Source organism: Streptomyces sp. NPDC041713 (assembly GCF_055591085.1).
In genome coordinates this window covers 871673-982974 of the sequence record NZ_JBVIZY010000002.1, presented here as the reverse complement: position 1 = coordinate 982974, position 111302 = coordinate 871673, and the positions used below count along the sequence as shown (strand labels likewise).

Annotated in this window: 111 protein-coding genes and 1 pseudogene (1 of these 112 cut by a window edge); 61 read left to right on the top strand and 51 right to left on the bottom strand. The window is 71.0% G+C overall.

Annotated features, from left to right (window positions below; translation table 11 throughout):
- Positions 1-223, top strand: the end of a protein-coding gene (lysS, locus tag ACZ6CV_RS09390) for a lysine--tRNA ligase (protein ID WP_469250254.1). Its footprint begins 1565 nt before the window's first position; the window shows 223 of its 1788 coding nt (coding positions 1566-1788); its start codon lies off the left edge, out of view; its stop codon occupies positions 221-223.
- A 94-nt stretch (positions 224-317) separates the two neighbouring features.
- Positions 318-527, top strand: coding sequence for a hypothetical protein (locus ACZ6CV_RS09385; protein ID WP_469250253.1), 210 nt, complete (start codon positions 318-320; stop codon positions 525-527).
- Positions 528-532: 5 nt separating this feature from the next.
- On the opposite strand, the gene ACZ6CV_RS09380 is transcribed toward ACZ6CV_RS09385, so the two are convergent.
- The 3 genes from ACZ6CV_RS09380 to ACZ6CV_RS09370 form a co-directional block, all read right to left on the bottom strand.
- On the bottom strand, positions 533-1867 hold the full coding sequence (locus ACZ6CV_RS09380; RefSeq protein ID WP_469250252.1) for a DUF2637 domain-containing protein: 1335 nt from the start codon (positions 1865-1867) through the stop codon (positions 533-535).
- 184 nt (positions 1868-2051) lie between these two features.
- Positions 2052-2987, bottom strand: a complete 936-nt coding sequence (locus tag ACZ6CV_RS09375) for a DUF3558 family protein (protein ID WP_469250251.1) — start codon at positions 2985-2987, stop codon at positions 2052-2054.
- Positions 2988-3131: 144 nt separating this feature from the next.
- The gene (locus ACZ6CV_RS09370) at positions 3132-4040 is read right to left on the bottom strand and encodes a DUF3558 domain-containing protein (RefSeq protein WP_469250250.1); all 909 of its coding nucleotides are present in this window, start codon (positions 4038-4040) and stop codon (positions 3132-3134) included.
- 181 nt (positions 4041-4221) lie between these two features.
- On the opposite strand from ACZ6CV_RS09370, the gene ACZ6CV_RS09365 reads away from it, so the two are divergent.
- Positions 4222-5415, top strand: a complete 1194-nt coding sequence (locus ACZ6CV_RS09365) for an RtcB family protein (RefSeq protein ID WP_469250249.1) — start codon at positions 4222-4224, stop codon at positions 5413-5415.
- Between the two features lie 35 nt (positions 5416-5450).
- Here ACZ6CV_RS09365 and ACZ6CV_RS09360 read toward each other — a convergent pair whose 3' ends face one another.
- From ACZ6CV_RS09360 to ACZ6CV_RS09350, 3 genes are all read right to left on the bottom strand, one after another.
- The gene (locus ACZ6CV_RS09360; RefSeq protein ID WP_355820166.1) at positions 5451-5660 is read right to left on the bottom strand and encodes a hypothetical protein; all 210 of its coding nucleotides are present in this window, start codon (positions 5658-5660) and stop codon (positions 5451-5453) included.
- Positions 5661-5662: 2 nt separating this feature from the next.
- Positions 5663-6427 (bottom strand): SDR family NAD(P)-dependent oxidoreductase, encoded by a 765-nt coding sequence (locus ACZ6CV_RS09355; RefSeq protein ID WP_469250248.1) that lies wholly within the window; start codon positions 6425-6427, stop codon positions 5663-5665.
- 76 nt (positions 6428-6503) lie between these two features.
- Positions 6504-6839 carry a YnfA family protein gene (locus ACZ6CV_RS09350; RefSeq protein ID WP_469250247.1) on the bottom strand — a complete coding sequence of 112 codons (336 nt, stop codon included), beginning with the start codon at positions 6837-6839 and terminating at the stop codon, positions 6504-6506.
- 122 nt (positions 6840-6961) lie between these two features.
- Between ACZ6CV_RS09350 and ACZ6CV_RS09345 the strand changes: the two genes are divergently transcribed.
- Positions 6962-7450 (top strand): MarR family winged helix-turn-helix transcriptional regulator, encoded by a 489-nt coding sequence (locus tag ACZ6CV_RS09345; protein ID WP_469250246.1) that lies wholly within the window; start codon positions 6962-6964, stop codon positions 7448-7450.
- A 30-nt stretch (positions 7451-7480) separates the two neighbouring features.
- Here the strand turns inward: ACZ6CV_RS09345 and ACZ6CV_RS09340 are convergent, their stop codons facing one another.
- The 3 genes from ACZ6CV_RS09340 to ACZ6CV_RS09330 all read right to left on the bottom strand — a co-directional run bounded on the left by ACZ6CV_RS09340 (position 7481) and on the right by ACZ6CV_RS09330 (position 10474).
- Positions 7481-8929, bottom strand: a complete 1449-nt coding sequence (locus ACZ6CV_RS09340) for an MFS transporter (protein WP_469250245.1) — start codon at positions 8927-8929, stop codon at positions 7481-7483.
- 132 nt (positions 8930-9061) lie between these two features.
- Positions 9062-9568: a GNAT family N-acetyltransferase gene (locus ACZ6CV_RS09335; RefSeq protein ID WP_469250244.1), complete on the bottom strand. Its 507-nt coding sequence runs from the start codon at positions 9566-9568 to the stop codon at positions 9062-9064.
- A 57-nt stretch (positions 9569-9625) separates the two neighbouring features.
- Positions 9626-10474, bottom strand: coding sequence for a DUF6597 domain-containing transcriptional factor (locus ACZ6CV_RS09330; protein ID WP_469250243.1), 849 nt, complete (start codon positions 10472-10474; stop codon positions 9626-9628).
- Between the two features lie 144 nt (positions 10475-10618).
- Here ACZ6CV_RS09330 and ACZ6CV_RS09325 point away from each other — a divergent pair, with 144 nt between their 5' ends.
- Entirely contained in the window at positions 10619-11254 is a 636-nt protein-coding gene (locus tag ACZ6CV_RS09325; protein WP_469250242.1) for a TIGR03086 family metal-binding protein, read from the top strand.
- A 19-nt stretch (positions 11255-11273) separates the two neighbouring features.
- On the opposite strand, the gene ACZ6CV_RS09320 is transcribed toward ACZ6CV_RS09325, so the two are convergent.
- On the bottom strand, positions 11274-11732 hold the full coding sequence (locus tag ACZ6CV_RS09320; RefSeq protein ID WP_355820168.1) for a hypothetical protein: 459 nt from the start codon (positions 11730-11732) through the stop codon (positions 11274-11276).
- Between the two features lie 317 nt (positions 11733-12049).
- Between ACZ6CV_RS09320 and hemL the strand changes: the two genes are divergently transcribed.
- The 10 genes from hemL (at position 12050) to ACZ6CV_RS09270 (ending at position 22032) form a co-directional block, all read left to right on the top strand.
- Positions 12050-13375: a glutamate-1-semialdehyde 2,1-aminomutase gene (gene hemL, locus ACZ6CV_RS09315; RefSeq protein ID WP_362363057.1), complete on the top strand. Its 1326-nt coding sequence runs from the start codon at positions 12050-12052 to the stop codon at positions 13373-13375.
- The gene (locus ACZ6CV_RS09310) at positions 13372-14064 is read left to right on the top strand and encodes a histidine phosphatase family protein (RefSeq protein ID WP_469250241.1); all 693 of its coding nucleotides are present in this window, start codon (positions 13372-13374) and stop codon (positions 14062-14064) included. The genes hemL and ACZ6CV_RS09310 overlap by 4 nt, the downstream gene beginning before the upstream one ends.
- 183 nt (positions 14065-14247) lie before the next feature.
- Positions 14248-15471, top strand: coding sequence for a polysaccharide deacetylase family protein (locus ACZ6CV_RS09305; protein WP_469250240.1), 1224 nt, complete (start codon positions 14248-14250; stop codon positions 15469-15471).
- 62 nt (positions 15472-15533) lie between these two features.
- Entirely contained in the window at positions 15534-16169 is a 636-nt protein-coding gene (locus ACZ6CV_RS09300) for a TlpA family protein disulfide reductase (protein ID WP_469250239.1), read from the top strand.
- Entirely contained in the window at positions 16169-16933 is a 765-nt protein-coding gene (locus tag ACZ6CV_RS09295) for a cytochrome c biogenesis CcdA family protein (protein WP_469250238.1), read from the top strand. The genes ACZ6CV_RS09300 and ACZ6CV_RS09295 overlap by 1 nt, the downstream gene beginning before the upstream one ends.
- A gap of 3 nt (positions 16934-16936) precedes the next feature.
- Positions 16937-18679, top strand: coding sequence for a cytochrome c biogenesis protein ResB (gene resB / locus ACZ6CV_RS09290; protein WP_469250237.1), 1743 nt, complete (start codon positions 16937-16939; stop codon positions 18677-18679).
- Complete coding sequence (gene ccsB, locus ACZ6CV_RS09285) at positions 18676-19773, top strand: c-type cytochrome biogenesis protein CcsB (RefSeq protein ID WP_469250236.1); 1098 nt, start codon at positions 18676-18678, stop codon at positions 19771-19773. The genes resB and ccsB overlap by 4 nt, the downstream gene beginning before the upstream one ends.
- An 87-nt stretch (positions 19774-19860) precedes the next feature.
- A complete protein-coding gene (locus tag ACZ6CV_RS09280; protein ID WP_469250235.1) occupies positions 19861-20511 on the top strand; it encodes an RNA polymerase sigma factor in 651 nt (216 codons plus the stop codon).
- Positions 20508-21440: a CU044_5270 family protein gene (locus ACZ6CV_RS09275; protein WP_469250234.1), complete on the top strand. Its 933-nt coding sequence runs from the start codon at positions 20508-20510 to the stop codon at positions 21438-21440. Before ACZ6CV_RS09280 ends, ACZ6CV_RS09275 begins: the two co-directional genes overlap by 4 nt.
- Before the next feature lie 61 nt (positions 21441-21501).
- Complete coding sequence (locus ACZ6CV_RS09270) at positions 21502-22032, top strand: SRPBCC domain-containing protein (protein ID WP_469250233.1); 531 nt, start codon at positions 21502-21504, stop codon at positions 22030-22032.
- A gap of 21 nt (positions 22033-22053) precedes the next feature.
- Here ACZ6CV_RS09270 and ACZ6CV_RS09265 read toward each other — a convergent pair whose 3' ends face one another.
- Complete coding sequence (locus ACZ6CV_RS09265) at positions 22054-23040, bottom strand: quinone oxidoreductase family protein (protein ID WP_469250232.1); 987 nt, start codon at positions 23038-23040, stop codon at positions 22054-22056.
- A gap of 111 nt (positions 23041-23151) precedes the next feature.
- Between ACZ6CV_RS09265 and ACZ6CV_RS09260 the strand changes: the two genes are divergently transcribed.
- Complete coding sequence (locus ACZ6CV_RS09260; RefSeq protein ID WP_469250231.1) at positions 23152-23469, top strand: ArsR/SmtB family transcription factor; 318 nt, start codon at positions 23152-23154, stop codon at positions 23467-23469.
- Between the two features lie 58 nt (positions 23470-23527).
- On the opposite strand, the gene ACZ6CV_RS09255 is transcribed toward ACZ6CV_RS09260, so the two are convergent.
- A complete protein-coding gene (locus tag ACZ6CV_RS09255) occupies positions 23528-24484 on the bottom strand; it encodes an isopenicillin N synthase family dioxygenase (RefSeq protein WP_469250230.1) in 957 nt (318 codons plus the stop codon).
- A gap of 122 nt (positions 24485-24606) precedes the next feature.
- Between ACZ6CV_RS09255 and ACZ6CV_RS09250 the strand changes: the two genes are divergently transcribed.
- Positions 24607-25581, top strand: coding sequence for a DMT family transporter (locus ACZ6CV_RS09250; RefSeq protein WP_469250228.1), 975 nt, complete (start codon positions 24607-24609; stop codon positions 25579-25581).
- Here ACZ6CV_RS09250 and ACZ6CV_RS09245 read toward each other — a convergent pair.
- Together ACZ6CV_RS09245 and ACZ6CV_RS09240 are read right to left on the bottom strand one after the other, a co-directional pair.
- Positions 25478-26368 (bottom strand): annotated as a pseudogene (locus tag ACZ6CV_RS09245) (LysR family transcriptional regulator); the annotation flags it as partial. The gene ACZ6CV_RS09250 and the pseudogene ACZ6CV_RS09245 overlap by 104 nt on opposite strands.
- Positions 26369-26374: 6 nt before the next feature.
- On the bottom strand, positions 26375-26719 hold the full coding sequence (locus ACZ6CV_RS09240; RefSeq protein WP_469250227.1) for a PLDc N-terminal domain-containing protein: 345 nt from the start codon (positions 26717-26719) through the stop codon (positions 26375-26377).
- Positions 26720-26808: 89 nt separating this feature from the next.
- Between ACZ6CV_RS09240 and ACZ6CV_RS09235 the strand changes: the two genes are divergently transcribed.
- From ACZ6CV_RS09235 to ACZ6CV_RS09225, 3 genes are read left to right on the top strand one after another with little or no spacing between them, the layout of a single operon-like run.
- The gene (locus tag ACZ6CV_RS09235; protein WP_355820148.1) at positions 26809-28269 is read left to right on the top strand and encodes a menaquinone biosynthesis decarboxylase; all 1461 of its coding nucleotides are present in this window, start codon (positions 26809-26811) and stop codon (positions 28267-28269) included.
- Positions 28266-29168 (top strand): menaquinone biosynthesis prenyltransferase MqnP, encoded by a 903-nt coding sequence (gene mqnP / locus ACZ6CV_RS09230; protein ID WP_469250226.1) that lies wholly within the window; start codon positions 28266-28268, stop codon positions 29166-29168. Before ACZ6CV_RS09235 ends, mqnP begins: the two co-directional genes overlap by 4 nt.
- Positions 29169-29193: 25 nt before the next feature.
- Positions 29194-29868, top strand: a complete 675-nt coding sequence (locus tag ACZ6CV_RS09225) for a UbiX family flavin prenyltransferase (RefSeq protein WP_469250225.1) — start codon at positions 29194-29196, stop codon at positions 29866-29868.
- Between the two features lie 83 nt (positions 29869-29951).
- Here the strand turns inward: ACZ6CV_RS09225 and ACZ6CV_RS09220 are convergent, their stop codons facing one another.
- Positions 29952-30077 carry a hypothetical protein gene (locus tag ACZ6CV_RS09220; protein WP_469250323.1) on the bottom strand — a complete coding sequence of 42 codons (126 nt, stop codon included), beginning with the start codon at positions 30075-30077 and terminating at the stop codon, positions 29952-29954.
- Between the two features lie 133 nt (positions 30078-30210).
- On the opposite strand from ACZ6CV_RS09220, the gene ACZ6CV_RS09215 reads away from it, so the two are divergent.
- The 5 genes from ACZ6CV_RS09215 to ACZ6CV_RS09195 all read left to right on the top strand — a co-directional run bounded on the left by ACZ6CV_RS09215 (position 30211) and on the right by ACZ6CV_RS09195 (position 34745).
- Entirely contained in the window at positions 30211-30675 is a 465-nt protein-coding gene (locus ACZ6CV_RS09215; RefSeq protein WP_355820152.1) for an Lrp/AsnC family transcriptional regulator, read from the top strand.
- A 90-nt stretch (positions 30676-30765) separates the two neighbouring features.
- Complete coding sequence (gene mqnE / locus ACZ6CV_RS09210; protein WP_469250224.1) at positions 30766-31929, top strand: aminofutalosine synthase MqnE; 1164 nt, start codon at positions 30766-30768, stop codon at positions 31927-31929.
- Positions 31930-32083: 154 nt separating this feature from the next.
- On the top strand, positions 32084-32608 hold the full coding sequence (locus tag ACZ6CV_RS09205; protein ID WP_469250223.1) for a GNAT family N-acetyltransferase: 525 nt from the start codon (positions 32084-32086) through the stop codon (positions 32606-32608).
- A 111-nt stretch (positions 32609-32719) separates the two neighbouring features.
- Positions 32720-33007, top strand: coding sequence for a DUF4229 domain-containing protein (locus ACZ6CV_RS09200; protein ID WP_469250222.1), 288 nt, complete (start codon positions 32720-32722; stop codon positions 33005-33007).
- Between the two features lie 373 nt (positions 33008-33380).
- A complete protein-coding gene (locus tag ACZ6CV_RS09195; protein WP_469250221.1) occupies positions 33381-34745 on the top strand; it encodes a dicarboxylate/amino acid:cation symporter in 1365 nt (454 codons plus the stop codon).
- A gap of 150 nt (positions 34746-34895) precedes the next feature.
- Here ACZ6CV_RS09195 and ACZ6CV_RS09190 read toward each other — a convergent pair whose 3' ends face one another.
- Positions 34896-35453 carry a hypothetical protein gene (locus ACZ6CV_RS09190; protein WP_469250220.1) on the bottom strand — a complete coding sequence of 186 codons (558 nt, stop codon included), beginning with the start codon at positions 35451-35453 and terminating at the stop codon, positions 34896-34898.
- 190 nt (positions 35454-35643) lie between these two features.
- Here ACZ6CV_RS09190 and ACZ6CV_RS09185 point away from each other — a divergent pair, with 190 nt between their 5' ends.
- On the top strand, positions 35644-36270 hold the full coding sequence (locus ACZ6CV_RS09185; RefSeq protein ID WP_358712913.1) for a TetR/AcrR family transcriptional regulator: 627 nt from the start codon (positions 35644-35646) through the stop codon (positions 36268-36270).
- On the opposite strand, the gene ACZ6CV_RS09180 is transcribed toward ACZ6CV_RS09185, so the two are convergent.
- Together ACZ6CV_RS09180 and ACZ6CV_RS09175 are read right to left on the bottom strand one after the other, a co-directional pair.
- Positions 36206-37117 carry a MaoC family dehydratase gene (locus ACZ6CV_RS09180; protein WP_469250219.1) on the bottom strand — a complete coding sequence of 304 codons (912 nt, stop codon included), beginning with the start codon at positions 37115-37117 and terminating at the stop codon, positions 36206-36208. The genes ACZ6CV_RS09185 and ACZ6CV_RS09180 overlap by 65 nt on opposite strands.
- Before the next feature lie 175 nt (positions 37118-37292).
- On the bottom strand, positions 37293-38606 hold the full coding sequence (locus ACZ6CV_RS09175; protein ID WP_469250218.1) for a 3-oxoacyl-ACP reductase: 1314 nt from the start codon (positions 38604-38606) through the stop codon (positions 37293-37295).
- A 72-nt stretch (positions 38607-38678) separates the two neighbouring features.
- On the opposite strand from ACZ6CV_RS09175, the gene ACZ6CV_RS09170 reads away from it, so the two are divergent.
- Both ACZ6CV_RS09170 and ACZ6CV_RS09165 read left to right on the top strand, forming a co-directional pair.
- On the top strand, positions 38679-39956 hold the full coding sequence (locus tag ACZ6CV_RS09170; RefSeq protein ID WP_469250217.1) for an acetyl-CoA C-acetyltransferase: 1278 nt from the start codon (positions 38679-38681) through the stop codon (positions 39954-39956).
- Positions 39957-40074: 118 nt separating this feature from the next.
- Complete coding sequence (locus ACZ6CV_RS09165; protein WP_469250216.1) at positions 40075-41655, top strand: alpha/beta hydrolase; 1581 nt, start codon at positions 40075-40077, stop codon at positions 41653-41655.
- Positions 41656-41704: 49 nt separating this feature from the next.
- Here ACZ6CV_RS09165 and ACZ6CV_RS09160 read toward each other — a convergent pair whose 3' ends face one another.
- Entirely contained in the window at positions 41705-42604 is a 900-nt protein-coding gene (locus tag ACZ6CV_RS09160) for a helix-turn-helix transcriptional regulator (protein ID WP_469250215.1), read from the bottom strand.
- Between the two features lie 410 nt (positions 42605-43014).
- On the opposite strand from ACZ6CV_RS09160, the gene ACZ6CV_RS09155 reads away from it, so the two are divergent.
- Positions 43015-44559, top strand: coding sequence for an MFS transporter (locus tag ACZ6CV_RS09155; RefSeq protein ID WP_469250214.1), 1545 nt, complete (start codon positions 43015-43017; stop codon positions 44557-44559).
- Positions 44560-44608: 49 nt separating this feature from the next.
- On the opposite strand, the gene ACZ6CV_RS09150 is transcribed toward ACZ6CV_RS09155, so the two are convergent.
- From ACZ6CV_RS09150 to ACZ6CV_RS09135, 4 genes are all read right to left on the bottom strand, one after another.
- The gene (locus ACZ6CV_RS09150) at positions 44609-45607 is read right to left on the bottom strand and encodes a molybdopterin-dependent oxidoreductase (protein WP_469250213.1); all 999 of its coding nucleotides are present in this window, start codon (positions 45605-45607) and stop codon (positions 44609-44611) included.
- Positions 45604-45741, bottom strand: a complete 138-nt coding sequence (locus tag ACZ6CV_RS09145) for a hypothetical protein (protein WP_469250212.1) — start codon at positions 45739-45741, stop codon at positions 45604-45606. Before ACZ6CV_RS09145 ends, ACZ6CV_RS09150 begins: the two co-directional genes overlap by 4 nt.
- Before the next feature lie 123 nt (positions 45742-45864).
- A complete protein-coding gene (locus ACZ6CV_RS09140; protein ID WP_469250211.1) occupies positions 45865-47034 on the bottom strand; it encodes a lipase family protein in 1170 nt (389 codons plus the stop codon).
- 341 nt (positions 47035-47375) lie between these two features.
- Complete coding sequence (locus ACZ6CV_RS09135; protein ID WP_469250210.1) at positions 47376-48500, bottom strand: AraC family transcriptional regulator; 1125 nt, start codon at positions 48498-48500, stop codon at positions 47376-47378.
- A 115-nt stretch (positions 48501-48615) separates the two neighbouring features.
- On the opposite strand from ACZ6CV_RS09135, the gene ACZ6CV_RS09130 reads away from it, so the two are divergent.
- The gene (locus tag ACZ6CV_RS09130) at positions 48616-50439 is read left to right on the top strand and encodes an AMP-dependent synthetase/ligase (RefSeq protein WP_469250209.1); all 1824 of its coding nucleotides are present in this window, start codon (positions 48616-48618) and stop codon (positions 50437-50439) included.
- Here ACZ6CV_RS09130 and ACZ6CV_RS09125 read toward each other — a convergent pair.
- Complete coding sequence (locus tag ACZ6CV_RS09125; protein WP_469250208.1) at positions 50405-50719, bottom strand: AzlD domain-containing protein; 315 nt, start codon at positions 50717-50719, stop codon at positions 50405-50407. The two genes, ACZ6CV_RS09130 and ACZ6CV_RS09125, sit on opposite strands and share 35 nt — an antisense overlap.
- Entirely contained in the window at positions 50716-51489 is a 774-nt protein-coding gene (locus tag ACZ6CV_RS09120) for an AzlC family ABC transporter permease (RefSeq protein WP_469250207.1), read from the bottom strand. Before ACZ6CV_RS09120 ends, ACZ6CV_RS09125 begins: the two co-directional genes overlap by 4 nt.
- 96 nt (positions 51490-51585) lie before the next feature.
- Here ACZ6CV_RS09120 and ACZ6CV_RS09115 point away from each other — a divergent pair, with 96 nt between their 5' ends.
- Entirely contained in the window at positions 51586-52149 is a 564-nt protein-coding gene (locus tag ACZ6CV_RS09115; protein ID WP_469250206.1) for a helix-turn-helix domain-containing protein, read from the top strand.
- 270 nt (positions 52150-52419) lie between these two features.
- Here ACZ6CV_RS09115 and ACZ6CV_RS09110 read toward each other — a convergent pair whose 3' ends face one another.
- Positions 52420-52623 carry a cold-shock protein gene (locus ACZ6CV_RS09110; RefSeq protein WP_006138897.1) on the bottom strand — a complete coding sequence of 68 codons (204 nt, stop codon included), beginning with the start codon at positions 52621-52623 and terminating at the stop codon, positions 52420-52422.
- A 305-nt stretch (positions 52624-52928) separates the two neighbouring features.
- On the opposite strand from ACZ6CV_RS09110, the gene ACZ6CV_RS09105 reads away from it, so the two are divergent.
- The gene (locus ACZ6CV_RS09105) at positions 52929-53816 is read left to right on the top strand and encodes a menaquinone biosynthetic enzyme MqnA/MqnD family protein (RefSeq protein ID WP_469250321.1); all 888 of its coding nucleotides are present in this window, start codon (positions 52929-52931) and stop codon (positions 53814-53816) included.
- A gap of 20 nt (positions 53817-53836) precedes the next feature.
- Here ACZ6CV_RS09105 and ACZ6CV_RS09100 read toward each other — a convergent pair whose 3' ends face one another.
- The gene (locus ACZ6CV_RS09100) at positions 53837-54856 is read right to left on the bottom strand and encodes an alpha/beta hydrolase (protein ID WP_469250205.1); all 1020 of its coding nucleotides are present in this window, start codon (positions 54854-54856) and stop codon (positions 53837-53839) included.
- Positions 54857-55041: 185 nt separating this feature from the next.
- Between ACZ6CV_RS09100 and ACZ6CV_RS09095 the strand changes: the two genes are divergently transcribed.
- Complete coding sequence (locus ACZ6CV_RS09095) at positions 55042-57063, top strand: protein kinase domain-containing protein (protein ID WP_469250204.1); 2022 nt, start codon at positions 55042-55044, stop codon at positions 57061-57063.
- On the opposite strand, the gene ACZ6CV_RS09090 is transcribed toward ACZ6CV_RS09095, so the two are convergent.
- Complete coding sequence (locus ACZ6CV_RS09090) at positions 57056-57697, bottom strand: hypothetical protein (RefSeq protein ID WP_469250203.1); 642 nt, start codon at positions 57695-57697, stop codon at positions 57056-57058. The genes ACZ6CV_RS09095 and ACZ6CV_RS09090 overlap by 8 nt on opposite strands.
- A gap of 13 nt (positions 57698-57710) precedes the next feature.
- Complete coding sequence (locus ACZ6CV_RS09085) at positions 57711-62480, bottom strand: FtsK/SpoIIIE domain-containing protein (RefSeq protein WP_469250202.1); 4770 nt, start codon at positions 62478-62480, stop codon at positions 57711-57713.
- A gap of 295 nt (positions 62481-62775) precedes the next feature.
- Between ACZ6CV_RS09085 and ACZ6CV_RS09080 the strand changes: the two genes are divergently transcribed.
- Positions 62776-63078: a WXG100 family type VII secretion target gene (locus ACZ6CV_RS09080; RefSeq protein ID WP_469250201.1), complete on the top strand. Its 303-nt coding sequence runs from the start codon at positions 62776-62778 to the stop codon at positions 63076-63078.
- A 74-nt stretch (positions 63079-63152) separates the two neighbouring features.
- Here ACZ6CV_RS09080 and ACZ6CV_RS09075 read toward each other — a convergent pair whose 3' ends face one another.
- A complete protein-coding gene (locus ACZ6CV_RS09075; RefSeq protein ID WP_469250200.1) occupies positions 63153-63845 on the bottom strand; it encodes a hypothetical protein in 693 nt (230 codons plus the stop codon).
- Between the two features lie 139 nt (positions 63846-63984).
- On the opposite strand from ACZ6CV_RS09075, the gene ACZ6CV_RS09070 reads away from it, so the two are divergent.
- From ACZ6CV_RS09070 to ACZ6CV_RS09055, 4 genes are all read left to right on the top strand, one after another.
- Positions 63985-64296: a type VII secretion target gene (locus ACZ6CV_RS09070; protein ID WP_469250199.1), complete on the top strand. Its 312-nt coding sequence runs from the start codon at positions 63985-63987 to the stop codon at positions 64294-64296.
- Complete coding sequence (locus tag ACZ6CV_RS09065; protein ID WP_469250198.1) at positions 64293-65594, top strand: putative T7SS-secreted protein; 1302 nt, start codon at positions 64293-64295, stop codon at positions 65592-65594. The genes ACZ6CV_RS09070 and ACZ6CV_RS09065 overlap by 4 nt, the downstream gene beginning before the upstream one ends.
- A gap of 152 nt (positions 65595-65746) precedes the next feature.
- Positions 65747-66418, top strand: coding sequence for a hypothetical protein (locus ACZ6CV_RS09060; RefSeq protein ID WP_469250197.1), 672 nt, complete (start codon positions 65747-65749; stop codon positions 66416-66418).
- Entirely contained in the window at positions 66415-66984 is a 570-nt protein-coding gene (locus ACZ6CV_RS09055) for a hypothetical protein (protein ID WP_469250196.1), read from the top strand. Before ACZ6CV_RS09060 ends, ACZ6CV_RS09055 begins: the two co-directional genes overlap by 4 nt.
- 41 nt (positions 66985-67025) lie before the next feature.
- Here the strand turns inward: ACZ6CV_RS09055 and ACZ6CV_RS09050 are convergent, their stop codons facing one another.
- The 17 genes from ACZ6CV_RS09050 to ACZ6CV_RS08970 form a co-directional block, all read right to left on the bottom strand.
- Positions 67026-67616, bottom strand: coding sequence for a hypothetical protein (locus ACZ6CV_RS09050; protein WP_469250195.1), 591 nt, complete (start codon positions 67614-67616; stop codon positions 67026-67028).
- A gap of 47 nt (positions 67617-67663) precedes the next feature.
- Positions 67664-68761: a hypothetical protein gene (locus tag ACZ6CV_RS09045; RefSeq protein ID WP_469250194.1), complete on the bottom strand. Its 1098-nt coding sequence runs from the start codon at positions 68759-68761 to the stop codon at positions 67664-67666.
- The gene (locus ACZ6CV_RS09040) at positions 68752-69426 is read right to left on the bottom strand and encodes a hypothetical protein (protein ID WP_469250193.1); all 675 of its coding nucleotides are present in this window, start codon (positions 69424-69426) and stop codon (positions 68752-68754) included. The genes ACZ6CV_RS09045 and ACZ6CV_RS09040 overlap by 10 nt, the downstream gene beginning before the upstream one ends.
- A 293-nt stretch (positions 69427-69719) precedes the next feature.
- Positions 69720-70364 carry a hypothetical protein gene (locus ACZ6CV_RS09035; protein ID WP_469250192.1) on the bottom strand — a complete coding sequence of 215 codons (645 nt, stop codon included), beginning with the start codon at positions 70362-70364 and terminating at the stop codon, positions 69720-69722.
- A 173-nt stretch (positions 70365-70537) separates the two neighbouring features.
- The gene (locus ACZ6CV_RS09030) at positions 70538-71143 is read right to left on the bottom strand and encodes a hypothetical protein (RefSeq protein ID WP_469250191.1); all 606 of its coding nucleotides are present in this window, start codon (positions 71141-71143) and stop codon (positions 70538-70540) included.
- A gap of 506 nt (positions 71144-71649) precedes the next feature.
- Positions 71650-72324: a hypothetical protein gene (locus ACZ6CV_RS09025; protein ID WP_469250190.1), complete on the bottom strand. Its 675-nt coding sequence runs from the start codon at positions 72322-72324 to the stop codon at positions 71650-71652.
- A gap of 288 nt (positions 72325-72612) precedes the next feature.
- Positions 72613-73242, bottom strand: a complete 630-nt coding sequence (locus ACZ6CV_RS09020) for a hypothetical protein (protein WP_469250189.1) — start codon at positions 73240-73242, stop codon at positions 72613-72615.
- A complete protein-coding gene (locus tag ACZ6CV_RS09015; protein ID WP_469250188.1) occupies positions 73242-73928 on the bottom strand; it encodes a hypothetical protein in 687 nt (228 codons plus the stop codon). The genes ACZ6CV_RS09020 and ACZ6CV_RS09015 overlap by 1 nt, the downstream gene beginning before the upstream one ends.
- A complete protein-coding gene (locus tag ACZ6CV_RS09010; RefSeq protein WP_469250187.1) occupies positions 73918-74331 on the bottom strand; it encodes a hypothetical protein in 414 nt (137 codons plus the stop codon). Before ACZ6CV_RS09010 ends, ACZ6CV_RS09015 begins: the two co-directional genes overlap by 11 nt.
- Positions 74332-74344: 13 nt before the next feature.
- Entirely contained in the window at positions 74345-75634 is a 1290-nt protein-coding gene (locus ACZ6CV_RS09005; RefSeq protein WP_469250186.1) for a putative T7SS-secreted protein, read from the bottom strand.
- Between the two features lie 161 nt (positions 75635-75795).
- Complete coding sequence (locus ACZ6CV_RS09000) at positions 75796-76092, bottom strand: hypothetical protein (protein ID WP_469250185.1); 297 nt, start codon at positions 76090-76092, stop codon at positions 75796-75798.
- 217 nt (positions 76093-76309) lie between these two features.
- Positions 76310-77767, bottom strand: coding sequence for a hypothetical protein (locus ACZ6CV_RS08995; RefSeq protein ID WP_469250184.1), 1458 nt, complete (start codon positions 77765-77767; stop codon positions 76310-76312).
- Complete coding sequence (locus tag ACZ6CV_RS08990; RefSeq protein WP_469250183.1) at positions 77757-79997, bottom strand: hypothetical protein; 2241 nt, start codon at positions 79995-79997, stop codon at positions 77757-77759. The genes ACZ6CV_RS08995 and ACZ6CV_RS08990 overlap by 11 nt, the downstream gene beginning before the upstream one ends.
- A gap of 527 nt (positions 79998-80524) precedes the next feature.
- Entirely contained in the window at positions 80525-81163 is a 639-nt protein-coding gene (locus tag ACZ6CV_RS08985; RefSeq protein ID WP_469250182.1) for a hypothetical protein, read from the bottom strand.
- Positions 81156-81857, bottom strand: coding sequence for a hypothetical protein (locus tag ACZ6CV_RS08980; RefSeq protein WP_469250181.1), 702 nt, complete (start codon positions 81855-81857; stop codon positions 81156-81158). The genes ACZ6CV_RS08985 and ACZ6CV_RS08980 overlap by 8 nt, the downstream gene beginning before the upstream one ends.
- A gap of 15 nt (positions 81858-81872) precedes the next feature.
- Positions 81873-83114, bottom strand: coding sequence for an enoyl-CoA hydratase/isomerase family protein (locus ACZ6CV_RS08975; RefSeq protein WP_469250180.1), 1242 nt, complete (start codon positions 83112-83114; stop codon positions 81873-81875).
- Between the two features lies 1 nt (position 83115).
- Positions 83116-83454, bottom strand: coding sequence for a hypothetical protein (locus ACZ6CV_RS08970; protein WP_469250179.1), 339 nt, complete (start codon positions 83452-83454; stop codon positions 83116-83118).
- A 293-nt stretch (positions 83455-83747) separates the two neighbouring features.
- On the opposite strand from ACZ6CV_RS08970, the gene ACZ6CV_RS08965 reads away from it, so the two are divergent.
- Both ACZ6CV_RS08965 and ACZ6CV_RS08960 read left to right on the top strand, forming a co-directional pair.
- Positions 83748-84344, top strand: a complete 597-nt coding sequence (locus ACZ6CV_RS08965) for a DinB family protein (RefSeq protein ID WP_469250178.1) — start codon at positions 83748-83750, stop codon at positions 84342-84344.
- A gap of 120 nt (positions 84345-84464) precedes the next feature.
- The gene (locus ACZ6CV_RS08960; protein WP_355804053.1) at positions 84465-85106 is read left to right on the top strand and encodes a hypothetical protein; all 642 of its coding nucleotides are present in this window, start codon (positions 84465-84467) and stop codon (positions 85104-85106) included.
- Positions 85107-85213: 107 nt separating this feature from the next.
- Here the strand turns inward: ACZ6CV_RS08960 and ACZ6CV_RS08955 are convergent, their stop codons facing one another.
- Together ACZ6CV_RS08955 and ACZ6CV_RS08950 are read right to left on the bottom strand one after the other, a co-directional pair.
- Entirely contained in the window at positions 85214-86134 is a 921-nt protein-coding gene (locus tag ACZ6CV_RS08955) for a S1 family peptidase (RefSeq protein ID WP_469250177.1), read from the bottom strand.
- Positions 86135-86305: 171 nt separating this feature from the next.
- Entirely contained in the window at positions 86306-87313 is a 1008-nt protein-coding gene (locus tag ACZ6CV_RS08950; protein WP_469250176.1) for a hypothetical protein, read from the bottom strand.
- A gap of 530 nt (positions 87314-87843) precedes the next feature.
- On the opposite strand from ACZ6CV_RS08950, the gene ACZ6CV_RS08945 reads away from it, so the two are divergent.
- The 15 genes from ACZ6CV_RS08945 to ACZ6CV_RS08875 all read left to right on the top strand — a co-directional run bounded on the left by ACZ6CV_RS08945 (position 87844) and on the right by ACZ6CV_RS08875 (position 99881).
- Positions 87844-88557 carry a CpaB family protein gene (locus ACZ6CV_RS08945; RefSeq protein ID WP_469250175.1) on the top strand — a complete coding sequence of 238 codons (714 nt, stop codon included), beginning with the start codon at positions 87844-87846 and terminating at the stop codon, positions 88555-88557.
- Between the two features lie 17 nt (positions 88558-88574).
- On the top strand, positions 88575-89411 hold the full coding sequence (locus ACZ6CV_RS08940; RefSeq protein ID WP_362363210.1) for a hypothetical protein: 837 nt from the start codon (positions 88575-88577) through the stop codon (positions 89409-89411).
- Complete coding sequence (locus tag ACZ6CV_RS08935) at positions 89408-90718, top strand: CpaF family protein (RefSeq protein ID WP_469250174.1); 1311 nt, start codon at positions 89408-89410, stop codon at positions 90716-90718. Before ACZ6CV_RS08940 ends, ACZ6CV_RS08935 begins: the two co-directional genes overlap by 4 nt.
- Before the next feature lie 136 nt (positions 90719-90854).
- Positions 90855-91868: a type II secretion system F family protein gene (locus tag ACZ6CV_RS08930; protein ID WP_469250320.1), complete on the top strand. Its 1014-nt coding sequence runs from the start codon at positions 90855-90857 to the stop codon at positions 91866-91868.
- Positions 91865-92794, top strand: a complete 930-nt coding sequence (locus tag ACZ6CV_RS08925) for a type II secretion system F family protein (protein WP_469250173.1) — start codon at positions 91865-91867, stop codon at positions 92792-92794. The genes ACZ6CV_RS08930 and ACZ6CV_RS08925 overlap by 4 nt, the downstream gene beginning before the upstream one ends.
- An 81-nt stretch (positions 92795-92875) precedes the next feature.
- A complete protein-coding gene (locus ACZ6CV_RS08920; protein WP_355804039.1) occupies positions 92876-93121 on the top strand; it encodes a hypothetical protein in 246 nt (81 codons plus the stop codon).
- Positions 93122-93341: 220 nt separating this feature from the next.
- A complete protein-coding gene (locus tag ACZ6CV_RS08915) occupies positions 93342-93719 on the top strand; it encodes a TadE family protein (protein WP_469250319.1) in 378 nt (125 codons plus the stop codon).
- 149 nt (positions 93720-93868) lie between these two features.
- Complete coding sequence (locus ACZ6CV_RS08910; RefSeq protein ID WP_469250317.1) at positions 93869-94237, top strand: TadE/TadG family type IV pilus assembly protein; 369 nt, start codon at positions 93869-93871, stop codon at positions 94235-94237.
- Positions 94238-94245: 8 nt separating this feature from the next.
- Entirely contained in the window at positions 94246-94713 is a 468-nt protein-coding gene (locus ACZ6CV_RS08905) for a pilus assembly protein TadG-related protein (protein WP_362365081.1), read from the top strand.
- 400 nt (positions 94714-95113) lie between these two features.
- Positions 95114-95767: a hypothetical protein gene (locus ACZ6CV_RS08900; RefSeq protein ID WP_469250172.1), complete on the top strand. Its 654-nt coding sequence runs from the start codon at positions 95114-95116 to the stop codon at positions 95765-95767.
- A gap of 326 nt (positions 95768-96093) precedes the next feature.
- Positions 96094-96837 (top strand): hypothetical protein, encoded by a 744-nt coding sequence (locus ACZ6CV_RS08895; RefSeq protein ID WP_469250171.1) that lies wholly within the window; start codon positions 96094-96096, stop codon positions 96835-96837.
- Between the two features lie 14 nt (positions 96838-96851).
- Positions 96852-97130 carry a hypothetical protein gene (locus ACZ6CV_RS08890; protein WP_469250170.1) on the top strand — a complete coding sequence of 93 codons (279 nt, stop codon included), beginning with the start codon at positions 96852-96854 and terminating at the stop codon, positions 97128-97130.
- Between the two features lie 22 nt (positions 97131-97152).
- Positions 97153-98334, top strand: a complete 1182-nt coding sequence (locus ACZ6CV_RS08885; RefSeq protein ID WP_469250169.1) for a putative T7SS-secreted protein — start codon at positions 97153-97155, stop codon at positions 98332-98334.
- Between the two features lie 96 nt (positions 98335-98430).
- Complete coding sequence (locus ACZ6CV_RS08880) at positions 98431-99030, top strand: hypothetical protein (protein WP_469250168.1); 600 nt, start codon at positions 98431-98433, stop codon at positions 99028-99030.
- Between the two features lie 68 nt (positions 99031-99098).
- A complete protein-coding gene (locus tag ACZ6CV_RS08875) occupies positions 99099-99881 on the top strand; it encodes a hypothetical protein (RefSeq protein ID WP_469250167.1) in 783 nt (260 codons plus the stop codon).
- Positions 99882-99885: 4 nt separating this feature from the next.
- Here ACZ6CV_RS08875 and ACZ6CV_RS08870 read toward each other — a convergent pair whose 3' ends face one another.
- Both ACZ6CV_RS08870 and ACZ6CV_RS08865 read right to left on the bottom strand, forming a co-directional pair.
- Positions 99886-100257, bottom strand: a complete 372-nt coding sequence (locus ACZ6CV_RS08870) for a hypothetical protein (protein ID WP_469250166.1) — start codon at positions 100255-100257, stop codon at positions 99886-99888.
- A gap of 164 nt (positions 100258-100421) precedes the next feature.
- Complete coding sequence (locus ACZ6CV_RS08865; RefSeq protein WP_469250165.1) at positions 100422-100946, bottom strand: hypothetical protein; 525 nt, start codon at positions 100944-100946, stop codon at positions 100422-100424.
- A gap of 646 nt (positions 100947-101592) precedes the next feature.
- On the opposite strand from ACZ6CV_RS08865, the gene ACZ6CV_RS08860 reads away from it, so the two are divergent.
- From ACZ6CV_RS08860 to ACZ6CV_RS08835, 6 genes are all read left to right on the top strand, one after another.
- Positions 101593-104577, top strand: coding sequence for a BTAD domain-containing putative transcriptional regulator (locus ACZ6CV_RS08860; RefSeq protein ID WP_469250164.1), 2985 nt, complete (start codon positions 101593-101595; stop codon positions 104575-104577).
- Between the two features lie 124 nt (positions 104578-104701).
- Complete coding sequence (locus tag ACZ6CV_RS08855; RefSeq protein WP_469250163.1) at positions 104702-105421, top strand: prepilin peptidase; 720 nt, start codon at positions 104702-104704, stop codon at positions 105419-105421.
- Positions 105422-105497: 76 nt separating this feature from the next.
- A complete protein-coding gene (gene mqnC / locus ACZ6CV_RS08850) occupies positions 105498-106697 on the top strand; it encodes a cyclic dehypoxanthinyl futalosine synthase (protein ID WP_469250162.1) in 1200 nt (399 codons plus the stop codon).
- Between the two features lie 7 nt (positions 106698-106704).
- A complete protein-coding gene (locus tag ACZ6CV_RS08845) occupies positions 106705-107304 on the top strand; it encodes an imidazolonepropionase-like domain-containing protein (protein WP_469250161.1) in 600 nt (199 codons plus the stop codon).
- 180 nt (positions 107305-107484) lie between these two features.
- Positions 107485-108180 (top strand): demethylmenaquinone methyltransferase, encoded by a 696-nt coding sequence (locus tag ACZ6CV_RS08840; RefSeq protein ID WP_469250160.1) that lies wholly within the window; start codon positions 107485-107487, stop codon positions 108178-108180.
- Positions 108181-108364: 184 nt separating this feature from the next.
- Positions 108365-111193: a zinc ribbon domain-containing protein gene (locus ACZ6CV_RS08835; protein WP_469250159.1), complete on the top strand. Its 2829-nt coding sequence runs from the start codon at positions 108365-108367 to the stop codon at positions 111191-111193.
- The last annotated feature ends 109 nt before the right edge of the window (positions 111194-111302 follow it).

The following is a 111302-nucleotide window of genomic DNA, read 5'->3' as shown; positions in this document are numbered from 1 at the left end:
CCTGGACGGCCTCACCCACCTCGTCTACGGCGTGCCGAAGGTCCAGGCGGGCTTCTCGGCGGACGCGACGGCGAAGGAGCTGCCGGCCGAGATCAAGGGCGCGCAGCGGTCGTTCTTCGCCCTCCTGTACCGCCTCCTGGTCACCCGGGAGACCGGCCCGCGCCTGCCCACGCTGCTGCTCGCCGTGGGCGCGGACCGGGTGCGCAAGCTGCTCGGCTCGTAACCCCGGCCAGGGGCGCCGACTGCGCCCTTCGGACTACCGGGAACTCGGCCGCAGGCACGACGCGCGCCCCGGATCCGGCGCCGACCATGGACGCATGAGAGAGATCATCGCCATCGTCGGTTGGGTCACCGGAATCCAGGGCGCGCTCGGCGTGGCCGGACGCGTCTTCGGCGACGAGCCCTGGGGCATACTGCACAACTGGTGGGACGTGCCCACACCGCTGTACGTCGTGCTGTTCCTGGCGGGCACGGGGCTCGCGTTCTACGCGGAGGACGCGAAGCGGCGGCAGAGGGCGCGCGCCTGATTTGGCTACGCGATGTGGTCTTCCACGAACTCGTTCTCCAGGCGGGCCGTGAAGCGGTCCATGTAGTTGTTCAGTTCGCGGGACTGCAGGCGCAGGCCGAAGGCCGCCTCCGCGTTCGCCGCGAACGCGCCCGGCGTCGGCATGCCCTCGCCCTCTATCGACTGCCGGAACACCTGGTACAGGTCCTCGTCGGTCGGGGCGGGCACGGGGATCTGGTCCGGCTGCGGGGTGCCGTCGCCGAGGGGGCGGGTGCCGCCCGCGCCGTTCGGCACGGGGAACTCCGGTCCGGCCTCCGGGTCGTGGGGGTGCGGCAGCTGCTCCTGGAGCGTCGGCTGCTGCTGCTGCGGACCAGCCTGCGGCTGCTCGTACGCCTGCTCGTGCGGCTGGTCGTGGCCCTGCTGGCGTTCCTGTTCCGCGTACCACTCGTCGTACGGGGCCACCGGCTCGTACGAGGCGTTGTGCGCCGCGAACCACGGGCTCGCGTGGTTGGCGACCGGGAGCGTCTCCTGCGCGGCCTCCGGCTCCGGCTCCGGGGCGGCCTCGGGGGCCGACTCCGGGGCGGCGGCGGGGGATTCGGCGGTGGGCGCCGCCGTCAGCTGCTGGCGCTCCTCGGCGCTCCGCGGCCCCGGCACCGTCGCCGGGGCGGGCGGCAGCAGGACCGGCTCGATGCCCGCCGCGGCGAGTCCGGCCGGCGCGGTCTCCGCGAGCGGCACGCCGAAGCGCGCCAGGCGCAGCGGCATCAGCGACTCCACCGGCGCCTTGCGGCGCCACGCGCGGCCGAACCGGGCCTGCAGGCGCGCCTGGTAGACGAGGCGCTCCTGTTCGAGCTTGATGACCTGCTCGTAACTGCGCAGCTCCCACAGCTTCATGCGGCGCCACAGCTTGAACGTCGGTACGGGGGAGAGCAGCCAGCGGGTGAGGCGCACGCCCTCCATGTGCTTGTCGGCGGTGATGTCGGCGATCCGGCCCACCGCGTGCCGGGCCGCCTCCACCGCGACCACGAAGAGCACCGGGATCACCGCGTGCATCGCGACGCCGAGCGGGTCGCCCCAGCTGGACGCCGCGTTGAACGCGATCGTCGCCGCCGTGAGCAGCCACGCCGTCTGGCGCAGCAGCGGGAAGGGGATGCGCAGCCAGGTCAGCAGGAGGTCGAGGGCGAGCAGCACGCAGATGCCCGCGTCGACGCCGACGGGAAAGACCGCGGAGAAGCTTCCGAAGCCCTTCTCCTCGGCCAGCTCGCGCACGGCCGCGTACGACCCCGCGAAGCCGATCCCGGCGATGACGACCGCTCCGGCGACGACCACTCCGATGAGTATCCGGTGCGTGCGTGTCAGCTGCATCGCGGCCACCCGCGAACCCCTCCCTGTTCAAGGCCTGTGTCGGCTTGTTGCGAGCGACAGCCTGGCACACGTGTGCGGGCAGCCGTGCCCCGGTACGCCGGGAGCCCGGCCCACCGGGGGCCGGGCTCCGTCAACATGCCTGCTCGGGGCGGCAGTTGGCCGCCGCCGTGGGCGCGACGCCGTGTCAGGACTTGCTGCTGTCCTTGTCCTTGGACTTGGCGTCGTCCTTCTTCGGCTCGTCCTTCTTCGCGTCGTCCTTGGACGGGGAGTCGTCCTTCTTGGAGTCGTCCTTCTTGTCGTCCTTCTTGGCGTCGTCGGACTTCGCGTCGTCGCCCTTCGGCTTCTCGCTCGCGCCCGAGGACGCCTTGCCGCCGCCCCCGTTGGCCGACGCGACCGCGGCGACGGTCTCCTTCGCGGCCTTCTCGGCGTCCTTCGACAGCTTGCCGGCGTCGGGGGACTTGTCGCCCGCGAGGCCCGCGCCGTTGAAGTCGACGGTGACGACGACGTTCTCCACGCGCGCCACGACCGTCTGCTGCTTGAAGGTGTCCTTGTCCTTCTTCAGGTCGTACCGCACGAGCGTCGCCTGCTCGCCGATGCCCTGCACGGCTTCCGTCTTGACGCTCTTGGCGTCCTTGGTCGCCTTGGCGTCCTCGACCTGCTTGGCGAAGTTGTCCTGCGCGCGCTGGGCGCCGCTGCCGAGCGAGGCGTCGGACTCGAAGCGCAGCTGCGAGACGCGCAGCCAGCGGAACTGGGAACCGTCGACGCCGTTGTTGTCGAGGCTGTCCCACGAGCAGCTGCCGCGCAGCGCGGTGTCGCTGGACGTGCCCGCCTTGCCCGACTTGTCCTTCGCCTTGGGCACCAGGTCCTCTAGCGTCTTCTTCGACAGGACGTCGCAGGGCTCGGGAAGCTTCGCGTACGCGGCCTTCTCGACGCTCGCGGCCTTGTCGTCGCCCTTGGCCGGGGCCGAGGACTTCGAGCCCGAGTCCTTCTTCGCCCCGTCGGAGCCCGAGCCGGAGTCGGAGTCCGAGGAGCAGCCGGCGACGAGGATCACCGGTACGGCGGCCGCGCAGACGAGGAGGCGGCTGCGGAGCTGTCGCTTTCGCTGTGCAGGTCGGTGCATGGTTCCTTCACTCTGTTCGTCTCGTGACGTCCAGTTCGTCTCGTGACGTCGTCGGGTCCGAGGGGCCACGGTACGCGCATGGGACGACGGGCGGCTCCGCTTCGGCGGAGGCGGACGCCCCTCCGTACCCCCGCGGGGCGGCCGCTACTCGTCGAACTCGCCGGCCAGCGAGTCGGCCAGTTCCTGCGCCTTGTCCTGCATTTCCTTGCTGTCGGGGACGTCCGTGCGCCGGCCGGGCTGCTCGTCGTACTCGACGGTCACGATGACGTTCGACGTGCGGAACACCACAGTCACGGTGCGGTGACGGGAGGCGGAGGCGGCGGTGGTGAGGGCGTCGTCGAGGAACGCCTCGTCGCCGAGGTCGGTGAGGGGGCGCGGTTCGAGGCCGGGGGGCGGGGTGGTGGGCTCGGTGGGGGCGCCGTCCGCGCCGCCCTTCGCGTCGTCCTCGTCGCCGTCCTTCGTGCCCTTTTTCCTGCCGTTGTCGTCGTCGGCCTTGCCCTTCTTGCCGCCCTGGGCCTTGTCGCCGCCGTCGTCGCCCGCGTCGCCGTCGCCCGTGTCCCCGCCCTCGTCCTCCCCGCTGGTGGCGGACCCGGGGGGCGCCTGGAGGCCCGCCTCGCGCAGCTTGCCGGCGTAGACCTCGGCGGCGCGGGCGTCGTCGCTGACCGTCCCGTCGTACGAGACGACGCGCTCGAAGTCGACGAGGAGATGGTGGGTGGCGTCGGCCGACTCGATCTTCCAGTTGCACCCCACGCGCCGGTCGGTGTCGTACGTCGCCACGGGCGTGCCCTCGTACGCCTTCTCCTGCTGCTCGGGGTCCTCGATCTCCGTGATGCCGGGGAGCATCGCGTCGAGGGTGTCGCGGTCCACCTCGCCGCAGGGCTCGGGGAGCGTGCGGTACTTGCCCGGCTGCGCCGGGGCGGTGGAGCTGCCGCCGTCACCCGGCTTGGAGTCGTCGCTCTCGTCGCCGAGGCCGGACCCGCCGGTGCAGCCGGTCAGGACCACCGCGAGGAGTGCGGCGACACCGGATACACGGGCCTTGGCCTTTCGCTGCACCGTGAGGGCTCCTCTCGCCGGGCTCTGCCTGGATATTGGGTTGCCGCTGGTGGGCGACCGGTGGAGACAATGTGTATCGCACGCGCTGCCGTGGACGCCGGTCCGTCACCCGATTCGTTGACCTTGGCTCCGGTATTTGCGTTTCCAGGCTTGTGGTGGATTACGGGGGGTTGAGGGCGAAATGTCGTATGTGGAGGTTCCCGGGGCGAAGGTGCCGATCCGGATGTGGACGGACCCCGCGTCGGTCGAGGAGGGCGCGCTGCGCCAGCTGCAGAACGTGGCGACGCTGCCCTGGATCGAGGGCCTGGCCGTCATGCCGGACGTCCACTACGGCAAGGGCGCGACGGTCGGTTCGGTGATCGCCATGCGGGGCGCGGTGTGCCCGGCGGCGGTGGGCGTCGACATCGGCTGCGGCATGTCGGCGGTCAGGACGTCGCTGACCGCGAACGACCTTCCGGGTGACCTCGCGCGGCTGCGGTCGCGGATCGAGGCGGCGATTCCGGTGGGGCGCGCCCTGCACGAGGACCCCGTCGGGCCGGGGCGCTTCCACGGCATGGCGACGGCGGGGTGGGACGACTTCTGGGGGCGGTTCGAGGGGGTCGCGGCGGCGGTCAGGTTCCGGGAGGGGCGGGCGGCGAGGCAGATGGGGACGTTGGGGGGCGGCAACCATTTCGTAGAGGTATGTATAGATATGTCCGATTCGGTGTGGCTCATGCTGCACTCCGGATCCCGGAACATCGGCAAGGAACTGGCCGAGCACCACATCGGCATCGCCCGGTCGCTTCCGCACAACCAGGGCCTGGTCGACCGGGACTTGGCGGTCTTCGTCGCGGACACCCCGCAGATGGCGGCGTACCGGAATGACTTGTTCTGGGCGCAGGAGTACGCGAAGAACAACCGCGCGATCATGATGGGGCTCCTCAAGGACGTCATCCGCAAGGAGTTCAAGAAGGCCAGGCCGACGTTCGAGCGGGAGATCTCCTGTCATCACAACTACGTCAGCGAGGAGCGGTACGACGGGATGGACCTGCTGGTCACCCGCAAGGGCGCGATCCGCGCAGGCAGCGGTGAGTTCGGCATCATCCCCGGCTCCATGGGGGCCGGTTCGTACATCGTGAAGGGCCTCGGCAACGAAAAGGCCTTCAACTCCGCCTCGCACGGCGCCGGCCGCCGCATGAGCCGCGGCGCGGCCAAGCGCCGCTTCTCGGCGAAGGACCTGGCGGACCAGACGCGGGGCGTCGAGTGCCGCAAGGACGCCGGCGTCGTGGACGAGATCCCGGCGGCCTACAAGCCGATCGACCAGGTGATGGAGCACCAGCGCGACCTCGTGGAGGTCGTGGCGAAGCTGAAGCAGGTCGTCTGCGTGAAGGGCTGAGCGCCTCCGCCGAGTGGCCCTCCCCGCGCGGACGCCTACTTCGCGTGCTTCACCGCGTAGATCATGATGAACGCGACGATGTGGATGCCGAAGAGGAAGTACGCCAGGTACCACCACACCAGGCGTTCGTTCTTCTTCTCCTCCGCCAGGCGGCGCGTCTCGTGTTCGTGGGTGAGGCGTTCCAGGGGGTCGGGGGAGTCCGCGGAGTAGGCGGGGGCGCCGGGGTCGTCGCCCGGGAGTGTCATCGTCACGACTCCCGGTGGACCTTGGTGTTGGAGGCCTGGGCGCGCGGGCGGACCACCAGGAGGTCGATGTTGACGTGCGGCGGGCGGGTGACCGCCCAGGTGATGGTGTCCGCCACGTCGTCGGCGGTGAGCGGTTCGGCGACGCCCGCGTAGACCTTCGCCGCCTTCTCCGTGTCGCCGCCGAACCGGGTCAGCGCGAACTCGTCCGTCTTGACCATGCCGGGCGCGACCTCGATGACGCGGACCGGGGTGCCGACGATCTCCAGGCGGAGGGTCTCGGCGAGGGCGTGCTCGGCGGTCTTGGCGGCCACGTAGCCGCCGCCTCCCTCGTACGTCCCGTGGCCCGCCGTGGAGGAGAGGACCACGACCGTGCCGTCGCCGCTCGCGGTGAGCGCGGGCAGCAGGGCCTGCGTGACGTTCAGGGTGCCGATGACGTTCGTCTCGTACATCTGGCGCCAGTCCGCCGGGTCGCCGGTGGCGATGGGGTCCGCGCCGAGCGCGCCGCCCGCGTTGTTCACCAGGACGGCGATCTTCTTGAAGGCCGTGGCGAAGGTGTCCACCGCGGCGCGGTCGGTGACGTCCAGCGCGTACGCGACCGCGTCGTGCCCGGCGTCCGTCAGCTCGGCGGCGAGCGCCTCGATGCGGTCCTTGCGGCGCGCGGTGAGGACGACGCGGTAGCCGGCGGCGGCGAGGCCGCGGGCGGTCGCGGCACCGATGCCGCTGCTGGCGCCGGTGACGATCGCGATGCGGGTGGCGGCGGCGGTCATGGGCGCTCCTCGGGCAGTGCGTGCGGTGGGGGGCCCGTGGTCCGGGCTCCGGGCCCCGTCAGGATATGCGGCGGCCTCAGTCGCCCCGCGGCGCGTACATGATCACGGCCATGCCGGCGAGGCAGACCAGCGCGCCGACCACGTCCCACCGGTCGGGCCGGTAGCCGTCGGCGACCATGCCCCAGGCGAGCGAGCCGGCGACGAAGACCCCGCCGTACGCGGCGAGGATGCGGCCGAACTCCGCGTCGGTCTGGAGCGTCGCCACGAAGCCGTAGACGCCGAGCGCGATGACGCCCGCGCCGATCCAGGCCCAGCCGCGGTGCTCGCGCACGCCCTGCCAGACGAGCCAGGCCCCGCCGATCTCGAAGAGCGCGGCGAGGACGAAGAGGGCGGCGGAGCGTGCGACGAGCATGGTCGACAGGGTGGCATGCCGCACGAGGGCGGGCGGTCCTGCCGGGGCCTACGCGGGCGCCTTCTGCGTCGTACGATTGCTGTCCGGCGCAGATATCGGTCTCCTGGAGGAGCGTTCCCGTCATGCCGAAGGATGAGAACGGCCGACGCGGGCTGCTGATGGGCGAGCTGTCCGTCGAATCGCGCCGCTACATGGCCTCGTACGCCCTCTTCAACCAGGCCGTCGCCGACCACCTGAAGCTGCACCCCACCGACGTGCAGTGCCTGAACCTGCTCAGCCTGGAGAGCGGCCCGGTCACCACCGGCCGCGTCGCGGAGCTGACCGGGCTGACGACGGGATCGGCCACGCGGCTCGTCGACCGCCTGGAGAGGGCGGGTTACGTCGTACGGGAGCGGGACGCCGGCGACCGGCGGCGGGTGCTCGTGGCGACGGTGCCGGAGAAGGTCGCCGAGTTCGGGCGGATGTGGGGCAGGCTGAGCGGCGGTTGGTTCGAGCTCTTCGAGGGGCTCGACGACGACGAACTCGCGCTGCTCATCGGCCACATGAAGCGCACGGTGGAGTTCAGCGGCGCGCAGGTGGAGCGGATCCGCGGCGGCGAGCTGGACGGCTGACGGCGGGCCGGGGGTGCCCCGCCGCGTGCGTCAGTGGTGCGGGTCCTCCTGGGCCCTGCGCGGCAGCAGTCGTACGAGGGGGAGGCACAGCAGTGTGACGCCCGCGACCACGACGAGGCTGACCGTCATGGCGTGCGCCGCGCCGTCGTCCACGGTCTGGAAGAACACGGTGGTGACCGTGGCCGCTCCGACGGCGTTGGCGAGCTGCTGCACCGCGCTCAGCGAACCGCTCGCGCTGCCCGCCTCCTCGGGGGCGATGTCGCCGATCGTCACGTCGTAGACGGTGCCGAAGCAGGTGCCCATGCCGACGCCGACGACGAGCAGGGGCGGGACGAGGGCCCACGTGCCGGTCCCCGTACCGGAGGCGGCCGTCAGGGCGAGCAGCCAGCCGGTCCCGGCGAGCGTGATCAGCAGGCCCGCGAGGACGAGGGTGCGGCCGAACCTGCCGATGAGCCGGTAGCAGGCGATCGAGGCGACGACGATGCCGGCGGAGAGCGGGAGCAGGCCGAGCGCGGTGCCGGTGGGCGAGCGGCCGAGGCCTTGCTGCAGGAAGAGCGAGATGACGTAGAGCAGTCCGGAGACGGCGGCGAAGAAGACGATGCCGAGGGCCAGGCCCGAGGTGAAGCCGCGGTTGCGCAGCAGCGAGGGCTGGATCAGCGGGCTCGGGGCGGTGGTCTGGCGCCGGCAGAAGAGGGCGAGGGCGACGAGCCCGCCGAGGAGGAGGAGGGCCGGGGCGGCGCGCGACCAGCCGTTGGCGGAACCCTCGATGAGGCCGGCGAGCAGCCCGAGCATGGTGGCGCCGAGGAGCGCGGAGCCGAGGCCGTCGACGGAGGTGCCGGGGTCGCCGCCGTCCTTCGGCAGGAGGCGGACGGCGGCGAGCAGCGCGCCGCCGCCGAGGACGAGGTTGATCAGGAACATGGGGCGCCAGCCGAGGCCGCCGAGGTCGGCGTCGACGAGGAACCCGGCGAGGACGGGCCCGCCGACGGCGGAGAGCCCCATGACGGGGCCGAAGAGGCTGAAGGCCTTGCCGATCTGCTCGCGCGGCCAGGTGGCGCCGAGGATGCCGAAGCCCTGCGGGATGACGAGGGCGCCGAACGCGCCCTGGGCGAGGCGCGCGACGACGAGCGTCCCGGGGGTGGGGGCGAGGCCGCAGGCCAGCGAGGCGAGCGTGAAGCCGGCGAGGCCGAGGAGGAAGAGGCGGCGCCGCCCGTACTTGTCGCCGAGCCGGCCGCCGACGACGAGGAGGACGCCGAGGGCGAGCGCGTAGGAGGCGCCGAGCCACTGGATCAGGGCGGGGCCGCCGTCGAGGTCGTCGGCGATGGAGGGGGCAGCGATGTTGGTGATGGTGGCGTCGACGAGGTCGAGGACGTCGGCGGCGAGGACGACGGCGAGGACGGCCCAGCGTTTTCGGGTTGGCAGGGATAGGTCTTGGGTCTTCGGTGGTGGTGCAGGGGTGGTGTGGGTGGTGTCGGTGGGCATGGGGAGGCGTCCTTCACGCTGGCAGTTGTCATTGCGTCACGCATTATCTGCGTGACGCAGGTAAATGTGAAGGAGCGGCCCAGGAACTGTCAAGGCGGTTTACGGCCCGGGCCCGGGCCGGGCACCGGGGCCTCAGTCCAAGGCGAGGCGCCAGTCGTTGCAGGTGTGCCAGTTGCCCTTCGGGTACTCGACCGTCGCCTCGCCCCGCAGCGTGAAGCCCGCCTTGCGGCAGACCGCGTTGGACGCGGCGTGGTCCGTCGCGGGGAACGCGTGCAGGTGGGCGTGGCGGCCCGCCGCCCGCGCCTCCTCGGCCACCAGCCGCGCCGCGTCCGCCGCGACGCCTCTGCCCTGGAACTCGGGGAGCACGCCCCACCCCGTCTCCCAGACGGTCTCGCCCTGCCAGGTCGTCTCCCAGTACCCGATCGACCCGGCCGTCTCCCCGTCCAGCGTGATGCGGAACATCCGGCCCTTGTCGTCGAGCGCCAGGTAGCGGCGGTGGCGGTCCAGCACCTTCTCGTGGGTCTCCGGGCCGCCCAAGTGCGCCGTCATCTCGGGGGTGTTGAGACGCAGCAGCAGTGCGACGCCGCCCTCGTCCGACCAGGGTTCGAGCCGCATCCGCGGTGCCTGTGATCGCTCCATGACGTCACCGTAGGCGCCGGGTCTGACAACGGCCCCTCGTACAGCCCCCGTTCGGCCTCACCGCACCCCGTACGCCGTCGGCGGCACGCCCACCGTCGCCGTGAAGTCCCGTACGAGATGGGCCTGGTCGGCGTAGCCGAGGGTGGCCGCCAAGTCCGCCCAGTCCACGTCGTGCTCCGACTCGGCCCGCTCCAGGGCCTCGTGGATGCGGTACCGCAGGATGATCCACTTCGGCCCGACGCCCACGTACCCGGCGAAGAGCCGCTGCAGCGCCCGCACCGACAGGCCCTCCGCGCGCGCGAACGCGTCCACGCGCCGGATCGAGCGGTCCGCGCGGATGCGCTCGACGAGCTCCGCGGCGAGCTCGGCCTGCGGGTCGGGATCCGGCGCGAGGCCCAGCAGGAAGGCGTCGAGCGCCGCCACGCGCGCGTGCTCGTCGTCGGGGGCGAGGACGGCGGCCGCCGCGGCCGCCGCGTCGTCGGGGGTGTACGGGAAGACCTCGTGCAGCGGGAGCCTGCGGCCCGTCAGGGCCGACACCGCGTGATCCGGCGCGAACGGGCGGAAGGCGCCCGGCCGGAACTGCACCCCGCACACCCGCCCGCGTCCCTCCAGCTTGGTGCTGAAGAGGTCGAGCCCGATGCCGGCGACCTCGCCGAAGCGCTGGTCCGGGCCGCCGGGGGCGAGGGGCCCGTACGACTGGAAGACGACGTTCACCGAAGGGTGCGGCACCACGTGCGAGGCGTAGGGCTCGGCCAGGTCCCAGTCGATCAGCCAGTAGTGCTCCAGGTACGGGCGCAGCGCCTCGGCGGGCGTGCGGCGGCGGAAGCGGACCTTGGCGAAGAGCCCGGCCGCGTCGACGATGCCCCGGGTGTCGCGTCGGGGGGAGTCCGCGGCTGCGTCCGGCATGGGGGGATCGTAGGGCCCGGCGCGCCCGCCGGCAGCTCGGCGCGGGCGGTCGGCACGGCGCCTTTAGGGCCCACCGTCGCGGCCCGCCGCCGCGTGTCGCGTTTCTTCAAGCCGCCGGCCACCCCGTCTCCGTACGGTCGAGCCATGGACACTTCACACACCCCCGAACCGACCGGCGCCCCCGACCCGGCGGGCGCCCCGAGCCCCCGCATCAGCGAACTGCTCGCCCTGGCCGTCGACCGGGCCGTCCCCGTCGTCCGGGCCCTGCCCGACGACCGTCTCGGCGATCCCACGCCCTGCGCCGACTACGACGTGCGCGCGCTCGTCAACCACCTCTTCCAGGTGATCGTCCAGTTCCAGGAGCTGGCCGCCAAACGGAACGCGGACTTCTCGACCACCCCGGACCACGTGGGGGAGAGCGCCGACTGGCGGGAGGACCTCATCGCGGAGGCGGGGAAGCTCGTCCGCGCCTGGGGCGAACCCGGCGCCGACGAGGGCACCACCGGGGCGATGGACATGCCGGCCGGGACCGTCGGCCTCATGGCGCTGCTCGACCTGACCGTGCACGCCTGGGACCTGGCGCGGGCCACCGGCCAGGAGTACCGGCAGGACGCCACCGACGCCGTGGTGGTCGCGCGGCTGCGGACGGCCGTCGACGGACTGGGGCCCACCGCCCGGAAGATGGGCGTCTTCGGCGAGCCGGTGACCGCACCGGACGGGGCATCCGACTTCGAGCTGCTGCTCGCGGAGACGGGACGCGACCCGCGCTGGAGCCGCTAGCGGGGCTTACGCGGGCGGCTCAGGGCCACACCAGGCAGTACGCCTGGTGCCCCGCGTCGTGCAGGCGGTGGCTGAAGTCCTGCCATTCGTGGAGGAGTTGGTAGACGTTGAACGCGTCGCGCGGGCCGCCGCGGTCCGGGACCGTGGACCATATGAACGCCGCGGCGCCCACCGACTCCTCGCCGACGCCGCGCAGTGGGTCGACGACCGTCATGGGGAGCTTCACCACGGCGTAGTCGGGGTGCAGGACGACCAGCTCCAGCGGGGGGACCTTGTGCAGGGGTATGCCCTCGATGCCGGTCAGGACCATCGCGGCCATCGTCTCCGGCTTGATCTTCGTGAACATCCCGCCCATGCCGAGCTCGTCGCCGCCGAGCTCCTCGGGGCGCATCGAGATCGGCACACGGGCGGCGGTCGCGCCGTCCGGGGCACCGAAGTACTTGTACGTCACCCCGACCCCGCCACTCCTGCTGGTCACCCGGTCCCTCCGGGACTCGCCGGATCCGCCGAGCGCCTGGTCGGGCGCCTGCGCCGCCGGTTCCGCTGCCACCTCGCGCCGGTGCTTTCCCCGCCGGGCACGCCGGGGGCCCAGGCCGTCGGTCCCCTCGCCCAGTCCGCCACCGCGATGCATATCTCCACCCGACTGCTTTGCCAGGGCGGCACGGCCCTGTCTTTTCTAGGCCTCGCGGCCCCCGCCACGCAACCCGATCATCGTGTCAGTGACCTCCCCCACGCTCACCCGCTAAAACGTGGAGTGAAACACCTGTCCGCAGGATGTCCGGACCCTCTGACACCATGGCTCGTGTGAGCTTCCCGTATAGCGCCCCAGTTTCGCAGACTCTCTTCGACCGTGCGGCGGCCGTGACGCCCGGCGGTGTGAACTCTCCCGTGCGCGCGTTCCGCGCTGTGGGTGGTACGCCCCGTTTCATGGTGTCCGGCACCGGTCCGTACCTGACTGACGCCGACGGCCGCGAGTACGTCGACCTCGTGTGTTCGTGGGGCCCGATGATCCTCGGGCACTCCCACCCCGAGGTGATCGCCGCCGTGCAGGAGGCCGTCGCGCGCGGCACCTCCTTCGGCACGCCCGGCGAGGGCGAGGTCGCCCTCGCCGAGGAGATCGTCGGCCGGATCGACCCCGTGGAGCAGGTCCGGCTGGTCTCCAGCGGCACCGAGGCGACCATGTCCGCCATCCGTCTCGCGCGCGGCTTCACCGGCCGCGCCAAGGTCATCAAGTTCGCCGGGTGCTACCACGGCCACGTGGACGCGCTGCTCGCGTCGGCGGGTTCGGGCGTGGCGACGCTCGGCCTTCCGGACACCCCCGGGGTCACCGGCGCCCAGGCGGGCGACACCATCGTCGTGCCGTACAACGACCTCGAAGCGGTGCACGAGGCGTTCCACAGGCACCCCGGTGAGATCGCCTGCGTCATCACCGAGGCGGCGCCGGGCAACATGGGCGTCGTACCGCCGCAGCCCGGCTTCAACGCCGGCCTCAAGGCCGCCTGCGCCAAGAACGGCGCGCTGTACATCTCCGACGAGGTGATGACCGGCTTCCGTACGTCGAAGGCCGGCTGGTTCGGCGTCGACGGCGTGACGCCCGACCTGATGACCTTCGGCAAGGTCATGGGCGGCGGCTTCCCGGCCGCGGCCTTCGGCGGCCGCGCCGACGTCATGGCGCACCTCGCCCCGGCGGGCCCGGTCTACCAGGCGGGCACGCTCTCCGGTAACCCGGTCGCGACGGCCGCGGGCCTCGCCCAGCTGCGCCTCCTCGACGACGCGGCGTACGAGAAGGTCGACGACGTCTCCGCGCGGCTGCGCGCCCTGGTGACCGAGGCGCTCGCCAAGGAGGGCGTCGCCCACCGGGTGCAGAACGCGTCGAACATGTTCACCGTCTTCTTCACCGACCGCGAGGTGCGCAACTACGAGGACGCGAAGGCGCAGGAGTCCTTCCGCTTCACCGCGTTCTTCCACTCGATGCTGTCGCAGGGCGTCTATCTGCCGCCGTCGTCCTTCGAGTCCTGGTTCGTGTCCACCGCCCACGACGAGCAGGCGATCGAGCGCGTCGCCGCGGCCCTGCCGGCCGCCGCGCGCGCGGCCGCGGAAGCGACGGAGGCCACCGCATGAGCGGCACCGCTGCGGGCGACGAGCTGACCGTCGTCCACCTGATGCGCCACGGCGAGGTGCACAACCCCGACGGGATCCTCTACGGGCGGCTGCCCGACTACCACCTCTCCGAGCTCGGCCGGCAGATGGCCGACCGGGTCGCCGAGCACCTCGCCCGGCGCGACGTGACGCACGTCGTCGCCTCGCCGCTGGACCGCGCCCAGGAGACGGCCACGCCGATCGCCAAGGCGCACGGCCTCGACCTCGCCACCGACGCGCGCCTCATCGAGGCGGCCAACGTCTTCGAGGGCAAGACCTTCGGCGTGGGCGACGGCGCGCTGAAGAACCCGGACAACTGGAAGCACCTCGTCAACCCCTTCAAGCCGTCCTGGGGCGAGCCGTACGTGGAGCAGGTCGTACGGATGATGGGCGCCCTGGACGCGGCCAAGGACGCGGCCCGCGGGCACGAGGCGGTGTGCGTCAGCCACCAGCTGCCGATCTGGATCGTGCGCAGCTTCGTGGAGAAGCGGCGGCTGTGGCACGACCCGCGCAAGCGGCAGTGCACGCTGGCGTCGCTGACGTCGTTCACCTACCGCGGCGACAAGATCGTCTCGGTGGGGTACAGCGAGCCCGCCCGGGATCTGGTGCCCGCCCATCTCCTCGCCGGCGCCAAGCCGGTGCCGGGCAAGAGCAAGGCATTCGGCGCCTGATAAAGCCCGCCGGTGATCCACCGCGTGTAATCACGCGGCAACTGTATGTCCCTTTTCCGGGAATCGCGCAAATAATTCCGATGCGCAGGAACCCCGTTGTTCGTCGCGCCCTCTAACCGGTTGTCCCTCTTGCTCGGCACATAGAGCAGGAACGGACCCAGGGGCGCGACGAATGGGGATGGAATGCGCGACATCAGCCGCAGGGGAATGCTCGGACTCGGAGCCGGCACGGCCGCCGCTTTCGGGCTCGCGGCGTGCGGCTCGGGCGGCGACGGCGATTCGTCCGGGCCCGCCGGCAAGGCCGGGGACGGCAAGGGCGGCGCCCAGAAGCGCCCGTCGAAGCCGATCGGCGACGGTTCGACCGCGTACACCGGAACCCAGCCCCACCAGCCGGGCAAGCCCGTTCCGCTGCAGCCGGGCGAGACGCCCCCGCAGTTCGTGATCTTCTCCTGGGACGGTGCGGGCGAGGTCGGCAACGGTCTGTTCCCGCGCTTTTTGAAGCTCGCCGAGGAACACGACGCACACATGACGTTCTTCCTCTCCGGCCTTTATCTGCTGCCGGAATCCAAGAAGCGTCTGTACCGTCCGCCGAACAACGCCGTCGGCGCCTCCGACATCGGTTATCTCACCGACGGTCACATCAAGGACACGCTGAAGTACGTGCGTCAGGCATGGCTCGAAGGCCATGAAATCGGCACGCACTTCAACGGGCACTTCTGCGCCGGCTCGGGTTCCGTGGCCAACTGGACGTCCGCGCAATGGCAGGACGAGATCGACCAGGCCAAGTCCTTTGTGAAGAAGTGGCGCACCAACACCGGCTGGACCGATCTGCCGTCGCTGCCCTTCGACTACGACAAGGAACTCGTCGGCGGCCGCACGCCCTGTCTGCTCGGGCAGGACAACCTGCTGCCGACGGCGAAGAAGCTCGGCTGGCGCTACGACGCGTCCTCGCCCGGCGGCCGCCAGAAGTGGCCGCAGAAGAAGATGGGCGTCTGGGACCTGCCGCTGCAGGCCATGCCCTTCCCCGGGCACAGCTTCGAGGTCCTGTCGATGGACTACAACATCCTCGCCAACCAGTCGCAGAACTCCACGAAGGCGCCGCCGGCCAACTACCCGGGCTGGCGCAAGCAGGCCACCGAGGCCTACATAGCCGGCTTCAAGCGCGCCTACGAGTCCAACCGCGCGCCGTTCTTCATCGGCAACCACTTCGAGGAGTGGAACGGCGGCATCTACATGGATGCCGTCGAGGAGGCCCTGAAGCACATCGCCGGCAAGAAGGACGTACGTCTCGTCTCCTTCCGGCAGTTCGTCGACTGGCTCGACGTACAGGACCCCAAGGTGCTGCAGAAGCTCCAGGGCCTGGAGGTCGGCCAGCAGCCGGCCGGGGGCTGGAAGAGCCTTCGCTAGGGCGTTCTCCGCTGCGGAGGGGGCGCGGAAGATCGCGGAATCGGACATGCGAAACTTTTCACATGAGTGTTGCCTGCCGCGCCCCACACCGCATCGATAGCAGCAGTCGACGCCGCGGCCGCACTGCCCTGCTCACCGCAGGACTCGCGGTCGCCGCGCTGGCACTGTCCGCCTGCAGTTCCGGCGGCACCTCGGGCGGTTCCGGAAACACCAACTTCGTCGCCGGTTCCGACGGCATCGCGACCGTCGCGAAGGGCAACCGCAAGGCGAGCCCGGACCTCGACGGAGAGACGCTCGACGGAAAGCACCTCGACATCGGCAAGGACTACAAGGGCAAGATCGTGGTCCTCAACGTCTGGGGCTCCTGGTGCGCCCCGTGCCGGGCCGAGGCGCCGAACTTCGCGAAGGTCGCCAAGGAGACCAAGGCCAAGGGCGTCGAGTTCGTCGGGATCAACACGCGCGACCCCGAGCGGGGTCCGGCGATCCAGTTCGAGAAGCAGCACGAGATCCCCTATCCGAGCCTGCACGACCCGATGGGCAAGCTGATGCTGCGCTTCCCCCGGGGCTCGCTCAACCCCAACTTCATTCCCTCCACGCTCGTCGTCGACCGGGACGGGAAGATCGCGGCGCGCTCGCAGCAGCCGCTGAACGAAGAGAAGCTGCGGAAGATGATCGACCCTGTGCTCGCGGAGAAGTGATGTCCACTCTCGCCGCCATCAGCGGACCGAACCAGACCGTCATGAGCGGCGCGCTCCTGCTGGCGCTGCCCATCGCCCTGCTCGGCGGTCTCGTCTCCTTCTTCTCGCCGTGCGTGCTGCCGCTCGTGCCGGGCTACCTGTCGTACGTCACCGGGGTCAGCGGCCAGGACATGGCCGAGGCCAAGCGGGGCCGGATGGTCGCCGGTTCGGGGCTCTTCGTCCTCGGCTTCACCGTCGTCTTCGTCTCCTACGGGGCGCTGTTCGGGGAGTTCGGCCGGACCCTGCAGGAGAACCAGAGCATCGTCACGCGGGTGCTCGGCGGCGTGATGATCGTGCTCGGGTTCTTCTTCATGGGGCTCATGCCCAAGGTCTCCCAGCGGGAGTTCCGCTTCCACAAGAAGCCCGCGGTCGGCCTCGCGGGCGCCCCGATACTGGGCGCCCTGTTCGCCGTCGGCTGGGCGCCCTGCGTCGGCCCGACGCTCGCCGCCGTCAGCGTGCTCTCCCTCGACCAGGCCAGCGCGGGGCGCGGTGCGCTGCTGAGCGTCGCGTACTGTCTGGGACTCGGCGTCCCCTTCATTCTCGCCGCGGTCGCCTTCCGCAAGGCGCTCGGCGCATTCGGCTGGGTGAAGCGGCACTACGTCTGGGTGATGCGCATCGGCGGCATCATGATGATCGCGACCGGGCTGCTCCTCGTCACCGGCGTGTGGGACAGCATCGTGCAGCAAATGCAGGTCTGGTCGAGCGGCTACACGGTGGGGATCTGATCCATGAGCAAGACCGAAGCTCCCGGCGGCACCTCGGTGGCCCGTGAGGAGAACGACCTGGGCGCGGCCGGCGCGCAGCTGTCCACCGCCCCCAAGGAGGACGGCCCCAGCCTCCCCTCGCTGGGTGTCATCGGCTGGTTCCGCTGGTTCTGGCGGCAGCTGACCTCCATGCGGGTCGCGCTGATCCTGCTCCTGCTGCTCTCCCTCGGCGCCATCCCGGGCTCGCTGATCCCGCAGAACAACGTCGACGAGCTCAAGGTCCAGGACTTCATGGACCGGCACACCACGCTCGGGCCGGTCTACGACAAGCTGCAGCTCTTCGACGTCTACAGCTCGGTGTGGTTCTCCGCGATCTACATCCTCCTGTTCGTCTCCCTCATCGGCTGCATCGTGCCCCGCACCTGGCAGTTCGTCGGCCAGCTGCGCGGCCGCCCGCCGGGCGCCCCCAAGAAGCTGACCCGGCTGCCCGCGTACACCACCTGGCGCACCGACGCCGAGCCCGAGCAGGTGCACGAGACCGCGCTCGCCATGCTCAAGAAGCGCCGCTTCCGCGCGCACGCCGCGGGGTCGGGCGCGGGCAGCTCCGTCGCCGCGGAGAAGGGCTATCTGCGCGAGGCCGGGAACCTGATGTTCCACGTCGCGCTGATCGTGATGCTGATCGCCTTCGCCGCCGGACAGCTCCTCAAGTCCGAGGGCGGCAAGCTGGTCATGGAGGGCGACGGCTTCTCCAACACGCTCATCCAGTACGACGACTTCAAGTCCGGCAGCCTCTTCGACACCGACGAGCTGGCGCCGTTCAGCTTCAAGCTCGACAACTTCGTCGGCACGTACCAGAAGTCGGGCCCCAACCGCGGCACGCCCCGCACCTACCGGGCCGACGTCACCTACTCCGAGGGCCCGGACGGCGCCGAGAAGAAGAAGTCGATCGAGGTCAACAAGCCGCTGGAGGTCGACGGCTCGAAGGTCTACCTCATCGGCCACGGCTTCGCCCCCGCCGTCACCGTCCGCGACGCCAAGGGCAAGGTCGTCTACAAGGCCTCCGTGCCGGTCCTGCCCATCGACCAGAACGGCACCGCGACCGGCGCCATCAAGGTCATGGACGGCTACCGCGACAAGAACGGCAGGCCGGACCAGCTCGGCTTCAACGCCTTCTTCGTGCCGACCTTCGCGGGCGTGGGCAAGGGGCAGATGTTCTCCCAGTTCCCCGCCGCCGAGTACCCGGTGCTCGCGCTCTCCGCGTACCACGGCAGCCTCGGCGTCGACGCCGGCGTGCCGCAGAACGTGTACCAGCTGGACACCCGCAAGATGAAGCAGTTCAAGGGCGCCGACGGGCAGCTGTTCAAGCAGCGGCTGCGCCCCGGCGAGACCATGAAGCTGCCGAACGGCGCCGGGTCGATCACGTTCGACAAGAACCTCAAGGAGTGGGCGACCTTCCAGATCTCCCAGCAGCCCGGCACCGGCTGGGCGCTGGGCGGCGCGATCGCCGCCGTCCTCGGCCTCGCCGGATCGCTGTTCATCCAGCGCCGCCGCGTCTGGGTGCGGGCGGTCAAGGGCGCCGACGGCGTCACCGTCGTCGAGATGGCGGGCCTCGGCCGCAGCGAGTCCGCCAAGGTCCCCGAGGAGCTCTCCCAGCTCGCCGCCGAACTCCACGAGAAGGCGCCCTCGGCGTCCCCGCAAGACCCGGACGAGGAAGCCCTCCCCGCCTCCGACCTCGATGCCGCACCTGCCGAAGGGGCTGAGAAGTGAATCTCGCCGCCACCCTGGCCGCCGAGCCCAACGAGAATCTCGCGCACATCAGCAATGTGCTGATCTACTCCGCGATGGCCGTCTACCTGCTCGCGTTCTTCGCGCACATGGCGGAGTGGCTCTTCGGCAGCCGCAGCAAGGTCGCCCGCACCGCCGCCGCGCTCACCCCGAGCAAGACCGCCGCGGCCGCCGCGCCCGCCGTCACCGTCCAGGCCCAGGGCGGCGGCACCGCCACCCTGGAGCGCCCCAAGGTCGTCACCCGGTCCGTCGCGGGCACCCGCGACGTGCCGGACGGGCCCGGCGCCTCCGCCGGTGACGAGAAGGGCGACCTGTACGGGCGTATCGCGGTCTCCCTCACCGTCCTCGCGTTCCTGCTGGAGTTCGGCGGTGTGCTCACCCGCGCCCTGTCGGTGCAGCGGGCGCCGTGGGGCAACATGTACGAGTTCAGCATCACCTTCTCCACCGTGGCCGTCGCGGTGTACCTGGTGCTGCTCGCGCTGAAGAAGAACATCGCCTGGCTCGGCCTCCCGCTGGTCACGACGGTCCTGCTCGACCTCGGTCTCGCCGTCACCGTGCTGTACACCTCCAGCGACCAGCTGGTGCCCGCGCTGCACTCGTACTGGCTGTGGATCCACGTCTCCACCGCGATCTTCTGCGGCGCCGTCTTCTACGTCGGCGGGGTGGGTACGCTGCTCTACCTCTTCCGGGACAGCTACGAGAACAAGCTCCAGAACGGCGGGCGGCCCGGCACGTTCGCCACCTCCGTCCTGGAGCGGCTGCCCTCGGCGGCCTCCCTCGACAAGTTCTCGTACCGCCTGAACGCCGCGATCTTCCCGCTGTGGACGTTCACGATCATCGCGGGCGCGATCTGGGCGGGCGACGCGTGGGGCCGCTACTGGGGCTGGGACCCCAAGGAGGTCTGGTCCTTCATCACCTGGGTCGCCTACGCCGGCTACCTGCACGCCCGCGCCACGGCCGGCTGGAAGGGCCGCAAGGCCGCCTACCTGGCCCTGATCGCCTTCGCCTGCTGGCTGTTCAACTACTACGGCGTGAACATCTTCGTCACCGGCAAGCACTCGTACGCCGGGGTCTGACCCGCCGTATCACCGCCGCCGCACGAGGCCGGTTCCTCCTGACCATGTCGGGGGAACCGGCCTTCGTCGTACGGACAGACAGGAGATGTGGAGACGCATCAGGGGGAACACCGAGACCATGAGGAGCGGGAGCGCCGACGCGCCCTGCGGGTCCGCATCAGGGACGGCGACGCCGACGCCTTCGGCGAGCTCTTCGACGCGTACGCCCGCTCCGTGTACAACCACGCCTACCGGCTCACCGGCGACTGGGCGCAGGCCGAGGACGTCGTCTCGCTGACGTTCCTGGACGCCTGGCGGCTGCGCGAGCGGATCGACGCGGACGGCGGGTCGCTGCGGCCCTGGCTGCTCGGCGTCGCGACGAACGTCACCCGCAACACCCGCAGGGCGTCCCGGCGGCACGCGGCGGCGGTGGCGCGGCTGCCGCGCGGCGAGTCCGTGGCCGACTTCGCCGACGAAGTCGCCGAGCGCATCGACGACACCGAGCAGATCGCCCTCGTACGGGCGGCCATGGCCACGCTGCGCCGGGCCGAGCGGGAGGTGCTGGCGCTCTGCGTCTGGTCGGGGCTCGACTACGCGTCGGCCGCCGCGGCGCTCGGCATCCCGGTCGGCACGGTGCGCTCCCGGCTCTCCCGGGCGCGGACGAAACTCGCAAAAGCGGTGGAACCCGGCCGGGAGCGCGGACAGGGAAGAGGTGACCGCACCACCGCGGTCAGGCCCATCAGGGAGGGAAACCGATGAACGCATTTCCCGGGCGCGACCTTCCGCCGGGCCGCCACCGTCTGCTCAGGGAGCACCTGTTGACCGAGATCCGGCAGAGCGAGAAGAGCACGGAGAAGGCCCCGGCGCCGAAGAAGAGGTCCACGATCTGGTTCCGTCCCGCGCTCCTCGCGGGAGCGGTCGCCGCCACCGTCGCGGCGGGCGTCCTGGTCGCCTCGCCGTTCGGCGACCGGGCGGCACAGGCGGAGCCGCCGTCGAAGGAGACGGTGCGGGTGCTGCGGCAGATCGCCGCGGCGGCGAAGGCGCAGCCGGCGCCCCGGGGGATCAGGGACGACCAGTTCGTGTACGTCAAGACCAAGGAGCGGTACATGGAGACGGGCAGCGACGAGACGTCGCGGCTCCAGCCCCTGCACGTCAGGGAGGCCTGGGACTCGGTGGACGGCCGGCACACCGGTCTGGTCGACGACCGGGTCGACCACTTGGACAACCAGCGCGTGCCGCCGGAGCTGCCCCTGTCCGAAGGCGACCCCCACTACCGCAGCCTGGAGAAGCTGCCGACCGATCCGGTGAACATGCGGGACTGGCTCTACCGGGTGGCCTCGGGAGAGGAGAGCACGGACCAGAACGCGTTCGTCCAGGTCGGCGACCTCTGCGGGGGCCTGATGCCGCCGAAGCAGGCCGCGGCGCTCTACCTCGCCGCCTCGAAGATCCCCGGCGTCGAGGTGCGACCGGACGCGGTGGACGCGGCGGGGCGGCACGGGGTGGCCATCACCCGTGAGAACGACGGCGAACGCGAGGAGCTGATCTTCGAGAAGGAGACCAAGCAGTTCCTCGGACGGCGGCAGGTGGCGACCGAGGACCTGCCGACGGGTTTCAAGAAGGGCACCGTGACCGGTCACAGCGCCGTGCTGAAGCGGGTCGTCGTCGACAAGGCGGGACAGCGCTCGTAACGGTGCGGCGCCACCGGGTGTCAGGGATGCGGAAGCGCTCCGGTCGGGCCACGCTGGTGCCATGACCGCGATGATCGGGCAAGGCACCAGCCACACCGAGGGCACCACCCAGCACCTGCACTACGAGCTGCACCTTCCCCACCCTGTGGACAAGGTCTGGGCGGCGGTGGCCACCCCGGAGGGACTGCCGGGGTGGCTGGCCGCCGCCGATGTGTTCGAGCCCCGGCTCGGCGGCGCCGTCACCCTGCGCTGGCTCAACGGTGAACCGGACGCCGTCCACTCCGGGCAGGTCACCGCCTGGGACCCGGAGGTGATCGCCGAGTACACCGTCGACCTGCACGGCCGGTGCCGGTTCCACCTCGAACCGGCCGAGGGCGCCGCGGTGGGGACCGGCGACGGGGACGCGACCACGCTGCGCTTCAGCAACGAGTTCGAGGGCGACGACGGGCTGCGGCTCGACTGTCTCGCCGGGTGGCACGACCACTTCGGCTTCCTGGTGGACGCGCTCGACGGGCGGCCCATGGACTGGTCGACGTGGCGCCAGGACCGGTGGCGCCGGCTCCGGGAGGCGTACGAGGCCGCCAGCGCCTGACCGGCGGCCCGTACGCGGCCGTCAGCCGCCGACCCGCAGCAGCAGCTTGCCGGTGGTGGTCCTGCCGCCCATCAGCCGGTGCGCCTCGGCCGCCTCCTCCAGGGGGAACTCGGCGGTCACCGGCAGGGTGACCGTGCCGTCCGCCACCAGCCGGAACGCCCGCTCGGCGACCGCCCGCAGCGCCCCCGGGTCGTTTTGGGCCAGCGTCAGGATGGAGAACGCCGAGACCGTGTGCGCGCCGGGGAACAGGTCGGACTGGCCCACCGCCCACGGCCCGGCCCCGCCCGCGTTGCCGTAGGAGACGAGGCGGCCGAAGGCGGCGAGCGCCTCCAGCGAGCTCCGGAACGTGTCGCCGCCGACCGGATCCAGTGCCAGGTCGACGCCGCGGCCCCCGGTGGCCCGGCGCGCCTCATCGGCGAAGCCTGGGCCGCGGCCGTCGTCCACGAACACCTCGTCGTAGCCGTGCCGCAGCGCGTACTCCGCCTTGGCGGCGCCCGAGACGACCCCGTACACCGTGGCGCCCGCCGCCTTCGCCAGCTGCCCGGCGACGGTGCCGACGCCGCCCGCGGCGCCGTGCACGAGCACGCTCTCGCCCGCCCGCAGGCGGCCCACCTCGTGCAGCAGCGCGTGCGCGGTCGGCACCACGGTCGGCAGGGTGGCGGCGGTGCGCGGGTCGACGCCGTCGGGGAGGGCGAAGACGGTGGCCGCGTCGGCGAGGACGACCTCGGCGTAGGCGCCGCCCTCGGTGAGCGCCGCGACCTGCTGGCCGGGGCGGAGCGTGGTGACGCCCGCGCCGACCGCGCGGATCCGGCCGGAGACCTCCAGGCCGGGCACGAAGGGCAGGGCGGGCACACGGTAGCCGTCGGAGCGTGCCTTGAGGTCGGCGAAGTTCACGCCGGTGTAGGCGACGTCGACGGTGACCTGGCCGGGGCCGGGCTCGGGAGCCTCGGCGTCGGCCGACTCCAGGACCTCGGGGCCGCCGGTCTGCCGGAAGTGGATGGTACGCATGACGGAGTACCCCTCGCCGGAAAAGTGTTCAACGGAAAGCGAACACTCGGGAGTGTATGGTTTTCATCGAACACTCGGCAAGGGTGAGAGCGGAAGAAGAGGAGGGCGGTCATGGTGAGCCACCGCGCGGCGCCGGTGCACACGCACCCCGACGACGTCTCCGTGCAGGGCGCGCTGGCCGCGCTCGCCGACCCCGTACGGCTTTATCTGGTACGGGAGTTGGCCTCCTCCGGCGACTGGACGCGGGCCTGCGGCAGCTTCGACGTCACCGTCGGCAAGGCCGCCCTGAGCCACCACTTCGCGACCCTGCGCGCGGCGGGCCTGGTCGAGCAGCGCGACGAGGGCGCCAGGCGCGTCAACCGCCTGCGCCGCGCGGAGTTCGACGAGCGCTTCCCGGGGCTCCTCGCGCTGGTACTGAGGGGCGACTGAGGGAGCAGACCGCGCCCGGCGCGCGGCCGAACCCCACGGCGGACCGCCCCTGGCCCGCTCAGCCCTCGCCGTCCGCCACCGCGATCGCGTCCAGCTGCCCCCGCAGATAGACGTGCGAGTCGACGCCCCGGACGTCCGTGCCCGGGTCGCACTCGTAGAAGTACACGAGCGACATCAGCTCCTCGGCGGGCAGCTCGGCGGGCGGCGGCAGGACCCGGTGGCGGCCCGACTGCCAGCGGGCGTCCGTCCAACGCGCCATCAAGTCACCGATGTTGACCGTGAGGGCCGCCGGGTCGAACGGCGCGTCCTGCCAGCCGCCGTCGTCCGTGAACACCTGGAGCCCGCCCCGCCCCGCCTCCCGGTCGAGCACCGTCACCGTGCCGAAGTCGGTGTGCGGGCCGATGCGGAACTGGCCCGGCTCGGGCGCGCCCACCCGCTCCCGCCCCGGGTACCAGTTGATGTTGAAGCCCCAGGTGGGGTGGCCGGTGTGCCGGGTGAAGAAGTCCTCGCCCGCGCCGAGCGCGACACCGAGGAGCTCCAGGAGGCGGTCGCAGAGCGCGCGCATCCGCCGCAGGTACTCCTCGACGGGGTCCCGCAGTCCGGGCGCCTCGGCCGGCCAGGTGTTGGGCGCGAACCACTCGGCGTCCACCGCCGGATCCCCCGTCGGCTCGTCCGCCGCGAACGACAGCGACTCCTTCAGGTCCGGGGGCGCGTCCGTGCCCTCCGCGTACGCGTTGGCCTCGGCCCCGGGGCCGAGCCAGCCCCGGTCGCCCACCCGCACCGCGTACCGCCGCTTCGCCTCGGCCGGCAGCCGGAAGAAGCCGCGGGCGGACTCCCTGATCGCCGCGCGCAGGGCCGGGTCGACGCCATGTCCGGTGACGAGCAGGAACCCGGCGCTGCGCAGGGCGTCGTCGACCGTGCGTGCCGTCCGTGCGCGGGCCTCGGCGTCGCCGGACAGCCACGGCCGCAGGTCGACCGTCGGAATGCGGGATGTGTTGCTCGTGTCGGCGCTCATGCCGGCCATGGTGCCCACGCACGCCGCCCGTCAGGCCTCATCGACGGCGCCGATGGAGCCATCGGGAGGACGCCCCGGCAGCGCGTGGACCGGCGCGTGCGCCCGCTCGTAGCTTCGTCGGCATGACAACGACCGCAGCGCACAAGTCCTCCGAGCGCACGGGCACCGCCCAGCTCACCGCCGCGATGGTGCTCTCCGGCACCCTCGGGATCTTCGTCGTCGAGTCCGGCGCGTCGGCGTTCGACGTGGTGTTCTTCCGCGTCCTGTTCGGCGCCCTCGCCCTCGGCACGTACGCCGCCGCCCGCGGCTACTTCCGCGACCACGGCCTCACCCCCAAGAAGCTCGGACTCGCCGCGCTGGGCGGCGTGTTCATCGTCTTCAACTGGGTGTTCCTCTTCTCGGCGTACGAGGCCACCTCGATCTCCCTGGCCACCGTCGTCTACCACACACAGCCGTTCTTCCTGGTGCTGCTCAGCGCGGTCGTGCTGCGCGAGCGGCTGACCCGCCCGCAACTGGGCTGGCTGGCGGCCGCGTTCGCGGGGCTCGTGCTGGTCTCGGGGGTGCGGCCGGGCGACGCGGGGTCGCTCGCCGGCATCGGCCTGGCGCTGCTCGCCGCCGTCCTCTACGCCCTGTCCACCCTCGTCACCAAGCGCGTCACCGGCGTACGGCCGCACCTGATCGCCCTCGTCCAGGTCCTCGTCGGCATCCCGCTGCTGCTGCCCTTCACCGACTTCGGCGCGATGGGCGGCACCGGCACCGGATGGGCCTGGCTCGCCGGACTCGGCGTGATCCACACCGGCCTGATGTACGTCCTGATGTACGCGGCGTACGCCAAGCTGCCCACCGCCAAGATCGCCGTGCTCGCCTTCACCTACCCGGCCGTCGCGATGGTCGCCGACTGGGCGGTCTACGGCCACCACATCGGACTCGTCCAGGCACTCGGCGTCCCGCTGATCGTCCTCGCGAGCCTCAAGGTCACCCTGGCGCGGGCGAGCCACCCTGCTCCCGTACGAGCCGCACGGCCTGCTCCACGAACAGCCGCACCTGCGGCGCGAGACGCTTCCCCGACCGCCACGCGAGCTGCGTCCACAAGGTGAACGGCGGCTCCCACGGCAGCCGTACGAGGGTGCCGTCCGCCAGCTCCCGCGCCACCGCCACGGCCGGGAGCAGCGCCACGCCGAGGCCGCCCGCCACGCCCTGCTTCGTCGCCTCGATGGTGCCGAACTCCATGAAGGAGACCCCGTGCGGAACGACGGAGCCGAGCTCCAGCTCGAACAGGTCGCGGTACGCGCAGCCCGGCTCGGTAGCGAGCAGCGCCCCCTCGGCCAGCTCGGCCGTGGTCAGCGCGGCGCGGCCGGCCAGCGGGTGCGCGGCGGCGGCGACCAGGGCCAGCGGCTCCTCGGCGAGCACCTCGGTCTCCAGGCCGGGGTGCGCCCGCTCGCCCTCCATGAGGAAGCCCACGTCGTACGTGCCCTGCCGCAGCGCTTCCTTCGTGGCGTCACCGATCGTCGTACGCAGCGAGAGCCGCACGCCGGGATACCGGTGGTGGAAGAGTTCCAGCAGCGGCGGCAACCGATAGGACGTCAACGACTCCATCGTGCCGACCGCGATCGTGCCGGACGGCTCGTCGGCGCCGGCGACCGCGGCCCGTGCCTCGTCGGCGAGTTCGATGATCTGCCGGGCGTAGGGGAGCAGCCGCTCGCCCGCCTCGGTGAGGCGGATGCGGCTGCCGAGCCGGTCGAAGAGCTCCGCGCCGAGCGAGGTCTCCAGGGCGCGGATCTGGCTGGTGACGCTGGACTGGGCGTACTTCAGCTCGGCGGCGGCGCGGGTGAAGCTGAGGACGGCGGCGACCTTCTCGAAGGTCACGAGCAGCCGCAGTTCCACGGTCCGTCAGCCCTCGCCCTTGTCGCGCCGGTCGCGCCGGTCGTCGTCCGGGTCCGGGTCCTCGTCGCGCAGGGACTTCAGGAACTCCGGGTTGTCGTCCGGCGCCACCCACCGGGTGCTGCCGCCGCGGCCCCGCCCGCCGATGCCGCCGCCCGCGCCGGGCGCCTGGCGCACCTTGCCGGTGACGAGCCAGGCGACCGGGCCGAGCAGCACCTCGCCGAAGAGCAGCACGATGATGACCCACACCACCTTGGGCAGATGCCTGACCTCCTTCTCCGGAGTGTTCAGGACATCGATGAAGGCATAGATCCACACCGCCAGGACCAGCAGGAACGGCAGATACCTGAGCATGGTGGCGCGATCCCCCAAGCGGTGGCGGCGGGTGGCGTGCGTGCCCCCGGTGACGGGGCCAGGGTAGCCGGTGCCGGATACTGGAACGCATGGCTTACGACGATCTTCGCTCCCTGCTCCGGGCACTGGACCGCGAGGGCGATCTCAAGCGCATCAAGGCCGAGGTCGACCCGTATCTGGAGGTCGGCGAGATCACCGACCGCGTCCAGAAGGCCGGCGGCCCCGCGCTCCTCTTCGAGAACGTCAAGGGCTCCGCGATGCCCCTGGCCATGAACGTGTACGGGACGGACCGCCGGCTCCTGAAGGCGCTCGGCCTGAAGTCGTACGGCGAGATCAGCGAGAAGATCGGCGGTCTGCTCAAGCCGGAGCTGCCGCACGGCTTCGTCGGGGTGCGCGAGGCGTTCGGCAAGCTCGGCGCGATGACGCACGTACCGCCGAAGAAGGTGAAGTCCGACAACGCGCCCGTCCAGGAGGTCGTCCTCACCGGCGACGACGTGGACCTGGAGCAGCTGCCGGCGCTCTTCACCTGGCCCGAGGACGGCGGCTCCTTCTTCAACCTGGGCCTGACCCACACCAAGGACCCCGACACCGGGGTGCGCAACCTCGGCCTGTACCGGCTGCAGCGCCACGACAAGCGCACCATCGGTATGCACTGGCAGATCCACAAGGACAGCCGCAACCACTACCAGGTGGCCGCACGGCGCGGCGAGAAGCTGCCCGTCGCCATCGCCTTCGGCTGCCCGCCCGCCGTCACGTACGCCTCCACGGCGCCGCTGCCCGGCGACATGGACGAGTACATGCTGGCCGGGTTCATCCAGGGCAAGCGGGTGGAGATGGTCGACTGCAAGACGGTCCCGCTCCAGGTGCCCGCGCACGCCGAGGTCGTCATCGAGGGCTGGCTGGAGCCGGGCGAGATGCTCCCCGAGGGCCCCTTCGGCGACCACACCGGCTTCTACACGCCGCAGGAACCGTTCCCCGCCCTGAAGATCGACTGCGTGACGATGCGGAAGCGGCCGCTGCTGCAGTCCATCGTGGTCGGCCGCCCGCCGACGGAGGACGGCCCGCTGGGCCGCGCGACGGAGAGGTTCTTCCTCCCTCTGCTCAAGGTGATCGTCCCGGACATCGTGGACTACCACCTGCCGGAGTCCGGCGGCTTCCACAACTGCGCGATCGTCTCGATCGACAAGAAGTACCCCAAGCACGCGCAGAAGGTCATGCACGCCATCTGGGGCGCGCACATGATGTCGTTGACGAAGCTGATCGTCGTGGTGGACAAGGACTGCGACGTACACGATCTGCACGAGGTGTCCTGGCGCGCGCTCGGCAACACCGACTACGCCCGCGACCTCACCGTCGTCGAGGGCCCCGTCGACCACCTCGACCACGCCTCCTACCAGCAGTTCTGGGGCGGCAAGGCGGGCATCGACGCCACGAAGAAGCTGCCCGAGGAGGGCTACACCCGGGACGGCGGCTGGCCGGAGATGGTCGAGTCCGACCCGGAGACGGCGGCGAAGGTCGACCGCCGCTGGAAGGAGTACGGACTCTCGTGAGTTCAGCATCAGCCGCGCTGCCGCAGCCCGGACGCACCAAGGCCTTCCTGCGGCTCGTCATGATCGAGCACTCGGTGTTCGCGCTGCCGTTCGCCTACATCGCCGCGCTCACCGCGATGTTCCGCCTCGACGGCAACATCCACTGGGGGCGGCTGCTCCTGGTCACCGTCTGCATGGTGGGCCTGCGCACCTTCGCGATGGCCGCCAACCGGGTCATCGACCGCGAGATCGACGCCCGCAATCCGCGCACCGCCCACCGCGAACTGGTCACCGGCGCGGTGTCGGTGAAGTCCGCGTGGACCGGCGCGCTGATCGCGCTCGTGGTCTTCCTCGGCTCGGCGGCCCTGCTCAACCCGCTCTGCCTGGCGCTCGCGCCGGTCGCGGTGATCCCGATGGTGGTCTATCCGTACGGCAAGCGGTTCACGAACTTCCCGCAGGCGATCCTCGGCATCGCCCAGGCCATGGGGCCCGTCGGCGCCTGGATCGCGGTCACCGGCGAGTGGTCGGGCCGGGCCGTCATCCTCGGCCTCGCGGTCGGCATCTGGATCGGCGGCTTCGACCTGATCTACGCCTGCCAGGACGTGGAGACGGACCGCGAGGTCGGCGTGAAGTCGGTGCCCGCGCGGTTCGGCATCCCGGCCGCCATCCGGGGCGCGCGCGCCTGCCACTTCGTGACCACGGCACTGCTCGTCTGGTACGCCGCGGCCACCGACGCGGGCGTCTTCTTCTGGCTCGGCCTCGCGATCGTCGCGGGTGCCTTCGGCTACGAGCACTCCATCGTGAAGCCGCACGACCTGTCCCGGCTGAACCGCGCCTTCTTCCAGGTGAACGGGTTCATCGGGATCGCCCTGTTCGCGTGCGCGCTGCTCGACCTGCTCGTACGCGGCCTCACTGTCTGAAACGCCGACGGATAGGCTTCACAGCGTGAACCCAGGAGATACGCAGCGTAGGCCTTGGATCGTGGGGGTGTCGGGCGCCTCCGGGACGCCGTACGCCGCGGCCGTGCTGCGCGCGCTGCTAGCGGCGGGCGAGAGCGTGGACCTCGTCGTCTCGCGCGCCTCGCGGCTGACCCTGCTCGACGAGACGGGCATCGCCTTCCGTGACGCGCACTGGCGGGACGACCTGCGGCACTGGCTGGCGCGCGGCGCCGACGGCAAGCCGGGGGTGTTCGACGCCGACGTGTCCGACGTGCGGTACTGGGCCGCCGGCGACCTGGCGGCGGGGCCGTCGTCGGGGTCGTACGCGACGAAGGGGATGCTGATCGTGCCGGCGTCCACGGCGTGTGTGGCCGGGGTGGCGCTGGGGCTCTCGAAGGACCTGCTGCAGCGGTCGGCGAGCGTGACCCTGAAGGAGGGCCGGCGGCTCGTGGTCTGCGTACGGGAGACGCCGCTGAACGGTCAGACGCTGAAGCATCTGGTGAGCCTGGACGAGGCGGGCGCGATCGTGCTGCCCGCCTCACCGGCGTTCTACGCGGGGGCGACGCACATCCAGGATCTGGTGGACTTCGTCGCCGGGCGGGTCCTCGACGCGGCACGCGTGCCGCACGAGCTGTACCGCCGCTGGAAAGGGGAGCTGGGGGGCGCTTCCCGTGCCGACTGAGCGCCCCGCAAGGGGCGCGGGGAACTGCGCGAGCAACCACGACGAACCCGCAGCCGGCACCGTCCCCAACCCCAACGGCGGGACTACCGCTTCTTGGCGCCCCGAGGCTTCTTGGCGGCCCTACGCGGCGCCGCAACATTCGCACGCGAGCGGTTGGCCAGGTCCTGGAGCTCGCGCATGCGGGCGTAGGCCATCTCGATCGAGTACACGGGTGACTCACTCCTGAAGGATCGTCGTTGATCGGCTGAGATTGAGAAAGATTCACAGGGGCTAGACCCTGTTACGCCTTAGATTCTACACATAGACTCGCGGTATCGCTGAATAATGAAAGGCATCGCACCTATGGACGCCGTGGACAGGCAGCTCATCCAGGCCCTGCGGGAGAACGGCCGCGCCTCGTACGCCGAACTCGGGCGGCTCGTGGGCCTCTCCGGGCCCAGCGTCACGGACCGGATCAACCGCCTCGAAGCGGCCGGTGTCATCACGGGGTACCGCGCGACCGTCGACTCCGCCTCGCTCGGCCTCGGCGTCATCGCCCTCATCGGCATCTCGCTCTCCGACGCCGCCGACCACGAGGACGTGGCGCGCCGCCTGAAGGACCTGCACGAGATCGAGGACTGCTGGTTCATCGCGGGCGACGACTCGTACATGCTCAAGGTCAGGGCCACCGACGTGGACGGCCTGGAGAAGACGATCCGCAGGCTCAGCGGCACCCGCGGCGTCTCGCGCACGCGGACCACGATCGTGCTCTCCACCAAGTGGGAGAACCGGGTCGGCGAACTCCCCGAGGAGGAAGAGGCGTCGTAGCGGCGCGGGAGGTGGTCCCCGTCCGGCTCGGGCGGGGGCGTACGGTTGGCGGAGTTTGTCGTAGGTCGTAGGGAGAGGTAAGGACCAGGCATGGACGCAGGTCTCAAGCGCGAGCTCGAGCAGAAGGTCCGGGACGGGGAGCGGCTGTCCCGCGAGGACGGCATCGCGCTCTACGAGTCGGACGACCTGGCCTGGCTCGGCGGCCTCGCCCACGAGGTGCGCACGCGCAAGAACGGCGACGTCGTGCACTTCAACGTCAACCGCCACCTCAACATGACGAACGTGTGCACCGCGTCCTGCGCGTACTGCTCCTTCCAGCGCAAGCCGGGCGAGAAGGACGCGTACACGATGCGCATCGAGGAGGCCGTCCGGCTCGCCAAGGCGATGGAGGGCGAGAACCTCACCGAGTTGCACATCGTCAACGGCCTGCACCCGAACCTGCCGTGGCGCTACTACCCGCGCTCGCTCAGCGAGCTCAAGAAGGCGCTCCCGGACGTCTCCCTGAAGGCCTTCACGGCCACCGAGATCCACCACTTCGAGACGATCTCCGGCATGTCGGCATCCGACATCCTGGACGAACTGATCGAGGCCGGCCTGGAGTCGCTCACCGGCGGCGGCGCGGAGATCTTCGACTGGGAGGTGCGCCAGCACATCGTCGACCACCGCACCCACTGGGAGGACTGGTCGCGCATCCACCGGCTCGCGCACGAGAAGGGTCTCAAGACCCCCTGCACGATGCTGTACGGCCACATCGAGGAGCCCCGTCACCGGGTCGACCACGTGCTTCGGCTGCGCGAACTCCAGGACGAGACCGGCGGGTTCCAGGTCTTCATCCCGCTGCGCTACCAGCACGACTTCGTGGACATGAAGGACGGCAAGGTCAGGAACCGCCTCCAGGCGCGCACGACCATGGCGTCGGGCGCCGAGGCCCTGAAGACCTTCGCGGTCTCGCGCCTGCTCTTCGACAACGTCCCGCACGTCAAGGTCTTCTGGGTCATGCACGGCCTGCAGACGACGCAGCTCGCGCTGCAGCACGGCGCCGACGACATGGACGGCTCGGTCGTCGAGTACAAGATCACGCACGACGCGGACAACTTCGGCACGCCGAACAAGCTGACCCGCGAGGACCTGCTCGACCTGATCCGCGAGGCGGGCTTCCGCCCGGTCGAGCGGAACACGCGCTACGAGGCGATCCGGGAGTACGAGGGTCCCGACCCGCTGCTGCGGGAGACGCCGCAGGCGATGCGGGTCTGACCCGCCCGCTGTGCACGACGCGCGAGCCCCGGCCTCTTCGGCCGGGGCTCGTCGCGTTGTCCGGGGCTCTTCGGCTCCTCGGCCGGGGGCGTCGCGTCGTCCGGCATGCGGAATGTGGTTGAGGCGGGCGATCGGTAATAGTTAATCTGCCTCTATGGCACTTACCTTCACCCTGGACCCGGAGATCGACCCCGCCCTCCGCGACGGAGTCCTCGCGCTATGGGCCGACGTGTCCAACGCCGGCGGAGCCGTCGGATTCGTCCCGCCCGTCACCGTCGACGACATCCGCCCGGAGTGGGTCAAGCGCCTCACCGAGCTGAGCGAGGGACGCACCCGGCTGCTCGTCGGGCACGACGAGGAGGGCGCCGTCGCCGCGACCGCGTTCCTCACGTACACCCAGCACCGCCTGATGAAGCACTGGATCTGGCTGTACGTGGTGATGGTCCACCCGCGCCACCAAGGCAAGGGGTATGGCCGCGACCTGATGGCCGCCGCCGCGGACGCCGCCCGCGGCATGGAGGGCATGGAGGCGATCCGGCTCACCTGCCGCGGCGGCACGGGTGTGGACCGCTTCTACGCCTCCTGCGGATACAAGGAGGTCGGGCGGGTGCCCGGCGCCATCCGGGTCGCGCCCGGCGACGACCGCGACGACATCACGATGCTGCTGCCGCTCGGCTGAGGGGGCGTGCGCGAGGGGCTCCCACCCCCTTGCCGGACGCGGCTCCTCCCGTGCTTCACTGGAGGGGCTCGTCCTACTCGGGCCCCTTTCGGAACGGAAGAGTGGATTGACATGCTCCGCTACACGCTGATGCGCCTCGGGATCTTCGTGGGTTGCTTCTTGGTCGTCTGGGGCCTGGTCTACTCCGAGATCCTGCCGCGCGGCCTCGGCGACTCGAACCTGCTGTGGGTGCTGCTGCTCTCGCTGGTCGTCTCCGCGCCCATCAGCTTCGTGGTGCTGCGCAAGGAGCGCGACCGCGCCTCGGCGGACGTCGTCGCCCGCGTGGACCGCGCCAAGGCGAACCTGGAGGCGAACCGCACCCAGGAGGACGAGGCGGACGACGCGGCGCGGACCTCGTAAGGTTCGTCACACACTTCTCGGGACCCCGGTTCCGGAGCGCACTGCTCCGGGGCCGGGGTTCCGTGCGTCGTGGGGGAGTTGGGGATGCGCTCGTCGCCGCCGACGCGGGGGCAACCCTTCCGTCTGCCTCAAACAAGACCTTTGATGATCTCAAAGTACAAGTGTTAACGTGTTCGACATGAAGACAGCAGCAGCGCACCACCACGCCGTGAGCGTCCCGCTCGTGGCGCGCCTGCATGTCGACCTCTGCCGCTGCATGTCCGCGGCCTGTCACATCTGAACGTGACCCCCGCTGCAGCGGCCCCGCTGACCCTTCGCGGTCGCCGCTCCCGTACGTCCCCCTCCCCCTGACTTTCCTCACCGGAGTGTGTCCGTGTCCGCGAATTCCGCGACGCCCGCCGACAAGGCCGGCCAGCCCGAGAAGCCCCAGTCCGGCTTCCGGATACCCAAGTTCCTCAAGATCCCCTTCTGGGCGCAGATCCTCGGCGGACTGGTGCTCGGCGTCCTGCTCGGCTGGATCGCCCGCAACCAGGACGTCGACTGGCTCGTCACCACCCTCTCCAAGGTCGGCGACACCTTCATCGGCCTGCTGAAGCTCGCGGTCGCCCCGCTCGTCTTCTTCGCGATCCTGGTGTCGATCACCAACCTGCGGAAGGTCAACAACGCCGCGCGGCTCGCCACCCGCACGCTGCTGTGGTTCATGATCACGTCGCTGATCGCGGTGGCCATCGGCCTCGCCATCGGCCTGCTCACCAACCCCGGCTCCGGCACCGGCCTCACCCCGAAGGACGGCAAGGCGCCCGACCACGCGGGCTCCTGGATCGACTTCCTGACCGGGATCATCCCGACGGACGTCGTCACGCCGTTCACCGAGCTGAACGTCCTGCAGATCGTCTTCATGGCCGCCGTCGCCGGCATCGCCGTCCTGAAGATCGGCGACAAGGCGAAGCCGATCCTGGAGCTGAGCGAGTCGGTCCTCGCGCTGCTGCAGAAGGCCCTGTGGTGGGTCATCAAGCTCTCCCCGATCGGCACCATCGGCCTCATCGGCTTCGCCATCGCGGACTACGGCTGGAACCTCATCAGCAAGTACGCGACGTTCACCGCGGACATCTACATCGGCTGCGCGCTGGTCCTCTTCGGCGTCTACCCGCTGCTGCTCGCCACCGTCGCCAAGGTCAACCCGCTGCAGTTCTTCAAGGGCGCCTGGCCCGCGATCCAGCTGGCCTTCGTCTCCCGCTCCTCGGTCGGCACCATGCCGATCACCCAGAAGGTCACCGAGCGGCTCGGCGTCCCGAAGGAGTACACGTCCTTCGCGGTGCCCTTCGGCGCCACGACGAAGATGGACGGCTGCGCCGCCATCTACCCGGCCATCGCCGCGATCTTCGTCGCGCAGATCTTCGACGTCCACATGGGCGTCAAGGAGTACCTGCTCATCGCCTTCGTCTCGGTCGTCGGCTCGGCCGCGACGGCGGGCCTGACGGGCGCGACGGTCATGCTGACGCTGACCCTCTCCACGCTCGGCCTCCCGATGGAGGGCGTGGGCCTGCTCCTCGCCATCGACCCGGTCCTGGACATGATGCGCACGGCGACGAACGTCGCCGGCCAGGCGCTGGTGCCGGTGATCGTCGCCGCCCGCGAGAAGATCCTGGACCGCGAGGCGTACGAGAACGCGTCGGCGGCTTCGCTGGACGAGTTCGCCGAGGCGCCGTCGTCGAACCCGGTGCCTGCCGTCGCCTGACGTTTCCGGCCCCCTCGCACCGCGCCCCGCATCCGGATGTCTCCGATGCGGGGCGTGTCGCGTGTGCGGGAGTTCCGGGGGTGGTTCAGGGCGAGAGTTCTGGCGTGGCTGTCCCTGGCGTGACGTCCGGAATCCGCGCGTTTCGTGGGGTCACTGAGGACCGCGGTTCTTGTCCCCGCGAGGTTTGCGCGGCGCCCTCCCCCAGGGGCCGGCGGGCCGTTCTTGCCGCAGCCTCGACACGAATTCCGCGCGCGTCAGGACAGTTCGTGGCTGGGGGCGCAGGGTCGAGTCCGCGTCCCAGGGGTCCATATGCGTCCATCCGAACCCACGGACCACCTCGTCGTAGACCGGCGCGAAGTCCGCACCGACCAGGTCCGGCATCCGATGGCGGAACCGGCGGACACGGGCGACGAAGTCCGCGGGCAACGGCACGTGATACGCCTCCAGATAGTGCGCGAAGTCCGCGCGCCATACCCACAGGCCGTCGGTGACAAGGGACGAGCAGCCGGACGTGTGCCGGTGTACCTCACCCGTGAGGACGTCGACCCCTGCCTCCATGAAGTACGTGAGGTGATGACCGACGTCCAGATACTCCACGATCTGGGCTTCGTCCGGTTCGCCGGACGCTCGCACCTGGGCCTCCAGCGGTCCTGCGGCCAGCTCGCCGGAGTGACCGAAGTCAGCGAAGAAACCGAGCAACTTCAGCATGCCCACCCTCCCGGCTCCATCAGTCGAGGCGAGCATACGCACGACCGGTACCAGGTTGTTGCCGGGTGCGTGGGGTTTCCGGTAATCGTGCCTCCGCTCTCGATGACCGTACGCTGACGGGTGATACGGACAGCGTGGAAAGGCGGGGGCCGGGGTGGGTGAGGCGGGTGTGAAGCGGCGGCAGAAGAGGATGCCGCGGGCCGTCCGGGAGCAGCAGATGCTGGACGCGGCGGTGCGGACGTTCGGGCAACGGGGGTACCGGGCCGCCTCCATGGACGAGATCGCGGAGCTCGCCGGGGTCTCCAAGCCGCTCGTGTATCTGTACCTGAACTCCAAGGAAGAGCTCTTCAGCGCCTGCATCCGGCGGGAGGCGGACGCGCTCGTCGCGGCGGTGCGGGAGGGGGCGAGCGGGGTCGCCGCGGCGGGGGAGCCGGCGGACCGGCAACTGTGGGACGGGCTGCGGGCGTTCTTCACGCACACCGCCGAACGGCCCGACGGGTGGGCCGTGCTGCACAGTCAGGCGCGGACGCAGGGGGAGCCGTTCGCCGCGGAGGTCGCCGCGATGCGGGAGGAGATCGTCGCGTTCGTGACGTCGCTGATCGCGGACGCGGCACGCTCCGCGCACGGTGATCCCTCGTTGCGGGATCGCGAGGTCGCGGGTCTCGCGCAGGCGTTGGTGGGGGCGGCGGAGTCGTTGGCGGGGTGGGCCAACACGGATGGGTCGGTCTCGGCGAGGGAGGCGGCGGCGACGCTCATGAACTTCGCGTGGGCGGGGCTTGGGGGTCTGATGGAGGGGCGGCGCTGGGTTCCCGCGTGAGGGTGCCGGTGAGGTGGGGTTTGCCTGTGGAGGAGCGGAGTTCGAAGGCGGAGGGGCCGTGTGCGGTGTACGTGACCGTGGACGGGAGGGGGACGGGGGCCTTGAACTCCGCCTTGAGGTAGGCGGCTCCGTCGCCTGTGTTTCCGCTCCCGTGTTCCGCTGTGCAGCGGGCGATGGTCCACATGCCGTGGGCGATGGCGCGGGGGAAGCCGAAGGGGCGGGCGGTGAGGGGGTGCAGGTGGATGGGGTTGCGGTCGCCGCTGATGGCGGCGTAGCGGCGGCCGAGATCGGCGGGGAGAGGCCAGTCGGTGTCGGTTCCGGGAGATGTGGGTGTGAGCGTGGGTGTGGGCGTGGGCTGGGCGGGGGTGTTGGGCTTCGGGGTGTTGGTCTTGTGGCGTGCGAGATAGGTGCTGCGGGAGTGCCAGAGGAGTTCGCCGTGGAGGCTGGCTTCGGTGGTGAGGGTGGCTTCGGTGCCGCGGTGGTGGGGGGCCAATGCCTCGGTGTGGACGGTGAGTTGGAGTTGCTCGGATCCTGAGGCGGTACGGGGGAGGGGGCGGTGCTGGGTGATCTCGATGGAGGTGTGGACCAGGCCGAGGAGGGGGAGCGGGAAGTCGCGGGCGGCCATCAGGCGCAGGGCCAGGGGGAACGCGAGGATGTGCGGGTACGTGAGGGGGAGCGCGTCTCCGCCCCCGAAGCCGCAGAGGGCCTCGTAGGCGGCGAGGTGGTGGGGGTCGGGGGTGGTGGTGAGGGCGAGACGGGTGGAGGGCGGGACGGCGTCGGGGCGGGGTCGTTTGAGGGGCGAGAGGAGGGCGGCGCGGAGGAGGGTGAGGGGGAGGGGGATGGGCATGAGGGCAACTTTCGTCGCGGGGTAAACGGGTGGGTGGGTGGGGAGGATCCGCCGCGGAGCGGCGGGCTTGGGGGCGCGGGGAGAGGGCGGCGCGGGGCCACCCATGAGCGGCTCGCGCCCCGGGGTGCGGTAAGGAGGCGGCGCGGGGTCACCCGTATTGGACCTTTGCCCGCCGCTAGGCGCCTAGCAGGCTCTGGCCGCACACCCGTACCGTCTGGCCGTTCACGCCCCCCTGTGCCAGCCAGGACGTCGTCTCCGCCACGTCCACGGGGTGGCCGCCCTGCACCAGGGAGTTCATGCGGCGACCCGCCTCGCGGATGAGCACCGGCACCGCCGCCGTCATCTTCGTCTCGATGAAGCCGGGGGCCACCGCGTTCACCGTCACCCCGTACTCCGCCAGCGCCCGCGGCCCCAGCGAGCGGACGAAGCCGATCACGCCGGCCTTGCTGGCGGCGTAGTTCGTCTGGCCCGCGTTGCCCGCGATCCCGGCGATCGAGGCCGTGGCGACGATCCGGCCCCCGGGCCGGAACGCGTCCGCCTTGAGCAGCGCGTCCGTCGTGGTGAGCACCGCCCCGAGGTTCACGTCGATGACCTGCTCCCAGCGGTCCCGCCCCATGTTCGCCAGCTTCCGGTCCCGCGTGATGCCCGCGTTGTGGACGAGGATGTCGACGCAGCCGTCCGGCAGCGCCGCGACGATCCGTTCGCCCGCGTCCGGCGCCGTGATGTCGAGGGGCAGCGCCGAGCCGCCGAGGCGGTCCGCGACGCGGGCCAGGTCCTGACGGGCCGAGGGGACGTCGAGGAGTACGACCGTGGCGCCGTCCCGCGCCAGGACCTCCGCGACCGCCTCGCCGATGCCGCGCGCCGCGCCCGTCACCAGGGCGGTGCGGCCCGCCAGCGGGCGGTCCCAGTCCGCGGGCGCCGCCACCGTCTCGGCGGGGCCGGTCTCGATCACCTGGCCGGTCACGTAGGCCGACTTGGGGGAGAGGAGGAAGCGCAGGGTCGACTCGGCCGTCGCTATCGGGCCGGAGACACGGACGAGCGAGGCGGTGCGGCCCCGGCCCAGCTCCTTGGCCAGCGAGCGCGTGAACCCCTCCAACGCCTGCTGCGCGGCGGCCTGGTGGTGGTCGGACTCGTCCGGCGGGGAGCCGAGCAGTACGACACGGCCGTTGTCCGCCACCTTGCGCACCACCGGGTGCAGGGCCTCATGGACCTCGGCCAGTGCCCGTGTGTCCCGTATCGCCGTCGCATCTAGGACAACTGCCTTGGGGGAGGCCGCGGTTGAGCTGGGTGTGTGGCCCGTTGACTTCAGGAGGGTCGGGAGGTCCTTGGCGTAGGGGGAGTCGCCTGCCGTCAGGAGGAGCAACTCGCCGCCCAGGGACGGGTGTTCGCGGCTCCAGCGGTGCAGCCGCGCCGGCTGGGGGAGGCCCAGGCGGCGGGTGAGGAAGCGGCCGGGCGCCGTGGCGGTGAAGGTCAGGTAGCGGTCGGCCATTGTCCAACTCCCAGCTCGGTCGTAAATTTACTTCCGAGTAAGGTTACTCAAGGGTCAGGAGCTGGTCGAGACATGAGTCTTCCCTCTGTGCGCCGGGTCGCCGTGGTGGGCGGCAGTCGCATACCGTTCGCGCGGTCCGACGGGCCGTACGCCGCCGCCTCGAACCAGGAGATGCTGACCGCCGCCGTCGACGCCCTCGTGGAGCGGTACGGGCTCCACGGGCCGGGCGACGTGGGGGAGTTCGTCGCCGGCGCCGTGCTCAAGCACAGCCGGGACTTCAACCTCGCCCGCGAGGTCGTCCTCGGCTCGGCCCTCGACTCCCGTACCCCCGCCTTCGATCTGCAACAGGCCTGCGGCACCGGGCTCCAGGCCGTCGTCGCCGTCGCCAACAAGGTCATGCTCGGCCAGCTCGCATCGGGCGTCGCCGGCGGGGCGGACACGGCGAGCGACGCGCCCCTCGGGGTCAACGACGAGCTGCGCAGGATCCTGCTGGCCGCGCGCCGGGCCAGGACGTTCGGGGGGCGGCTGCGGGCCGTGGGGCGGGTGCGCCCCCGCCATCTCGTACCGGACATCCCGCGCAACGCCGAACCCCGCACCGGTCTCTCCATGGGCGAGCACGCCGCGGTGACCGCCCGCGCGTGGGGCATCTCGCGCGCGGCGCAGGACGAGCTCGCGGCCGCCAGTCACCAGCGGCTCGCGGCGGCGTACGAGCGGGGGTTCATGGACGATCTCGTCGTACCGTTCCGCGGGCTCGCGCGGGACCAGAACCTGCGGCCGGGGTCGACCGTGGGCGCGCTCGCCCGGCTGAAGCCCGTCTTCGGCACCGGTGCGCCGGACGCGACGATGACCGCGGGCAACTCCACCCCGCTGACGGACGGCGCCGCCGTCACCCTGCTCGCCAGCGAGGAGTGGGCCGCGGCGCGGGGGCTCGAACCGCTCGCGTACCTCGTCGCCTGTGAGAGCGCGGCGGTGGACTTCGTCCACGGGGATGTCGCCGGGGACGGTGACGGGCTGCTGATGGCACCCGCGTACGCGGTGCCCCGGATGCTGGAGCGCGCCGGGCTCGGACTCGGCGACTTCGACTTCGTGGAGGTGCACGAGGCCTTCGCCTCGCAGGTGCTCGCCACGCTCGCCGCCTGGGAGGAGCGGGGGCTCGGCGCCGTGGACCGGGCGCGTCTGAACGTCGCCGGGTCGTCGCTCGCCACCGGTCACCCGTTCGCGGCGACCGGCGCCCGGATCGTCGCCACCCTCGCCAAGCTGCTCGCCGAGCGGAGGCGGCCGGGGCGTGGGCTCATCTCCATCTGTGCGGCGGGTGGGCAGGGGGTCACGGCGATCCTGGAGCGGGACTGAGGGGGCCTGGCTTGTCACGGAGAGTAGTGGGGGTGCGCGTACGGTCACCCTGCGCTGAACGGGCGAGGGGCTCGGGGCGCCCTTAGGGTGAGCGAGGGGCATACCCAGGGAGGTTGCCGTGCGTGGAGCTGGTGCCATAGCCCGAGTCACCGTGCTGGCCGTCGTGGGAGCGGGAGTGCCGGGCCTGGCCTCGGCCGCCGCGGCCGCCGACGGTGGCGGCAGCGGACGGCCCGACCTGTCGCGCTACTACACGCAGAAGATCAAGTGGGCCGCGTGCAAGGGCGGCACCGAGGCCATGGCGGAGGCCACGGGCGGGGCCAAGGACTTCCGGTGCGGGCACGTCTCCGTACCGCTCGACTACGCGAAGCCCGGCAGCGGAAGCGTCGACGTCGCGATGATCCGGCTGAAGTCCAGCGCGAGCGGCAAGCCCCGCGGGTCCCTGCTCCTGAACTTCGGCGGCCCCGGCGGGCCCGGTGTCTCCGCGCTCGCCGGCGCGCAGAAGGAGTTCGACTTCCTGAGCAAGGAGTACGACATCGTCTCCTTCGACCCGCGCGGAGTGGGCCTGAGCGAGCCCGTCAGCTGCGGCGACGCCGAACAGGGCGCCGACCCCACCGGTGGGGACCCGGACGACCCGGCCGCCGTCCTGAAGGAGCTGCGCAAGGTCGCCGAGGAGTGCGAGAAGCGGTCCGGGCCCGTCCTGGAGCACATGGGGACCGTCAACGTCTCGCGCGACATGGACGTGATGCGGCAGGCCCTCGGCGACAAGAAGCTCAACTACCTGGGATTCTCGTACGGGACGCGGCTCGGCGCCGTCTACGCCGCCCAATTCCCGAAGAAGGTCGGGCGGATGACGCTGGACGGCGTGGACACGCTGACCGAGCCCGTCGCCGCGCAGTCCCTCGCCACCGCCGAGGGCCGGCAGACGGCCCTCGACAACTTCATCGCCTGGTGCACCGGGAACGCCGGATGCGTCTTCGGCACCGACTCCCGCTCCGCGCGGGACAGCATGGTCAAGATCGTCGAGCAGCTGGACGAGATGCCGCTCCAGTCCATGGACGGCCAGGAGTTCACCGGCCAGGACGTCGTCGGCGTTCTCAGCCAGGCGCTGTACAGCAGGCAGGCCTGGCCCGCGCTGTCACAGGCGCTGGGCGCGCTGCTCGCCGACGGGGACCCGCGGGCGCTGATCCGGATGAGCGGCGGGCTGCCGGGCGGGGTGCTGCCCGGCGGGGCCGCGGGCGACCTGTCCGGCGACGAGGTGCCCGCGGACAACCTGACCGCCGCCCTCATGGGCGTGAACTGCGCCGACGACCCCGACCGGCCCGACGCCGCCCACCTCGAGAAGGAGATCGGCAGGCTCCAGAAGGAGTTCGACGAGGCGTCGCCGGTCTTCGGCAAGTCGATGATGATGCCGGTCCTGCTGTGCTTCGGCCGGCCGGCCGGGACCCGCTACATCCGGGACGACGTACGGGACGTGAAGACGCCGAAGCTGCTGCTCGTCGGCACGCGGGGCGACCCGGCCACGCCGTACCGGTGGACGGAGGAGACCGCGCGCCGGCTCGGGCCGCAGGCCGTCGTCCTGGACAACAAGGGTGACGGGCACACCGGTTACCTCGGCTCCAAGTGCGTGCAGGAGAAGGTGGACGGGTTCCTGCTGTACGGGGAGATGCCTAAGAACGGGAGTTCTTGCGCGGCTGAGTGAGGGGCCGGGTGGTGGGGGGCAGGTCGGGTTCCGTGTTTCGGGTTCGGTGTCAGGTCAGGTTCAGCATCGCCTTCTCGTCCGGGGTGCCGGGCGGGGCCTGGTAGACCACCAGGCGCTGGCCGCCCGTACGCGCCAGTGTCATCACCTCGTACGTGAGGGTCATCGCGCCGACGTCCGGGTGCTCGAACGACTTGGTGCCGCCGCCGCGCTCGCACACGTCGTACCGCTCCCATATGCGGGCGAACTCGGTGGATTTCAGCAGGAGTTCGCCGACCAGGTTCTGCAGTTCGGGCGAGTCCGTGTCGGTGCCGCCGATCGCGCGCAGGTGTGACACCGACTTTGCGACGGTCGCCTCCCACGGCTGGTACAGGACGCGGCCCACGGGGTGCAGGAAGAGGTAGCGGAGGACGTTGCGCTGCTCGTCGGGCCAGTCCCAGAGGCCGGGGAGCAGGGCCTTGCCGGGGGCGTTGGCGGCCAGCATGTAGCTGTGCCTGCTCACCACGTACGCGGGGAGCGGGGCCACCGCGTCCAGCATGCGGAGGGTGGACTCGCGCACCGTGTGGTCGGCCGTGGGGTGCGGCTCCGTGAGGCGGCCGGAGGCCAGTTCGGCCAGGTCGCGCAGGCGGTCGTGGGCGTCGCCCGTCAGGCGCAGGGCGCGGGCGAGGGCGTCGATGACGGGGGGCGAGGGGTTCGTCTCGCGGCCGCGCTCCAGGCGCGTGTAGTAGTCGACGCTCACGCCCGCCAGGGTGGCGAGCTCCTCGCGGCGCAGGCCCGGGGTGCGGCGCAGGCCGGTGCCGGCCGGGAGGCCCGCCTCGGCGGGGGTCACGCGGGCGCGGCGGGCGCGGAGGTAGCGGCCGAGTTCCGTGCCGGTGCCGGTGCCGGCGGCTTGGGCGGTGGGGGCCGCGGGGGGCGCTTGGCTCGCTGGGGTGGCCGGGGTGCTTTCCGTCATGCCGCCATTGTCCCTGGCGGGGGTTCGGTGTGGGGGGCTGTGTCAGGGCCAGGAACGTGGGACCCCGGTGAGGTGCGGCCTGCCACGGTGGGCGCGTTCGGCGCAGAGTAGGGGGTGTCCGGACGGCACGGTGGTCCGGGGCCCAGGTGGCGGTCTCGCCGGCCGCGGCCTCGGTGACCGTTGCTGTCCGGCGGTTCTCTTCGCCGCTCCGCGGCGGGGCCGTTGCGCCGCACCCGTTGTGAGCGCACACCCCGCCGCTCCGCGGCGGCACTCCTGTCCGTCCGCTTACTCGTTGCGCCGCACCGTCGCGGGGCGATTGCTTCGCCGCTCCGCGGCGGGTTTCCCGCCCGCCCACCCGTTGCTCCGCACCGTCGCGGGGTCGATCACACGTCACCGTAGGAGCCAGCCCCATGTCCCTCGCCCCGCCCCCGAGCCCGCCCGTCAAGGGTCGGTCCTCCTCGCTCGCCCTCGTCGCCTCCCTCCTCGGCTTCACCGTCATCACCATCGACGTCACCGCCGTGAACATCGCGCTGCCCGACATCCGGGCCACCCTGCACGGCGGCATGGCGGGGCTGCAGTGGGTCGTGGACGCCTACACCCTCATGTTCGCCGCACTGATGCTGTCCGCCGGTGCGCTCGCCGACCGGGCGGGGGCGCGGCGGGCGTACGCCTGGGGCGTCGGGCTCTTCACCGCGGCCTCGCTGGCCTGCGCCCTCGCCCCCGGCATCGGCGCGCTGATCGCCGCACGCGTCGCCCAGGGCGCCGGCGCCGCCATCGTGATGCCCGCGTCCCTCGCGCTGATCCGGCAGGCCTACGACGACCCGCGCCGCCGTGCCCGCGCCATCGCGCTGTGGACGGTGGGCGGATCCGTGGCCGTCGCGGTCGGCCCGGTACTCGGCGGCATCCTCACCGAGAGCGCGGGATGGCGCTCGGTCTTCCTGCTCAACCTGCCCGTCGGCGCCGTGATCCTCGCCCTGCTGGCCCGCACCGCGCCCTCGCCGCGCCGGCCCGCGCCGCTCGACCTCGCCGGTCAGGTGACCGCCGTCCTCACCCTCGCGGGGCTCGCGTTCGCGGTCATCGAGGGCGGGCACCTGGGGTGGACCAGCGCGCCCGTGCTCGGCGCCTTCGCCGTGGCGCTCGCCTCCGGCATCGGCTTCCACGCCGCCGAGAAGCGGCACCCCGCGCCGATGGTCCCGCTCGCTCTGCTGCGCCGCCGGCCGGTCTCGGTCGCCCTAGCCGTCGGCTTCGCCGTCAACGCCGGGTTCTACGGCGTGACCTTCCTCCTCGGCCTCTACTACCAGCAGTTGCGCGGCATGTCGGGCGTCGAGGCAGGGCTGATGTTCGTGCCGCTCGCCGTGTTCATCACCGCCACCAACCTCGTCTCGCCGCGCGCCGCCGAGCGGTTCGGCCGGCGCCGGGTCATCGTCATCGGGCAGGCGGTCCTCGCCCTCGCCATGTTCGTGCTGGTCCCGCTGAACGCCGGTACGCCGCTGTGGCTCGTCCTCGTCCTGCTCGTACCGACCGGCCTCGGCGGCGCCTTCGCCGTCCCCGCGCTCACCGCCCAGCTGATGGACAGCGTCCCCGGCGAGCGTGCGGGCACCGCGTCCGGTCTGCTCAACTCCCTGCGCCAGACGGGCGGCGCGATGTCCGTGGCCCTCTTCGGCGCGCTGCTCGCGGGTGGCGGCGGCGAGGGCGGGGGCGAAGGCGCCGCCGGGTTCTCGCTCGCCGGGATGCACACGGGGCTCGTCGTCGTGGGCGTCACCCTGTGCGTGACGACCGTGCTGGCCGCGTGGCTGCTGCCGCGTACGGAAACCGCGTCCAAGCCGGACCTGAAGGCGTCCTCGGAGGGCTCCTCCACGGCGGCCCCGAACTCGGGCTCGGAGTCGGACCCGAACTCGGGCTCCGAGTCCCACCTGAAGTCGGGCTCGGAGTTGGCCTCCGCCACCTCCTCGTGACGTAGCGTGCCCCGCCCCGCCCCGCCCCGCCCCACCCCGCGCGCCACGGTTACCGCACCGTGAACGCCACCTCGTGCACCGAGTTCCGCGCACCCGGCGGCGGCTGCACCCGCCCCCGCGCGTCCCGCGCCCGCGAGCGGACCGTGTGCGCGCCCCGCGCGAGCGTGCGCCGCAGGGAGAAGCCCTGCCAGGTCGGCTCGGAGCCCAGGACGTCGAGGACGGCCGGTTCCCACGGGCCGCCGTCGACGGAGAGGTCGAGGCCGACGACCTCGGTCGTGGACCACGTACGGCCCCTGAACGTCACCGTGCCGGGAGCGAGTTCGGCGCCCGGCGCGGGCGAGAGGATCTTGCTGTTGACGTCGACCTCGCGCACCGGCCGCGGCGCGTCGTCGCCCGGCAGGGTCCGGGTGTAGTACGTCGTAGTGAACATGTGCCGGGGCCGTTCGTCCGTCAGGACGATCCTGGTCAGCCACTTCACCGAGTTCGTGCCGAACATGCGGGGGACCACGGCCCGCAGCGGCCGGCCGTGCGGGGCGCGCAGCGGCTCGCCGTTCATGCCGTGGGCGAGGAACACCTGGCGGTGCGCCGTCTCCAGGGGGAGGTCCTTCACGTAGGAGAGGCCGTCCTCGTCCCCGAACGAGCCGGTGTCCGCGCCCTCCAGGACGACGTGCCGGGCCGTCGGCAGCGGGCGCGCGCGGTCGAGGAGTGTGGCCAGCCGCAGCCCCGTCCACTGCACGTTCGTCACCGCGCGCGTCGGCACGTCGGGGCGGAACGGGCTGCCGAAGCACTCGTGCACGGCGGTGAGCTGCTCGGCGGGGAGCGCGAGGAGCGCCGCAAGGTCCAGGCGCAGGGGGCGCTCGACCAGGCCTTCCACCGTCAGGGTCCACTGGGCGACGTCGAGGTCGGGCAGCCCCAGGTGGGTGCGGACGAAGACGTTGTCCACCGGGGTGACGAAGTCGGGGCCGGGCGCGGGGTCGGCCAGCGACGGGTCGCCGGGCGGGGGCGTCAGCGGCGCGGCGGACTCCGGACGCGAAGAAGGTGCGGTCATCGGGCGGCTCCCTGTGCGGGCCCCTCCGGTTCGCTGTCCGGCTCCGCCGCCCCGCGCGGCGGCACCGTGTCGGTCGCCTTCATCGCCAGGACGAACAGGGCCAGCATGGCCAGGGCCGTGGGCATGATCAGCATGACGAGAAGTCCCCCCGGTTCTCGAAGCACGGCAGGGATCCCTGAGAACGATCCCTGCGAACTTCAAGATCCTAGGGGGACGGCGGGACGCTGCCCACTCGTTTCCCGCGGCGTGGCGGACGTTCAGCAGTTGCCGCGCGCCGCCTTCCCCGCGAACCGGTCCGCCAGCCACTGCGCGGCGAACGGGCTCTGCGTGATCACTCCGCTGACGTGCTCACCGACCGGCACCGTGTGCCACTCCACGTTCGCCCCGCGCGCGCACCAGTCCTCGCGCACCTGCCTGCCCACGCCGTACGGGATGAGCTCGTCGCCGAGCGCGTGGTACTGGTACACCGGCGCGTCCGGCTTGACCGTGCCGACCTTGGACTCGTTCAGACGCCGCTGCCAGTCGGGCTGGTCGAGGGGGTTCTTCGTGGTCATCGACGCGATCGTCTTGAACGAGCCGAGCACCCCTCCGTCCGCGACGCAGCTGTTCTTCATCGCGCCGACGAGCGCGCGGCCCAACGGGTTGAGGTAGGACTCCAGCTTCAGTTCCGGGAACGCCGCGTTCTGGCCGATCGCCGCCATGAAGATCAGGCCCGAGCCGTACGAGCCGTCGTTGAACTTCGCCACCTTCAGCAGGTCGCCGGGGACGCCGCCGGTCGCCGTCCCCTTGACGTCGAGGTCGGGTGCGTACGAGCCGTGCAGTTCGGCCGCCCACGACGAGGCCTGGCCGCCCTGGGAGTACCCCATGATGCCGACCGGCGTGTCCTTCCCGAGGCCCGCCTCCGGCAGCCGGATCGCGGCGCGGGCGGCGTCCAGCATGGCCTGGCCCTCGGCGCGGCCCACCGTGTACGTGTGGTCGCCGGGGGTGCCGAGACCCTCGTAGTCGGTGACGGCCACCGCCCAGCCGCGCAGGGTGAGCTGCTGGATGAGGTTGGCCTCCACGGTGGTGCCGGTGGGGAAGCCGGCGCTGGGCGCGCAGCGGTCGGCGACGCCGACGGTGCCGACGGCGTAGGTGATCAGCGGGCGCGGGCCCTTCCTGCCGTCCTGCGGCACGATGACCGTGCCGGTGACGGTGTTCGGCGCGCCGGTGGCCGTGGTCGAGCGGTACGCGATCTTCCAGGCCTTGGTGTTGGTCGGCTGGCCCGGCAGGGGGTGGAAGCTGCTCGGCGCGGAGGTCACGACGTCGCCGGGGGAACCGGCGGCGCCGCGGTCGTCGGCGTGCGCCGCGGTGAGCGGGGTGACGGCCGTCAGTCCGAGCGCGGCCACCACGGCCCACGCTCTGGCTCTGGCACTGGTGCGTGTGTGCATGCGGCACTCCCAACTGTGCTCAGGGGGTGGGGCGGTACGGCAACGACCGTACTGACCTGCGAGTAAGTTCGGGGCTGACCGGGACGCTCACCTTCGTTGACCCGGGATGCCGGGACGACCGCCTTCCTCGGCCCCGGTGCGCAGGTTCAGGGCGGTGCCCGGCGCCACGGTCGCCGAGGGGGAGCGCGGGCTCCGGGCGCGGCGGCGGCACGAGCGGGCCGGGCGGACGCCGACGCGAGCGGACCCGAGCAGCGTCCCACCCCGTGACTCGGGACGGAGGACCGCCATGCCGGAGCGGCCGATCACCACCCGGCCGGCCCGGTGGGCGACGGCGGAGCGGCTCAGCTCCCGCCGCCCGCACCGTCGGTCGCGGAGCCCGGGGCCGCCGATGCCGCCGCGGACGCGCCACCGCCCGGCGCAGAGGAGCCGTAGCCCTCGCTGGGCTCCTGGGGCGCGCCCGGCGGCCGTTCCGTCTCCGTCCGGTACGCCCCCGGGGTCGTCCCCGTCCACCGGCGGAACGCCCGGTGGAAGGCCGTGTCCTCGGAGAACCCGAGCCGCGCGGCGAGCTCCGCGATCGGCTCGCTCCCCTCCACCAGACCGGCGATGGCGGCGTCGCGCCGCACCGCGTCCTTCAGCTGCTGGTACGAGGTGGACTCCTGGGCGAGCCGGCGGCGCAGCGTCGCCGGGCTCACCGCGAGCCGTGCCGCGATCTCGCCGAGCGAGGGCAGCCGGGGCGAGGAGCGCAGCGCGCGGGCGAGGGCGCGGCGCACCTGCTCGGCGACGGTCGTGCCGTACTCGCGCCGGGTGAGCAGCTCGAAGGGCGCCCGGCGCAGCATCTCGTCCAGCGCGTCCTCGTCCCTGATCAGCGGGGCGTCCAGCCAGTGCGGGTCGAAGCCCGCGCCGGTGCGCTCGGCGCCGAACCGCACCGGGCAGCCGAAGAGCAGCTCGTACTCGTCCTTGTGCGGGGGCGGCGGATGGCCGAACTCGGCCCAGCGCAGCGGGATGCGGCGGCCGATCAGCCAGCTGCACAGGCGGTGCCAGATGATGACGAGGCACTCGGCGAGGAAGTAGTCCTGTTCGAGGTCGTTGCGGACGCCGAACACCGCCTCGTCGGCGCGGCGTTCCAGGACGAGGTCGGGGCCGCCGGGGAAGAGGCCGTAGAAGGTGGTGCCGCGGTGCACGGCGGCGCCCAGATCGCGGCAGCCGAGCGAGGCCTGGCACATCATCGCGAAGGTGCCGGGCCTGCTGACGGCGGCGCCGAGGCCGAGGAACTCGTCCTGGGTGGCGCGGTACAACTCCCGGAAGAGCCGGGCGAACTGGGGCGCGGTGACCCGGGCCCGGTCGTCGCCGAGGAGCAGCGGAGGGATCTGCGCGCCCCGCAGCAGCGGCACGGTGTCCACGCCGCTGCGCTCGGCGCCGCGCAGCACGGCCCGCACATGGTGCACGGTGATCGTCCGCCTGGCCATGCCACGACGGTAGCGCCGGTGGCGCCGCGCCAGAACACCGCGTGAGCGTCCCGGTCAGCCGGGCTGACGTTTCCCGTCATCCCCGGCGCCGGGCGCGCTCCCTAGCGTCGTACCCATGCAGCAGACCCGGAAGGAACCGTCCGCGCCGCCCGAACTCCCCGCCACACTGGCCCTCTTGACGGAGTGGGCGGCCCGGCGGCACGGCGCCCTGCCCGCCCTGCGGTTCCGGCGCGCGGGGGAGTGGGCCGAGCTGTCGTACGACGGGCTCAGGGACGCCGTGCGCCGGGTGGGCCGGGGGCTGCTGGCGCTCGGGGTCCGCGCGGACGACCGCGTGGCGGTCCTCGCCGAGACCCGCCCGGAGTGGACGTTCGCGCACTTCGGTGTCCTGGCGGCGGGCGCGGTGGTGGTGCCGGTGTATCCGACGGCGGGCGACGAGGAGGTCGCCTGGGTGCTCTCGGACTCCGGCGCGTCCGTGGTGATCTGCGAGGACGCGGCGCAGGCGGCGAAGGTCGAGCGGCTGCGGGGGCAGGGGCTGCTGCCCGGGGTGCGGCACGTGACGCTCATGACGGACGAGCCGCCCGAACCGGGCCCGCCGAATGCCCTGTTGGAGCGTGCGGAGGCGCGCGGGGGCGGGGATCTGGCCACCATCATCTACACCTCGGGGACCACGGGCCCGCCCAAGGGCTGTCTGCTCACGCACGGCAATCTGCTGGCCGTGCAGGCGGCCACCCTTCCGCTGGTCGACGGCGGCCCCGGCGACTCGACCTACCTCTACCTGCCGCTCGCCCATCTCCTCGCCCAGCTCATCGAGTTCACGACGCTGATCGAGGGCGGCACGCTCACCTTCTTCGGCGGGCGCGTCGAGGACGTCGTCGCCGAGCTCGCCGAGGCGCGGCCCACCCATCTGCCGTCCGTACCACGGCTGTTCGAGAAGGTGCGGTCGGTGGTGCTCTCGCTCGCCGAGGCGCGGGAGGGCGGGCGCGAGCGGTTCGATGAGGCCGTCCGCATCGGGGTCCTCGCCGCCGACGGCGTCCTCCCGGACGAGCTGCGGGACGCGTACGAGGAGGCCGACAAGGCCCTCTACTCCCTGGTCAGGCAGGCGCTCGGCGGCCGCGTCCGGTGGGCGCTGACCGGCGGCGCGCCGATCGCGCCGGACACCGTCGACTTCCTGCGGGCCTGCGGCGTCGAGGTCTACGAGGGGTACGGGATGACGGAGTCGGCGGGCGTCCTCACCCTCAACCACCCGGGCGCGGTGCGGTACGGCACCGTCGGCCGGGCGGTGGCCGGCGTCGAGCTGCGCATCGCCGACGACGGGGAGGTGCTGGCCCGGGGCGCGATGGTCTTCCCCGGCTACCACAACAACCCGGCGGCCACCCGGGACGCCCTCGACGAGGACGGCTGGCTGCACACCGGCGACCTGGGCGCACTGGACGCGGACGGATACCTCACGATCACCGGCCGCAAGAAGGACCTCATCATCACCTCCGGCGGCAAGAACCTCACGCCCTCGCTGAGCGAACTGGCCATCCAGAACTCGCGGTTCGTCTCCCGCGCCGTGATGGTCGGCGACCACCGCCCCTACCCGGTCGCGCTCGTCACGCTCGACACGGAGGAGGTGACCGCCTGGGCGGCCAGGGAAGGGCTGACGCTGACCGCCCCCGCCTCCCGCGACCCACGGGTGCGGGCCCTGGTCCAGGAGGCCGTCGCCACCGCCAACGCCGCGGCCTCGCGCCCCGCCCGTATCCGCGGATTCGCCGTCCTGGACGAGGACTTCACGATCGAGGACGGCCTGCTCACCCCGAGCCTGAAGGTCCGCAGAAAGGCGGTGACGGAACGGTACGCGGAGGTCGTGGCGGAGCTGTACGAGGGCGGGACTGCCCCGGAGCCGACGGCCGGAGCGGGCGCTAGTGAACCCCCGCGAGGCGCAGCAGCGCCGTGACCGCCGCGGCGCCCACCACGACCACGGCGAACGGCGCCCTGCGCCAGGCGAGCAGCCCGCCGGCCAGCACCCCGGCGGGCCTGGCCCACCCGGCGAACTCCTGCCCCTCGGTGAGCGCACCGGTGGCGAGCAGTGCGACGAGCAGCACCGTGGCGCCGACGGTCAGCAACTCCTGGACCCGGCCCGGCAGTTCGACGCGCCCGTGCAGGAGCGGCCCGGCGAGCCGGAAGGCGTACGTTCCCGCGGCGAGGACGAGGACGCAGGCGAGTGTGGCGTTCATGAGGCGCTCCTCGACGAGGCGGTACGGGGGCGACGGGGACGGCGGGGCCCGCGCCGCGCCGCCAGCAGTCCCAGCAGGGCGAGCAGCACCGGCACCCCGGCGGGCAGCAGCGGCGCGGCGACGACCGCGATGACGGCCCCGGCCGCCGAGGCCCGCCGCGCCGCGCTGTCACCGCGCAGCGCGGGCAGCACCAGCGCGAGGAGCACCGCGGGGAACGCGGCGTCGAGCCCGAACCGGTCGGTGTCCCCGAGCGCGGACCCGGCAAGCGCGCCCCCGAGCACGCTCAGGTTCCACGCGACGAAGAGCCCGGCCCCGGATATCCAGAACGCGGCCTTGCGCTGCGCCCGGCCCCGCTGGGCGAGGACGAACGCCGCGGTCTCGTCCGTGACGAGGTGCGCGCCGATCAGCCGGGCCGGCCAGGACCGGCCGAGGTCGCCGGCGAGCGCCAGGCTGAACGCCGCCGTACGGGAGTTGAGCAGCAGCCCGGTGGCGGCCGCCGCCACCGGCCCGCCGCCCGCGGTGAGGACGCCGACGGCACTGAACTGGGCGGAGCCCGCGTACACGAGCAGCGACATGACCACCGGCACCCACACCGGGAGCCCGCCGCCGACGGCGATGGCGCCGAAGGAGAGGCCGACGACGGCGTCGGCGAGCCAGACGAGGGCGATGTCGCGGAGCACGCCGGGCGGCAGATCGGAGAGACGGACGAGACCCCCGGACTCGCCTCCCGTTCGGCGGGCCGGGTCATCTGTTCGGTAGGGCGAACGCATACGTCGTAGGATGGACACGGCAGGCACCGTTCGTCAAGCCGAACGATCGACCCGCCACACCGAACGCAACGGGGAGAGCCCGAGGAGAGACGACTGATGACCGACGACGGGTCCCGCATGCCGCGCGAATGGGTCGCCGCGGCCCTGCGCCGCGAGCGCACCAGGGCCGGACTCTCCCTCTCGGAGCTGGCCAAACGGGCCGGCATCGCGAAGTCCACGCTGTCCCAGCTGGAGGCGGCCACCGGCAACCCCGGCATCGAGACGCTGTGGGCGCTCGCGGTGGCGCTCGGCGTGCCGTTCAGCGTCCTCGTGGAGTCACCGACCCCCGCGGTGACGGTGATCAGGGCGGGCGAGGGCCCGACGATGCTGGCGGAGAACTCCTCGTACGCGGGCACGCTGCTCTCCGCGGGCCCGACCGGCGTACGGCGCGACATCTACCACGGAGCCATGGAGCCGGGCGCCCCGCGCGCATCGGACCCGCACATCCCGGGCTCGGTCGAACACCTGATCATCAGCACGGGCCGCCTCCTGGCAGGCCCGAGGGGCGAAGAGGTGGAACTGTCCCCGGGCGACTACATGTCCTACCGAGGCGACATCCACCACTCGTACGAGGCCCTACAGCCGAACACAACTTTCGTCATGATCATGCAACACGTATAAAGCCCCCGCCGGGGGAGAGCCGCCCCGAAGGGGCGCTCTCAGGGGCGCGGGGAACGGCGCGCTCAACCCCCACGACCGGCCACCCGGCAGAACCACACAAAGCCCCCCGAACCAACTCCGCACCCACCCCCCCAAGGCCCAGGGGCCAGAAAAAGGCAGGAGCCCCGCCTCCCCCGCCAAGGCGGAGGAGCAGGGCTCCTTGGGTACTGCTATCCATCTCCGGATCTGTCACCGGAGCAACCACACGCCCCACTCACGTGAGGCGCCCGATTACATCGGGGTGACGTTCTCCGCCTGCGGGCCCTTCGGACCCTGCGTCACGTCGAAGGAAACGGCCTGGTTCTCCTCAAGGGAGCGGAAGCCGTTCGCGTTGATCGCGGAGTAGTGGACGAAGACGTCCGGGCCGCCGCCTTCCTGGGCAATGAAGCCAAAGCCCTTTTCAGCGTTGAACCACTTCACGGTTCCGGTAGCCATAAGCCCTCCTTGGGCCAAAGGGTTGCCCTGCTCCAGAACCAGCGATTGTTTAAACAACTGCATAAGTCTGAAAACGACGAGAGCCCGCGGAGTTACATGCTCCGCAGGCTCTGTACTGCAAGGGAAACCAAACTGCAACTTGCGGCGAGCTTAGCACGCAGACACCGGAATGCAATAGGGGGCAAGATCACGTCACCCGGAGGTTTGACGAGGGCTCCGACGGGGTTGACGGCGGGCGCGTCGGGGGCCCGGCGCCCGGACCGTACCGCATGGGGGCTAGCCTCCCCGATGTGGACAATTCTCCCCTGGACGCCTCCGCGGGGGCAGGCGCCGAACAGCGACACGGCTCCCGCCGCATCCCCCGGCCGCGCGTCGGTCACATCCAGTTCCTGAACTGCCTGCCCCTGTACTGGGGGCTCGCGCGGACCGGGACGCTCCTCGACTTCGAGCTGACCAAGGACACCCCGGAGAAGCTCAGCGAGCAGCTGGTCAGCGGCGAGCTCGACATCGCGCCGGTCACGCTCGTCGAGTTCCTCAAGAACGCCGGCGACCTCGTCGCCTTCCCCGACCTCGCGGTCGGCTGCGACGGCCCCGTCATGTCCTGCGTGATCGTCTCGCAGGTGCCGCTCGACCAGTTGGACGGCGCCCGGGTCGCGCTCGGCTCGACCTCGCGCACCTCCGTGCGCCTGGCCCAGCTGCTGCTCGCCGAGCGGTACGGCGTGCGGCCCGACTACTACACCTGCCCGCCCGACCTGGGCCTGATGATGCAGGAGGCGGACGCCGCGGTCCTCATCGGCGACGCCGCGCTGCGCGCCAACCTGATCGACGGGCCGCGGCTCGGCCTGGACGTCTACGACCTCGGGCGGATGTGGAAGGAGTGGACGGGGCTGCCGTTCGTCTTCGCCGTCTGGGCCGCCCGCCGCGACTACGCGGCGCGTGAGCCGGAGGTGGTGCGCGAGGTCCACCAGGCGTTCCTCTCCTCCCGTGACCTCTCCCTCGACGAGGTCACGAAGGTCGCCGAGCAGGCGGCGCGCTGGGAGTCCTTCGACGCCGGCGTCCTGGAGGAGTACTTCACGACGCTCGACTTCCGCTTCGGCGGCGCGCAGCTGGAGGGCGTCACCGAGTTCGCCCGCCGGGTCGGGCCGACCACGGGCTTCCCGGCGGACGTACGGGTGGAGCTCCTGCAGCCCTAGGGCCGCAGGGGGGGGGCGGGTCAGCTCGCCGGGATCGGCGCCTGCATGTGCTCGCTGATCCACTGGACGGGGCCGTCGGCCATGGCGGGCACGTACGAGCGCGCGTTGTGGCCGCCGCCCTGGATGACGTTGAGCCGCGTCTTCACCGGGCCCTTCCCGTACTTCTTCATGAAGGACCGCAGCCTGGCCTGGCCGGACTCCTCCGTGCCGATCTGGAAGGCGAGGTCGACCTCGGGGCCGCCGCGCTCGGCCAGCCGCCGGGCCAGCCGCGCGGGGTCGTTGGCCTGACGCTCCTTCTCGTGGCCGGCCCAGAGCGGGGAGTCGGGAACGGTGTCGGGGCCGCTCGCGATCACGGCGCGGAACTTCTCCGGGTGTTCGAGGACGGACTTCAGGCCGACGAAGCCGCCGGAGGAGGAGCCCATGAAGGCCCAGCCGTCGCGGGACCGGAAGGTGCGGAAATTCGCCTTCACGAAAGCGGGCACGTCGTCCGTCATCCATGTGCCCATTCGCGGTTGCCCCGGAATATCACTGCCGTCGTAATAGTGCTCCGCGTCCGGATTGAGTACGGGCATCACCACGACGAACGGCAGGCTCTTCCCCTGCCGGGACCACTCGGCGATGCTGCTCTGCAGCTTGAGGTCGGTCCCCATCCAGTAATTGGTGGGATAGCCGTTGCCGCCGGGCAGGGCTATCAGGACGGGGAAGCCGCTGTGCGCGTACTTCGGGTCGAAGTACTGCTTCGGCGCCCAGACCCATACCTTGCCGGTGAATCCGGACTTCTTGCCCTTCAGTGTCGTCACGCCGATCTTCGTGCCGTCCTCCAGGGTGTTCGCGGTCGTGAACTGGGCGCGCGGTCCTGTGGGCAGCAGCGTCTTGTCGGCCGCCGCGCCCTTCGCCTGCCGGGTGGCGCCCGACGGCTCCGGGCCGTCGAACCGCACCGGCTCGCCCTTGTCGGAGGCGCAGGCCGACAGGAGCAGCGCCGAGGCGAGGGCCGCGGCGGTCGCGGCGAGAGCGGTGGGGGACGGGCGGCGGCGCTTCATGGGGGGCCTCGGAGCGGGGGACGTAGGTGACCAATACGGTCATTGCGCACATGTAGAGGGGAATGCGGGCGGGGACGTTCCCGCGGTGGCGCGCGCACGTTCCCGCGGTGGCGCGCGCACTACGCTGACCCCGGTGCCGGGACGCGCGGGGTGTCCGGCGCCACCGGCTGGGGGAGGCCACGGTCATGCATCCGCTCGAAGCCGGCGAACCCACCGTGATCGGGCCCTACCGGCTCCTCGGCCGGCTGGGCTCGGGCGGCATGGGCCGGGTCTATCTGGGGCGCAGCGAGGGCGGCCGCACCGTCGCGGTCAAGATCGTGCACCCGCACTTCGCGCTAGACGAGGAGTTCCGCGCCCGCTTCCGCCGCGAGGTCGACGCCGCGCGCCGGGTGGGCGGCGACTGGACGGCGCCGGTCCTGGACGCGGATCCGGAGGCGGCCGTGCCGTGGGTCGCCACGGGGTACGCGGCGGGGCCCTCGCTCACGGAGGCGGTACGGCAGGTCGGGCCGCTGCCCGAGCACTCCGTACGGGTCCTCGGGGCGGGCCTCGCCGAGGCGCTGGCGCACGTGCACGGTCTCGGGCTCGTCCACCGCGACGTGAAGCCGTCGAACGTCCTGCTCACGCTGGACGGGCCGCGCCTCATCGACTTCGGCATCGCGCGGGCCACCGACGGCACGGCCTCGCTCACCGCGACCGGAGCCTCCATCGGCTCGCCGGGCTACATGGCGCCCGAGCAGATCCTCGGCCGGGGCGTCACGGGCGCGGCGGACGTCTTCTCGCTGGGCGCGGTCCTGGTGTACGGGGCGACGGGGGAGTCACCCTTCCCCGGTGACTCGTCGGCCGCGCTGCTCTACAAGGTCGTCCACGAGGAGCCCGAACTGGGCGCGCTGGGCGCGCTGGGCGGCGACTTGCGGGAGATCGCGGCCGCCTGCCTCGCCAAGGACGCGGCCGCGCGCCCCGCTCCCGATGAACTCGCCCACCGCCTCGCCCCACAGGGCGCGGCCCGCCTCGTGACGGCCGGATGGCTGCCGGGGCCGGTGGTGGAGCGGGTGAGCCGGGGGGCGGTGCGGTTGCTGGACCTGGATACGGGGGCGGGTTCGGGTTCGGGTTCGGGGGCGGCGTTGGGTTCGGGCTCGGGGGCGGCGTTGGGTTCGGGGTCGGGGTCGGCGGCGGGTTCGGATGCGGGATCGAGTTCGGGGTCGGGTGTGGGTGCGGGGGCCGGGGTGGGGGCGTTCGACGCGGTGTCCGGGCCGGTGGCCTTCAACTCCCCCTCCGTATCGGGGTCGTTCGGGCCGCCGGACCCGTCGTACGCCGCGCCGGTGACGGGGTTCGCGGGCCCCACCACGCCGCCCGCACAGGCACCGGATCCGCAGGTACCGGCAACGCAGGCACCGGCTCCGCAGGTACCGCCCGCGCAGGTACCGCCCGCGCAGGCACCGGCTCCGCACGTACCGGCAACGCAGGCACCGGCTCCGCAGGTACCGCCCGCGCAGGTACCGTCCGCGCAGGTACCGCCCGCGCAGGCGCCGCCCGCGCCCGCACCGGCTCCCCTGACGCCGCCCGTGCCGGGTCCCCGTTCCGAGGCGTCGGCGGACGCGGAGACCCGGCCGTCCGGCAAGTTCTCCGTCTCCGTCGCCGCGGCCTCCGTGCCGGACGGCGTGAACGGGCGCGGGCGCAGGGTGAGTTGTACGGTCGCGCTCGCGGTGGCGGGCGCGATGGCCGCGGTCACCGTGGGCTCGGTGTTCGTCTTCGGTCTGCTGCCGGACGACGGCGACAACGCGGGCGGCGACCAGGGCAACGAGCAGCCCCCGGCGGCCACGGCCCCGCCCAGCACCACCGACCCGACCCCGGACGCCGGGGTCCCCGCGGCCTACCTCGGCACGTGGCGCGGCAAGGCCGACGCGAGCGGCGGCACGATCCCGCTGGGCACGTTCACGGTGACCCTGCGCCAGGCGAAACCGGGACAGCGGGTCGGCACGGTCGTGCAGCACGACCCGATCGGCAACACCTGCACGGACGTGCTCACCCTGAAGTCGGCGTCGAAGAAGGCCCTCGTGGCGACGGCCAAGGGCGCGAAGAACAACGGCAGCCAGTGCTCACAGACACCGCACACGGTCCACCTGACCCCGTCCGGCACAACCCTCGGCTACACGTCGAACGACCCCGGCGCGGGCAACCCCGCGGCGCGGCTCTCTCCGGTCAAGTGAGCTCCTGCGAAGCGGGCTCCGGGCGGGCGAGGCGAGCGCGCCGCTTCCTGACGTACACGAGGACGAGCCACCCGCCGATCCCCGCGCAGAGCACGGCCGCCGCGATTCCCGGCGCCCACAGGTAGGGATACTGCTCGTGGACCCAGCAGGGCTCGCCGTGCGCGAAGCACTCCGGTCCCCTGCGGCGGCGCTTGGGGCGGACCGCCGCGAAGTTGAGCAGGAGCAGCAGGCACGTCAGTGCCGTGCCCGGCAGCGCCGCGACGGCCCAGCCGGTGGAGCGGAGGGGCTCCTTCTTCCAGTTCGCCCGGCCGAGCGGGGCGATGATCCCCGCGACCGCGGGTGGGACGAGCAGCCCGATGGTGATCGCGAAGCCGTACCCGCCGCCCGGCCAGGCGGGGGCCACATCGCCCCACAGCGTCGCCCCCCAGGCCATGTCCGCCAGGCCGAACAGGACCACGACGACGAGCACGGTGAGGAACATCAGGGTGCCGAAGAGCCAGTTGCTCTCCTCGCCGTCCTTGGCCGTCCTTCGCCCGCCCGGCCGCCCGCCCGACGTCCGCGCCCCCGGCACGTGCGCGTACCGCAGCGCCGGCTCCGCCGCCCGGCGCCGGGCCTTCTTCGCCGATCCGCCCATGACGTGGCCCGCCCTACAACGGAGTGGTGACCGTGGCGAGTTCGCCGTTGCCCAGGTGCAGCATGCCCTTGCCCGGGGCGATCGGGCCGCCGATCAGGCTGCGGGAGATCCGCAGGCCGATCAGGTCGCCGCTGGAGCTGTCCTGCGGCGACAGCAGGATGCCGCGGCGGCCCTTCTTCGCGTCGACCTGCCAGCCCGAGAAGCCGCTGCAGACGTCCTCCTCGTCACCGGCGAGGACCAGCGCGAGGCCCTGTTCGGCGCCGCGCTGGATGATCCGCTTGAAGTGGCTCGCCGCGTCCGCGTCCTCCAGCATCTCCGCGTCGTCGATGAGGACGACGACCGGGTCCTCGCGGGACGCGTCCGCCTCCTCGATGAGCTCCTCGAACTCGTCCTCGTCGATGTCGTCGCCGGTGAACACCTTCAACACGCCCTCGGTGCCCTCCAGTTCGCGCAGCGGCGACAGGCGCGGGGCGGCGACCACCAGACGAACGCCCTGCGCGCGGAACGAGCGCGCCATGTTCATCAGGACCGTCGAACGACCCGACTTGGCCGGACCCGCGATGACGAACGCCGGCACGCCCTGCGCCAGGTCGGGGCCGTGGCCCATGACCTCGTCGCCGCCGATGCCGACCAGCGCCCACAGCTTGGAGCGCGAGGCCTCCGGGTCGCGCAGCTCCCACGCCTCCTCGAAGCCGATGCGGCTCGGCAGCGTGTCGACGCGGAACGGGCGCAGGTGGCGCGGCACTTCGGCGTCGCGCGCCGCGGCCTGCTCCCCGATCGCGGCGATCGCCGCGGCCTGCCCCTGGCCGGTGGAGTCCTCCGAGAGCAGCGCGAACTGCGTCTCGGTGCCGGACTCGTTGCGGAACGCGCGGCCCGGCGCGATCTCCTCGGGCACCTTGCGCGTCGGGATGCCGAGCATCGAGAAGTCGGAGCGGTCCGCGAGCCGCAGGCCGTACTTGTCCTCGGTGAGGGAGGAGATCCGGCCCACCAGGAGCTGCCGGTCGCCGGTGAGGATCATGTGGATGCCGACGCTCGCGCCCTCCCGCATGATCGTGGTGACCTCGTCGGTCAGCGAACCGTGGTCGACCTCGCCGAGCGTGGGCAGCCACCCCTCCCAGCGGTCGAGCAGCACGACGAGGTGCGGCAGCCGCTCGTCCTCGGGCGCGTCGGTCCGCTGCTCGCCGATGTCCGCGTACCCCTTGTCCGCCAACAGGTCCTGGCGGCGCGTGAGTTCGGCCTTGAGGCGGTTGATGAGCCGCACCACGCGCTCGGTCTGGTTGCGGCCGACGACGGCACCGCAGTGCGGCAGCCGGGTCAGCGCGTTCAGCGCGCCGTTGCCGCAGTCGATGCCGTACATGTGGACGTCGGCGCAGGAGTGCGTGCGCGCGAGCGAGCCCGCGATGGTCCGCAGCACCTGCGAGCGGCCGGAGCGCGGGGCGCCGCCGATCATCAGGTGGCCGAAACTCGCGAAGTCCACGACGACCGGGCGGCGCGCCTGGTCGGCGGGCAGGTCCTCGACGCCGTACGCGGCGGGCGTGAGCGCCCCCGGGGCCGTGCGCGGCGCGGGCGCCGGGATCTCGTCGAGCAGCACGGTCTCGCCGAGCGCGGGCAGCCACGGGCTGTGCTGCGCGGGGATGCCGAGGCTCCGGTTGGCCTCGATGACCTCGTCGACCAGGACCTTCAGGTCGGTGATCTCCTCCTCCTGGCGGGCCTCGGCCTTCGGCTTCACCAGCGAGGCGCGGCCGAGCGCGGACCAGTCGAGGGCGTCGACCCAGGGGGCGAGCACGGCCGGGTCGGCGGCGCCGGGCCTGCGGCCACCGACGCGCCCCGACTGGAACGGCACGAGGGAGGCGTGCCCGAGTCGCACGTACGCGCGACCGGGGGTGTTCTTGGAGATGTGCCCGGCCTCGGGGGAGTCGATGACGTCGGTGGACTCGCCGCCGTCCGTCACGCGCAGCGCGATGCGCAGGTTGGTGTTGGCGCGGATCTCCGGGGAGACCACACCGCTCGGCCGCTGGGTGGCGAGCAGCAGGTGGATGCCGAGCGAACGGCCCCGCTGCGCGATGTTCACCAGACCGGTCACGAAGTCGGGCAGGTCGCGCACCATGGAGGCGAACTCGTCGATGACGATGAGGAGTCGGGGCACCGGCGGGTGCGACGGATCGCGCCGCACCAGGTCCTGGTAGTCCTCGATGTCCTTCGCGTCGGCGTCGGCGAGGATGTGCTCGCGCCGCTTCAGCTCGGCGCCGAGCGACTCCAGGGCGCGCTCGACGAGGTGCGCGTCGAGGTCGGTGACCATGCCGACGGTGTGCGGCAGCTTCACACAGTCCTTGAACGCGGATCCGCCCTTGTAGTCGACGAGGACGAACGTCATGTTCTCCGGGGTGTTGGCCACGGCGAGCGCGGCCACGATCGTCTGCAGCAGCTCCGACTTACCGGAACCGGTCGTACCCGCGATCAGACCGTGCGGGCCGTCCTTGCGCATGTCGATGCCGAACGGCCCGTCGTACGACTCACCGATGACGGCCATCGTCGACTGCCCGCCCGCCTGCCAGCGCGCGGTGATCGCTCCAGCCGTCGGCGGCTCCAGCTGCAGCACGTCAAGGAGCCGGCTCGACCCGGGCAGCGCGGAGTCCTCGGTCTCCCCGCTGATGTCGCGCAGCGGCGAGATGGCGCGGGCCAGGCGCAGACACCACGCGGGCGTCACGAAGTCGGGCCGTACGTCGGTCAGCCGCTCCGCCCCCGACATCTCCACGCGCAGCCGCAGCTCCTGGGTGGCGGCGGTCTGCCGGGCCTCGGGCGCGCTGGTGTGCCAGGCCTGGAAGGAGGGGAAGCCGCCGGGGGCCTGCTGGGGCGGTACGGGCGCGTGAGGGAGGCCCTGCTGGGCCGGGCCGCCCGCGTGGGCGACGGCGTAGGCGTGCGGGTCGGGCTTCGGCTCGGCGACCACGAACGCCAGGCACTCGCCGGGCAGGAACCGCTCCTCGGTGTCCAGGCAGAGCGCGTACATGTGCACGGCCGGGCCCTCGCGCAGCAGCCGTACGACACCCGGCAGGGACCGCAGCCGCCGCGAGCCGTCCCACACCACGACGATGTCGGGGTCGGAGAAGTTGGCGCCCTGGCTCTTGTTCTGCTCGGCGGCCTTCACGCGCGCGTCGAGGATCTGCGTCAGCTCACCGATGCGGGCGCCGACGGTCTCGGCGTCGGTGCCGATCAGCAGGTTGATGTCCTGGCCGCCGGACGGCTTGGCATGCGGCAGCCACCGCACCCAGTCCCAGCTCTCCCGTGAGCTGTTCTCGGTCAGCACATAGAACTGCACGTCCATCGGGCTGTGCAGCGTCGCCGCCTGCGCCACGGCCCAACGCCCCAGCGCGGTCGCGGAGTCACCGGGCCCGGCTATGCCGATCACCCCGAGCCCCTTCAGTGGCAGCGCGACCGGGGCGTCCTCGATGTGCCAGGTCACCTGGCGCCGGTGCTCGTCCTTCTCCGGGTCGTCGAGGACGACCTCGGAGGGCAGCCGCCCGGTGCCGAACCGGATCAGCAGATGGTCGGCGTCGGTCCGCCGCCGCTCCCACAGCCGCGTACGGGGCCCGGTGCCGAGCGCGAGGACGGCCGCCGGGTCGGGGACGGCGCTGCGCCGGTCGAGCCGCTCGGCGACCAGCGCGTCCTGGGCGTCCTTCTCGATCCGCGCCTTGTGCTCCTTGTACTCCTTGACCTGCTTCGCATGGGACGTGCGCCCGTGCTTCTTGTCCATGAAGTAGTTGCCGAACAGCATGATGGGGCTGAGCCCCGCCATGATCAGGTAGTACCAGCGATTGAAGATCATCGCCGCGACGACCGCGCCGACCAGCGGGAACAGCGCCATCAGCCACGGCAGCGGCCGCGCCTCGTACTCGCGGGGCGGGCTGGGCAGCCGGAACGTGGTCTGCCGCTCGGGCGGACGCAGCCGCGGGGGCCGGTTGTAGTCCAGACCGGCCCCGTCCTCGGACCACTTCAGCGCGGCGTTCGGCGGCGTGTAGCGGACGAGTTCGAGCAGGGTGTTGCCGAGGGCTATCTGCGCGCCGAGCGGCCACGGGACGGTGTCGCGCCGGCCCTGCGCTGCCCGCGCCTTGGCCCGCGCCTCCTTCCACTCCCGCTTCTCCTGCTTCTCGCGCTTCTCCCGGGCCTTGCGGTCCTTCTTGGACTCGCCCTCGGGCACCGGCGCCGAGGCCGGCTCCGGCTCCTCCTTCTCCACGCCGAAGGGATCCCCGTCGAGGGTCACGCCTTCCTTGTCCTTCTCCTCGCCGTGCAGCGTGGCCTGACACGTCCCGTCGGTCGCCACCGACAACGTCAGGGCGCGGGCGGGCATCTCCGGATCGTCGACGCGGATGTACGCGGCGGGCCCGCTGCCGATGTCGTACCGACCGATGCCGAGCCGGTGCACGGCGCCCGCGGCGGCACCGCTCGCGACGCGCAGCTCGACGAGGCCGGAGGGCTCACCGGGCAGACAGCCGGCCGGGTCGTCGAGACTGACGACGGCGCCGTCGCGCAGCGGCGAGGTGACGACGGTGGCGGTGGGATCGACGGCGTACCCGTCGACGTAGATCAGGGGCGCTCCGCCGCCCGGCACCTGGTGCGGCTGCGCCTGCTGCCGGTGGCCGATGGGGATGATCTGCGCCCCGCTGTGGCCGACCTGCCGGGCCAGTTCCACCGCGATGTCCTGCACGGTGGACTCGGGATCGGCGTCGAGAACCACGTCGGCGGAGCCCCCGCCGAACGGATCGACGACGGTCAGAGTCAGGCGCACGATCGTCCTCCCCGGAGCTGAACAATGGGCCTGACGATATCTGCTCCCCCCTTCCCACAGGCAACGGCCGGGGGCCGCCCGAGTCCCACGACCATCTCCCCCCGCGTCACGGAACCGCCCGCACCCGGACACGTCCGGCTTCGCACTCGCTCATGACAGAGCTGTGACTGAACCCGACTGTGATCCCACCCGCCCCACCCGTAAGCTGCTTGGCGCAAGAGCGGACGATCACACCATCCGCGTGACGGGTGCCACGGGGGTTGGCCCTGCGGCCAGTTGATTGGGAGAGAGCCACATGGCGGGCAAGGACCTTGATGTCACATATCAGGAAATGCGTGACGCGGCCAAGCACGTGGTCAAGGAGAAGGACAAGCTCAACGAGAAGCTGGACGGCCTGAAGAAGTACATCAAGAACCTGGTCGAGACCGGCTTCGTCACGAAGAGCGCGTCGAAGGCGTTCGACGAGAACTTCGACGACTTCGTCGAGGGCGCGAAGAAGACGCTCGAGGGCCTGGACGGCATGGGCGACTACCTGACCAACGCGGCGGACAAGTTCGAGCAGATCGACGACGAGCTGGGGAAGGCTGCGCGCAAGTAGCGCTCGCCGCCCGGGATGGCGACTTTCGGGCGGGGTGACGCGGGAGCGTGAGCTTCCGGCCATCCCGCCCGCGGTCAGCTGTCTGCGTCCATACCGGCGCGAGATCGGCGGCGCAAGTACTTGTGCAGATCGCTGCTCCCTTCCTCGGTATCGAGCCGGAGCCAGGAGCCGTCACGGAATCGGATCAGCAACATCCGTGTCACGAACTCGCCGGAGAACGGGTCTACAAGCTCGGCTTCAGAGGGCTTGAGTCGGGCCACGATCTCCGTGTGCTTCTCTCGCCGTACGGAGACACGCCGAGGCGGGGCGGCCAGGACGAGGTCCTCGTCGGTAACGAGCACAAGACGCTGATGGTGCGTGGACTGGGCATACCAACGCAGTAGGAGCTGCCCTGCGTCCTTTTCCCAGTCCCCGTCGAAGACTTGGTGGAGTCCTTGCTCCCGGATAGCGGCTTCGCGGCGTTCGTTGGATGCTTTCTCCGCGCGCAGACGTTCCTTCTCCTCACCGGAGGCCAAGAAGCGCTGTACGGACTCCTCCAGTCCGGCAAGGAAGGCCAACAGCATGCCGAGAGGCATGAACGGCACGACGAGTGCTGCGCCAAGCATTCCGAGCGGGGGGCGACGCCCGGGGCGGAGTCGACCGGCCCCGGCGGTTCGATGGATGCCTTCAGGGGGTTGTGGAATCTTGTCAAGGGTGCACCATGCTCCGGCCTCTGCGTTGATGCCGAGCCGTTCAGATGTCACCTGTTGCGTGTCGCTCGATGTCACGCCGAGAACCCCTCCGGTCGACGCTGGGCGGGCTTGCTGGCCGAGGGTATCGGGTTCGAGGTGATGTGAGGGGGCCACCGAGTCGAGCTCGCACGCTCTACCCGGTGCTCAACAGTAACGGGACAGAAGGAGAGTTCTCGTGGGAGACCACACCAAGGCGGACCTTGCAGCCATCAAGAAGTGTTCGCGCGATCTCGGCAGGATCCACAACGAGTTTGAGCGGCACGCGAATCCGGCCGACGAGTACGGGGACGCCGTGGGGCACGGCGGCCTCAAGGACGCGTTCTCGGAATTTGACGACACCTGGAAGAAAACCAGGAAGAAGCTCATGAAGGAGCTCGAGAAGCTCGCCGAGTTCACCTCGACCGCCGCCAAGACGTACGACAAGATCGACCATGAGCTGGCCGAGGCGATACGTGGCGCCAAGACGAAGGGCAAGGGGAAGAAATGAGCAGGACGGACAGTGATTGGCCACCACTGTGGCATGACGACCCCACTCCGGGCGATCCGGAAGAGGTGGCCGAACTCGGCCGGAAACTGCGCAAGATGGCCGACATGATCGACGAGCAGTCGCGCGTCATCAAGGCCCTCTCCTCGGTGGACGGCTGGGACAGCGAGGCGGGCCGGGGCTTCCACGAGATGGCGGGCGGCACCGCGGACAAGCTCAAGAAGTCTTACGAGCGGTACGACGAGGCGGCCAAGGCTATCGGCGAGCACGTCCGCGAGGGCAGCTCGGACGAGTTCGCCAGCGAGATGCGCAGGGCGCAGCGGAAGGCGGACAAGGCGCTCAGTGACTACCGCGATGCCGAGCATGAACACAACGCCGCCGATCGGGAGGTGCAGAAGTATAAGGAAAAATACCCCGTGGGTAACATCCCTGCAGGGGAAAAAGAGGAATACGATCGCTGGGTTGACAAGCGGGACGAGGCGCTCCGCGAAATAGGTGGCGCACGAAAGGCGGTGAAAGATGCCCGGGAAATATATGACGAAGCGGGTGACAAAGCGGCCCGGCACATCAAGGACGTAGTCCACCACGATGATGTCCGGGATCCGGGAGGCTTTCTAAATTTCCTGGCGGACTGGGCGGATTCACTTTCCAACCTCTCAGCCTTGTTGTCAGTGTTGGCGGTAATCTGCGCTTTTGTACCCCCTCTTCAAATTGCAGTTCCCTTCCTTGCGGGAGCGGCGGTTCTCGCCAGTGCTGCGGCCTTGGCTGGACATGCCTACGACATGAAGGTCCGAGGGGGCAAAGTCAGCTGGTTGAAACTGGGGACCGACGCTCTGGGTGTCCTGCCGGGGCTGGGGGCGCTCAAGGGATTCTCGGCCCTTAAGGGCCTGAAGGGTCTCGCCAAGTTCAAGGCCTTCGGCAAGGTCGCGACATGGCAATCCTTCACCGCCAAAGGGGCTGTGAAGGGTGTAGGTGAGAACTTCCTCAATGGTGTCAGTGTTTCATTGACGAACAAGGTGTTGGGATGGGGAAAGCTTGCCCCCGTCGAAGGTAAAAGGATCACGGGAGTGATCAAGGGGGCGGGCTTCGGTAGTGCCGTGAACCGGTTTCTGCACGGGGAGAACGGCGGGCATACCGGGTACGAAGAGCCAATCCAGAAGGAGCCGACGCCCACGCCCGGTCCGGCTCCGACACCTCCCGGAGGAGCGCAAGGTTCTCCCTCCGCAACGCCCGGTCCCTCGACGTCGACACCGGCTCCCAGCGCGTCGCCTGCAGCGTTCAAGGCCGGCCTGGCTGCGTGAAGTTCATCGGCGTAGTGCCCGTGGCGGAGGGCGGGAACGCAGTGTTCTTCCGTCGGCCGACGTGATCGGGTGAATACCCACACGGCCATCAGTTGTTCGAATCCGTTTGGGCTGCCGAGTAATCTGACCAGTTGCGAGAGAGGATTCGTGAGATGGCTGCCGTGAAATCTCTCGAAGGTGAAGATGAAGGTCTGGTCGAGGCCGAGGGGATCGAAACCCGTTGGATCATGCCGGAAGGCTTCCATGAGATTCCGTTCGAAGCCGAGGATATGGATGATGCCGCCGGTCGACTCGTAGAGATGGCGAAAAAGGCGCTTCCGGGAATCGACCAAGAAGTGCAAATTCAGTTTGCTGCGATGTGTGCAGCCGCTTATGATGGTTTTATCGAGGGGGGAGTCCAGTACGCTGGCTTCTGTGCAACGGAGGTCGATGAAAATCGATGCACGGCCACGGTGCTCGTCAGTCTGGTCGATCTTGATGAAAGAGCCGGAAAGCGGCCGGTGGGATTCATGGTCTCAACCATGCGGCACTTGGACCTCGGACATGTGGAAGAGGTGCAGTTGCCGTGCGGACCCGCAGCGATGTGCACAGGCAACCGATTGGTCAATGTAGACGGGAGCCTCACGGATACGGGCGATGACGCCAAGATCTGGAGCTCGTTCATCCAGGTACATATTCCGCTGACCAACGGGACTGCTCTGGTCTTGGAGATGACCACCCCTACAGCGGAGGGGTGGGATACCTTCTCGGCCATGTTTGCGGGCGTCGTGAAGAGTGTGCGGTTCTTCGACGCTCAGGGGGGCCCGCTGGTGATGCCGGGATGAAGCCCTCGCTCAACACCACCGCTCCCAGCGACTACCGGCTGCTGGTCCCGCGGGACTGGTTCCGCGTCGATCTCACCCAGGACCGGTGGCGGAGCCAGCTCAAGACCTTCGTCGACCTGCAGGCCGAGGGCCGGGCGGTCTCCGCGGACCTCACGCGGAAGGTCTGGTCCACGCTGCGCAACACGGCGGAGACGGCCCTGACGCGCGGGGCCATGGAGTTCTACCTGCTGTCGACCTCGCGGGACGGCGGCATGCCCGCCTCCCTCCTCGTGTCGCTGATGCCACTGGGGGAGACGCCCGCGGATCCGCACACGTACGCGGCGTGGCTCGAGCTGAGGGAGTCGGAGAAGGAGGAGGGGGACCGCCGCCGGGAGATCACGGTGGCGGACCTCCCGGCGGGCCCCGCCATACGCGTCCTCGGCCCCACGAGCCTGGACTTCCACGTCCACATGCCGGGAGGGGCAGGCTACTTGGTGCTCTCCTTCGCGGCACCGCTCATCGGAATGCCAGGCCCGATGGAACGGCTCTGCGACGCGATGGCGGAGTCCTTGGGGTGGGTGGAGTAGGCCGTGACCAGAGTGGCCGAGCGTACGCCCACCTGACCAGGTCAGAACCTGTTCGTCCCGGGGAGGTCGAGTTCGTCGGCCTCAGCATGGAAGTTGGCCGCGAAGGGGTAGGGCCCGTAGTGCGGGTAGAAGGCCGGCACATCGCCGCCGTTCTCGGCGGCGATGTGCGCGATCTTCCGATACGCGGCCGCGCGGGCCCGGACCTTCTGGCGCGGCCGATTTGCCCATTGCCGGACTGCCGTGCGGATGAAGAGCAGGACGAACACGGCCACGGCCGCGGCTGCCCCCACGTAGAAGAGGTTCTGATTCCTCTCGGATTCCCAGTACCGGGCGTACGCGCCCCAGTAGACGAAGACCCCGAAGAGGACAATGGCCAGCGGGAACCCCGCCTGCATCCCCGCCCGGTTCATCTGCACGTCGTCGATGTGGCGCAGCCGCAGCATCTTCAGGACGGCTGCGTCGTCGAAGAAGTCGAACTGCACTCTGCGTCCCTCGGTTTCGGCTGCCTCCCGGGCGGCCGGCACCGCGCGTATGACCTCGCCGGGGATCATCTTCCTGATGATCCCGTCACGCGCCCGGTACTCCCACGGCCCGGGTTCACGGTCTTCGTCGTCGGCCGAGTCGTGCTGCATGGGAGATGCGCTCCTTTGATGAAGATTGCAGTATCGCTCTTTCGGCGTCACCGGTTGACGGACTGGACTTCCTCCACGGTGACGTCCTGTACTGCCTCGACGGTGCCGTCGGGCATGCCCACCGGGGTGTCCTGCCCGGTTCCCGTCCAGCTGATCTCCCAGGTGAGGGATGCCTTGAGGGGGAACGTGGCGCCGGCGGACGAGCGGCCGTAGACGATGCCGCAGGGCGGGGTCTCCTTCGACCTGCCCTTCGCGTAGGGCTCACCGATCTTGCCGTCGACGATGGGGCATTCGCCGGAGGCGGGGATCAACTTCGCGTCGCCGGTGCCCGGTTCGAGGGTCAGTGCCTTCGGCTTGGCGGTGGTTGTCGCGCGGATGTCGAAGCCGGGGACGTTGATCGCCGCGGTCGCCCGGACGTCGTCGAAGGCGGCCTTGTCGAGCCAGGCCCAGGTCGGCAGATTCACCTTGGTGGTGCCGTCGGGCGCGAGGGAGACCTTCGTGTCGGGAAGCCTCATGTGCTGGTAGGCGAGGGCCGCGAGCATCTCCGGCTTGATGGCCTCCTCGTACTGCGGAGGCGGCGGCTCGCCGTTCTCGACCCAGAAGGGGATGTCGCTGCACGAGCTGCGCTTGAGGATGTCCGGCTCGTCGGGATTCTCGACGGCGGCCCAGAACATCCCGTCGCCGTCCTTGTCGACGTTGTAGTCCTTGTACCCGGGGGTGTCGGTCCAGCCGTAGTCGTCCTCGTAGTGCCGCTGCATCTCATTGATGGCCGCGCCCGCGTGCCCCGCCATCCCCGGTGCGCTCGCGGCCTCCTTGAGCTCCTTGGACATCTTCTTCTTGAATTCCTTGGCACCGTACATCGGGGCGTACCAGCAGGGCGGTGGCGTCCAACTGACGTCTGCGGCAGCGAGGTTGCCGCTGCCTCCGCTCTTGGCGACGGATCCGGAGTACTGGACCTTGGCGGCGGCGTAGATGCCGTTCTTGCCGTCGCTGCCGCCCTTCTGCTCAGCGCTGCCGCTCTCGCGACCTTTGCCGGTGTCCACCGGCTCGGCCACGGCATGGGGTGCCGCGACGACGAGGGCGCCTACGGCCAGTGCTATCGCGGTGCCGGCGCGGACTGTGTGTCGCGAGCTGCTCACTGGCATTTCTCCGCCTTCGTCTCGACGAACACCTTCGATGCCTGCCAAAGCCCCTTGCCTGTGGGGTGCTTCACCATGATGACCTTGTAGTAGGAGAAGTCCTTGGGGCTGGGCTTGGTCTTCAGGATCTTGCCGGTCTTGACGTCCTGGCCGTAGAACTTTCCGGTGTCGGCACAGAAGGCGACTTCGACGGAGTTGCCGCCCGGGCCGGATCGCGTGGTGGACTGGTAATGGCGGCGGGTGCCGTTACCGGTCCAGCCACCCTTGATCCACTCGTTGATCTGCACCTTCCCGTAGTGCAGCGCGCCACCGGTCGCGTACGCCGACAGGGCCGCGTCCTTGGTGGTGCGCTTGTCCACTCCCCGGTAGATGGCCCGCAGGAAGTTCGCCGCGTCGTTCATCGCCGCCGCCTCGTCCTTGTCCTTCGGCTTGTTCCAGTCGAAGACGAGGTTCATGCTCTTCGGCAGCGACACGTCCACGCCGTCGGGCTTGTCCTCGGTTGGCGCTCCCGAGGGATTCCCGGTCTTCTCCGGCGCCTTCGAGGCCTTGTCGGCCCCAGCGATCGCGTCCTTGTCTTTCGAGTCTCCGTCGTCCCCGCTGCCGCAACCCGTGAGGAGCAGGGTTGCGGTCGCGGCGAGCGCGGCGACGACGGGCGTGGTGCGGCGATTCACGGTCGGCTCCCGGTGGGGCGAGGGGTGTCTCCAGCGTGCCGACGTTAACCGCGGGGTTGTGGGTTCCGCCAGGGGAGATAGCGGGACGAGCCGCCCGATTTCGATGGACTGTCACCGTGTCGTGACGCGAGGGCGCGGGGCGGTTCGGGTAGTCGCGGGTCTGCGGATCGGTGTTTGCGCCCACGCGGAGGCCGACGGGCGTCGCAACGGGACCGGTTCCGGGGGGCGCTTCGAACTTCACGTGGGTGTCGAGGCTCACGCAGGAGGCGGAGCGCAGACGTTCCGCGCCCGCGTCACTGGCACTCCTTGGCATCGGACCGACCACTGAGCTCCTGGAGCTGCCAGACGCCGCCGGGCGCCTTCCGGAGGATCGTGTCGTAGCGCGTGTAGTCGTTCGGGGTCGGTGTCGTGGACTCGACCTTCTTGGTCTTGATGTTCTTGGGAAAGGCCTTCGTCTGGTCCTCGCAATAGGAGACGTATGCCAGGTCCGACGTGTGCTGGGTGACCTTGCGGTCGTAGTAGCGGTACGTCCCGGAGATGGCCTTCCCGCGCTTCTTCGCCTGCCGCAGCTGCTGCGTGTAGAACGACTTGGCCTTGCCGGTGAAGTACGTCGTGAGGAACGGGGACTTGAGGTCCAGGTCGACGAAGATCCGCTGCCGGGCCATGAGGATCTCCGCCTGCTTCTTGAGGATCCGGTCCTTCGCCTTGTCGCCGGTGGGGTCGGACTCGATCTCGACCTTGATGTCCTGGGGAAGACCGAAGGCGGCTGTCTCAGTCGGCGCGGTCGAATCGGCCTGCGGGCGCGCCGAAGCGGCGGTCCCTTCCTGACCGGCTCCCTTGGCCGTGCCGTCCGGCTCCGAATCGCCTCCGCAGGCCGTCAGGAAGAGGGCGGCGGCCGCGGCCAGAGCGGTGGCCACGGGCAGGGTGGGGCGGTTCACGGTGGACTCTCCTGTGACGCGAGGGGGGAGGTGGGGGTGACCGACGCTACCTCGCAGGGCCGAAGGCCCTCCGGGGCGGTGGCGTCTTGGTGGAGCGTCGACAGGCCGTCGGGAAGCCTCGGCTGCTGGGAGGGGCCGGCGAAGTCGGCCGAGACGGTCCGGCGATCGACGTCTCACCGCTCCACGTTGACGAACAGACTCCGGGCGAAGTCGTCGAACTCGGCGATGTTCGACGTGACCCACCCGATGTCCTCGCTGAGCGTCCGTACGATGACGTCGATGCCCAGGGACTCCAGGCGCCACGCGTAATTGACCGAGCAGCACATCGCCTCGGCCTTCGCCGCCACGAAGCAGCGGATCGATCGCTTGCCGCGGCCCAGACGTTCGGTGTCGAAGTCGATGACCTCGGGGTCCTGGACGGCGCCCGGCTCGTTCTTCTGGACGAGCTCGTCCAAGGTCGTGTCGACGTCGCCCTCGCTCGGCCCCGCGTGCACGAGGAAGGTCAGGAACTCGCGTCGCGGGTCGGGAACGTAGAGGAAGATCTGGTGCGCCGGCACGGTCTTGGGGATCAGCTCGGCCGCCGAGTCGAGCTCGAAGGCCAGCATCTTGACCTGCTTGTCGTCGACCGGCTCGTCGTCGACGAGCCGCCAGAGCAGCTCCGCGGTGCGCCGCGCCCACTTTTTGCGCTCACGAGCCGCCCGCCACCCGTCGCCGAGGATCGGCACGGCGGGCCAGACCGTGGCGTCGCTGTCCGTGTCGAGGGAGAAGGTGACGTTCACTCGGTCCTCCAGCGGGACGTGGTCATGACGGCGTCGAGGAGCTCGACGAGGATCTCGGTGAAGTCGCTCTCGGTGAAGTCGCTCCCGGGTTCGCCGTCACCGAGGGCGGTGAAGCTGCGACGATCCAGCCGGCATTGCCGTTGTCCGACGGTAACGGCACGACGTAGTCGACGTGCTTTGCGCGGGTGTCTTCTGTCCGGCCCGCCCGTTCACCGGTTGACCGACTGCACTTCCTCGACGGTGATGTCCTGCACCGCTTCGATCGTGCCGTCCGGCATTCCGACCGCATCGGCCTGACCCGTGCCCGTTCAGCTGATCTCCCAGGTGAGCATTGGAGTACTGGATCCGGGCGGCGGCGTAGATGCCCGAACCCGCGTCCTTGCCGCCGTCCGTCTTCGCGGAACCCTTGCCGTTGCCTATGTCCTCGTCGGCGTGCGCCATGCCACCGGTCATGAGGGTGCCGACGGCCATCGCGAGGGTGAGGCAGGCGGCCGTGACCAGAGGGTTCACGCGCACTGCTGTGCTTTCTCCGTCACGAACACGAGCGATGCGCGCCACAGGTCGTCCTTCCCCGGCAACTTGTTCATCACGATTTTGAAGTGGTCGTACGAAGCCGCTCCGGAGGAATTCCCCTTGTGGGTCTTCTCCGTCTTCACTTCCTTCGAGAAGAATTTGCTGGAGTCCACACAGAACGCCACCTCGACCGCGTTGCCGTTGGGCGACTTGCGTGTCTGCGCGCGGTAATGGCGTCGGGTGCCCGTCGAGGTGAGCCCGGCGTCGACCCGGCTCTTGATCTGGGTACGTGCGTAACTGAGGCCCTTGTCGGTGGCGAACGCGGCCACGGCCGGAGTCTTCGCGGACTGCTCGGCGACTCCCTTGTAGATGGACTGCACGTAGTGCCGTGCGTCGTCCACCGCTTCGGCCTCGTCCTTGTCCTTCGGCCTGTCCCAGTCGAAAACCAGCTTCATGTCCGACGGCAGGGAGAGGTCGACACCGTCCGGCTTCTTGTCGTCCGAGGCCTCGGCCGGGCCGTCGGACTTCTTCGGCTTCCCCGCCCCCTCGTCGGCGCCGGCGATCTTGTCGTTGTCCTTGGACGAATCCCCGCCTCCGCCGCAAGCCGTCAGGAGCAGGGCAACAGTCATGGTCAGCGCGGCGGCGACAGGCAGGATGCGGCGATTCACGGACGGCTCCCGGTGGGGCGCAGGGCTCTCTCCAACGGAGCGACGTTATCCATGGGGCTCCTGGTTCTCCAGGGCCGATACCGGGGCAAGCCGCCGCATCCCGGCGGACCGTCATCGTGTTGTGACGAGGGGGGGGGCGGGGCGGGGCTCCGCGGGTGAGGAGGTACGGAAGGGGGCGGCCTGCGGCGTGTTCTCGGGGCGCGTGTGCGTCGGCGTAGGCGCGACGCCGGCCTCACCCTCGGGTGCCGCTCCCGGGCCATGTCCCACCCGTCGTACGAGCCCGCCCCCTCAGGGAGCCCAGACCCCCAGCGTCCGCGCCAGCGCCTCCAAGTCCTCCGCCGCCCGCATGACATGCGCGATGTCCTCCGACGCGGTCCAGATGAGGACGTCCGCTCCGTGTTCCTCGACCTGCCACGCGTAACGGACGCAGGCCAGCACGTGGGACGAGTCCTCTTGAGCGATGTAGCGGAAGGTGGTCATCCCCTTGCCGAGCTTCTCCGAGATGACCGTCTTCACGACCGGTGGCTCCACCGCCGTCGTGTCGTCCGCCTCCGTGAGCGAGCGAAGGGTTTCCTCGCGCGGCCCGGCCGCGGGGCCGATCACCGCGACGACGGGGAGCGGAACTGCGGCCGGATGGTCGAGGTGGAGGAAGAGCCAGTGGTCCGAGCCGGGTGGGGACAGCGCCTCGGCGGTGCGCTGCAGGGTGCCGGCGACGAAGTCGACGCCATGGGGGCCGGGGTCGAGGTCGTAGTCCTCCCACAGTTCTTCGGCGCTTTCACGCGCCCAGGCCTCCGTGTCATTCCAGGGGTCAAGGGGAGCGCTGACGCCCGCTCTCGGCGGCAGGATGACCCAAGGGTCGGGATCGATGTCCTCGATGTCGATGATGCTCCAGAAGTGATCCCTCTCTCCGGCACTCATCATCGGCTCCAGCGGAAGGTGGCCATCACGGCGTCGAACCATTCGACGAGAGCTTCGGCCAGCTCGTCTCGGGGGTCACCGCCGCCTACCGTCGAGAACGCGGCCACGAACCAGCGGTCCGCGTCACCGGGCACGGAAATGATGTACTCGACCCGTCGTGAGGAGAGGTCGGCGCCCTTCGCAGGGGCGGCCCCGACCACGTGCTCGCGGCGCACTGCCAGCGCGCCGTCCACCTCACCGGAACTCAGGTCGGCGTTCTCCACTCCGTCCCGGGCAAGCAGTTGTACCGCCACCTCGGTGGGCTCGGACCTGTTGCGCGACGGGTCGGAAGACCCCGGCACGAGAGACTCGGTCACGAGGATCGATGCGCCCAGGTTGAAGTCGCTCATCGGCTTGACCGGTAGGTAGAGATCCAGGCCCCTGCTCTTCTGTGCGTTGACCACCGAGTCACGGAAACGACGTTCCAGCTCGCGCTTGTACGGCCCGACCTTGTCCGGCGGGGCGTCAGCAGGGATGCGGGTGAACGCATCGTCCAGGACGTGGCGAACTGCGCTCTCCGTGCCGTTGCGGAGCGGAATCTGGGCCCATTCGCCGGGCAGGAGGAGCCGGTAGCCGCTGGCCGGCGGAGCCGCCTCGTCGAACGAGTCGTCGCGCGCCGCTGTGGTTTCGGCACTTTCATTCAGCACTCTGTTGTTCCTTGCGGTTGAGATGCCACATCCCGGCGAAGCCTGAGAGAGACGCGGCCACTGCCGGCCAGAGCACCCAAACGTTCTGGCCGATGGCGAAGAGGAGGGCGTAAAAGAGGTAGAGGCCGAGAGCGCCCTTGATCATGACGCGTTCGCCGGACAACTCTGCCCAATCGTCCGGGTGCCGCGTCACATAGATCAGAGCGACCGGTGTCAGCGCACACAGAGTCCACTCCCAGGTGGGCTGCTCGAGAATCGCCTCGCCCAGGAGGTCCTCCGTCGCCAGCCCGGCGAAGCATCGCAGAAGGGCCAGAACCAGGACGATCTTCATCGCCAGGATCAGCCGGTACGGGTTCAGCCGCGTGCGCCTGGGCCGGCTCCGTGCCTCGGTTCCCTCTGTCATCGGTCCGTTCCCTTCACCAGCGTGATGCGACAGGTCTCGTCATACGGTCCTTCATGCGGCTGTACTCGCCGTCCGAAGCGGCGTCGCCGGACTTGTCTCCGAGGTCCAGGCCGGTTCCGACCAGCCACGATCCGCGAAGCGCGTCCTTGTGCCGCTCGGCCTCGCGGGCATTGTCGGCGAGCTTCGTGTTGTCCGGGAACTCATCCCGCCACTTCTTGATGTCCTTCATCTGCTGACCGAGCTTGGCATCGCCCAGCATGTCGGCCTTCTCTCGTGCGCTGATCTCGGGCATCTCGGCATCGCGTACCTCCTTGCCCGCCTTCTTGCCCTCCTTGGCGGCTTTCTGCTGCGCCTTGATGCCCCGGGCCCGGCTCTTTTCCCGTTGGCCGCCGGATCTACCGCCGCCCTTTCGGCTGCCTCGCTTGGCGTTCTCGGTCGTGCCCCGGCGGGCTTGCTTCGCCGCCCCCTTCGCCGCGTCGTCGGCCGCCCCGGTCGCGGCAGCCCGTGAACTCTTCTGCAACGCTTTGATGGCCTTGGCCGCTCTGACCCCGTTACGGGCCATCTTCAAGGCTCCGATATCCATGACAACGTCGAACCACGAGCCGTTTCCTGTCCCGGCCTGCACGAGATGGGCAGCGGCGACGATCCCGGTCAGAAGGAGGGCGACGATACCCAGAGCCGGGAAGAACATGGCAGCGATACCCACCGCTGTGGCCGCCCAGCTCGCGATGTCAGCCAGTTCGCCGATCCAGTCGGCGTCGGCGACCCAGGCCTTGAAGTCGTTCCACCAACTGTCCTTCATGTCATCGTTGATGGAACTACGAATCTTGCCGGCGTGGTGACCCGCGCGCTCGTCATAGTCCCCAGCCGCAGAGTTGAGCCGCCTCCGCGCGCCTTCCAGGTCCTCTTTTGCCTTCTTCAGGGCCGGGTCCTCCGCGTCGGAACCCTTGTCGCCCTTTTCATCCTTCTCGTCGCCGTCCTTCGCCTTCTTCTCGGAGTCCGGCTTGTCCTTGTGGGTGTCGATGATCCTCTGGGCGTCCTGGGCGTCGTCGAGCGCTTTGTCCGCCCTCTTCTGGAAACCCTCGAGGTCGTCGGCCCAACTGGACAGGTGATTCTTGACCTCGCGGTAGCGATCTTCCGCTTCGTCGAGCTTACGGCCGAGACCCCGGGCGTCTTCAGCCAGTTTGTCCGCGTACTGGCCCTTCAGGTTGTCCGCGTCTGCCATCGCGGTCAGCGCCGCTGCCTGCGTACGCAGGTACTCGGCGATCTTCTTCATGTGCTTGACCTGGCTGCGGACCGCCACGGGATCTCCCGGTACGGGATCGCTCTCACGCAGTGGTTGCCAGTCCTTAGGCCGTGCCATTAACTCCCCCGAAGCCGCTGCTCGTTCTGTGTTTCCGTGGTGCGCATTCGTCGTGCATGTCGCTGCAGTGCCGTCCGCCGAGAGCGCTGATGCATTGCCCGCTACTTTTCCTTCTTCTTGCCGGACTTCGACAGCTGATCATCAAGTGTCTTGAAGGCGTCCCGGGTGCCCTCGACCTGCTTGCCGACCTCTTCCAGGGATTCGAGGAGGCGCTTGCGATTCTTGTCCCAGTTATCCACGAAGTCCCCCATCGCGTCCTTGATTTCGGATGCGCCGACCGCTGTCTGGATGTCTTCCTTCCAGTCGTCGATGTTCTTGAACTCGGTCTGAATGGCCTTTAGTTGGCCGGCCGACTTGTTCAGCAGTTGAAAGTCGACGATCAGGTCGGATCCCGACATGGCTTCCCGTTCCCCTGTGTATTTTCGCTTTGCGCTTCCCGGTTCCGGTTCTGCGGGGTGTCATCCGTTGGGCGGGTACGTGGTACGCCACTTCGCGAGGAACCGGGCCACTACTCTGCCATGATCAGGCAAAGCCCGTGGGCTCTGATTGCGTGGACGCCGCGAGTGAGGCACTGGCCGGTGCGGCCGCGCTCCTCGGCTGCCCCCTCCCCGAGTCTCACCCGCGCCGCCCCCGCGAGAACTCCCCCCGCCCCACCCGCCGCGCGAGCCCGTTCTCCGGGGCGGTGGTGTCGAGCAGGGAGCCGTAGCCCGTGGTGGCCCAGAGGCTCCTTGTCGTGTCGGCCTCGAAGTAGGGGAGCACCCGTTCGCCGGAGCCGTCCGCGTGCGTGATGGTCTCGGTGAGCACCTCGGGCGCGCGGCGGTCTCGTACCGCGTGGGCGCAGGCCGTGCAGGCGCCGACCCGGAGTTGGTCGCGGCGGCCCAGGGGGCGCCAGGTGATGCGGCGGGCCGCGCGGCCGTGCAGGGGGTTGAAGAAGCAGAGGGGGAGCGGGTCCGGGGTGCCGTCCAGGGCGTCACGGCCCTCCGTGACCAGGGCCAGGACCCCGGCGAGGTCGGGCAGTCCGCGCGCGGCGTCGAGGACGGTGCCCGCGGCGGCGTACGCGTCCAGGGCGCGCCGCAGCCCGGGCGTCGTCTCCGCATCCGCGGCCTGCGCGGCCTCGCCGAGGGCGAGCACCTCCGCCTCCGCGCGGCGGCGCAACTCGCCCTCGTCCGCCGTGCGCGCCGCGGCGAAGACCGCCCGGGGGAAGGCGAAGGGGGCCGTGGCGTGGGCGCCTCGCGGGGCGCGTCGACCGCGACGCCGGCGTAGGGAACGTACGAGCAGAGCCGCGCACGTCAGGCCTGCGGCGATCGCCGCCACCAGTACGGGCCACCCGGGCCCGTCGGAGGTTTCGGACCCGGCGCTGCCGCCGGAACCGGCACCGGCCCCCGCGTGGTCGGCCAGGCTCTCGTCCAGTTCCTTCGACGCCTTCGCGTACGCCTTCGTGCCCTCGCCCCGCGCGATCAGGTCGATCGCACCCGCGGTTCGTTCGGCGAGGCCGGCGTCGTCGAACTCGTCCATGATGCCGACCGCGGCCGCCGCGTCGTCCGCCTGGTGCTCGTCGTCGGGCCATTCGAAGCCGTGGACGTCGTCGTTCCGGTCCTTCTCGGAGGTGAGGAGGATGAGGTCGCGTCCCGCGTCCCGGCTCGCGCCCCGGTCCGGGCTCCGGCCCGTCGGGTCCGCATCCCGTCCCCCCTGCTCCTCGTCCGCCAGGCGGTCGCGTACGACCGTCGCCAGCGTGTCGGGGTCGCCACCGAAGGAGTCGCCCTTGGCGAGCGGGACCAGTACGACCTTGATGGGCAGGCCCGTCTTCCGGATCCGGGCGACGAGTTCCTTCTGGCGGGCGGGCGGCACGGCGGACGCCGCGTACGACGGGTCGACGTACACCGGCGAGGTGCGCAGCGCGTCGGCGATTTTCTCGCCGGGGCTGGGAGCGGGGGCGGCTGCGGGGGCGGGGCCGGCTGCGGGGGTGGCGGAAGCCGGGACGGACGCCCCGCCCGACAGGCCCAGGGTGAGGGCGATGAGCGCGAGGGTCGCGTACGGGCGGGCCGCGGCGCGGCGCTTCAGGTCACTGGACACCAACGTACTCCCGTACCTGGCGGATGAGTTGGGGCACACCCGTGCGTGCGCCGCGCAGCGGTCCCGGCGCCTCGTCGTACGGGACGCGGGCCGCGCCCCGGCCGCCCGCCGGGTCCGGCAGGGTGAGGCGGAGGGAGTACGCGCGGCCGGGTTCCTCCGTCACGAAGGCGCGGCAGGAGGCGCAGACGGGGAGGGTGCGGCGTCGGCTGTCCTCGGGGGCGTACTGGGCCTCGCGCCAGCCGGTGGCGGGGCCGTGCAGGGGGTTGAGTGCGCAGCAGGGCTTACTGGTGTCGCCGCTCGCGAGTGCGGCGCGGCCGATGCGGGCGAGTGTGATGGCGGCGGCGAGGTCGGCCGGTGGTACGTCGTCGTCCACGCGCCCGTCGGGTCCACCCGTGTGGCGCCCGCCCCCGTCGGTTCCGCCCGCGGAGGTGGCGCCGGCCCCGTCCCGGTCGGCGAGGAGCGTGGCGGTGTCGAGGCAGTCCCATACGCGGGTGCGGAGGGCGGGCGGGAGCGTGGCGTTCGGGTCGAACTCGCGGGCGAGCGCCGCGAGTTCCTCGCCGGCGGTGACGCGCAGGTACTGGAGGGAGGGAGCGACCGGAGCCTCGAAGGAAGACCCCGACAGAGTCGGCGCCCAAGCCGAAGTGTCGACGTCCCACATGCCCCGCCCCGACGACGAGCCGCCCGCCGCCCGCGCCCACCGGCCGGAGCGCCGGATGCGTCGGATGTGCCGGATGCGCCGAACCACGCCCGGAACGCCGAGACCGGCGGCGACGAGCCCGAACACCACGCAGGACCCCATCGCCCCGAGCATCAGCCCCGGCCAGAAGTCCCCACTGAACAGCCGCGGCAGCTTGCTCTCCTCGACGGGATCGGGGGCGGGCTCACCGTAGGAGGAGGTCTCGGGCGCGTCCGTGCGGGGCGCCTTGTCGAGGAACGCGAGCAGCTTGTCGAGCCGCTCGCCGAGCCGATGGTCCTCGGAACGGTCGTCGGAGGCGGCGTAACTGATCGCGTCCGGTACGTCGAAGGCGGCCAGGTCCGCGTCGATGCGTACGTCGTACGTGACGACGTCGATGCCTCCGACGTACGGATCGGCGACGACGTAGACGCCGGGCTTGCCGAGCCGCGCGTGGAGCGCGTCGGCGAAGGTCTGCGGAACGCCGGCGGACTCGTCCTCGCTGAGCTGCGGTACGAGGGCGACGTACATGGGCCCGTGCCTGAAGTCCTCGACTCGCACGCGGAGTTCGGAGGTCTGCCTGGGGGTGAGCGGGCGCGGGCTGTCCGGGTCGGTGTAGACGGGGTCGCGCCGCAGTCCGTCGGCGACGCGTTCGACGCGGGCGGTCATGTCGGCGGAGGTGGGCAGGGGAGCGGCGTTCGACGTGGTCTGGTGGAAGACGGCGGAGGCGGCGACGGCGATGAGGGCGGCGAGAGCGACGGCGACGGTGGCTTCGACCCAGTGGAGACGGAGTTGACGTGGGCTGAACCAGCGGGACTTGGCATCACCGCGACCGGTGCCGGCGGCCCGGCGACGCCACCGCCACCGCCACCGTCGTACGTACGGAACGACGAGCAGGACGAGCAGCGGCGGGGCCGCGAGGACGATACCGGTCAGGAAGGACTGGTTCCGTCGGTCGGTGGGACCGACGTGCATCTTCTCGGGCTCCTTGTAGCCCTCGCCGTACGGCCCGTGCCCGCCGTACTCCTCGCGCGCGGCCTCGGCACGCTTCGCCGCTTCGGCGCGCCCCTGGGCGATGACGTCGACAAACCGCTCGAAGCCGAGCAACGGGCCTGCGTCGTACGGGAGTTCGTACGCCTGCACCGTCAGCGCGTCGTCGGCGGGCACCCGCACCCCGAACCCGGCGGCCGCCACGACGGAACTCTCGTCCACGAGCACGAACAGCCCGTCCCGCCCGAGCCGATCATGCACGGCCCCGAGCAGCGCCTGACCGTCACTGCTGCTCCCGCCCCCCGGCAGCACGAGAACGTACGTGGCCACTCCGGTCCGCTCGGCGAGCCGCGCGAACTCGGGGGCGGTGGAGCGGGGGACGGCACGGGGGAGTTGGTCGGTGACGTAGACGGGGCGGGCGCGGAGGTGGGCGGCGAGGGTGGCGGCTTGGGTCGCGGGCCGGGTGCTGTTGGGGGAGGGGGCGGCGGTGGCGGAGGCGGCAGAGGCGGGGGTGGTGACGGTGGCCAGGAGGGGGAGGAGGGCGCAGGCGAGCAGGAGCTGGAGCATGCGGAGGAGCGCCGGCGTCCGGGCGGATTCACTCCTGCCGGGTGGGTGGTTCGCGGCTCCGTTGCCTTGGTGCCGGGAGCTCACGGACCGGTCGCCCCGCTGCCCGAGGCGGTTGCTCTGCTGCCCGAGGCTCACGGCCCGTTTGCCCTGGCGAACCCTGCCGCCACGGACGCGTGCCACGCTCCCCGCCGCCATGCACACTTCGGCCCCCTCGGTCATGGGGCGCACTTTACTGTCGCGACGGGTTGGGGGCCATGGGAACGGAACCCGTGCCGGCACGACAGGGACATAGCCGTGCGGCACGACAGGGTTGTATACGGGCGGCGTCAGACGTCTCCGTTCCGGAGCACGCCGCGCCGCCGTCGTCGGCCCATGGGTCAGCGTTCTGCCCCGATGCCGCGCCAGCACACAGCCAACTCGCCATCAGCTCGCCGTTTCGACGAGCTCGATCTCCGGTTCCTCGAACGACACAAAGGTGACGTTCTTGCGGGCCAGGAGTGTCTCGCCCGGTTCAGGCTGCCAGATGCTCATTCCGTGAAATCAAGCGTCTGCAGAATGGCCGTGACCATGTCGCAGAACTCGCCCCAATACCGCATCGATGCGGTGTCGAGCGCGAAGACAGCCATATAGGGGCCGGAAGGAAAGGGAATGTAGACCTGTATCTGACCGGTGACGAGCTTGGGCTGTTCCTCGGCCGGAGGCTCCTGCTCCACGTCCAGTGCGAGTTCGCGCAGTGTCACGCAGGAGACCGCGGGACCGCACGGCAGGTCGAGCCGGCGTGCGTCGTTCAAAGGGTCTTCGGCCAGCGTCGCGAGGGTGCCCTGAGCCGCCGTGTCGGGGTCCGTGTGGCTGGAGCGGAGGAAGGCCACCGTGAGAGAGCAATGGGCGACCCCTTCTCCTTCCTGGCCGAAGATGCCCAGGGCTGAGAAGGCCAGCCCGGCCGTGGCCATCGTGGCCGTGACGCGTTCGTAGTAGGGGGCTGCGGAGTCCCAGAGTTCGGTGTCTCCTTCGGGATAGAGGCCGCGTACGAACTCCCGTGCAGCCGTGCAGCGTTCCTCGGCGGTAGCGTCCACCGGGAGGGCGTGGAAGCCGTCCGGCACGACGAAAGCCATGGGCGGGATGGTCCGTGCCACCCGGTCGCTGATCAACTCGGCCAGATCACTCACCGGTCTCACCCCTCTGGTTCCCGCTTCGGTCCTCCGGTTCGGCATGGAGCCGGTCTGTCAGTGCGGCGGCGTCGCCGGCCTTCAACCGCGTCCAGGATCCGTCCACGAAGCGGACCCTGACGTCGGACGTGCCTTCGGAGAAACGCATCCGTTCGGCGTCGGCCACCTGCTCCCGTGGCAATTCCCAGAGTTCCTGTGCGGGTGCCAGGCCGGCTCCCGACTCAATGCCGAGGATCACCAGTCGGCGATCGGTCAGTACGAGTTCCGTGCGGTACCCCTTGGCGCGTCGTGCGGGGTCCAGTTGCCAGGGCAGGGAGCGCGCGGTGGTGCCCGGGGACGCCCAGATGACGGGAAAGTCGTCCACCTCGTTCTCCGGCTCCCGCGGTTTCCCCGGGTCTTGCGGATCTCCGAAGGGGGACCCGCTCGGGGCGGCGGAATTCGCCGCCATGTTGAGCAGGCGGGGCAGGGCGAGCAGAGCCACGTCGAGCAGGCGTACGCCCGTTCTGTCGGCCTTCCCCCGCACGGTGAACGCGGGGCCGGGGGGCCAGCCTCCGGCGGTCAACTCCTCCTCGATGTCCTGCCGTTCAGGGTCACGAAAAGACCGCAGGCCCGCGACGGCCGGCGCTCGCCCGGTGGCGAAGGAGACATTGACGCGCAGCAGCAGTTCTTCGTCCTGGAGCGGATACCAGTCCACAGCTTTCACTCCCTCTCAGTGCGCTGCCGCGGATTGCTGGAGGCGGTCACCGGGGTTCGTCATCTCGCCGATGTGATCTGGGATGGTGAACGCCTTTGGGGCGATCTTGATCGCGGCGTCGATTCCGCGCCCCCAATTGCTCATGGAGTCGATGTTCTTCAGCCCCGGTATGCCACGGGTCCCGATCCACTGACCGTTGCGGACGGTCTGCTCCGCGACGAGGCTCATACGGTTCATCAGACCACCCTCGGTCGAGATGTGGCCCCCGGCCTTCAGACCGCCCAGGCCGATCTTCCGCCCCCTGACGGTGCGGCTCACCGCGCCGGCGACGTTGTCCCCCACGCCGACGATGTTCCTGCCCAGCGTGGTCACGCCCTTGAAGCCCTTGCCGAGCTGGGCCGCCCGAGCGGCCGCCACTCCGCCGTCCGCGACTTTGACGCCCTTGCTGAAGGCACCGATGCCCGGCAGGGAACCCAGCGCGTCGAAACCGACGGAGACCCAGCTCACGTCGGCACCCGCGGCCTTGGCCACGAGATGCGTGGCGAGAGCGAGACCACTGGTCGCCACCGCGGCCGTGGCGAAGATCGCGCCGATCGGCTCGAAGGGCGCGGTGATGATCGCGATCATGCCCAGTACACCGCTGAGGTCGCTGAGCACGTCGCCGACCAGTTTGATCACGTCGGCGTGGTCATGGATCCAGTCGCCGGTGGAGTCCCAGGCATCCGCGAGGGACTTGCCGAGCTTGTCCCAGAACCCCGGCTCGTCGGGCGCGATGTCGCCCGCCTTGTCGAGCTCCTTGCTGATCGCCCCGGCGGCCTTGCTGTAGCGGTCCTCCAGGTCGTGGACGTCGGCGATGACCGTGGTCACCTCACCCGATGCCTTGCCCATTTCCTTGGTGCCGAGCTTCGCCTCCGACCGGGCCTCCAGCTTTTCCCCCGCTCGCTTCTCCAGTCGGTTCGCCTCCTCCTGGAACTCGTGCAGCTCCCGCGCCCACCGGTGGAGCGCGCGCGATGCCTTGTCGAAGGATTCGTGGCTCTTGCGGATGAGCGGAGTGACGTCCTCGCCTATGTACTCGGTGAAGGCAAGGGCCGCCTTGCCCTTCCAGGCGCCGCACTCGATGCGCTCCAGGTCGCGGACGGCGGTGCCCAGCTCGGACGCGAGGCCGCCGAGTTTCTTGGCGAGGTCGCGGGTGTCCTCCACGTTGCCCGGCGTCGGGTCCCAGCCGATGTGGGGAAAGGCTGGACGCTTGCCCGTCACGTCACTTCCCCTTCTCGTGGGCGGCCTTGCCGGCCGACTTGCCGGCCGACTTGTGGGTCGACTTGAGCGACTCGGCGAGGGCCTGGTCCAGCTTGCTGAACTCCGTGTCGATCTTGTTGATCATCTTGACGGCGCCCTGCGTGTGCTTCCCCAGCTGTTTGATGCCGTAGCCCCACTCGTCGGCGAACTCGTGCACGTCCTCGATGAGCTCCTTGGCCCCGACGACCGAGCCGTCGGTGCCCTTCAGGGTGCGGCGCGCGGCGTCCATACGGTCACTGACTCCGGAGAAGGTTCTCTTGAGGTCCTCGAAGACCGTGCCGTCGAGCCGAAGGTCGCTCATGAGTCGTGCTTCCGTTCTTCGTCGTGTGGGGGCGGTGGTCGGCGCACCGTCCGGACGTTGCGGCCACGATGCGTGCTGTAACCAACGATATTCACGATATTCGTGAGGTCTGCGGTGCGTGGGGGTGGGGGTGGTGGCTGCCGGGCGGTCATGGGTCGCCGGCCTCGGCTGCCGGCAACGGTCGCCGACACCAGTCGTTGCCGGGAGTGGGCCGCGGCACCGGTCACCGCCCCGATCCCGATGCCCTGACGAAATCCCGAGCGGCGCGACGCCCCGGCGGACAAGATGGCCGGATGCCCATCGACGACGACCACACCGGTGAAGCCCCGGCCCCCACACCGTCCGCCCCCAGCCCAGCCACCATCCCAACTCCCGGTCCCGCCCCCACGTCCCGCCGAACCGAACCCCCCACCTCCGGTGCCGGTGAGCGTGCCTCGCTCACCGCGTTTCTGCAGTACCAGCGCGAGACCCTCGCCATGAAGTGCGCCGGGCTCACGGCGGATCAGCTCAAGGAGCGGGCCGTGCCGCCCTCCGACATGTCGCTGCTCGGGCTCGTCCGGCATCTCGCCGAGGTCGAGCGCAGCTGGTTCCGCAACGTCCTGAACCGTGAGGCCGCCAAGGCCAACTGGCAGGGGCGCGTCCCGGGTGAGTACGCCGACTTCGACGTGGCGGACGCCGATCCCGACGAGGCGTTCGAGGTGTGGCACACGGAGTGCGGGCGCTCCCGCGCCATCGTGGACGCGGTGGACTCCCTGGACGCCACCGTCGACTTCCGCGACGAGACGTACTCGCTGCGCTACATCCTCACGCACATGATCGAGGAGTACGCGCGCCACAACGGCCACGCCGACCTGCTCAGGGAGCGGATCGACGGGGTCACGGGGGAGTAGGCCACGTAAGAGGCACTGGCCCCGCGGCCCGTAGGGTGGCGGTCCAAGAACGGACGGTCGTACCGGCGTACCGGCGCACCGGCCGACCGGAGACGCACCGGCAACGGGGAGAGTGCCTGCATGGCCCGCTACACACCACCGCAGACCATCGCGCGCGGCGGATTCAGCATCAAGGTGCCGGAGACGTGGTGGGAGTTCGACGTGCGGCCCGAGTCGCGCGACGCCGCCATCCGGCAGATGATCAACGACCGCGTCCGCGCGCGCCCGGAGCTCGCCCCGCACCGGGAGACCTTCGAGGGGTTCCTGCGCAAGGCGGCGAAGGACGCCTGGCAGTCCGGCGCGCTGTACTGCGGCTGCATGGCGGAGAGCTTCGGCGGCGATACGCCGGTCACCGGCTCCGTCACCGTCTCCCTCGTCGGCGCCCGCACCCCGAACGGCGACGTCCTGCCGACCGACCCCGAGCGCATCGTCGCCCAGCTCGGCGTGCGCGAGGCGAAGCGGGAAGGGGACGCGTGGCGGAAGGTGACGACCGTCGACATCCCCGGCGTCGGCCTCGCGGCCCGCACCCACGGCATCGAGGACGTCTCCGTGGACGGCGACGAGCGCACGATGCGGGTCGTCCTGATGCAGACGTTCATCCCGGTGCCGGGCCAGGAGGGCAAGGTCGCCCTCGTCTCGGGCAGCAGCCAGATCCTCGACCTCGCGGACTCGTTCTTCGACATCTTCGACGCGGTGACCTCCACGTTCCGCTTCGCGGAGTAGCAGCCGGCCCGGGGCGCCCTCTCAGGCGTCCCAGGCGTCCCAGGCATCTCAGGCAAGTGATGCCGTCTCAGGCAAGTGACGCCACGGGCCGGCCCACCACGCACCGATCAGCGCCGGTTCAGAGCCCGCTTCACCCTCTTCCCTCCGGCCGACTCATCCAGCGTCTTCCACAGCTTCGCCGAGCTCAGCGACGTGTAGACGCCGGGTGCGCCCTGCGCCCCGCAGCCGTCGCCGTACGAGACGACGCCGATCAGGATCGGGGCCTCGCGGCCGGGGACCTTGCGGAAGATGGGGCCGCCGCTGTCGCCCTGGCAGGAGTCCTTCGTCTCCACGCCGGCACAGAAGTTGACCTTCGCGTCGTACTCCTTGTAGCTCGTGCGGCACTCCGCGTGCGAGAGGATCGGGACCTTGACCTGGCGCAGGCGGTCGGGGCTGTGGGTCAGCTCCGTGTCCGTGTTGCCCCAGCCCGCGACCGTCGCCTTCTGGCCGGGGCGGATCAGCGCGTCGGTGCCCTGGGTGGGCAGCGGCACCGCGGAGATGCCGCGCACCGGCTTCGCCAGCTTCAGGAAGGCGACGTCGTACGCCTCCTTGCCCTTGAGGTAGCGCGGGTGCACGACCACGCCGCCCTTGGCGATGTCACGTATCCGGCCCTGCTGGGCGGAGAGGACCGTGCGGCCCACCGCGACCTGGAGGGTCTTCGGCTTCACCGGCTTGCCCGCGTCGTCGACCATGCAGTGCGCCGCCGTCACGACCGTGTCCGGGGTGACCAGGCTCGCGCCGCAGAACTGGCGGTCGCGCACGCTGCCCGGTCCCTTCTCCAGGACCGCCGTCATGAACGGGTAGGCGTCGTTGGGGACTTCGGTGCCGCCGATGATCGCGTGCGCGGCGGGCGCGGAGGTGGCGACCATCGCGAGGGCGGCGGTCGTCGCGGCGAGGGCGACGGCCGCGGGGGTCTTCCGCCCGCGTGCGGGACGTGCAACCCGTGCGGCCCGCGTGGACGCGGAGGTGCGGATTCTCTTGGAATTCATGGGGGGTTGTTTCTCTTCCGTACGGCAGAAAGTGACTCACTCTGCGCGCGAAAGGTCCGGACCATTGTGCGTCAACGGTGGTTACCGGTGCGTCATTTGGTAGGCCGTCGAACCATTCCGGTCAGCGGAATTCCGCGCTGGAAAGAGAGAGTCGAATCACCCCACCCGGGTTCACTCCGCCGCGCGCTCCGTTGCCTCCGCCAGCAACTTCCCCAATACCGGCGACAGTTCCGGAATGCGCGCGCCCGCCGCCTGCGCCGCCGCTAGCGCCCGTACGTAGGCAACCGCCTCCTCGCGCAGAGCCTCCCTCTCCCCGCTCCGGCGTGCACCCACCACCCAGACCATGATCGCCACGGGGATGAGGATGCCCGCGAGCAAGGCGCCCGGTACGTCCTCCGTCGCGCCGTAACCCGCGCCGATCACCCCCGCGATGAACAGCAGGCAGCCGCCCTCGCCGTGCCAGCCTCCGTCCTCCGCCGTCGCCTCGTAGGTCGAGACCGCGAACGGTTTGGCGGGGAGGGCGGGGAGGGCGGGCGCGTCCGGGGCGTGTGCCGCATCGCGCACCCGGGCCTGGCCCTGGCCCCGGACCTGGGCCTCATCCCGGGCCTGGTCCTGGGCCTCGGGCACCGGCCGCTGAGCCGTCCCGCCGGGCGCCCTCCGCTCCACCTCGTCGTACGAGGGAATCGGCGCCGCCCCCTTCCCGCTCGAGTTGTCCGTCCGGCCCACCAGCCAGTCCGGTATGTGCGTCACCGGCACCCCGTACGCCTGCGCGAGACCGAGCACCTCGCGGTAGCCCACGAGGTGCGGGTGCAGCAACTCCCGCTTCCAGCGGCGCCATACGAGCACCCAGAGCCAGCCGCCCACGAGCAGCAGCGGAAGGGCCGGGCCGTAGAGAACGGCGGGCGGTTTTCCGGCGAGGGCGGGGACCCCGGGGGAGACGAACGGCCAGACGGCGGCCGCGACGACGGCCAGGCAGCCGAGCCAGACCGGGACGCTGGTGCTCACCCGGCCCACCGCCTTCCGGCGCTCCTCGAGCAGGGTGGCCGTCGCCGCGTCGTCCGTGTAGTCGAAGCCGCGCCGGACGCCGATCTCCCGTACCGCCACCAGGAGTCCGGGGTCCGAGGCCAAGGCCGCGCGGGTCACGGGGAGGAGTTGAGGTCGGTCGGTGGGGGTGCTCATCGTGGAGCCAAGTCCCTTCGTGAACGGCGAGGGTGGCGGGGTCGGCACGCAGGTGGTGCGGTCCGGTGCGCCTCGGGAACCGCAGGTTCGGTATGCCGCGGGAACCACCCCACCCCCCGCCCGCGTCACCCATGAGGCTGACGGATCATGGCATGGCCGGTTCGGGACCCCGGGCCGGGGGCTCGGCACCGGGAGCGCGCATGTGGGAACCGTGTGAAGGCGCCATCGGGCCCTGTGCCGACGGCCGTTGTGCAAAGGCCGTGGATTCGCGTACGCACACGATGAACTGCGCGCGGGAACCAAGGATGACATCGGAACCAAAGGGTGTGGATTGCGCGTGGATAACGATGCCCGGTGTGAGGTTCGCGATCTTTAACGCGCCTTGAGGGGCTTATGTGCTGCTGATACGGTGCGATGACTTGACACTGAGTCTGAGGCTGAATAGTTCGCCTGAGACAGGCGGATGAGCCGAGAGTGTCGCGAATGAACGAAATTGACCGAATCTTCTTGGGTGTGCGGGGAGCAGTTGCGTGAAGATCCAGGAGCGTATGGGGGCGGGCAACAACCGTTCCGCCGCGCCGGCTCAGCAGGCGGTCGGTGAGCGCCTTCCCGCGCCGCCTCGCGAGCGCAAACCGGCACTCGCCGCACTGGCCGTCCTCCTCATCCTCGTCGGCGCCCTCGGCGCCACCGTGCTGGTGCTGCGCGCGGGCGACCGGATCGAGGTCGTGAAGGTGCAGAAGGAGATTCCGGCCGGCGAGGGCATCACCGACGGCAGCTACACCACGGTGATGGTCAATGACGACAGCTCGGCGCACTTCATCAAGAAGTCCCAGCTCGACCAGCTCAAGAGGCTGAAGGCCAAGGCCACCATCTACCCCGGCACCGTCGTCGTCGGCGAGATGTTCGGCGCCAAGGCCTCGCTGCCCGCAGGCAAGGCCTCCGTCGGCCTCTCCCTGAAGGAGGGGCAGTACCCCGCCGACCTGAAGGGCGGGGACACCGTCGCCGCGTACCCGGTCGTCGCCGGCACCTCCACCGGCAAGGGCTCCGCGGGCGGTTCCACGAGCGGCACGCCGCTGGTCGCCGCCGCCAAGGTGAGCTCCGTCATCGTCAAGAGCGACGCCACCGTGAGCACCGGCAACCAGAACGTCACGCTGCTCGTCCCGCAGGACGAGGTCGGGCCGCTCGCCAGTGCCGCATCCGAGGGCAAGGTCGTCCTCGTCCGCATCCCGTCCGACGCCAACTAGAGGCGAGTACAAGAGACATGGCGCTCATCGCACTCGCCGCCGACAAGGGATCCCCCGGTGTCACCACCGCCGCCGTCGCGCTCGCGGCCGTCTGGCCGCGCCGCGTCCTGGTGGCGGAGACCGACCCCGCCGGCGGCGACCTGGTCTACCGCAGCGCCGCCGCCCACGGCGGTCCGCTCAACCCCAACACCGGCATGCTCTCCATCGCGGCCACCGCGCGCCGCGGCCTCGTACCCGACCAACTCTGGGACCACACCCAGCCGTTGAGCGGCGGGCTCGAAGTCCTCGTCGGGCTCGGGATCGCCGAGCAGGCCGCCGGTCTCGCCGGGATCTGGCCCACCCTGGGCCGCGCGTTCGCCCAGCTCGCCGACTCGCCGCACGCGCCCGCCGACGTGATAGCGGACTGCGGCCGGATCAGCGGCGACGGACCGGCCGTCGAACTCTTCCCGCACGCGGCGCTCGTGCTTCTCGTCTCCCGCACCGAGCCGGAGGCCATCGCGCGCGTACGCGACCGGGCCGCGGCCCTCGCCGCCAAGCTGCACGGCGGCTCGCGCGGCGCCGCCTCGCTGGCCCAGCCCCTCATCGGCGTCCTGCTGATCGCGGACCCCTCGGCCTCCGCCAAGCTCGTCCACCAGGTCAACGACATGCTGATGGCCGCGCAGACCGGCGCCCGCGTCGTCGGCACGCTCGCCGACGACCCGGCGGGCTCCGACCAGTTGGCCGGGCGCCGCCGCGGCCGGCTCGACAAGTCGCTGCTCATCCGCTCCGCGCGCAAGGTGACCGTCGACCTCTACCAGCAGTACGGCGCCGCCTGGACCAACCCCGTCGCGCACCACCCGGGGCAGGCCCGATGACCACAGCCGTCGATCACCAGCTCGTCAAGCGGTTCCGGCAGGACGCCGGTGACCGCATCGCCGAGCAGCGCCGTCTCGACCAGGTCTCCGGCGTCACCCCGATGTCGGGCGAGGACGAGCGGCACTACGCCCGCGCCGTCATCGCGCAGATCCTGGAGGAGTACGCACGCGCGGAGATCAACGCCGGGCGCACCCCGCTCGACGCGGAGACCGAGGAGCAGTACGCGGCCGCCGTGCACGCCGCGCTCTTCGGCGTCGGACGGCTGCAGCCGTTGCTCGACGACCCCGAGGTCGAGAACATCGACATCAACGGCTGCGACCAGGTCTTCGTCGGATACGCCGACGGCCGCGAGACCAAGGCCGACCCGGTCGCCGAGACCGACGAGGAGCTCGTCGAGCTCATCCAGGTCCTCGGCGCGTACTCGGGTCTGTCGTCGCGTCCCTTCGACTCCGCCAACCCGCAGCTCGACCTGCGGCTGCCCGACGGCTCGCGCCTGTCGGCCGTCATGGACGTCACGCGCCGCCCCGCGCTCTCCATCCGCCGCGCCCGCATGGGCAAGGTCTTCATGTCGGACCTGGTGGGGAACGGCACGCTGACGCCGGAGATCGGCCACTTCCTCGCCTGCGCCGTCCGCGCCCGCAAGAACATCATGATCGCGGGCGCGACCAACGCCGGAAAGACCACGCTGCTGCGCGCCCTCGCCAACGAGATCCCGCCGCACGAACGCCTGGTGACCGTCGAGCGCGCCCTCGAACTCGGCCTCGACCAGTTCGCCGACCTGCACCCGAACGTCGTCGCGTTCGAGGAGCGGCTGCCCAACTCCGAGGGCCAGGGCGAGATCTCGATGGCGGAGCTCGTACGCCGTTCGCTGCGCATGAACCCCTCCCGCGTCATCGTCGGCGAGGTCCTCGGCGACGAGATCGTGACGATGCTGAACGCGATGTCGCAGGGCAACGACGGCTCGCTCTCCACGATCCACGCCAACAGCTCCAGCGAGGTCTTCAACCGTATTTCCACGTACGCGCTGCAGGCCTCCGAGCGCCTCCCCATCGAGGCGAGCCAGATGCTCGTCGCGGGAGCCGTCAACTTCGTCGTCTTCATCCAGCGGCGCAACGACTACCAGTCCGGCGGCAAGCTGCAGCGCATGGTGACCTCGGTCCGCGAGGTCAACGGCGTCGACGGCCGCGTCCTGTCCAGCGAGGTCTTCGCGGAGGCGCCGGACGGCCGTGTCGTCGCGCACGCGCCGATCGCGTGCATGGAGGAGCTGGCCGCGTACGGCTACCGCCCCGCCGGGCAGTGGGGGTGAGCACGACATGAACGCATCGGAATCCCTGAACGCGGCGGGCGCGGCCGTGAGTTCCATGACCGCAGGCGGTCCGCTCGCCCCGGATGGTCCGCTCACCGCAGGCAGCCCGCTCGCCGCGGGCGGCTCGCTCGACTCCATGGGCGGCCTCTTCTCGCTGACCGTCCTGTACGCACTCGGCTGCGGCATCGCCGCCGGCGGCGGCCTCGCGCTGCTCGCCGTGGCCATCCGCGGCCTGCCGGTCAAGCCCGCCCACGAGAAGCACCGGGCGAGCGAGCGCGCGAGCGAACTGGTCCGCTTCGTCGGCCGGCGCGGCTCGGCGGCGATCGGCGTCGGCCTGGTCGTGCTGCTCCTCACCCGCTGGGCGGTGGCGGGCCTGGCCTCCGGCATCCTCGTCTTCTTCTGGGACAAGCTGTTCGGCGGCGCCGCCGAGGAGCGCGCGCAGATGAAGCGCGTCGAGGCGCTCGCCGCCTGGACGGAGTCGCTGCGCGACACGATCGCGGGCGCGGTCGGCCTGGAACAGGCGATCCCCGCGTCGGCCCGCGCCTCGGCGCCCGTCCTCCGTCCGCACCTGGACGCCCTGGTGGACCGGCTGCGGGCCCGTACGCCGCTCCCCGAGGCGCTGCAGATCCTGGCCGACGAGATCGACGACGCCTCGGCGGACATCATCGTCGCGGCCCTCATCCTCAACGCCAAGCTGCGCGGCCCCGGCCTGCGCCAGGTCCTCGGCGCGCTCGCCAAGTCGGCGCGCGAGGAGGTCGACATGCGCCAGCGCGTCATGGCGCAGCGCGCCTCGACCCGCCGCTCGGTGCAGATCGTGGTGGCCGTCTCGATCGCCTTCGTGCTCGGCCTGTCCATCTTCAACCGCGAGTTCGTCGAGCCGTACGGCACCCCGCTCGGGCAGGCCATGCTCGCCCTGGTCTGCGCCCTGTTCGCGCTGGGCTTCTGGTGGCTGCGGAAGCTGTCGACGGTGGAGACTCCGGACCGCTTCCTGGTCAAGGACGAGCCGGGCGTGCAGTTCGTACGTCCGCGGGGTCCCGGCCCTGGTACCGGTTCCGGTGACCCGGCGCAGGCGCCGCAGTTCGGCAGGCCGGGGGCGGCCCAGCAGGTCGTGCCGGGCTACACCAACCCGTCCGAGGGGGCACGCCGATGAGCCTGACGATGCCGGTACTGATCGGTGCCATCCTGGGCCTCGGTGTCTTCGCCCTGGTCCGTGCCCTGATGCCGTCCAAGCGCAGCGCCGTCGCGACGGTCGCCCGTATCGACGCGATGCGGGCGCGCGGCGCGGCGTACGAGTCGCACCGCGCCACCTCGGACGTGGAGAAGCCGGGACGCCTCGGCTCGCTGCGGACCCGGGTGGGCGCGCGGGTCTCGGAGTTCTATCTGCAACAGGGCTGGGAACAGCGGTCGTTGCGGGCGGACCTCGCGGTGCTCGACCGCAGCTGGGAGAAGTTCCTGGCGACGAAGGTGCTGCTGGCCGCGGCGGGCTTGTTCTTCGGGCCGTTCCTCTTCGTGATCATCGCCGTGATCGGGTTCGCCCGCAGCCCCGTCATCCCGGTGTGGCTGGCGCTGATGTTCGGCGCGCTCTTCTTCTTCCTGCCCGACCTGGAGGTACGCAGGGACGCGGCGGACAAGCGGCGCGACCTGCGCCGCGTCATCGGCGCCTATCTGGACCTGGTGTCGATGAGCCTGGCGGGCGGCCGCGGTCTGCCCGAGGCGCTCATGGCGGCGGCCGAGGTCTCCGACGGCTGGGCGACGCAACGCATCCGCAGCGCGCTGGCCGACGCCCGCATCACCGGCGTCAGCCAGTGGCAGGCGCTCGGCTCGCTCGGCGAGGAACTGGGCGTGGAGGAGCTGAAGGACCTGTCGGCGTCCCTGGCCCTGGTGGCGGACGACGGCGCGAAGGTGCGCGAGTCGCTCGCCTCCCGTGCGGAGACGATGCGCCACCGCGAGCTGGCCGAGATCGAGGGCAGCGCGGGCGAGAAGTCGCAGTCGATGCTGGTCGCGCAGCTGCTGCTGTGCGCGGGCTTCCTGGTCTTCCTCATCTTTCCGGCGGCGATGCGCGTGTTCCAGGTCTAGCGACGTGACGACGACGGTGCCGGCGACAACGGGGCCCGGCACCCTTCCCCCCCCCCACCACTCCTGAGAGGACAACTCACCATGAACGGACGGAACTTCAGCCACCCGGCAGTCGACTTTCTCGTGACCTTCCTGAAGGGCCGCGTCCAGCGCGCCCGCTCCGGCGAGCTCGACCGCGGCGCGTCCGCGGTGGAGTGGGTCATCATCTCGGCGGTCGTCGTGGCGATCGTCGGCGTGGTCGCCGCGATCATCAACGCGGCGCTGAAGGGCGGCGCGTCCAAGGTCGGGGACTGCATCGAGGGCGCCGACGCGGGCAAGACCTGCTGAGCCGACGGACCGACCGACACCGGTGTCTGATGCCATGAGGAATCACGAGGATCGAGCGCGAAGCTCGCGCGGATCCGAGGGGCGGGCGCGAAGCTCGCGCGGGTCCGAGGAGCGGGCGGGCAGCTCGCGCGGATCCGAGGAGCGGGCGGGCGACTCGCGCGGATTCAGCGGATTCGTACGCCGCAGGGTGGAGGCCGCCTCCGCCCGCGGCGAGTCCGGCATGACCGCGATCGAGTTCGTGCTGCTCACCCCGGTGTTGTTCTTCATGATCTTCGCGACGGTGCAGTTCGCGCTGTACTTCTTCGCGGACCACGTCGCCCAGGCGGCCGCGCAGGCGGGCGCGCGCAAGGCCCGCGCCACGGCCGACGAGAACCCCGGCGGCTGGCGCGGCGAGGCGAACGACGTGGTGGACGCCTACATCCGCCAACTCGGCCCCCAGCTGGTGATCGACCCGGACGTGAAGACCGTCCAGCCCGAGCAGAACACGGTCGGCGTGGAGATCACGGCGAAGGTGCCCATGGTCTTCCCCGGCCTCGACTTCACGGTGCACGCGCAGTCGTTCGGGCCGGTGGAGCGGTTCGTCGAGGAGGACGAGTGAGGGGGGCGGTGCGGGTCGGCGCGGGGCGCCGGTTGCGGTCGCTCGGTCGCGTGCGCGGAGGCCACCCGGTACACGGGGGTGATCGCTCGCGCGAGGGCGACCGCGGGCTCTCCACGGTCGAGGGCGACCGCGGGCTCTCCACGGTCGAGGTGGTGATCCTCGCCCCGGTGATGATCCTCTTCGTCCTGGTCCTGGTGGCCTTCGGCCAGCTCGTCGACGGCAGGGGCGCGATCGACGGCGCGGCCCGCGACGCCGCGCGCGCCGGGTCGATCCAGAAGGACTACGGGACGGCGATGGCGGAGGCGAGGAGGGCGGCGTCGGCCGACCTCTCGGACGTCTGCTCGGGCCCGGTGACCGTCGTCCAGAAGAGCCGGGACTTCGACTCCGACGTGGACCCGTTCTTCACGGTGGAGGTCAGCTGCCAGGTGCGGGGCCTGGCCATGCTGGGCCTGGACATCAAGACGACGCTGGACGCCACGTTCAGCTCACCGCTGGACCCGCTCCGGAGGACGGCGTGACCGTGACCTTGTCAGCGCTGCGGCGGCCGGTACGGGCGTGGGTGCGGGCGCGCCGCGAGGCCCTGGACGACCGGGGCTCGGGCGCGGGCGCGGTGATCATCTTCGCGATCGTGTTCCTCTCGCTCTCCGCGTTCGTGATCGACGGCGGCCTGTCGATCTCCAAGCGGGAACGCGCCGCGGACATCGCGGAGCAGGCGGCGCGGTACGCCGCGCAGGACATAGACAGGGAAGGCATATACGAGGGCGTCAAGGGCGCCCCCATCAACTACGAGAACTGCGGCGCCCGGGTCCAGGCCTTCGCGGCGGAGGCGGGCCTCAACGCCCGCGACACAGCGGCGACCCACTGCGTGAACGCGAACGCCCAGCGGGTGGAGGTCGAGGTCCAGCTGACCTACAGCCCTGTGTTCACGGGCATGTTCTACGGCGGCGACGTCACGGTGCGGGGCAGCGCGGTGGCGGAGAACGAGGTCGGCTGAGGGTCGCCGACGGGGGCCCGGGGGCGGCTGGCGGCTTCCGTGCCGGATCCCGTGAGGGGGGCGGGCGGTTGGTGGCGGCGCCTAGGGGCCGACGGCTTCCGGTTTCGTATCCCGCGAGGGGGACGGTGGGCCTCCGCTCGGCTCATCACACGTATTGATGATGCGTTCCGGCTTATGCCGGGGGCGATTGCGGTGGGGGAGGCGGAGAACGGAGCCGCCGGCCGGGTGCACGGAACCCGGCCCACGCCAGGCACTTCCCGCCCAGCGCCCCCCCCGACCCGTCCCGGACGGAACCCCCCACCCACGAGGCCGAACGCCCCCTTCCACCCCCACCCACTCCCGGGGCCACCCCACTAGCGTGACCGTCGCTTCAGCGAACCCACGCCTCCGGGAGCCCCAAATGCCGCGCCGCCCCCACCTCGTGACCACCGCACTCACCGCGTCCGCGGCCCTGATACTGACCGCGTGCGGAGGTTCGGCGGACGGCGGCGGGGACAACGACCGGATCGCCGGGGTGGAGACCGGCGGGACGTCCACGTCCCCCACCACGGCCCCGCCCCGGAACCGCGTCGGCCGCCCGGAGATCCAGCTCCCGCAGGACGTGAACCTGGCCTTCACACCGGACCGGGCGTCGGATCCCGTCGCCGACGCGGTTCTGCAGGACAACGCGGACATGATCCGCGCGCTCAACAAGGCCATCGTCGCGCGGAACCCCGCGTTGCCGGCCCTGGAGTTCTACACCGAGGGCGAGGGCGCCGCGGCCGCCCACGACTGGGTGAAGTCGTTCAAGGACGCGGGCTGGACGGTCACCGGGACGGTGCGTTATCTCGGCCGGAAGGTGAAGGTCAAGTCCCCTGACCGCGCGGCGATCGGCTACTGCGCCGACGAGAGCAAGGGCTTCACGCGGAACGTCAGGACAGACGAGATCAAGCGGACGAAGGTGACGAGGAACAGCTACGTCGCTTATAGCGCACAGGTCCGCAAGAACCAGCAGGGCGTGTGGGAGCTCGTGCAGCTTGTCTCCACGCGTGGCGCGTCCGCATGTCAGCCGTGAGGCGCATGGCTTGTACGGCTGCGCTGGGCGGCTTGGTGGGGATCACCTGGCTGTGCGGAGTGATGCCGGTCGCGGCGGACCAGAGCCCGCCCGGGGGAGGGGGAGGGGGAGGATTCGGCGGCAAACCGGGGACCGGGGCCGGGTCCGGAGTCGCGGGTGGCGCTCACGGCGGCACGCTCTCGGCTTCGGCCAGCGGAATCGCGTACGACTTCTCCAGGAACGGACAGGGCGCGTTATCCGGACCTGTCACGTCGGCGTCCCCGACGTGGACCCCGCCTGCTTGCTACTACGCCCCCAAGTACACCCCGAAGTCGCTGGAGGGGTACATGCGGCAACAGTGGATGGGCACAGCGACGTCCGATGCCTGGGACGAGAAGACGCAGGGGCGGTACATCGACGAGGGCGGCGACTCGGACAAGGACTTCCACAAGGACAAGGCGTCGCAGGGAGCATGGTGGGGCGCCTTCGTGACCGAGGGCCGAGAAGCCGACCCCGAGGCGCAGGACTGCGACAGGCTCCCGTTCTGGGTGGACAAGGGGGACCCGCCTCCCGTCGACGCACCACAGGCGGTCACACCGGAGGTCCTGGCCCAGCTCGCCTACTCCGAGCTCCGCGTCCCCGGTACGAGGGTCGAGCTGAAGCCGAAGGACAGGTCGACGGTGAATCTGCCGACGTGGGCGTGGCTGGACACGGCCGTGTTCAGGCCGGTGTCGGTCACCGCCTCCGTTCCCGCGCTCGGCATCAGGGCGACCACGACGGCCGACCCCGCCGCACTGCGAATCGCTCCGGGCACGTCCGACGCTTCCGTGTATCCGGCGTCCGGCCGGTGTCCGATCGAGGACGGTCACATCGGAGTTCCGTACCGCAGGGGCGCCGGTGCCGCCGGTGAGCCCCCGCCGTGCGGCGTGACGTACCTGCGGGCCTCCCGTGACGCCTATCAGCTGAAGGCCACCGTCATCTGGAACATCCACTGGACGGGCACCGGGGTCGGCGAACGCGGGCTTTCCGACGGTGAGTTCGGCATGCGACAGGACGTCGTCGTTCAGGAGATCCAGTCCCTCAACCGCTGACACAGAGGCAGGAAATGGCCACCAAGCTGAAGGTCGACGACGACGAACTGTCGAAATTCATGAGACTGCTCAACAAGTCGACCGACTCCTTGAAAGGTCTGCGCAAGGCCTTGAGCGCCGCGACCACCAGCGGTCTCGGCACCGACGACCTCGACAGGGCCTGTGAGGATTTCCAGGACGACTGGAAGTACGGCACAGAGCAGATCGGTAAGCAGACGGAAGACCTCGCGGAGATCGTCGAAAGAGCAAGGACAGCTATCGCGAGGTCGACAGAGCGCTCGAGGAAGCGATGAACAAGGCGAGGGGGACGGGGAGGTGACGGCCCTGGGATTCGACCCCGCTCCCGGTAGCCCGGACACCGTAAAGGCGTTGCACAGGAAACTCGTCGACTGCGCCAAGGTTCTCGATGAAACCCATGGAGTCGTCACGAAGTTGATGGACGGCAGCTACTGGGAGGGGGACGCCGCGGTTGCCTTCCGTGAACAACTGCAAGGTGGCCGGTTGCCGAAGGACTTGCGGAACGCGGCGAATTCCCTCTCCAAGGCCGCCCGGCAGCTGAACCGCTGGCACGGTGAACTCGACGGTTTCCAGGACCGTGCGAAACGACTCGATGCCGAGGCGAAGGCGGCGCGGGAAGCATTGGAGGCGCTAGAGGCGCGGGAGAAAACGCCGCGCACCGACGCCCGGGTGGAAGAAGCGCAGGCGGAACTGGACCGGATCCTGGGCAGGGCACGGGGCCTCGCGCACGAGCACGAGGAGAAGGCGGGACTCAGGGCGGGCAAGATCCGCGACGCGACGGACAAGCTGGCGCCGCATGAACCGGGTTGCTTCGACAAGGCGATGGACTGGGTCGAGGAGAACCTGCCCGACATTCTTGCGGCGATCGCCGGCGTCGTCGGCCTCGTGTCGATCATCCTCGCCGGCCCTTTAGGGCCCGCGATGGTGGCCGCGCTCCTGCTGGCGGCCTCGGCGTTGAGCGCGGGGGCGCTGGGGGTGCGGCTCTCCTCTGACTCCGAGCTGTGGGCTTCACTCAAAGACGGATTCACCAAAGGTGAGCTCGACACCGACTTCTGGAGCAATGCGGTGACTGTGGGTGGCGACATTCTTGGAATGTTGCCGGGGCTCGGTGCGGTCACGCTCGGAGGCCGAGGAGCAGTAAATGTCATGCGTACGACCGGTGAGGTCAGCACCCTCCAACAGAAGCTGGCAACTGCGGGAAGCCACACGCTGGAGCAGGCACAACATATCTCCGGTCTCGAGAACCCCCTGCTCAGGCGTGTCGTACGAGGTGCCCGAGACCCTGAGAAGGCGGCTGCGGCAGTGGCAACGACCTCGAGTGCGATCGGCGTGGGCACTGCAGGTTTCGGCATGGTGAACAGCCTCACCGATGCTGATGACGACGGCATCAAGGACGGAGCGGTTGCCGGAATCGACGGAACGCGGCTTGGGCTCGACAGTGCCGGAATCGTGAACCTGGCTCGCCATGCATTCTCTTGAACTCCCCCCTCGGCTCGGAAAGAGAACTACGTGAATCCCACCGAAATCCCGATCGCATGGGAACATCCGCCTACCCGGGGAGCCTGGATTCGGCACATGGCCATGAACGTTTTCGGCTTCGTGGGTTGGATCGCCACCTGGTTCGGGCTGCTGGCCGTGTTGGTCGCTCTCCTGTCTCCGGGATTCTCGTTCCTGTTCGTCCCGCTCTTGGCCTACTCCGCATACCGGGTCGTCCTCCAAACGCGCTACTTCTCGCCGGCCCTACGCATGCGCCGCATCCTGCGCACCTACCCCTGGCAGGTACTCCGCGCCGTTCCGAACGGACTGACCAAATACCCGGACGTCCTGGGCAGCCAATACGGCTGGTTCGAACTGCCCAACCCGGCCCACCCGGACATCCGCATGCCGTTGGTGTTCGGCCAGCACATGCGTACGGAATGGTGGAGCCGCCGGATGGCCGCCCGGGCCAAGCCCGCGCTGAAGGCACAGATCGATGTCGTCTGGTTCGCCGGGGACCCCCGCTTCATCGGGCTCATCGCGGCGCCCACCGCCGACGGCCGCGCCCCCCGCCGACTGCACGTCCTACAGCAGCAGTTGGGGCCCGTGGACGGAAGGCACCGCTTCGCGGAGTGGGGCGCCACCCCCGAGGACATCGAGCTCGGACGGCGCGTCGGCATTCACCCCGCTCAGCCTTGATCGCTCGGCGGCCCGCGCCGGCTCTCCCTGCCCCCTCACCAGCCCGCACCGGGAGGAAGCCCCCTTTCGTGACCGCTTTCCCGTTCACCCTCCACGACTCCGCCCGGGACCGTCACGCCGACATCTGGTTCGCCGAACCCCCGGGCTTCACCGCGATCCCCCTCGAAGCCGTGCTCGCTCCCCTGGACTCACCGGCCGCCGCCGAACTGCGCACGGCCCTGGCGCCGCTCCTGAGGTCAGCACCCGACGAAAGGCACCGGCAGCTGTTATTCGGCCGCCTCGCTTCCACACACCCTCTGCTGGACGCCTTACGCGAAGTCGGCACCGCCTACTGCGCAATCGGTCTGCACCGAGATGACGTGGAAGGGGCGGAGGAACCCTCTGACGCGAACACGCGGGCGGCCCGGGCCACTCGGGGAAGCCGGGGCAGTCGAAGCAACCACGCCGGGCACCGTGTTCTGTTCTCGCTGCTCACCCTCGCCTGGCGTGACATCGCCACCGCTCCACCCGCCGTCACCGCCGCCCGCACGGCCATCGCGGGCGAACAAGCTCAGATGAATGTCGAGTACGTCGACGACGGTCCCGCCTGCGGCCCAGTCACGCTCAGCGAGACCGTCCGTACTCCACTCCCCGGCACGGGCCTCCCTCAGCTGCCACTGCTCCAGGTGCACGCCCACCTGCCGCACCCCGACGGCAGACGTCTGGCGGTCTTCACGTTGAGCACCACAGCGCTGGAGCGGCGCGAGGCGTACCGGCGTCTGCTGCGCCACCTCGTCGAGCTGGTCAGTTTCGGGAACCCCCTCCCCGAACCCGTGCGCGACGATCGAGTTTCCTCCGCGCAGTCCCGGTGAACGGCTACTTCCCGTCCCCCTCGCCGCCCTTCCCGCCGCCCCCGTCCTTCCCCTTGCCGCCCTTCCCGTCCGTCTTCACCGCGTCGTTGATCTTCTTGGTGAGGTCGTCGTCCAGTTTCTTGAACTCGCGTACGACCGCGTCGGACAGGTCCGCGAGCTGGTCCAGTTGCTGGCCTATGTCCTCGCGGCCGTCCTCCCAGTTGGACTCGAAGTCCTCCAGGGAGTCGTAGACGCCGCCGTCGCCGATGTCGTCCTTGTAGGACTCGAAGGTCTTCTTCGTGCGGTTCATGCGGGTCTTGATGGAGCGCAGGCGGCTGCCGTAGTCCTCCAGGTCGGTGAGCGGGATGGAGAGGTCGCTCTTGCCCTTGCTGCCCACGTTCGTGTCCCTCCTGCGGCTTTCGCCTGTTCGTACGCCGATATTCGTGTGTTTCGACGCTCAGCGCCGTACCGGTGGCCGAGCTCGACCGCCCCGCAACCGTCCCCCATCCTGACGGCCGAAGTCGTGGTGTTCACCGGATCCTCCGGACGCCCTGATGGTGACTACTGATCGCCCCATACCGCCAGCTCGAGTTCCGTCGTGTCCTCGTGCTCTTCCACGTCCACTTGGAGGACGTAGTCGAGGGATTCCGTGACAGCCATGAAGCCATTGCCGTCCGCCAGGGCGAGCGCTTCCAAGGAATCGGTCAGCAGGTGGGGGGACGAGCGGGCGATGCCCATGGACCGGTAGTCGCCGAACAGGAGGAAGAGAGAGGCATTCGAGGTCGGCAGAGGGACGGATTGGGCGGGGCGGGTGGGGGGCGGGGGCCGTTCTTCGGCCCGCACGGTCCAGGCACAGGTCCAAGTCCTCTGACCGGCGGCCGGCGGGCGGAAGGTGAGCTGCTCTCCGGCAGGCACGCCGAGCACCGATCCCCACCTCCGCACGAGGGAGTCCGACTCGTCGAGGGAGACCCAGGAGACGGCCTGAACATTCCCGCCCATCGCACCAAAGCGTTGCAGCAGATCCTGACGGGCTGCTTTCCCGTCCCGTTCTCGCAGCTTGTGGCGCAGGGCTTCCGCGGTACTCAAGTCGGCTCCTCGATTCCATGACAACGGCGACCGGCCGCACACCCATCGACAGCCTCTCCGTCAACGCCTCCGCCGTCTTGTCCGCCCATTGCAGGGTCGCCTTCTGGCCCGCCACCCCGCTCGTCCCCCTCCGCGTAACCGTCACGTTCCACCTTCGTGGACCGAAGGATCCCGGGTTCCCTGTGCGTCGCGGAAGCGCAGTTGCTTAGGTGCCGCATGACCGCATCCGATCCGTACCGGAACTGTGACGGGAACCCCAGCCCGCCCCTGCCCCCGCCAACCCCCGCGCTCAGAGCCCCCACACCCTGGGGAACCACGCAGAAGCGGCGCCACTTGCAATCGGGCCTATCGGACAGCCCGGTCGTAACCGGACCGCCCATCCCGCGTCCACCCCTGTCTGACCTCCGGCCCCTTACGTACCATCACCCAGTACGCTCACCCGACCCTTATCCCGGCCACCTTCCACCTTCACCCACCCACCCACTCCTCCCCACAGGACACCAGGACACCCGCCATGGCGCGCACCACCTCACGCTCGACGAGCCCGCCGAATCAGCCGAACCGGCGGAACCGGCGGAATCAGCCGAATCCGCAGCCGGCGAATCCGCAGGCTCCGGCGAGTCCGCGGAACCGTACGCCGCAGCCGTTGCCGCGGCGGCGGCGGAGTTTCGGGGACTTCGTCAAGGCCTTCTTCGCGTTCGTCGCGCTGGCCGCGCTGCTCGTCGCCGTGCCCGCCGCGCTCGTCGTCTTCGTGGGATGGCCGTTGCCGGGTGGCGCGCCCTCGCTGGAGTGGCTGCAGCAGGAGATCACGGTCGGCACGTTCATCAACGTGCTGACCGTCGTCGTGTGGTTCGCCTGGGCGCAGTTCACCGCCTGTGTGCTCGTGGAGATAAAGGCCGCGCTCTCCGGGGTCGGGATCCCCAACCGGGTGCCGGGGGCCGGCGGCAGCCAGATGCTCGCGCGGCAACTCGTCGCCGCCGTGCTGCTCGTCGGCGCCACCGCCGCCAGCTTCGCGCCGGGGCTCTCGCAGTTCGGGCAGTCGCTGGAGGGCAACCAGCGGCCCGCGTCCGCCGCGTCCGCGCAGCAGACCCCCGGCCTCTTCGGGCAGCAGCAGGAGCAGACCGCCCAGGCCGCCGACGCGCTCGCCGCCCAGGCCGACCAGGCCGCCGCGCACGCCGGCGGTGCGGGGCACCAGGCCGGGGACACGAAGTACTACCGGATCCAGCCCCCCGAGGGGCGCCACCACGACTCCCTGTGGGAGGTCGCGGAGCGGCACCTGGGCGACGGCCGCCGGTACAAGGAGATCTACCAGCTCAACAAGGACCGTGAGCAGCCCGACGGTTCGAAGCTCTCCGAGGCCAGTCTCATCCGGCCCGGCTGGATCATGGAGATGCCCGCGGACGCGCACGGCGGCGAGCTCGTCGAGATGCCCGACGAGGCGCCCAAGGTCTCCGAGGACGTCAAGGAGCAGATCTCCGACTACTCCAGGACCGGGGACCAGCAGCAAGGCAGCGGGGGGCAGCAGGAAGGTTCCCAAGGTGCCGGCGGCTCCGACAGCTCCGTCGACCGCGACACCGCCCACATCGTCCTGCCCGAGCAGCGCCCCGGCTCACCCGAGACCCCCGCCATGCCGCAGGCCCCGGCCACCCCGGACGCCCCCGCCGCGGAGGCCCCCGCCGCCACCGACGGCGGCGTACTGGACGGGATCACCGGCTCCGACTTCGGGCTGCCGCAGGCCCTCCTCGGCGCCCCCCTCCTCGCCGCCGGCCTGCTCGGCGCGCTCGGCCGGCGGCGCCGGCAGGCCCTGTGGCAGTCGGCCATGGGCGCGGTCGGCGGGCGCGGCGGCATGCAGCCGCCCACGCCCACCGGGGACGCCGCCGACGTCCAGGACGCGCTGCTCGTGGGCGCCGACCCCGAGGGCGTACGCCTGCTCGACCTGTCGCTGCGCGGCCTCGCCGCCTCGCTCGCCGAGGAGAACCGGGCCCTGCCGACCGTGTACGCGGCCTGGCTGAGCAACGGCGATCTGCACCTGCAGCTCGCCCAGCCCGCCGGACGGCCGCCCGCGCCCTGGCAGTTGGGCCAGGACCAGACGTTCTGGATGCTGTCGCGCGCCGACGCCGAGCGGTACGAGGACGTGGACACCGCCGCGCCCTACCCCGGTCTCGTCAGCCTGGGCACCATGGACGACTCGCGGCTGCTGCTCAACCTGGAGTCGGTGCCCGGCATCGTCTCGCTGAGCGGCAGCGCGGCCGACCGTGCCGCGGTCTTCGCCTCGGTCGCCGCCGAACTCGCCACCAACGGCTGGTCGGACCGGATGACCATCACCGTCGTCGGCTTCGGCCAGGACCTCACCCCGCTCGCGCCCAACCGCCTGCGCCACCTGGAGGACGTCGACGCGCTCATCGAGACGATGGAGGCGGAGACGCGGCAGCGGCGCGGCGCGCTCGGCGCCGCCGGGCACGACTCCGTGCTCACCGGCCGCACCGGCCCCGCCCAGCACACCCGTTGGGCCCCGCACCTGGTGCTGCTCGCCGCCGAGCCGAGCGCCGAGGACGCCGTCAAGCTGGCCGAACTCGCTGCCGACGCCAGCCGGTTGGGCATCGGCTACCTCGTCGGTACGGAGTCCGGGGACCTGCCCGGCGCCGCCTGGGAGATGGAGGTCACCCGGGAGGGCAAGCTGCTCGCGCCGCTGCTCGGCCTGGAACTCGCCGCCCAGACGCTGCCCGAGGCCCAGCAGCGGGCCGTCGTCCAGCTGTTCACGGACGCCGACCCGGAGGGCTCCGGCACGCCGTCCGGGCCCGGCGACGGACCCACCGGCGCGGCCCCGCCGTTCCTCGTCGACGTCACCGAGCAGGGGCGGCCCGCGGTCTACGCCCGCCTCGTCGGCACGTACGAGATCATCGGCCTGGAGACGCCGGACGGTGAGCGCAGCCCGCTGATGCACGAGGCGCTCGCCCTGCTGCTCCTGCACCGCGAAGGGGTGCACCCCCGGGTGCTCGCCTCCGCGCTGTGGCCGCGCGGCGTCACCGAGGACGTGCGCGACGCGCTGGTGGACCGGCTCCGCGACTGGCTCGGCACCGACCCCGACGGCTCGCCCCGGCTGCGCGCCGACGCGACCGGGCGGCTCACGCTCGCCAAGTCCGTCGTCTCCGACCTGGACGTGCTGCGCTCGCTCTACCACGAGGCCACCCAGGGGCGCGGCGCGGGCAACCGCGCGGTGCGCGGGCGGATGCTCACCGACGCGCTGGTGCTCGTCCGGGGGCCGCTGCTCGCCGACCGGCCTCAGGGGCGGTACGGCTGGCTCACCCACGAGATCATCGACGCCCAACTGCCGCTGCTCGTGGCCGACATCGGCCTGGCCCTCTCCGAGTTCCACCTGGAGAAGGGGCGCGCGGAGAAGGCGATCGAGGCGCTCAACGCGGCGCTGGGCTCGGCGCCCGCCGACGAGCGCCTCTGGAACGAGCTGCTGCGCGCCACCCACGCCACGGAGGACCCGGCCCGGCTGCGGCAGGTCGCGGCCGACCTGGTCACCCGCAGCGGCGCCCGCGGACTGCCGCCCCGCACGGAGGCACTCCTCGACGAGCTGCTCCCGACGTGGCGCGGCGGCGCGGGCGCCGGCGCGACGGGCTGACGACGCACCCCGGCTGACGACGCACCCGGCCGACGACGCACCCGGCCGACCGGTCCGTGACACGGTCGGCCGGGGCCTCCCCCCTGGTACCCACCCATCCGCCCCCTAAGGGAAGCCCCGACCCTTGTTGCCGCTCCTCGTCCTCGGTGCCGCCCTCTGGGGCGCGCTCACCGGTCTCCTCGTGCCGCGCGCGGCCTACCGGCTGTCCGTCGCGCCCGGCGAGGACTGGCGTGCCGAGAGCCCCGAGGGGCACCCCATCGGCTCCTGGACCGGGCTCGCGCGCTGCCCGCGGGGCGGCTGGTACGGGCCGAGGACCTGGGGTGTCGTGACGGTCACCGCCCTCGTCTGCGCCGCCGTCGCCGCCACCACCGGCACCCGGCCCGAGCTCGGCGCCTGGCTGCTGCTCGCGCCCTTCGGGGTGCTGCTCGCCGTCGTGGACTTCACCGTGCACCGGCTCCCCGACGTGCTCACGCTGCCGCTCGCCGGCGCCGCGCTCGCGCTGCTCGGAGCGGTCACGCTGGTGCCCGAGCAGGGCGGGTCGTGGTCAGGGGCGCTCTACGGGGCGCTCGCGTTGGCGGGCGCGTACTTCGTGCTCTTCCTCATCAACCCCAACGGCATGGGCTTCGGCGACGTGAAGCTGGCCCTGTCCCTCGGCGCCGTGCTCGGCTGGTACGGGTGGGGCGTGCTGCTGCTCGGGACCTTCGCCGGGTTCCTGCTGGCCGCGCTGTACGGGGCGGGTCTTGTGATCGCCCGGCGGGCCGGCCGCAAGACGGCGATCCCGTTCGGGCCGTTCCTGCTCGCGGGCGCGTTCGTGGGACTGCTCCTCGGCGGCTACGCCGCTTGAGCCCACGTCGGGCGGCGGATCGTGCTGGCGTACGCTGGCTTGGTCCGTCCACAACCCTTACGAAAGGGACGCCCCGGTGACCGAGAAGGCCGACCTTCAGTCCGTCCTCGACCGTGCCGCCGCAGGTGGGCGGATCAGCGAAGAAGAGGCGCTCGTCCTCTACCGCGACGCCCCGCTGCACGCGCTCGGCGCCGCCGCCGACGCCATCCGCCGCCGTCGCTACGCCGGTACGGAGCACATCGCGACGTACATCATCGAGCGCAACATCAACTACACGAACGTCTGCGTGACGGCCTGCAAGTTCTGCGCCTTCTACGCCGCCCCGAAGGACACCAAGAAGGGCTGGAGCCGCGACCTCGACGACATCCTGCGCCGCTGCGCGGAGACCGTCGAGCTGGGCGGCACCCAGGTGATGTTCCAGGGCGGCCACCACCCGGACTACGGCGTCGAGTACTACGAAGAACACTTCGCCGCGATCAAGAAGAACTTCCCGCAGCTCGTCATCCACTCCCTCGGTGCCTCCGAGATCGAGCACATGGCCCGCATCTCGAAGGTGTCCGCCGAAGAGGCGATCCGGCGCATCCACGCCGCCGGGCTCGACTCCTTCGCCGGCGCCGGTGCCGAGCTGCTCCCGGCCCGCCCCCGCAAGGCCATCGCCCCGCTCAAGGAGAGCGGCGAGCGCTGGCTGGAGATCATGGAGATCGCGCACGGCCTGGGTGTCGAGTCGACGTCCACGATGCTGATGGGCACCGGCGAGACCAACGCCGAGCGCATCGAGCACCTGCGCATGATCCGCGACGTACAGGACCGGACGGGAGGCTTCCGGGCCTTCATCCCGTACACGTACCAGCCCGAGAACAACCACCTCAAGGGCCGCACCCAGGCGACGATCTTCGAGTACATCCGCATGATCGCCATCGCCCGGATCTTCCTCGACAACGTCGCGCACATCCAGGGTTCCTGGCTGACCACCGGCAAGGAGGCCGGCCAGCTCACCCTGCACTACGGCGCGGACGACCTCGGCTCGGTGATGCTGGAGGAGAACGTCGTCTCGTCGGCGGGCGCCAAGCACCGCAACAACCTCCGCGAGATGATCGAGATGATCCGCACGGCGGACCGGGTCCCGGCCCAGCGCGCCACGACGTACGAGCACCTCGTGGTGCACGACGACCCGGCGAACGACCCGGTCGACGACCGCGTCGCCTCGCACATCTCCTCCACGGCGATCGAGGGCGGCACGGCCCACCCGGAGCTGAAGCTCCTGGCCGCCAACTGAGGCCCCGTTGCTGACACTTCACGTCGCCGAGCACACGCCGGAGACGGCGGTCCTGGTCGAGGGGGCGGCCGTCGCCGCGGTCGGCCCGTACGACGAGCTGGCCGCGGCTCACCCCGCGGCCCGCGTCCGTCACTGGCCCGGCATCCTGACCCCCGGACTCCTCAACCCGTACGGGCCCGAGCTCCTGGAGGCCACGTACCACCCCGACCCGCGCGAGGCGGACCGCCTCGGCACGGAGCCCATCGGCGGGGAACGGGCGGCGGCGCTCTTCCGCACGGACCCGTCCCGGCTGGGGGCGAGCGCCCGCCGCGGCGTCCAGCGCCTGTTCGCGCACGGCACGGTGGCGATCGCGGGTGAACTCCGCGCCCGCCCCGTGCTCGACACCGTCCGCAGGGCGGGCCTGGCGATCGGCAGGCGCCCGGAGCGGCTGCGGGGCCCCGTGTCCCTGTCACCGACCCCCCTGGTCCTCCTGCCCCCTCTGACGGAGGGCGCCCCGGCCCGCTTCGCGATCTTCGACGTGACCGACCGGACCGAGCTGGTCCGACAGGGCGCGACGACGTGCGTGGCAACGGTGCTCGCGGGCCGCATGGTGTTCAGGGCCCGCTGAGGGCCCCGTAAGGGGCGCGGGGAACTGCGCGAGCAACCCCGACATACCCGCAGACGAGAGACGGCCTTATCAAGGGGCGCGGGGAACTGCGCGAACGGCCACGACGACCCGCACCCGCTGCCGGGCCAGGGCGAGGCAGGCCGCCGCCAAGGGAGAGGACCGGCCTGCCACAATGGCCGGGTGACCCGAGCCACCCTGGACAAGCAGCCGCACGAAGTCGCCACCATGTTCGACGACGTGGCGGAACGCTACGACCTCACCAACGACGTGCTCTCCCTCGGCCAGGCCCGCCTCTGGCGCAAGGAGGTCGCGAAGGCGGTCGACGCGCGCCCCGCGCAGAAGATCCTCGACCTCGCCGCCGGCACCGCCACCTCCTCCCAGCCGTTCGCGCGGGCCGGCGCCTACGTCGTGCCCTGCGACTTCTCCCTCGGCATGCTCCGCGTCGGCAAGCAGCGCCACCCGTGGATGCCGTTCACGGCGGGCGACGGCACGAAGCTGCCGTTCAAGGACGACACCTTCGACGCCGTCACCATCTCCTTCGGGCTGCGCAACATCCAGGACACGGACGCCGCGCTGAGCGAGCTGTACCGCGTGACGAAGCCCGGCGGCCGCGTCGTGATCTGCGAGTTCTCGCACGCGACGTGGGGGCCCTTCCGCACGGTCTACGAGGAGTACCTGATGCGCGCGCTGCCGCCGGTGGCCCGCGCGGTCTCCTCCAACCCGGACGCGTACGTCTATCTCGCCGAGTCGATCCGCAGCTGGCCCGACCAGCCCGCGCTCGCCGCGCGGCTGACGGACGCGGGCTGGTCGAAGGTGGCCTGGCGCAACCTCACGGGTGGCGTCGTCGCGCTGCACCGAGGGTTCAAGCAGGCCTGACCGGACGGCGCCGCGCGCCCCGCCACGTAACGCTTCAGTTGAGAACAGGGATCCCGCTCCGACGGGAACCAGCAGCCGGGCAAGATATGTCCGTTGTAACGACCCGAGCACATCCTTATGCGGCTCTTACGGGTCGGTTCTGTTGCTGGTGAACTGTGAACTCCTGGACTGACGGAGCGATTCGATGGCGTCGTACTGCCCACACTGCGGGGCTCCCGCTCCCGATGAGGCCCGCTTCTGCATGAAGTGCGGCAAGGAACGCCTGCCGGAGCCGACGGCTCCACCGCAGGCGCCGCCCGCCCCGACGGGGGCGCCCGCGGCGGCGGGGGCGCCCGCGGCGGCGGTCCCCGCGGCGCCCGCCGCACCACCCGCGCCCGCGCACACGCCGGCCCCCACGCCGGCGCTCCCGCCGGTCCCTGCGCCGGCCGTCCCGGCTGCCCCGGCCGCCCCTACGGGACCCTCACCCGTCGGCGCCTTCTTCGGGCGTACGTTCCGTTCGGGCTGGGCCGGAGCCGCGCAGGCCGCGCTGTGGCCGGTCGCGCTGCTGCTGGTCGGGGCCGTCGCGCTGGCGATCCCGGGGTACGGGCAGGGCGACGACCCGGTCGTCGGCTTCGGCGAGAGGATGCGGATCGCCCTCGCGCTGCTGCTCCAATCGGTCGGCGGTGGCTTCGAGTTGAGCGGCAGCGACCAGCAGCCCGGCTTCGGTGGCTCCAGCGGCTCCAGCGGCTCCAGCGGCTCCGACGGCCTGGGCCTCGGCTCGGACACCTCAGGTCTCCCGGACACTTCAGGTCTCCCGGACACTTCAGGTCTCCCGGACACCTCCGGCTTCCCGGGAGCCTCGGACTCCTCCCTCGAAGGCTCCTTCGCCCTGCACTTCGCCCCGCTCACGGTGACCGTGCTGTGGGTCCTCGCGCTCTACATCGGCGTCCGCGTACAGCGCACCCGCCTCGTCACGCGGGCCGGCGGACACGAGGGCCGCACCGCCGGACTCGAAGCGGCCGTCCGCACCTCGCTCCTGGTGACCGCGGGCGTCCTCGCCCTCGCGCTGTTCGCGCAGCCCGAGATCGAGGGCATCGAGCTCTCCTCGTCCCCGGTGCTCGCCGCGCTCGGCGCGCTGCTGCTCGGACTCGCCGTCTCCGCCGGGGTGTTGCACCGCCCCGACCGTTCGCACTGGGTGGCGGCGCGCCCCGGCGCGCAGTCCTTCCTGCGCGCTGCCGGCGCCGCGGTACGCGCCCTCGCCGTCGTCCTCGCGCTCTGCTCGGTCGTCGCCTTCATCAGCCTCACCCAGATCGACGACCTGGCCGAACTCACCGACCTCGACGACTCCGACATCTCACCGCTCCTGGTCGCGCTGCTCATCCTGCCCAACCTCGCCGTCACGGCGCTCGGCATCGGCTGGGGCGCCGGCGCGGAGGCGTCGGTGAGCGGCAGCAGCTCGATGTACGGAAGCGCGCACGAGAGCCGGTCCTTCGGCCTCTCCGAACTGGGTGACGTCACCAACGACTGGGCGATCGTGGGGGCGTTGGCCCTCGGCCTGGTCTGCGCGCTGACCCTCGGCGTGTACGCGGCCCGGCGCTGCGTGGGCCGGGGCGAGGCACTGCTCGCGGCCGGTGTCTTCTTCGGTCTGGTGCTGCTGCTCGCCGGGTTCAGCGGAATCGGGGTCGACCTGTCCGGCCAGGCGCTGGGCGGGGGTTCGGCGTTCGGCGGGTCCGGCGCCGGCGGCAAGGGCGGCTTGGACCTGGGGATCAGCCTCCCTGAGGTGCTGCTGTTCGGGCTGCTGTGGATCGTCCCGGCGGCGCTGGTGGGGCCGTTCCTGCTGCAGATGACGGGACAGCGGGGTGCGGGCCCGATCGTCCCCGCGGTTCCCCTGTACGCGCCTCCTGTTACGGGTACGGGTACGGGCACCGCTCCCGGCGGCGCGGCGGAGACGGAGAGCACCGAGGCGACCCCCGCCGACACGGACTCCGCGGACGCAGACTCCGCCGACGCGGACGCAGACGCCGCCGAGGCCACCCCGGTCGACGCCACCCCGGTCGCGTACGCCCCCACGCAGACGGCCCAGAGCCTCCCGGGCACGCCCACCATGACCAGCACCCCGAGCGCCCCCAACCCCCCTGGCACGCCCGGCACGCCCGGCACACCCGGCACGCCCAGCGCCCCGGCCTCGCCCACCCCGGCGTACGCCTACCCCCACCCGCACTCCCCGGGCGCCGTCCCCGCGTACAGCCCCCAGGGCCCCGGAACCCCGCACACCGTCCAGATCGGACAGCAGCCGGGCGGCGCCGCGTCCCGTGGGCGGACGAGTGTCTGGGTGGCCACGATCGCCGTGGCGGTCGTCGTCGGTGGCGGCGCGACCGCCGGGATCCTGCTCTGGCAGAACGCCGAGGGCGACTCGTCCGACAACGAGGGCAAGGACGGCCGGCCCTCGGTCAGCCGGTCCGACGAGCCGAGCGGCGCGCCGAGCGCGAGCCCGAGCCCGTCGGCGCAGAGCCCGAGCTCGGACCCGAGCGCCAGCACCGACACCGACACCGACACGAGCGGCGCGGCGGTGCCCGCGGGAACCGAGCGGGTGACCGACCCCGAGGGCTTCTCCTTCGCCGTGCCGGAGGGATGGAGCCGGCAGTCCGTCAACCCCGAGCGACCCGGACAGATCACCTATGCGGGGTCGAGCGGGCGGGAGGAGTTCCTCGTCGGCGTCGTCACGGACGCGCCCTACACTTCGTACGAGAACTTCAAGAACATCGAGAAGCACACCAAGTCCGCCCCGGACAAGTCCGACTACCAGCGGATCAGCCTGGAGAAGAACACCTTCGAGGGGCGGGACGGGGCGTTCTGGGAGTACACATACACCGACGCGTCAGGCCGTACGATCCATGCCCGCAACCAGAGCTACATCGCGGAGAACGGCACGGAGTACGCGATCCAGCTGTCCTGGCGCGAGGACTTCTGGCCCGCGGGCGAGGGCGCGACGACGCACACCACCGCGCTCGACACCTGGCAGCTCACGGACTGAGCGCGCGGGGCGGGTGCCACGGGCGCGGGGGGGGGGGGGGGGGGGGGGAGGGGGTGGGGGGGGGGGGGGGGGGGGGGGGGGGGGGGGGGAGTACCCCCATACAAGCAGG

What these genes read in the sequence shown, in the direction of transcription:
- ACZ6CV_RS08940 (WP_362363210.1), top strand. Translation starts at nt 88,575, where the DNA reads ATGGCGCTCATCGCACTCGCCGCCGACAAGGGATCCCCCGGTGTCACC.
- ACZ6CV_RS08955 (WP_469250177.1), bottom strand. Translation starts at nt 86,134, where the DNA reads ATGAATTCCAAGAGAATCCGCACCTCCGCGTCCACGCGGGCCGCACGG.
- ACZ6CV_RS09010 (WP_469250187.1), bottom strand. Translation starts at nt 74,331, where the DNA reads ATGACAGAGGGAACCGAGGCACGGAGCCGGCCCAGGCGCACGCGGCTG.
- ACZ6CV_RS09045 (WP_469250194.1), bottom strand. Translation starts at nt 68,761, where the DNA reads ATGCCAGTGAGCAGCTCGCGACACACAGTCCGCGCCGGCACCGCGATA.
- ACZ6CV_RS09350 (WP_469250247.1), bottom strand. Translation starts at nt 6,839, where the DNA reads ATGCTCGTCGCACGCTCCGCCGCCCTCTTCGTCCTCGCCGCGCTCTTC.
- ACZ6CV_RS08890 (WP_469250170.1), top strand. Translation starts at nt 96,852, where the DNA reads ATGGCCACCAAGCTGAAGGTCGACGACGACGAACTGTCGAAATTCATG.
- ACZ6CV_RS09080 (WP_469250201.1), top strand. Translation starts at nt 62,776, where the DNA reads ATGGCGGGCAAGGACCTTGATGTCACATATCAGGAAATGCGTGACGCG.
- ACZ6CV_RS09120 (WP_469250207.1), bottom strand. Translation starts at nt 51,489, where the DNA reads ATGCGTTCGCCCTACCGAACAGATGACCCGGCCCGCCGAACGGGAGGC.
- ACZ6CV_RS09200 (WP_469250222.1), top strand. Translation starts at nt 32,720, where the DNA reads ATGCTCCGCTACACGCTGATGCGCCTCGGGATCTTCGTGGGTTGCTTC.
- ACZ6CV_RS09265 (WP_469250232.1), bottom strand. Translation starts at nt 23,040, where the DNA reads ATGCGTACCATCCACTTCCGGCAGACCGGCGGCCCCGAGGTCCTGGAG.
- ACZ6CV_RS08960 (WP_355804053.1), top strand. Translation starts at nt 84,465, where the DNA reads ATGGCCCGCTACACACCACCGCAGACCATCGCGCGCGGCGGATTCAGC.
- ACZ6CV_RS09310 (WP_469250241.1), top strand. Translation starts at nt 13,372, where the DNA reads ATGAGCGGCACCGCTGCGGGCGACGAGCTGACCGTCGTCCACCTGATG.
- ACZ6CV_RS09140 (WP_469250211.1), bottom strand. Translation starts at nt 47,034, where the DNA reads ATGCACACACGCACCAGTGCCAGAGCCAGAGCGTGGGCCGTGGTGGCC.
- ACZ6CV_RS09360 (WP_355820166.1), bottom strand. Translation starts at nt 5,660, where the DNA reads ATGACACTCCCGGGCGACGACCCCGGCGCCCCCGCCTACTCCGCGGAC.
- ACZ6CV_RS09150 (WP_469250213.1), bottom strand. Translation starts at nt 45,607, where the DNA reads ATGACCGCACCTTCTTCGCGTCCGGAGTCCGCCGCGCCGCTGACGCCC.
- ACZ6CV_RS09365 (WP_469250249.1), top strand. Translation starts at nt 4,222, where the DNA reads ATGTCGTATGTGGAGGTTCCCGGGGCGAAGGTGCCGATCCGGATGTGG.
- ACZ6CV_RS09300 (WP_469250239.1), top strand. Translation starts at nt 15,534, where the DNA reads ATGAGTGTTGCCTGCCGCGCCCCACACCGCATCGATAGCAGCAGTCGA.
- ACZ6CV_RS08920 (WP_355804039.1), top strand. Translation starts at nt 92,876, where the DNA reads ATGAACGGACGGAACTTCAGCCACCCGGCAGTCGACTTTCTCGTGACC.
- ACZ6CV_RS09255 (WP_469250230.1), bottom strand. Translation starts at nt 24,484, where the DNA reads ATGAGCGCCGACACGAGCAACACATCCCGCATTCCGACGGTCGACCTG.
- ACZ6CV_RS08990 (WP_469250183.1), bottom strand. Translation starts at nt 79,997, where the DNA reads ATGCTCCAGCTCCTGCTCGCCTGCGCCCTCCTCCCCCTCCTGGCCACC.
- ACZ6CV_RS09160 (WP_469250215.1), bottom strand. Translation starts at nt 42,604, where the DNA reads ATGACGGAAAGCACCCCGGCCACCCCAGCGAGCCAAGCGCCCCCCGCG.
- ACZ6CV_RS09305 (WP_469250240.1), top strand. Translation starts at nt 14,248, where the DNA reads ATGCGCGACATCAGCCGCAGGGGAATGCTCGGACTCGGAGCCGGCACG.
- ACZ6CV_RS09380 (WP_469250252.1), bottom strand. Translation starts at nt 1,867, where the DNA reads ATGCAGCTGACACGCACGCACCGGATACTCATCGGAGTGGTCGTCGCC.
- hemL (WP_362363057.1), top strand. Translation starts at nt 12,050, where the DNA reads ATGGCTCGTGTGAGCTTCCCGTATAGCGCCCCAGTTTCGCAGACTCTC.
- ACZ6CV_RS09115 (WP_469250206.1), top strand. Translation starts at nt 51,586, where the DNA reads ATGACCGACGACGGGTCCCGCATGCCGCGCGAATGGGTCGCCGCGGCC.
- ACZ6CV_RS09095 (WP_469250204.1), top strand. Translation starts at nt 55,042, where the DNA reads ATGCATCCGCTCGAAGCCGGCGAACCCACCGTGATCGGGCCCTACCGG.
- ACZ6CV_RS09275 (WP_469250234.1), top strand. Translation starts at nt 20,508, where the DNA reads ATGAACGCATTTCCCGGGCGCGACCTTCCGCCGGGCCGCCACCGTCTG.
- ACZ6CV_RS09090 (WP_469250203.1), bottom strand. Translation starts at nt 57,697, where the DNA reads ATGGGCGGATCGGCGAAGAAGGCCCGGCGCCGGGCGGCGGAGCCGGCG.
- ACZ6CV_RS08900 (WP_469250172.1), top strand. Translation starts at nt 95,114, where the DNA reads ATGCCGCGCCGCCCCCACCTCGTGACCACCGCACTCACCGCGTCCGCG.
- ACZ6CV_RS09270 (WP_469250233.1), top strand. Translation starts at nt 21,502, where the DNA reads ATGACCGCGATGATCGGGCAAGGCACCAGCCACACCGAGGGCACCACC.
- ACZ6CV_RS09345 (WP_469250246.1), top strand. Translation starts at nt 6,962, where the DNA reads ATGCCGAAGGATGAGAACGGCCGACGCGGGCTGCTGATGGGCGAGCTG.
- ACZ6CV_RS09145 (WP_469250212.1), bottom strand. Translation starts at nt 45,741, where the DNA reads ATGCTGATCATGCCCACGGCCCTGGCCATGCTGGCCCTGTTCGTCCTG.
- ACZ6CV_RS09215 (WP_355820152.1), top strand. Translation starts at nt 30,211, where the DNA reads ATGGACGCCGTGGACAGGCAGCTCATCCAGGCCCTGCGGGAGAACGGC.
- ACZ6CV_RS09375 (WP_469250251.1), bottom strand. Translation starts at nt 2,987, where the DNA reads ATGCACCGACCTGCACAGCGAAAGCGACAGCTCCGCAGCCGCCTCCTC.
- ACZ6CV_RS09385 (WP_469250253.1), top strand. Translation starts at nt 318, where the DNA reads ATGAGAGAGATCATCGCCATCGTCGGTTGGGTCACCGGAATCCAGGGC.
- ACZ6CV_RS09240 (WP_469250227.1), bottom strand. Translation starts at nt 26,719, where the DNA reads ATGCTCAGGTATCTGCCGTTCCTGCTGGTCCTGGCGGTGTGGATCTAT.
- ACZ6CV_RS09050 (WP_469250195.1), bottom strand. Translation starts at nt 67,616, where the DNA reads ATGCAGCACGACTCGGCCGACGACGAAGACCGTGAACCCGGGCCGTGG.
- ACZ6CV_RS09000 (WP_469250185.1), bottom strand. Translation starts at nt 76,092, where the DNA reads ATGTCGGGATCCGACCTGATCGTCGACTTTCAACTGCTGAACAAGTCG.
- ACZ6CV_RS09020 (WP_469250189.1), bottom strand. Translation starts at nt 73,242, where the DNA reads ATGAGTGCCGGAGAGAGGGATCACTTCTGGAGCATCATCGACATCGAG.
- ACZ6CV_RS09055 (WP_469250196.1), top strand. Translation starts at nt 66,415, where the DNA reads ATGAAGCCCTCGCTCAACACCACCGCTCCCAGCGACTACCGGCTGCTG.
- ACZ6CV_RS09175 (WP_469250218.1), bottom strand. Translation starts at nt 38,606, where the DNA reads ATGGCCGACCGCTACCTGACCTTCACCGCCACGGCGCCCGGCCGCTTC.
- ACZ6CV_RS08915 (WP_469250319.1), top strand. Translation starts at nt 93,342, where the DNA reads ATGACCGCGATCGAGTTCGTGCTGCTCACCCCGGTGTTGTTCTTCATG.
- resB (WP_469250237.1), top strand. Translation starts at nt 16,937, where the DNA reads ATGAGCAAGACCGAAGCTCCCGGCGGCACCTCGGTGGCCCGTGAGGAG.
- ACZ6CV_RS09135 (WP_469250210.1), bottom strand. Translation starts at nt 48,500, where the DNA reads ATGGCCAGGCGGACGATCACCGTGCACCATGTGCGGGCCGTGCTGCGC.
- ACZ6CV_RS09155 (WP_469250214.1), top strand. Translation starts at nt 43,015, where the DNA reads ATGTCCCTCGCCCCGCCCCCGAGCCCGCCCGTCAAGGGTCGGTCCTCC.
- ACZ6CV_RS08965 (WP_469250178.1), top strand. Translation starts at nt 83,748, where the DNA reads ATGCCCATCGACGACGACCACACCGGTGAAGCCCCGGCCCCCACACCG.
- ACZ6CV_RS08935 (WP_469250174.1), top strand. Translation starts at nt 89,408, where the DNA reads ATGACCACAGCCGTCGATCACCAGCTCGTCAAGCGGTTCCGGCAGGAC.
- ACZ6CV_RS09180 (WP_469250219.1), bottom strand. Translation starts at nt 37,117, where the DNA reads ATGCCCATCCCCCTCCCCCTCACCCTCCTCCGCGCCGCCCTCCTCTCG.
- mqnE (WP_469250224.1), top strand. Translation starts at nt 30,766, where the DNA reads ATGGACGCAGGTCTCAAGCGCGAGCTCGAGCAGAAGGTCCGGGACGGG.
- ACZ6CV_RS09250 (WP_469250228.1), top strand. Translation starts at nt 24,607, where the DNA reads ATGACAACGACCGCAGCGCACAAGTCCTCCGAGCGCACGGGCACCGCC.
- ACZ6CV_RS09335 (WP_469250244.1), bottom strand. Translation starts at nt 9,568, where the DNA reads ATGGAGCGATCACAGGCACCGCGGATGCGGCTCGAACCCTGGTCGGAC.
- ACZ6CV_RS09260 (WP_469250231.1), top strand. Translation starts at nt 23,152, where the DNA reads ATGGTGAGCCACCGCGCGGCGCCGGTGCACACGCACCCCGACGACGTC.
- ACZ6CV_RS09170 (WP_469250217.1), top strand. Translation starts at nt 38,679, where the DNA reads ATGAGTCTTCCCTCTGTGCGCCGGGTCGCCGTGGTGGGCGGCAGTCGC.
- ACZ6CV_RS08970 (WP_469250179.1), bottom strand. Translation starts at nt 83,454, where the DNA reads ATGAGCGACCTTCGGCTCGACGGCACGGTCTTCGAGGACCTCAAGAGA.
- ACZ6CV_RS09190 (WP_469250220.1), bottom strand. Translation starts at nt 35,453, where the DNA reads ATGCTGAAGTTGCTCGGTTTCTTCGCTGACTTCGGTCACTCCGGCGAG.
- ACZ6CV_RS09205 (WP_469250223.1), top strand. Translation starts at nt 32,084, where the DNA reads ATGGCACTTACCTTCACCCTGGACCCGGAGATCGACCCCGCCCTCCGC.
- ACZ6CV_RS08880 (WP_469250168.1), top strand. Translation starts at nt 98,431, where the DNA reads ATGGCCATGAACGTTTTCGGCTTCGTGGGTTGGATCGCCACCTGGTTC.
- ACZ6CV_RS09295 (WP_469250238.1), top strand. Translation starts at nt 16,169, where the DNA reads ATGTCCACTCTCGCCGCCATCAGCGGACCGAACCAGACCGTCATGAGC.
- ACZ6CV_RS09110 (WP_006138897.1), bottom strand. Translation starts at nt 52,623, where the DNA reads ATGGCTACCGGAACCGTGAAGTGGTTCAACGCTGAAAAGGGCTTTGGC.
- ACZ6CV_RS09185 (WP_358712913.1), top strand. Translation starts at nt 35,644, where the DNA reads ATGCCGCGGGCCGTCCGGGAGCAGCAGATGCTGGACGCGGCGGTGCGG.
- ACZ6CV_RS09355 (WP_469250248.1), bottom strand. Translation starts at nt 6,427, where the DNA reads ATGACCGCCGCCGCCACCCGCATCGCGATCGTCACCGGCGCCAGCAGC.
- ACZ6CV_RS09125 (WP_469250208.1), bottom strand. Translation starts at nt 50,719, where the DNA reads ATGAACGCCACACTCGCCTGCGTCCTCGTCCTCGCCGCGGGAACGTAC.
- ACZ6CV_RS08895 (WP_469250171.1), top strand. Translation starts at nt 96,094, where the DNA reads ATGCGGCAACAGTGGATGGGCACAGCGACGTCCGATGCCTGGGACGAG.
- ACZ6CV_RS08925 (WP_469250173.1), top strand. Translation starts at nt 91,865, where the DNA reads ATGAGCCTGACGATGCCGGTACTGATCGGTGCCATCCTGGGCCTCGGT.
- ACZ6CV_RS08950 (WP_469250176.1), bottom strand. Translation starts at nt 87,313, where the DNA reads ATGAGCACCCCCACCGACCGACCTCAACTCCTCCCCGTGACCCGCGCG.
- ACZ6CV_RS08835 (WP_469250159.1), top strand. Translation starts at nt 108,365, where the DNA reads ATGGCGTCGTACTGCCCACACTGCGGGGCTCCCGCTCCCGATGAGGCC.
- ACZ6CV_RS09100 (WP_469250205.1), bottom strand. Translation starts at nt 54,856, where the DNA reads ATGAAGCGCCGCCGCCCGTCCCCCACCGCTCTCGCCGCGACCGCCGCG.
- ACZ6CV_RS09235 (WP_355820148.1), top strand. Translation starts at nt 26,809, where the DNA reads ATGGCTTACGACGATCTTCGCTCCCTGCTCCGGGCACTGGACCGCGAG.
- ACZ6CV_RS09325 (WP_469250242.1), top strand. Translation starts at nt 10,619, where the DNA reads ATGGACACTTCACACACCCCCGAACCGACCGGCGCCCCCGACCCGGCG.
- ACZ6CV_RS09130 (WP_469250209.1), top strand. Translation starts at nt 48,616, where the DNA reads ATGCAGCAGACCCGGAAGGAACCGTCCGCGCCGCCCGAACTCCCCGCC.
- ACZ6CV_RS09330 (WP_469250243.1), bottom strand. Translation starts at nt 10,474, where the DNA reads ATGCCGGACGCAGCCGCGGACTCCCCCCGACGCGACACCCGGGGCATC.
- ACZ6CV_RS08930 (WP_469250320.1), top strand. Translation starts at nt 90,855, where the DNA reads ATGGGCGGCCTCTTCTCGCTGACCGTCCTGTACGCACTCGGCTGCGGC.
- ACZ6CV_RS09060 (WP_469250197.1), top strand. Translation starts at nt 65,747, where the DNA reads ATGGCTGCCGTGAAATCTCTCGAAGGTGAAGATGAAGGTCTGGTCGAG.
- ACZ6CV_RS09340 (WP_469250245.1), bottom strand. Translation starts at nt 8,929, where the DNA reads ATGCCCACCGACACCACCCACACCACCCCTGCACCACCACCGAAGACC.
- ACZ6CV_RS09065 (WP_469250198.1), top strand. Translation starts at nt 64,293, where the DNA reads ATGAGCAGGACGGACAGTGATTGGCCACCACTGTGGCATGACGACCCC.